This is a genomic window from Duganella margarita (assembly GCF_009857535.1).
Taxonomy (GTDB): domain Bacteria; phylum Pseudomonadota; class Gammaproteobacteria; order Burkholderiales; family Burkholderiaceae_D; genus Rugamonas; species Rugamonas margarita.
The window spans coordinates 111781-223584 of sequence record NZ_WWCS01000009.1 but is presented as its reverse complement, the minus strand read 5'-3'; the positions used below and the strand labels follow the sequence as shown (position 1 = coordinate 223584).

General features: G+C 62.9%; 109 protein-coding genes and 2 tRNA genes (2 of these 111 cut by a window edge). 67 read left to right on the top strand and 44 right to left on the bottom strand.

What is annotated here, in order from left to right:
• Together egtD and egtB are read left to right on the top strand one after the other, a co-directional pair.
• Positions 1-562 carry the 3' portion of an L-histidine N(alpha)-methyltransferase gene (gene egtD / locus GTP55_RS16075; RefSeq protein WP_161045871.1) on the top strand. 437 nt of this gene lie to the left of the window's left edge, so 562 of the gene's 999 nt are visible here — the last part of the coding sequence; its start codon lies off the left edge, out of view; it ends in the stop codon at positions 560-562.
• A gap of 1 nt (position 563) precedes the next feature.
• On the top strand, positions 564-1781 hold the full coding sequence (gene egtB / locus GTP55_RS16070; RefSeq protein WP_161045870.1) for an ergothioneine biosynthesis protein EgtB: 1218 nt from the start codon (positions 564-566) through the stop codon (positions 1779-1781).
• A 183-nt stretch (positions 1782-1964) separates the two neighbouring features.
• Here the strand turns inward: egtB and leuA are convergent, their stop codons facing one another.
• Positions 1965-3659 (bottom strand): 2-isopropylmalate synthase, encoded by a 1695-nt coding sequence (leuA, locus tag GTP55_RS16065; RefSeq protein ID WP_161045869.1) that lies wholly within the window; start codon positions 3657-3659, stop codon positions 1965-1967.
• Positions 3660-4063: 404 nt separating this feature from the next.
• Between leuA and GTP55_RS16060 the strand changes: the two genes are divergently transcribed.
• Together GTP55_RS16060 and GTP55_RS16055 are read left to right on the top strand one after the other, a co-directional pair.
• Positions 4064-4564: a nuclear transport factor 2 family protein gene (locus tag GTP55_RS16060; protein WP_161045868.1), complete on the top strand. Its 501-nt coding sequence runs from the start codon at positions 4064-4066 to the stop codon at positions 4562-4564.
• Position 4565: 1 nt separating this feature from the next.
• Positions 4566-4940, top strand: a complete 375-nt coding sequence (locus tag GTP55_RS16055) for a DoxX family protein (protein ID WP_161045867.1) — start codon at positions 4566-4568, stop codon at positions 4938-4940.
• 1 nt (position 4941) lies between these two features.
• Here GTP55_RS16055 and selD read toward each other — a convergent pair whose 3' ends face one another.
• Positions 4942-5988, bottom strand: a complete 1047-nt coding sequence (gene selD, locus GTP55_RS16050; RefSeq protein ID WP_161045866.1) for a selenide, water dikinase SelD — start codon at positions 5986-5988, stop codon at positions 4942-4944.
• 89 nt (positions 5989-6077) lie between these two features.
• Here selD and senA point away from each other — a divergent pair, with 89 nt between their 5' ends.
• From senA to GTP55_RS16015, 7 genes are all read left to right on the top strand, one after another.
• Complete coding sequence (gene senA, locus GTP55_RS16045) at positions 6078-7271, top strand: selenoneine synthase SenA (RefSeq protein ID WP_229257953.1); 1194 nt, start codon at positions 6078-6080, stop codon at positions 7269-7271.
• A 59-nt stretch (positions 7272-7330) separates the two neighbouring features.
• A complete protein-coding gene (locus GTP55_RS16040) occupies positions 7331-8608 on the top strand; it encodes a Xaa-Pro dipeptidase (protein ID WP_161045865.1) in 1278 nt (425 codons plus the stop codon).
• Between the two features lie 93 nt (positions 8609-8701).
• Entirely contained in the window at positions 8702-9940 is a 1239-nt protein-coding gene (locus tag GTP55_RS16035) for a hypothetical protein (RefSeq protein WP_161045864.1), read from the top strand.
• Positions 9941-10077: 137 nt separating this feature from the next.
• Complete coding sequence (locus GTP55_RS16030; protein WP_161045863.1) at positions 10078-11724, top strand: methyl-accepting chemotaxis protein; 1647 nt, start codon at positions 10078-10080, stop codon at positions 11722-11724.
• A gap of 60 nt (positions 11725-11784) precedes the next feature.
• Complete coding sequence (locus GTP55_RS16025) at positions 11785-13044, top strand: glycosyltransferase (RefSeq protein ID WP_161045862.1); 1260 nt, start codon at positions 11785-11787, stop codon at positions 13042-13044.
• Entirely contained in the window at positions 13045-13374 is a 330-nt protein-coding gene (locus GTP55_RS16020; protein WP_161045861.1) for a YnfA family protein, read from the top strand. It begins immediately after the preceding gene.
• A 30-nt stretch (positions 13375-13404) separates the two neighbouring features.
• Positions 13405-13854: a nuclear transport factor 2 family protein gene (locus GTP55_RS16015; RefSeq protein ID WP_161045860.1), complete on the top strand. Its 450-nt coding sequence runs from the start codon at positions 13405-13407 to the stop codon at positions 13852-13854.
• On the opposite strand, the gene GTP55_RS16010 is transcribed toward GTP55_RS16015, so the two are convergent.
• The 5 genes from GTP55_RS16010 to GTP55_RS15990 form a co-directional block, all read right to left on the bottom strand.
• Positions 13855-15087: a malic enzyme-like NAD(P)-binding protein gene (locus GTP55_RS16010; protein ID WP_161045859.1), complete on the bottom strand. Its 1233-nt coding sequence runs from the start codon at positions 15085-15087 to the stop codon at positions 13855-13857.
• Positions 15088-15171: 84 nt separating this feature from the next.
• Positions 15172-16467, bottom strand: a complete 1296-nt coding sequence (locus tag GTP55_RS16005; RefSeq protein ID WP_161045858.1) for a Glu/Leu/Phe/Val family dehydrogenase — start codon at positions 16465-16467, stop codon at positions 15172-15174.
• A 207-nt stretch (positions 16468-16674) separates the two neighbouring features.
• Positions 16675-17637 (bottom strand): LysR family transcriptional regulator, encoded by a 963-nt coding sequence (locus tag GTP55_RS16000; protein ID WP_161045857.1) that lies wholly within the window; start codon positions 17635-17637, stop codon positions 16675-16677.
• 10 nt (positions 17638-17647) lie between these two features.
• A complete protein-coding gene (locus tag GTP55_RS15995; RefSeq protein WP_161045856.1) occupies positions 17648-18979 on the bottom strand; it encodes an MFS transporter in 1332 nt (443 codons plus the stop codon).
• The gene (locus tag GTP55_RS15990) at positions 18976-19425 is read right to left on the bottom strand and encodes a MarR family winged helix-turn-helix transcriptional regulator (protein WP_174864423.1); all 450 of its coding nucleotides are present in this window, start codon (positions 19423-19425) and stop codon (positions 18976-18978) included. The genes GTP55_RS15995 and GTP55_RS15990 overlap by 4 nt, the downstream gene beginning before the upstream one ends.
• Before the next feature lie 112 nt (positions 19426-19537).
• Between GTP55_RS15990 and GTP55_RS15985 the strand changes: the two genes are divergently transcribed.
• Together GTP55_RS15985 and GTP55_RS15980 are read left to right on the top strand one after the other, a co-directional pair.
• Complete coding sequence (locus GTP55_RS15985) at positions 19538-20743, top strand: cation:proton antiporter (RefSeq protein WP_161045855.1); 1206 nt, start codon at positions 19538-19540, stop codon at positions 20741-20743.
• Positions 20744-20755: 12 nt separating this feature from the next.
• Positions 20756-21004, top strand: coding sequence for a DUF3297 family protein (locus GTP55_RS15980; RefSeq protein WP_110848463.1), 249 nt, complete (start codon positions 20756-20758; stop codon positions 21002-21004).
• Between the two features lie 47 nt (positions 21005-21051).
• Here GTP55_RS15980 and GTP55_RS15975 read toward each other — a convergent pair whose 3' ends face one another.
• The 3 genes from GTP55_RS15975 to GTP55_RS29605 form a co-directional block, all read right to left on the bottom strand.
• Positions 21052-21966, bottom strand: coding sequence for a LysR family transcriptional regulator (locus GTP55_RS15975; RefSeq protein WP_161045854.1), 915 nt, complete (start codon positions 21964-21966; stop codon positions 21052-21054).
• A gap of 17 nt (positions 21967-21983) precedes the next feature.
• A complete protein-coding gene (locus tag GTP55_RS15970; RefSeq protein ID WP_161045853.1) occupies positions 21984-22706 on the bottom strand; it encodes a sensor histidine kinase in 723 nt (240 codons plus the stop codon).
• Positions 22707-22886: 180 nt separating this feature from the next.
• Positions 22887-23078, bottom strand: a complete 192-nt coding sequence (locus GTP55_RS29605) for a hypothetical protein (protein ID WP_169109992.1) — start codon at positions 23076-23078, stop codon at positions 22887-22889.
• Between the two features lie 98 nt (positions 23079-23176).
• Between GTP55_RS29605 and GTP55_RS15965 the strand changes: the two genes are divergently transcribed.
• Positions 23177-23941 carry a substrate-binding periplasmic protein gene (locus GTP55_RS15965; protein ID WP_161045852.1) on the top strand — a complete coding sequence of 255 codons (765 nt, stop codon included), beginning with the start codon at positions 23177-23179 and terminating at the stop codon, positions 23939-23941.
• Here GTP55_RS15965 and GTP55_RS15960 read toward each other — a convergent pair.
• The 5 genes from GTP55_RS15960 to GTP55_RS15940 all read right to left on the bottom strand — a co-directional run bounded on the left by GTP55_RS15960 (position 23934) and on the right by GTP55_RS15940 (position 28853).
• A complete protein-coding gene (locus GTP55_RS15960; RefSeq protein ID WP_161045851.1) occupies positions 23934-25181 on the bottom strand; it encodes an MFS transporter in 1248 nt (415 codons plus the stop codon). The genes GTP55_RS15965 and GTP55_RS15960 overlap by 8 nt on opposite strands.
• Positions 25178-25537: a hypothetical protein gene (locus tag GTP55_RS15955; protein WP_371868362.1), complete on the bottom strand. Its 360-nt coding sequence runs from the start codon at positions 25535-25537 to the stop codon at positions 25178-25180. Before GTP55_RS15955 ends, GTP55_RS15960 begins: the two co-directional genes overlap by 4 nt.
• Positions 25538-25553: 16 nt before the next feature.
• The gene (locus GTP55_RS15950) at positions 25554-26111 is read right to left on the bottom strand and encodes an RNA polymerase sigma factor (RefSeq protein WP_161045850.1); all 558 of its coding nucleotides are present in this window, start codon (positions 26109-26111) and stop codon (positions 25554-25556) included.
• A gap of 84 nt (positions 26112-26195) precedes the next feature.
• A complete protein-coding gene (locus GTP55_RS15945; RefSeq protein ID WP_161045849.1) occupies positions 26196-28304 on the bottom strand; it encodes a phosphocholine-specific phospholipase C in 2109 nt (702 codons plus the stop codon).
• A gap of 66 nt (positions 28305-28370) precedes the next feature.
• Entirely contained in the window at positions 28371-28853 is a 483-nt protein-coding gene (locus GTP55_RS15940; protein WP_161045848.1) for a hypothetical protein, read from the bottom strand.
• A gap of 83 nt (positions 28854-28936) precedes the next feature.
• Between GTP55_RS15940 and GTP55_RS15935 the strand changes: the two genes are divergently transcribed.
• Positions 28937-29254, top strand: coding sequence for a TM2 domain-containing protein (locus tag GTP55_RS15935; RefSeq protein WP_161045847.1), 318 nt, complete (start codon positions 28937-28939; stop codon positions 29252-29254).
• On the opposite strand, the gene GTP55_RS15930 is transcribed toward GTP55_RS15935, so the two are convergent.
• Positions 29241-29939, bottom strand: coding sequence for a tetratricopeptide repeat protein (locus GTP55_RS15930; protein WP_161045846.1), 699 nt, complete (start codon positions 29937-29939; stop codon positions 29241-29243). The genes GTP55_RS15935 and GTP55_RS15930 overlap by 14 nt on opposite strands.
• A gap of 118 nt (positions 29940-30057) precedes the next feature.
• On the opposite strand from GTP55_RS15930, the gene GTP55_RS15925 reads away from it, so the two are divergent.
• Both GTP55_RS15925 and GTP55_RS15920 read left to right on the top strand, forming a co-directional pair.
• Positions 30058-30456 (top strand): BON domain-containing protein, encoded by a 399-nt coding sequence (locus GTP55_RS15925; RefSeq protein ID WP_229257952.1) that lies wholly within the window; start codon positions 30058-30060, stop codon positions 30454-30456.
• 15 nt (positions 30457-30471) lie between these two features.
• On the top strand, positions 30472-30996 hold the full coding sequence (locus tag GTP55_RS15920) for a hypothetical protein (protein ID WP_110848451.1): 525 nt from the start codon (positions 30472-30474) through the stop codon (positions 30994-30996).
• A 66-nt stretch (positions 30997-31062) separates the two neighbouring features.
• On the opposite strand, the gene GTP55_RS15915 is transcribed toward GTP55_RS15920, so the two are convergent.
• A complete protein-coding gene (locus tag GTP55_RS15915; RefSeq protein WP_161045845.1) occupies positions 31063-32496 on the bottom strand; it encodes a DEAD/DEAH box helicase in 1434 nt (477 codons plus the stop codon).
• A gap of 387 nt (positions 32497-32883) precedes the next feature.
• On the opposite strand from GTP55_RS15915, the gene GTP55_RS15910 reads away from it, so the two are divergent.
• Together GTP55_RS15910 and GTP55_RS15905 are read left to right on the top strand one after the other, a co-directional pair.
• Complete coding sequence (locus GTP55_RS15910; protein ID WP_161045844.1) at positions 32884-33675, top strand: hypothetical protein; 792 nt, start codon at positions 32884-32886, stop codon at positions 33673-33675.
• 92 nt (positions 33676-33767) lie between these two features.
• A complete protein-coding gene (locus tag GTP55_RS15905; RefSeq protein ID WP_161045843.1) occupies positions 33768-36767 on the top strand; it encodes a DUF2135 domain-containing protein in 3000 nt (999 codons plus the stop codon).
• Here the strand turns inward: GTP55_RS15905 and GTP55_RS15900 are convergent, their stop codons facing one another.
• The 4 genes from GTP55_RS15900 to GTP55_RS15885 all read right to left on the bottom strand — a co-directional run bounded on the left by GTP55_RS15900 (position 36768) and on the right by GTP55_RS15885 (position 40861).
• A complete protein-coding gene (locus GTP55_RS15900) occupies positions 36768-37808 on the bottom strand; it encodes a hypothetical protein (RefSeq protein ID WP_161045842.1) in 1041 nt (346 codons plus the stop codon).
• Positions 37805-38359, bottom strand: coding sequence for a sigma-70 family RNA polymerase sigma factor (locus tag GTP55_RS15895; protein ID WP_161045841.1), 555 nt, complete (start codon positions 38357-38359; stop codon positions 37805-37807). The genes GTP55_RS15900 and GTP55_RS15895 overlap by 4 nt, the downstream gene beginning before the upstream one ends.
• Before the next feature lie 137 nt (positions 38360-38496).
• Complete coding sequence (gene fabI / locus GTP55_RS15890) at positions 38497-39288, bottom strand: enoyl-ACP reductase FabI (protein WP_161045840.1); 792 nt, start codon at positions 39286-39288, stop codon at positions 38497-38499.
• A gap of 199 nt (positions 39289-39487) precedes the next feature.
• Positions 39488-40861 carry a transglycosylase SLT domain-containing protein gene (locus GTP55_RS15885; protein WP_161045839.1) on the bottom strand — a complete coding sequence of 458 codons (1374 nt, stop codon included), beginning with the start codon at positions 40859-40861 and terminating at the stop codon, positions 39488-39490.
• Between the two features lie 241 nt (positions 40862-41102).
• Here GTP55_RS15885 and GTP55_RS15880 point away from each other — a divergent pair, with 241 nt between their 5' ends.
• Together GTP55_RS15880 and GTP55_RS15875 are read left to right on the top strand one after the other, a co-directional pair.
• Positions 41103-41660, top strand: coding sequence for a DUF1415 domain-containing protein (locus GTP55_RS15880; RefSeq protein ID WP_161045838.1), 558 nt, complete (start codon positions 41103-41105; stop codon positions 41658-41660).
• Complete coding sequence (locus tag GTP55_RS15875; protein ID WP_110848442.1) at positions 41657-41845, top strand: DUF1289 domain-containing protein; 189 nt, start codon at positions 41657-41659, stop codon at positions 41843-41845. Before GTP55_RS15880 ends, GTP55_RS15875 begins: the two co-directional genes overlap by 4 nt.
• A 77-nt stretch (positions 41846-41922) precedes the next feature.
• On the opposite strand, the gene GTP55_RS15870 is transcribed toward GTP55_RS15875, so the two are convergent.
• Positions 41923-42432 (bottom strand): DUF1993 domain-containing protein, encoded by a 510-nt coding sequence (locus tag GTP55_RS15870; protein WP_161045837.1) that lies wholly within the window; start codon positions 42430-42432, stop codon positions 41923-41925.
• 168 nt (positions 42433-42600) lie between these two features.
• Between GTP55_RS15870 and GTP55_RS15865 the strand changes: the two genes are divergently transcribed.
• Both GTP55_RS15865 and GTP55_RS15860 read left to right on the top strand, forming a co-directional pair.
• Positions 42601-45720, top strand: coding sequence for a bifunctional diguanylate cyclase/phosphodiesterase (locus GTP55_RS15865; protein ID WP_161045836.1), 3120 nt, complete (start codon positions 42601-42603; stop codon positions 45718-45720).
• Positions 45721-45740: 20 nt separating this feature from the next.
• A complete protein-coding gene (locus tag GTP55_RS15860) occupies positions 45741-48017 on the top strand; it encodes a xanthine dehydrogenase family protein molybdopterin-binding subunit (RefSeq protein ID WP_161045835.1) in 2277 nt (758 codons plus the stop codon).
• Here the strand turns inward: GTP55_RS15860 and GTP55_RS15855 are convergent.
• Positions 48012-48437 (bottom strand): thioredoxin family protein, encoded by a 426-nt coding sequence (locus tag GTP55_RS15855; RefSeq protein ID WP_161045834.1) that lies wholly within the window; start codon positions 48435-48437, stop codon positions 48012-48014. The genes GTP55_RS15860 and GTP55_RS15855 overlap by 6 nt on opposite strands.
• A gap of 95 nt (positions 48438-48532) precedes the next feature.
• On the opposite strand from GTP55_RS15855, the gene tsaB reads away from it, so the two are divergent.
• From tsaB to GTP55_RS15835, 4 genes are read left to right on the top strand one after another with little or no spacing between them, the layout of a single operon-like run.
• Positions 48533-49225 (top strand): tRNA (adenosine(37)-N6)-threonylcarbamoyltransferase complex dimerization subunit type 1 TsaB, encoded by a 693-nt coding sequence (tsaB, locus tag GTP55_RS15850; RefSeq protein ID WP_161045833.1) that lies wholly within the window; start codon positions 48533-48535, stop codon positions 49223-49225.
• Positions 49222-49695: a ribosomal protein S18-alanine N-acetyltransferase gene (rimI, locus tag GTP55_RS15845; protein ID WP_161045832.1), complete on the top strand. Its 474-nt coding sequence runs from the start codon at positions 49222-49224 to the stop codon at positions 49693-49695. Before tsaB ends, rimI begins: the two co-directional genes overlap by 4 nt.
• 50 nt (positions 49696-49745) lie before the next feature.
• Complete coding sequence (locus GTP55_RS15840; RefSeq protein ID WP_371868361.1) at positions 49746-50990, top strand: uracil-DNA glycosylase; 1245 nt, start codon at positions 49746-49748, stop codon at positions 50988-50990.
• Entirely contained in the window at positions 50983-51978 is a 996-nt protein-coding gene (locus GTP55_RS15835) for a DUF1853 family protein (RefSeq protein ID WP_161045831.1), read from the top strand. Before GTP55_RS15840 ends, GTP55_RS15835 begins: the two co-directional genes overlap by 8 nt.
• Before the next feature lie 3 nt (positions 51979-51981).
• Here the strand turns inward: GTP55_RS15835 and lplT are convergent, their stop codons facing one another.
• Positions 51982-53244: a lysophospholipid transporter LplT gene (gene lplT / locus GTP55_RS15830; RefSeq protein WP_161045830.1), complete on the bottom strand. Its 1263-nt coding sequence runs from the start codon at positions 53242-53244 to the stop codon at positions 51982-51984.
• A 134-nt stretch (positions 53245-53378) separates the two neighbouring features.
• Between lplT and alr the strand changes: the two genes are divergently transcribed.
• The 3 genes from alr to GTP55_RS15815 all read left to right on the top strand — a co-directional run bounded on the left by alr (position 53379) and on the right by GTP55_RS15815 (position 56235).
• Positions 53379-54470: an alanine racemase gene (gene alr, locus GTP55_RS15825; protein ID WP_161045829.1), complete on the top strand. Its 1092-nt coding sequence runs from the start codon at positions 53379-53381 to the stop codon at positions 54468-54470.
• A gap of 4 nt (positions 54471-54474) precedes the next feature.
• Positions 54475-55851 carry a DNA repair protein RadA gene (radA, locus tag GTP55_RS15820; protein ID WP_161045828.1) on the top strand — a complete coding sequence of 459 codons (1377 nt, stop codon included), beginning with the start codon at positions 54475-54477 and terminating at the stop codon, positions 55849-55851.
• A gap of 63 nt (positions 55852-55914) precedes the next feature.
• Entirely contained in the window at positions 55915-56235 is a 321-nt protein-coding gene (locus GTP55_RS15815; RefSeq protein ID WP_110848430.1) for a PilZ domain-containing protein, read from the top strand.
• Here GTP55_RS15815 and GTP55_RS15810 read toward each other — a convergent pair.
• Entirely contained in the window at positions 56216-57415 is a 1200-nt protein-coding gene (locus GTP55_RS15810; RefSeq protein ID WP_229257951.1) for a citrate synthase family protein, read from the bottom strand. The two genes, GTP55_RS15815 and GTP55_RS15810, sit on opposite strands and share 20 nt — an antisense overlap.
• Positions 57416-57505: 90 nt before the next feature.
• Here GTP55_RS15810 and GTP55_RS15805 point away from each other — a divergent pair, with 90 nt between their 5' ends.
• The 5 genes from GTP55_RS15805 (at position 57506) to GTP55_RS15785 (ending at position 62358) form a co-directional block, all read left to right on the top strand.
• Entirely contained in the window at positions 57506-58951 is a 1446-nt protein-coding gene (locus GTP55_RS15805; protein ID WP_161045827.1) for a CoA transferase, read from the top strand.
• 82 nt (positions 58952-59033) lie between these two features.
• Entirely contained in the window at positions 59034-60419 is a 1386-nt protein-coding gene (gene fliD, locus GTP55_RS15800; RefSeq protein WP_161045826.1) for a flagellar filament capping protein FliD, read from the top strand.
• 55 nt (positions 60420-60474) lie between these two features.
• Entirely contained in the window at positions 60475-60744 is a 270-nt protein-coding gene (locus tag GTP55_RS15795; RefSeq protein WP_161045825.1) for a hypothetical protein, read from the top strand.
• The gene (locus GTP55_RS15790) at positions 60741-61178 is read left to right on the top strand and encodes a PIN domain-containing protein (protein ID WP_161045824.1); all 438 of its coding nucleotides are present in this window, start codon (positions 60741-60743) and stop codon (positions 61176-61178) included. The genes GTP55_RS15795 and GTP55_RS15790 overlap by 4 nt, the downstream gene beginning before the upstream one ends.
• A 79-nt stretch (positions 61179-61257) precedes the next feature.
• Complete coding sequence (locus GTP55_RS15785; RefSeq protein WP_161045823.1) at positions 61258-62358, top strand: polyamine ABC transporter substrate-binding protein; 1101 nt, start codon at positions 61258-61260, stop codon at positions 62356-62358.
• A gap of 255 nt (positions 62359-62613) precedes the next feature.
• Here the strand turns inward: GTP55_RS15785 and sixA are convergent, their stop codons facing one another.
• Together sixA and ppk1 are read right to left on the bottom strand one after the other, a co-directional pair.
• Positions 62614-63081 carry a phosphohistidine phosphatase SixA gene (sixA, locus tag GTP55_RS15780; RefSeq protein WP_161045822.1) on the bottom strand — a complete coding sequence of 156 codons (468 nt, stop codon included), beginning with the start codon at positions 63079-63081 and terminating at the stop codon, positions 62614-62616.
• Positions 63082-63155: 74 nt separating this feature from the next.
• Complete coding sequence (ppk1, locus tag GTP55_RS15775) at positions 63156-65252, bottom strand: polyphosphate kinase 1 (protein ID WP_161045821.1); 2097 nt, start codon at positions 65250-65252, stop codon at positions 63156-63158.
• A 282-nt stretch (positions 65253-65534) separates the two neighbouring features.
• On the opposite strand from ppk1, the gene pstS reads away from it, so the two are divergent.
• The 7 genes from pstS (at position 65535) to phoR (ending at position 72200) form a co-directional block, all read left to right on the top strand.
• The gene (gene pstS, locus GTP55_RS15770; protein ID WP_161045820.1) at positions 65535-66581 is read left to right on the top strand and encodes a phosphate ABC transporter substrate-binding protein PstS; all 1047 of its coding nucleotides are present in this window, start codon (positions 65535-65537) and stop codon (positions 66579-66581) included.
• A 150-nt stretch (positions 66582-66731) separates the two neighbouring features.
• Positions 66732-67730, top strand: coding sequence for a phosphate ABC transporter permease subunit PstC (pstC, locus tag GTP55_RS15765; RefSeq protein ID WP_161045919.1), 999 nt, complete (start codon positions 66732-66734; stop codon positions 67728-67730).
• Positions 67730-68602: a phosphate ABC transporter permease PstA gene (pstA, locus tag GTP55_RS15760; protein ID WP_161045819.1), complete on the top strand. Its 873-nt coding sequence runs from the start codon at positions 67730-67732 to the stop codon at positions 68600-68602. The genes pstC and pstA overlap by 1 nt, the downstream gene beginning before the upstream one ends.
• A 22-nt stretch (positions 68603-68624) precedes the next feature.
• On the top strand, positions 68625-69428 hold the full coding sequence (pstB, locus tag GTP55_RS15755) for a phosphate ABC transporter ATP-binding protein PstB (protein ID WP_229257950.1): 804 nt from the start codon (positions 68625-68627) through the stop codon (positions 69426-69428).
• Positions 69429-69466: 38 nt separating this feature from the next.
• Entirely contained in the window at positions 69467-70180 is a 714-nt protein-coding gene (gene phoU, locus GTP55_RS15750) for a phosphate signaling complex protein PhoU (protein ID WP_110848420.1), read from the top strand.
• A 6-nt stretch (positions 70181-70186) separates the two neighbouring features.
• Positions 70187-70879 (top strand): response regulator, encoded by a 693-nt coding sequence (locus tag GTP55_RS15745; protein ID WP_110848419.1) that lies wholly within the window; start codon positions 70187-70189, stop codon positions 70877-70879.
• Positions 70880-70886: 7 nt separating this feature from the next.
• Complete coding sequence (phoR, locus tag GTP55_RS15740) at positions 70887-72200, top strand: phosphate regulon sensor histidine kinase PhoR (RefSeq protein WP_161045818.1); 1314 nt, start codon at positions 70887-70889, stop codon at positions 72198-72200.
• Positions 72201-72204: 4 nt separating this feature from the next.
• Here phoR and GTP55_RS15735 read toward each other — a convergent pair whose 3' ends face one another.
• The 11 genes from GTP55_RS15735 to GTP55_RS15685 all read right to left on the bottom strand — a co-directional run bounded on the left by GTP55_RS15735 (position 72205) and on the right by GTP55_RS15685 (position 79300).
• Positions 72205-72498, bottom strand: coding sequence for a hypothetical protein (locus GTP55_RS15735; protein ID WP_161045817.1), 294 nt, complete (start codon positions 72496-72498; stop codon positions 72205-72207).
• 63 nt (positions 72499-72561) lie between these two features.
• On the bottom strand, positions 72562-73089 hold the full coding sequence (locus GTP55_RS15730) for a hypothetical protein (RefSeq protein WP_161045816.1): 528 nt from the start codon (positions 73087-73089) through the stop codon (positions 72562-72564).
• Positions 73089-73376, bottom strand: a complete 288-nt coding sequence (locus GTP55_RS15725) for a metal-binding protein (protein WP_161045815.1) — start codon at positions 73374-73376, stop codon at positions 73089-73091. Before GTP55_RS15725 ends, GTP55_RS15730 begins: the two co-directional genes overlap by 1 nt.
• A 94-nt stretch (positions 73377-73470) precedes the next feature.
• A complete protein-coding gene (locus GTP55_RS15720; protein WP_161045814.1) occupies positions 73471-74040 on the bottom strand; it encodes a DUF6624 domain-containing protein in 570 nt (189 codons plus the stop codon).
• A gap of 212 nt (positions 74041-74252) precedes the next feature.
• Entirely contained in the window at positions 74253-74723 is a 471-nt protein-coding gene (locus GTP55_RS15715; RefSeq protein WP_161045813.1) for a hypothetical protein, read from the bottom strand.
• Positions 74724-74773: 50 nt separating this feature from the next.
• Positions 74774-75010 (bottom strand): hypothetical protein, encoded by a 237-nt coding sequence (locus tag GTP55_RS15710; protein ID WP_161045812.1) that lies wholly within the window; start codon positions 75008-75010, stop codon positions 74774-74776.
• 34 nt (positions 75011-75044) lie between these two features.
• A complete protein-coding gene (locus tag GTP55_RS15705; RefSeq protein ID WP_161045811.1) occupies positions 75045-75311 on the bottom strand; it encodes an acylphosphatase in 267 nt (88 codons plus the stop codon).
• A gap of 14 nt (positions 75312-75325) precedes the next feature.
• Positions 75326-75700 carry a lysozyme inhibitor LprI family protein gene (locus GTP55_RS15700; protein ID WP_161045810.1) on the bottom strand — a complete coding sequence of 125 codons (375 nt, stop codon included), beginning with the start codon at positions 75698-75700 and terminating at the stop codon, positions 75326-75328.
• Positions 75697-77580 (bottom strand): AI-2E family transporter, encoded by a 1884-nt coding sequence (locus GTP55_RS15695; protein ID WP_371868360.1) that lies wholly within the window; start codon positions 77578-77580, stop codon positions 75697-75699. Before GTP55_RS15695 ends, GTP55_RS15700 begins: the two co-directional genes overlap by 4 nt.
• Positions 77573-78430, bottom strand: a complete 858-nt coding sequence (locus tag GTP55_RS15690; RefSeq protein WP_161045809.1) for a CPBP family intramembrane glutamic endopeptidase — start codon at positions 78428-78430, stop codon at positions 77573-77575. Before GTP55_RS15690 ends, GTP55_RS15695 begins: the two co-directional genes overlap by 8 nt.
• Positions 78431-78502: 72 nt before the next feature.
• A complete protein-coding gene (locus GTP55_RS15685) occupies positions 78503-79300 on the bottom strand; it encodes a MipA/OmpV family protein (RefSeq protein ID WP_161045808.1) in 798 nt (265 codons plus the stop codon).
• 149 nt (positions 79301-79449) lie between these two features.
• On the opposite strand from GTP55_RS15685, the gene GTP55_RS15680 reads away from it, so the two are divergent.
• Both GTP55_RS15680 and GTP55_RS15675 read left to right on the top strand, forming a co-directional pair.
• Positions 79450-80112: a glutathione S-transferase family protein gene (locus GTP55_RS15680; protein WP_161045807.1), complete on the top strand. Its 663-nt coding sequence runs from the start codon at positions 79450-79452 to the stop codon at positions 80110-80112.
• 71 nt (positions 80113-80183) lie between these two features.
• A complete protein-coding gene (locus GTP55_RS15675; RefSeq protein WP_161045806.1) occupies positions 80184-81179 on the top strand; it encodes an SDR family oxidoreductase in 996 nt (331 codons plus the stop codon).
• A gap of 126 nt (positions 81180-81305) precedes the next feature.
• Here GTP55_RS15675 and GTP55_RS15670 read toward each other — a convergent pair whose 3' ends face one another.
• Positions 81306-81797 (bottom strand): phasin family protein, encoded by a 492-nt coding sequence (locus GTP55_RS15670; protein WP_161045805.1) that lies wholly within the window; start codon positions 81795-81797, stop codon positions 81306-81308.
• 143 nt (positions 81798-81940) lie between these two features.
• A complete protein-coding gene (locus GTP55_RS15665) occupies positions 81941-83245 on the bottom strand; it encodes a M24 family metallopeptidase (RefSeq protein WP_161045804.1) in 1305 nt (434 codons plus the stop codon).
• Positions 83246-83324: 79 nt separating this feature from the next.
• On the opposite strand from GTP55_RS15665, the gene GTP55_RS15660 reads away from it, so the two are divergent.
• Positions 83325-84113, top strand: coding sequence for an alpha/beta fold hydrolase (locus GTP55_RS15660; protein WP_229257949.1), 789 nt, complete (start codon positions 83325-83327; stop codon positions 84111-84113).
• 30 nt (positions 84114-84143) lie between these two features.
• Here GTP55_RS15660 and nagA read toward each other — a convergent pair whose 3' ends face one another.
• Together nagA and GTP55_RS15650 are read right to left on the bottom strand one after the other, a co-directional pair.
• Positions 84144-85241, bottom strand: coding sequence for an N-acetylglucosamine-6-phosphate deacetylase (nagA, locus tag GTP55_RS15655; RefSeq protein ID WP_161045803.1), 1098 nt, complete (start codon positions 85239-85241; stop codon positions 84144-84146).
• A gap of 4 nt (positions 85242-85245) precedes the next feature.
• Complete coding sequence (locus tag GTP55_RS15650) at positions 85246-86013, bottom strand: DeoR family transcriptional regulator (protein ID WP_161045802.1); 768 nt, start codon at positions 86011-86013, stop codon at positions 85246-85248.
• On the opposite strand from GTP55_RS15650, the gene GTP55_RS15645 reads away from it, so the two are divergent.
• The 15 genes from GTP55_RS15645 (at position 86012) to GTP55_RS15575 (ending at position 105236) form a co-directional block, all read left to right on the top strand.
• Positions 86012-86293 carry a hypothetical protein gene (locus GTP55_RS15645; RefSeq protein ID WP_161045801.1) on the top strand — a complete coding sequence of 94 codons (282 nt, stop codon included), beginning with the start codon at positions 86012-86014 and terminating at the stop codon, positions 86291-86293. The two genes, GTP55_RS15650 and GTP55_RS15645, sit on opposite strands and share 2 nt — an antisense overlap.
• Positions 86254-89037 (top strand): TonB-dependent receptor, encoded by a 2784-nt coding sequence (locus tag GTP55_RS15640; protein ID WP_161045800.1) that lies wholly within the window; start codon positions 86254-86256, stop codon positions 89035-89037. The genes GTP55_RS15645 and GTP55_RS15640 overlap by 40 nt, the downstream gene beginning before the upstream one ends.
• A 9-nt stretch (positions 89038-89046) precedes the next feature.
• A complete protein-coding gene (locus tag GTP55_RS15635; protein ID WP_161045799.1) occupies positions 89047-89985 on the top strand; it encodes an EamA family transporter in 939 nt (312 codons plus the stop codon).
• A gap of 24 nt (positions 89986-90009) precedes the next feature.
• The gene (locus tag GTP55_RS15630) at positions 90010-91314 is read left to right on the top strand and encodes a D-tagatose-bisphosphate aldolase, class II, non-catalytic subunit (protein ID WP_161045798.1); all 1305 of its coding nucleotides are present in this window, start codon (positions 90010-90012) and stop codon (positions 91312-91314) included.
• Complete coding sequence (locus GTP55_RS15625) at positions 91308-92492, top strand: SIS domain-containing protein (protein WP_161045797.1); 1185 nt, start codon at positions 91308-91310, stop codon at positions 92490-92492. Before GTP55_RS15630 ends, GTP55_RS15625 begins: the two co-directional genes overlap by 7 nt.
• Complete coding sequence (locus GTP55_RS15620) at positions 92476-93441, top strand: N-acetylglucosamine kinase (protein WP_161045796.1); 966 nt, start codon at positions 92476-92478, stop codon at positions 93439-93441. Before GTP55_RS15625 ends, GTP55_RS15620 begins: the two co-directional genes overlap by 17 nt.
• 28 nt (positions 93442-93469) lie before the next feature.
• Positions 93470-94561 carry an amidohydrolase family protein gene (locus GTP55_RS15615; RefSeq protein WP_161045795.1) on the top strand — a complete coding sequence of 364 codons (1092 nt, stop codon included), beginning with the start codon at positions 93470-93472 and terminating at the stop codon, positions 94559-94561.
• Between the two features lie 20 nt (positions 94562-94581).
• Complete coding sequence (locus GTP55_RS15610; protein WP_161045794.1) at positions 94582-96672, top strand: glycoside hydrolase family 36 protein; 2091 nt, start codon at positions 94582-94584, stop codon at positions 96670-96672.
• Positions 96673-96722: 50 nt separating this feature from the next.
• Entirely contained in the window at positions 96723-98174 is a 1452-nt protein-coding gene (locus GTP55_RS15605; protein WP_161045793.1) for a right-handed parallel beta-helix repeat-containing protein, read from the top strand.
• Between the two features lie 66 nt (positions 98175-98240).
• Positions 98241-99158, top strand: a complete 918-nt coding sequence (locus GTP55_RS15600) for a patatin-like phospholipase family protein (protein ID WP_161045792.1) — start codon at positions 98241-98243, stop codon at positions 99156-99158.
• A gap of 11 nt (positions 99159-99169) precedes the next feature.
• Positions 99170-99580 (top strand): GlcG/HbpS family heme-binding protein, encoded by a 411-nt coding sequence (locus tag GTP55_RS15595; protein WP_110848394.1) that lies wholly within the window; start codon positions 99170-99172, stop codon positions 99578-99580.
• A gap of 220 nt (positions 99581-99800) precedes the next feature.
• Complete coding sequence (carA, locus tag GTP55_RS15590) at positions 99801-100970, top strand: glutamine-hydrolyzing carbamoyl-phosphate synthase small subunit (protein ID WP_161045791.1); 1170 nt, start codon at positions 99801-99803, stop codon at positions 100968-100970.
• Positions 100971-104189, top strand: coding sequence for a carbamoyl-phosphate synthase large subunit (gene carB / locus GTP55_RS15585; RefSeq protein ID WP_161045790.1), 3219 nt, complete (start codon positions 100971-100973; stop codon positions 104187-104189).
• A gap of 91 nt (positions 104190-104280) precedes the next feature.
• Positions 104281-104757 (top strand): transcription elongation factor GreA, encoded by a 477-nt coding sequence (gene greA / locus GTP55_RS15580; RefSeq protein ID WP_154359891.1) that lies wholly within the window; start codon positions 104281-104283, stop codon positions 104755-104757.
• Positions 104757-105236, top strand: coding sequence for a DUF4149 domain-containing protein (locus GTP55_RS15575; protein ID WP_110848390.1), 480 nt, complete (start codon positions 104757-104759; stop codon positions 105234-105236). The genes greA and GTP55_RS15575 overlap by 1 nt, the downstream gene beginning before the upstream one ends.
• A gap of 75 nt (positions 105237-105311) precedes the next feature.
• On the opposite strand, the gene GTP55_RS15570 is transcribed toward GTP55_RS15575, so the two are convergent.
• Complete coding sequence (locus GTP55_RS15570; RefSeq protein ID WP_161045789.1) at positions 105312-105779, bottom strand: YhbY family RNA-binding protein; 468 nt, start codon at positions 105777-105779, stop codon at positions 105312-105314.
• Positions 105780-105822: 43 nt separating this feature from the next.
• Between GTP55_RS15570 and GTP55_RS15565 the strand changes: the two genes are divergently transcribed.
• From GTP55_RS15565 to GTP55_RS15540, 6 genes are all read left to right on the top strand, one after another.
• On the top strand, positions 105823-106515 hold the full coding sequence (locus tag GTP55_RS15565; RefSeq protein WP_161045788.1) for an RlmE family RNA methyltransferase: 693 nt from the start codon (positions 105823-105825) through the stop codon (positions 106513-106515).
• A gap of 197 nt (positions 106516-106712) precedes the next feature.
• A complete protein-coding gene (ftsH, locus tag GTP55_RS15560) occupies positions 106713-108596 on the top strand; it encodes an ATP-dependent zinc metalloprotease FtsH (RefSeq protein ID WP_371868359.1) in 1884 nt (627 codons plus the stop codon).
• 68 nt (positions 108597-108664) lie between these two features.
• Positions 108665-109504: a dihydropteroate synthase gene (gene folP, locus GTP55_RS15555; RefSeq protein WP_161045786.1), complete on the top strand. Its 840-nt coding sequence runs from the start codon at positions 108665-108667 to the stop codon at positions 109502-109504.
• A 25-nt stretch (positions 109505-109529) separates the two neighbouring features.
• Complete coding sequence (gene glmM / locus GTP55_RS15550) at positions 109530-110867, top strand: phosphoglucosamine mutase (RefSeq protein WP_161045785.1); 1338 nt, start codon at positions 109530-109532, stop codon at positions 110865-110867.
• Positions 110868-110919: 52 nt separating this feature from the next.
• A tRNA-Pro gene (locus GTP55_RS15545) sits at positions 110920-110996 on the top strand.
• A 69-nt stretch (positions 110997-111065) separates the two neighbouring features.
• Positions 111066-111142: transfer RNA gene (locus GTP55_RS15540), tRNA-Arg, on the top strand.
• Positions 111143-111168: 26 nt separating this feature from the next.
• Here the strand turns inward: GTP55_RS15540 and GTP55_RS15535 are convergent.
• Complete coding sequence (locus GTP55_RS15535) at positions 111169-111474, bottom strand: hypothetical protein (protein ID WP_161045784.1); 306 nt, start codon at positions 111472-111474, stop codon at positions 111169-111171.
• Between the two features lie 152 nt (positions 111475-111626).
• On the opposite strand from GTP55_RS15535, the gene GTP55_RS15530 reads away from it, so the two are divergent.
• Positions 111627-111804: the beginning of an NAD(P)H-binding protein gene (locus tag GTP55_RS15530; RefSeq protein ID WP_161045783.1), read on the top strand. It continues 722 nt past the right edge of the window; 178 of the gene's 900 nt are visible here — the first part of the coding sequence; it begins with the start codon at positions 111627-111629; the stop codon falls past the right edge of the window.

Sequence of the window (111804 nt, the reverse complement as noted above, 5' to 3'; positions counted from 1 at the left end):
GGCGCTGGGACTGGATTTTTCCAGCGGCTTCGAATTGCCGGACAGCGTACGCAGCGAGCGCCGGGTGTTCTTCTATCCCGGTTCCTCGATCGGTAACTTCTCGCCGGAGCAGGCGGTGACTTTCCTGCGCGGCCTGCGCGCCAATGCGGGCGCCGATGGCGGCCTGCTGATCGGCGTGGACCTGATCAAGGACCATGCGGTGCTGGACGCCGCCTACGACGACGCCCTGGGCGTTACCGGCGCCTTCAATCTGAATATGCTGCGCCACCTGAATCACCTGATCGGCGCCGACTTCGATATCGACCAGTGGAAGCACGTGGCGTTCTTCAATCCGGCGTTGAGCCGCATCGAAATGCACCTGGAAGCGCGTTGCCCGCTGACCGTGACCTGGCGCGGCGGCGAACGCGATTTCGCGCGCGGTGAACGCATCCACACGGAAGACAGCTACAAGTACACGCGCCAGTCCTTTGTCACGCTGCTGGAGCGGGCCGGCTTCGCCACCACCCGCATGTGGACCGACACCGATACGTGGTTCGCCGTCATTCACGCACGGGCCAGCTGACATGGAACGACTTCTCGCGCGCTACGCGGCGGTACGCAAGCACACGCTGGCGCTGGCGGAGCCGCTGTCCGATGAAGACTGCGGCGCGCAATCGATGCCCGACGCAAGTCCGATCAAATGGCATCTGGCGCACACCACCTGGTTCTTCGAGACGTTTATCCTGGAGCGCATGGAGCGCGACTTTGCGCCGTTCCATCCGGCGTTTCGCATTCTGTTCAACTCCTATTACAACGGCATCGGCGAGAAGCATCCGCGCGCGCAGCGCGGCCTGCTGACGCGGCCCGCCATGGCGCAGGTGCGCGCCTACCGCGCCGACGTCGACGCCCGCATCGCCCGCCTGATCGCCAGCGCGCCGTCTGCGGAGCTGGACATGCTGCTGACGCTGGGCATGCAGCACGAGCAGCAGCACCAGGAGCTGATGCTGACCGACGTCAAGCACCTGCTGGCGCAAAGCCTGCTGCGTCCTGCATACATGGAGATTCCATTGCCGGCCGCCGCGCCGGCGGCCCCACTGGCGTGGATCGCCTTCGATGGCGGCCTGACCGAGATTGGTCACAATGGCGACGGCTTCAGTTTCGACAACGAACTGCCGCGCCACAAACAATACGTGGCGCCGTTCGCGCTGGCTTCGCGGCTGGTGACCAATGGCGAATACCTCGATTTCATCAACGCCGGCGGCTACTTTAACGCCGCGCTGTGGCTGGCCGAGGGCTGGGACTGGGCGCGCACGCAAAACCTGAAGGCGCCGATCTACTGGTTCCAGGACGAGACGGGCGCGTGGCAGGAGTTCACGCTGCACGGGCCGCAGCCGCTGGACCTCAACCGTCCGGTCACGCACATTTCGCTGTTTGAAGCGGATGCTTATGCCCATTGGGCCGGCGCGCGTTTGCCGACCGAATTTGAATGGGAATACGCCGGCACGCTGGCGCCGCTGGAAACCGGTTCGCTGCATCCGTCCGGCGCCGGTGCTGGCGCAGGCTTGCAGCAGATGTTCGGCCATTGCTGGCAATGGACCAGCAGCAGCTACGCCGCGTATCCCGGCTTTGCGGCGGCGGAAGGCGCGCTGGGCGAATACAACGGCAAGTTCATGCTGAATCAATACGTGCTGCGCGGCTCATCGTCCGCCACGCCGGAAGGCCACGCGCGCGCCAGCTACCGCAACTTCTTCCCGGCCGGCGCCCGCTGGCAGTTCACCGGCATCCGCCTGGCCCGCCGTTAGCCAGCAGAGAGGCGCAACTGGCTGACCACATCAGTCAGTTCGCCGGCCTGGTCCTGCATCGCGGCCGCAGCGGCGGCCTGTTCCACCAGCGCGGTTGCATGTCCGCGCGCAGGAGGGTGAGGGCGGCGTCGCGCTGGCCGTCCGCCAGCACGGGACGCCTCCGTGCTGCTTATGTCCTAAGCCTTAGGCCGAGATCGCGCCTTTGGCCTGATCCTCTTCCGTGCGCACCAGCTGGCGGTTGACGGCGCTCAGCACGGCCTTGAAGGAGGCGGTCAGGATGTTGCTGTCGGTGGCCGCGCCAAACAGCGTCGGGCCGTTGGCCAGGCGCAGTTCGACGTAGCAGGCCGCCTTGGCGTTGGCGCCGGAGCCGATCGAGTGTTCGTGGTAGTCCATCAGTTTGATGTCCAGGCCGAGCGCGTCGACGAAGGCGTCGATCGGACCATTGCCGCCGCCTTGCAGCGCGAGTGGCGCGCCACGGTGCAGCATGGCGATATCGATCTGCACTGGTTCGTCGCTGCTGGTGTCTTCCACCATTTTGTGCGACTGGTACGCGTACGGCGCGTTCTGTTCGAAATACTCTTTGCTGAAGATGTTGTAGATGCCTTCGGCGGTGATTTCCAGGCCGGTCTGGTCGGCCACGGCTTGCACCGCGCGGCTGAACTCAATCTGCAGGCGGCGCGGCAGCACCAGGCCGAAGTCCTGCTCCAGCAAGTAGGCCATGCCGCCTTTGCCGGACTGGCTGTTGACGCGGATGACGGCGTCGTAGCTGCGCCCCAGGTCTTGCGGGTCGATCGGCAGGTAAGGAATCTCCCAGATCGCGCCTTCCTGTTGTTTGGCGAAGCCTTTCTTGATCGCGTCCTGGTGCGAGCCGGAGAAGGCGGTGAATACCAGGTCGCCCACATACGGGTGACGCGGGTGCACCGGCAACTGGTTGCATTCTTCAACCACTTTACGCACTTCGTCGATGTCGGAGAAGTCCAGGCCAGGGTTGACGCCTTGCGTGTACAGGTTGAGCGCCAGCGTTACCAGGTCGACGTTGCCGGTGCGTTCGCCGTTGCCGAACAGGCAGCCCTCGACGCGGTCGGCGCCGGCCATCACCGCCAGTTCCGCCGAGGCGACGGCGGTGCCGCGGTCATTGTGCGGGTGGACCGAGATGATCAGCGAATCGCGGCGCGCCAGCTTGCGCGACATCCATTCGATCTGGTCGGCGTAGATATTCGGCGTGCTGCATTCCACGGTGGACGGCAGATTGATGATCAGTTTTTTGTTCGGAGTCGGCTCGAAGATGGCGCTGACGGCGTCGCAGATATGCTTGGAGAAGTCCAGCTCCGTGGTGGAGAACGACTCCGGCGTGTATTCGTAGCCCCAGTCGGTGTCCGGATGCTGCCTGGTCAGTTCCTTCACCAGCTTGGCGCCGGTGGTGGCGATGTTGGTGATCTCTTCGCGCGACATGCCGAACACCACTTTGCGGAACACCGGCGCCACCGAGTTATACAGGTGGACGATGGCGCGTTTGGCGCCGACGCAGGAGTCCACGGTGCGGCGAATCAGCTCTTCGCGCGACTGGGTCAGCACGATGATGGTGACGTCGTCCGGAATGCGGTTCTCGTCAATCAGCTTGCGCACGAAATCGAAGTCGGTCTGCGACGCCGAAGGGAAGCCCACTTCGATTTCCTTGATGCCGATCTTGATCAGCAGGTCGAAGAAGCGCAGTTTTTTCTCGATGCTCATCGGCTCGATCAGCGCCTGGTTACCGTCGCGCAGGTCGGTGCTCATCCAGATTGGCGGTTTGCTGATGATGGCGTTCGGCCAGCTGCGGTCGGACAACTGGACGGCTGGGAAGGGACGGTATTTGCTCGCTGGGTTCTGCAACATCATGGTAATGCTCCTGGATCGGAAATATAGGGGACTGGCTAAACGATGTGGCGAAGGGCTGCGGCGCGGCCACGGGATACTAGGCGCGGCAACCGATCGGTAGTTTTAGCAGTAGCGACAAGGCTGGGAGCATCGGTACAACTTTCCTGGATTTTGTGAAGACGGTGCGGCTTATGGCCGGCACGGGGTACAACTGGGACGCGGATTAAACGCGTGCTAGTAGACGCGCTGCTAGCGATAGGGCGCTGGCAGGCGATAGCAGGAAAGCGGATAGGTGCAGATGCGAGATCATTCCTTAAATGTAAGCGATCCGCGCCGCGCCCGTCAAGTGAATGTTTATTTGTTTGATTTGATTTTTTATCAATGCGGCCCTAACATCAGGGCTCTTTTCATAGAGGGGGATATTGATGCGCTGGATTTCTGCTGTGGTGTGCATGTTGTTTGCCGGCGCCGTGTTTGCCGCGCCGGCCAAGCCGGTTAGTACGCCGGAAGATGTGGCGGCGATTATGGCGGTGACCGAGCAGTTCCAGGCCGCGCTCAAGGCCAAGGATGTGAAGGCGCTGTCGTCGCTGCTGCTGCATTCGAATATCCTGTGGACGTCGCCCGCCTCCGACAAGCAGGCGGCGACGATGCGCGCGGAGACCGATGTCAATTTCGATGGCGTGAACGCTGGCGGCTACAGCGGCTTTGCGCAGTTCGTGAAAAACGCCAAGCTCCCGATCGAAGAGCGCTTCTACAACGTCAAGGTCACCCAGGACGCGGACCTGGCCTGGGTGATGTTCGACTACGAATTCGTCGGCGACGGCAAGGTGGAAAACTACGGCATCGAGACCTGGCAGATGGTCAAGCGCGGCGGCCAGTGGAAAATCTTCTCAGTGGTCTGGTCGACGCACTTCACGGATCAATAAGATGCGCAAAGCGCAAATTGCCGGCCTGGCCTTCGTCTTCATCTGGTTTTTCGTCGGCGGCATCCTGCACTTCGTCGCCACCGATACGGAAGCGCGCATCGTGCCGCCGTATATTCCGTGGCCGGTGGCGGCGGTGCTGGTCAGCGGCGTGTTTGAGCTGCTCGGCGCTGCCGGCATCCTGATCCGGCGCACGCGCAGGGCAGCCGGCATCGGCCTGTTCCTGCTCACGTTGGCGGTAACGCCTGCGCATATCTACATGCTGCAGCGGCCCGAATTGTTCCCGGTGCCGCTGTGGGCATTGTGGCTGCGATTGCCGATCCAGGCCGCCTTGCTCTGGCTGATCGTCTGGAGCACCTGGCGGCTGCGTCGCAAATAAATCAGCTGACGATAACGCGTGCTTCGCCTGCGGCCATGCGGCCGATGACGGCGGCCTCGCCGAAGCGCTGTTCGCGGAACAGGGCCAGCACTTGGTCCACGCTGCCTGCGTCGCACGACACCAGCAGGCCGCCCGAGGTTTGCGGGTCGGTCAGCAGCGAGTGCTGCGCCGGCGTGATGGTTTCGGCAAGCTTGACGTCCTTGCCATACGCTTCCCAGTTGCGGCCCGAGGCGCCGGTGAAGTAACCATCCTGCGCCAGCTGTTCCACGCCCGGCAGCAGCGGGATGTTGGCCATCTCCAGATGCGCTTCCAGCTTGGCGCCGCGCGCCAGTTCCAGCAGGTGGCCTAGCAGGCCGAAGCCGGTAACGTCGGTCATCGCGTGCACGCCGGCCAGCTCGGATAAGGCCTTGCCAGGCTTATTCAGCTTGGTGGTGTTGGCGATCATGGCCTTGTAGCCTTCATCATCCAGCTTGCCCTTTTTGAGCGCGGCCGACAGCACGCCCACGCCCAGCGGTTTGCCCAGCACCAGCACATCGCCGGCCCTGGCGTCGGCATTGCGCTTCACTTTCGACGGATGGATCAGGCCCATGACCACCAGGCCGTAGATCGGCTCCACCGAATCGATGGTGTGGCCGCCGGCGATGGGAATGCCGGCTTCCGCGCAGATCGATTCGCCGCCCTTGATGATCTGGCCGATGGTTTCTATCGGCAGTTTGTTGATCGGCATGCCCACCAGGGCCAGCGCCATGATCGGCGTGCCGCCCATCGCATACACGTCGGAGATGGCGTTGGTGGCGGCGATGCGGCCGAAGTCATACGGGTCGTCGACGATCGGCATGAAGAAGTCGGTGGTGGCGATCAGCGCCTGCTCGTCATTGAGCTTGTAGACGGCCGCATCGTCCGACGTCTCGATTCCGACCAGCAGTTCCTTCGGCACAGGGAAGCCGTTGGAGTTCTTCAGGATCTCGGACAGCACGCCGGGCGCGATTTTGCAGCCGCAGCCGCCGCCGTGGGAGAAGGAGGTCAGTTTGATAGCGTCGTTACTCATGATGGGCATTTCCTGGTGAAGTCTGATGGCGCAGATTATCCTCCAACTCCGGCAACGCTGCTTGAACCGTGGGCGGTTACAATTAACGCATGACCTCTTCATTCAGGAATGCCACATCACAGCAGCTGGCCCAGGCCCTCCAGCAAGCCAGGGAGACCACGCTGTCGCTGTTCGACTGCTTTGCCGCCGCCGGCATGGACGCCGCGCCGCGGGTGCCGCAACTGCGCACCATCAATCCACCGCTGTGGGAACTGGGGCACACCGCCTGGTTCGCCGAATGGTTCATCCTGCGTGAAGCGACGTCCAGCCATCCGGCCGACGCCAACGGCCACTGCCTGCTGACCAAAGGCGACGACTGGTTCGACGCCACGCGCGTGCCGCACCGCAGCCGCTGGACGCTGGACCTGCCCAGCGCCGGCGGTGTCAAGACTTACTGCTATGAAGTGCTGGACCGCGTGCAGGACAAGCTGACGCGCGAACCGAATACAGATGAGGCCTTGTATCCATACCGCCTGGCGCTGGCGTACGAGGACATGCGCGGCGAAGCCTTGCTCTACGCCTTGCAGACATTGGGCCTGGCAGCACCGGTGTACGCAGCGGCTCAAGAACAGCAGATGTTTGCCCCCTCCGAAATCGGCTTTCCCGGCGGGACCATCCAGTTGGGCAGCAAGTCCGGCGCCGGCTTTGTATTCGATAACGAGCGCCAGGCGCACAGCTTCCATGTGGCGCCGTTTCGCATGGATAGCACACTGGTGACCAACACCCAGTATGCAGATTTCGTCACCGATGGCGGCTATGACCAGCGCCAGTTCTGGAGCAACGCCGGCGCCGATTGGCTGATGCGGCAGGAGCGCTCCGCACCGCGCTACTGGCAGCGCGACGGCGCGCAATGGCGCACCACGCGCTTCGGCCGGCCGTCCACGCTGGCCGGCGCGGAACCGGTGCGGCATGTGAATCTGTACGAGGCGCAGGCCTACTGCGCCTGGGCCGGACGCCGCCTGCCCACCGAAGCAGAGTGGGAGTATGCGGCTTTGTCGGGCCATCCGGCCTTCCGCTGGGGCCAGTTGTGGGAGTGGACCGGATCGCCGTTCGAGCCGTACCCGGACTTTAAGGCGGACCGCTATGTGGAATATTCCGAGCCGTGGTTCCACACGCACCAGGTGCTGCGCGGCGCCTCATTCGCCACGCCGTCACGGTTTGGCTCGGCCAAATTCCGCCATTTTCAGCTGCCGGAACGCGACGATCTCTTTGCCGGTTTCCGCACCTGCGCCTGGCCGGGATAGTTTCTCATTTGGCGGACGCTCTGCTATGCTTTTTGTTTTCCCAGCCAAAGGCGTCGCCCATGAAACTGAAGCACCTCCTTATTTCCGCCACCATCCTCGGCGCCGCCGCGCAGGTCAGCGCCGCTGACGAGGTGACCGTGATCCGCGCCGGCAAACTGGTCGACGTGGTCACTGGCACGGTGCTGAAGGACCAGACCATCGTCATCACCGGCGAGCGCATTACGTCTGTCGGCCCGAGCGCCTCGGCGCAATTGCCGGCCGGCGCCAGGGTGATCGACCTGTCGGCGCAGACCGTGCTGCCAGGCCTGATCGACGCCCACACCCACCTCACCGCCGACCCTTACCTGAGCGGGTACAACGCGCTGGGCGTCTCCGACACCCGCGCCGCGCTGTACGGCGTGCGCACCGCCCGCAAGACGCTGGAAGCCGGCTTTACCACCGTGCGCAATGTCGGCGCCGGCGGCTTTGGCGACGTGGCGCTGCGCGACGCCATCAACGAGGGCGATTTCATCGGCCCGCGCATGCGCACTGCCGGTTACGCGATCGGCATCAAGGGCGGTCATTGCGACGAGAACCTGCTGCCGCCGGACGTCAATTTCACTGGCCGCGGCGTGGCGGATGGTCCGTGGGAAGCGCGCGCCAAGGTACGCGAGATGGCCAAATACGGCGCGGATGTGATCAAGATTTGCGCCTCGGGCGGCGTGCTGTCGAAGGGCGATGAGCCTGGCGCGCAGCAGTACACGCTGGAAGAGATGCAGGCCATCGTCAGCGAAGCGCATAAGCTGGGCCGCAAGGTGGCCGCGCATGCACACGGCGCCAGCGCGATTCACGATGCGATCGTCGCCGGCGTCGATTCGATCGAACACGCCAGCCTGATTGACGATGCCGGCATCAAGCTGGCCAGAGAACACGGCACCTACCTGGTGATGGACATCTATGACGATGACTTCATCCTGCAGGAAGGCGCCAAGGCCGGCATGCTGCCGGAATCGATCGAAAAAGAGAAGAAGGTCGGCCAGCTCCAGCGCGATAACTTCCGCAAGGCCTTCCAGGGCGGCGCCAAGATGGCATTCGGCACCGACGCCGGCGTCTACCCGCATGGTGACAATGCCAGGCAGTTCTACTACATGGTCAAATACGGCATGACGTCGATGCAGGCGATTCAAGCCGCCACCATTAACGCCGCCGACCTGCTGGGCTGGAAGGACCGCGTGGGTTCGATCAGCGTAGGCAAGTACGCCGACATCATCGCCGTCAAGGGCAACGCGGCCGACGATGCGACGGAGTTGACCAAAGTGTCGTTCGTGATGAAGGGCGGCGCGGTGATTCGCCAGTAAGTCACATCGGCTGGCCTGCCAGGGCATCACACTGGCTTGCCAGGCCATGCGGGCAGCGTAGGGAGAAGTTGTTTTTCTTTTTATACTGGCCGCATGCGTGTTTTTCTCCTTCTTGGTGTGGCGTTGCTGAGCGCCTGCGGTGGCGGTGGCGGTTCTTCCAGCGGCGCCGTCACTGCGGGCAGTTCGGTGGCCTCGGCCTCCATCTCTGTTTCCGATCCCGTCACCGTTGGTGCGCTGCCCGCCATGTCCGATGCGCTGGTGGTGGGCGACCATATCGTGGTGCGCTCGCGCTCCGATTCCTTCAGCACTGTCAACGGCAAGCCTGTGTATGCGGCCACGCGACTGAGCGTGGTGGATAGCCAGGGCAAGCTGCTGTTCACCACCGATTACGGTTTTACGCTGGCCGCCGGCTACACCGGCGAATGGCAGATGATGCCGTCGCCGGACGGTTTCGTCATGGTGCAGGCCAGTGCAGGCACGCGGCTGCTGCACTTCGATGCGCAGGCGCGGTTGATCGGCACCGCCAGCGATCTTTATCCCGCAGGCGATTACGCACCGGCGGAAAACGGCGGCGCGGCCGACGGCAACGGCTTCTGGCTGGCCACCACTTTCTCGCTGCTGCCGGTTACCGACAAGACGCAGTATCTGCTCAAGTTGTGCAAGTTCGACTTCAATGGCAAACAGCTTACGCCGCCTTTCACGCTGTCTACCTCCGCGTTGCATCCGCGTGTGGCGGCGGCTGGCGGCGCGGTGCTGGCAGGGTGGTTGGAAGGTGGTGGCGCAATGCTGGGCATGTGGGCCAATGGCGCCGGCGCGCCGACCATACGCTCCGTCGGCACCGGCGGCGCGCAGCCATATCCGGTTACGCTCAACGGCGCCGGCAAGATGGGTGTGCTGTGGAACGGCAAAGCCACGCCCACCACCGCCGGCGGCGTGATGGGCGTGGCGCTCGACACCAGCGGTGCGCCGGTGCTGCCCAGCGGCCGCACCGACGTGACGCAAGAGACGCTGTCCACCAATTGGGCCGGCAATGTGCGCGTGGCCGACATCGATGCGCATGCGTTCAGTGGCGGCCTCGCCATCGCCGGCAGCGTGGTCGGCGCATTCCAGGCCGGTGATGCGGTGGGCGACGTGCTGGTGTTGGCCGATTACGCCGTCAATGCGGCGCCGCTGTCGGCGCAGACGCCGGCGCTGCTGCGCTTTACCTTGCCCGGTGGCGCCGCGCTCGGACCGTCGCCGGTGTTCCGGCAGATGCTGTTTGCCGACCATGCGCTGCTGCTGGCCGGCGATGAAGCAGGCGTGAAGGCTTTCTATACTAAGCGTATCCCTTAGTCGCCTCTCCAAAGTGATAAAAATGTGGCGGAATTACCTATTTGTCATAGACAAACGCATACTTTAATGGATAATCGCACAGCTAACGGCGCCACCGCGCCGTTTTTTTGCGTTCGTCCTTTACAAATAGGAAGTCGATGGAAGCGTTTAAAAAACTAAAAATAGGGTCGCAGCTGGCACTGAGCTTTGGCACGCTGACTGCGCTGATGCTGATCATGGCGACGTTCGCGATTGTGCGCATGTCGTCGATTACCACTGCTTTTCACGATGAGCAGCGCGTGATGAGCGAGAAGCTCGATCCGCTGTATGTAGCGCGCGAAGCGCTGGACCAAACCGGCATCGCCGCGCGCAATGCTTATATCTTCGCCGATGCGTCGGCTGCCAGCAAAGAGCTGGCGATTCTCGACGAGCAGAAAGCCATTTACCTGGCCGCGCTGGAGCAGATGACGCCATCGTACAAGGGCGACGCCAATTTCGCCAAGGTGCGCGACGGCTTGCTGAAGATGGCCGATGCGCTCAAGCGTCCGCGCCAGCTGCGCGAGGCCGGCGACATGGAAGGCTTTGCGGCGTTCCTGACCAATGAGTGCAGCCCGCTGCGCAAGCAGATCGTGGCCGATATCGCGGCGGTGCTTAAAGTGTCGCAGGATGAGACGCGCGCGGCCAGCGCCGAAGTCGATGCGCACGCCAGCCAGGCTTTCCTGTGGATTGTGCTGCAAGCGGTGCTGTCGCTGCTGGTCAGCGTGCTGATTGCATGGGTGAATACGCGGCTGCTGCTCAAGCAGTTGGGCGGCGAGCCGGCCTACGCGACCGCGATCGCCAACAAGATCGCCGAGGGCGATCTGTCGGTGGCGGTGCAGGTCAAGGCCAATGATAAAACCAGTTTGCTGCATGCGATTGCTGCCATGCGCGACAATCTGTCGTCCATCGTCGGCCAGGTGCGTCAGGGCACCAACCTGATCGCCACGGCGTCGTCCGAGATCGCCAGCGGCAACCGCGATCTGTCGGTGCGCACCGAGCACCAGTCCGAATCGCTGGAGAAGGTCGCCACCGCGATGGAAGAACTGACCGGCACCGTGCGCCAGAATGCGCACAACGCCATGCAGGCCAATACGCTGGCGGTATCGGCGTCCGATGTATCGGAGCAGGGAGGCCAGGTGATGGAGCAGGTGACCGTGACCATGGCGTCGATTAACGCATCGTCAAAGAAGATTGTGGACATCATCTCGGTCATCGACGGCATCGCTTTCCAGACCAATATCCTGGCCTTGAATGCGGCGGTGGAAGCTGCGCGCGCGGGTGAGCAGGGCCGAGGCTTCGCGGTGGTGGCGACCGAGGTGCGCAATCTGGCGCAGCGGTCGGCCGCCGCCGCCAAGGAGATCAAGTCGCTGATCGACGATTCCGTGATGAAAGTGGACGCCGGTTCCGAACAGGTGCACAAGGCCGCCGAGACCATGCACGAAGTGGTGAGCAGCGTGAAGCGCGTGACCGAAATCATGGGCGAGATCAGTGGCGCCAGCATGGAGCAGACGGCCGGCATTGAGCAGGTCAACAACGCTATCGGCGAGATGGACAGCATGACGCAGCAGAACACCGCGCTGGTCGAGCAGGCGTCGGCCGCCGCGCAGGAACTGCAAGACCAGGCCACCAGCCTGGCGCACGTGGTGGATGTGTTCAAGCTGGAGTCGCACACCGCCAGCGTGAGCGGCCTGCGTGGCCGTACGCGCAAGGCGTCGCCGCCGGTGGCTGCACCGTGGTTGGAAGAGGACGTGCGCCGTATCGCCTGATTAATCGCTTGCATGTCGGAGTTGCGCATTCCATAATTGATAAATAATTATGGAGTGCGGATGAAGATAGGTTTGCAAACGTGGGGAAGTCACGGTGATATCCGGCCGTTCGTGGCGCTGGCGGAAGGCTTGCAGCAGGCCGGCCATGACGTGACGCTGCTGATCACCTGCGTTGACAGCGGCGCGTATGCCGGTATGGCGTCGCCGTCCGGCGTCAAGTTGCGGGTGATTGCTTCGCCGGTGATTCCGCTGTCTGAGGCGGCGCGCATCGGCGAGGCGGCCATCGGCATGCGCAATCCGCTAAAGCAGATGACGATGCTGATGGAGGCCGCGTTCCTGCCGGCGGAGGAGGCCATGCTGGCCGCGGCGCTGGAGCTGGCGGCGGAATCGGACCTGCTGGTTGGTCACTACTTCATGTATCCCTTGCAGATCGCCGCCGAGCAGGCCGGCAAGCCGTATGTCAGCGTTCTGCTGTCGCATGTGGCGATTCCCAGTGCGCACAGCCATCCTATCGGGCTGCCGTTCGGGCAAAGCTTCCTGTGGTGGCTGAGTCGCTGGGCCTTGCAGAAGACGGCGGGGCGCTATCCCAACCGTCTGCGGGCGCGGTTGAACATGCCGTTGACGAAGGACTTCGTCAATCAAGTGTGGCTGTCCGACCTTCTGACGCTGGTGGCGGTCAGTCCGCAGCTGTGCGAGCGGCAGCCGGACTGGCCGTCGTCGATCCAGCTATGCGGCTTCCTCGATATGCCGAATATGCAGATCGAAGGCCGCCTGACCGATGCGGTCGAAGCCTTCCTCGCGGCCGGCGAAGCGCCTGTCTACATGACCTTCGGCAGCTGGACGCCGCGCGACATTCCCAACCAGACCGACCACCTGAAGCTGTTCACCGATGCGGCCACGCAGGCCGGCTGCCGCGCCATCATCCAGACCGATGACGCTGCGGCTTGCGGTTTCCAGTCCGACGAGCGGGTGTTGTACGTCTCGGCCTCGCCGCATCATCTGATCTTCCCTCGCTGCGCTGCGGTGGTACATCACGGCGGCGCCGGCACCACGCAATCCGTCACGCGGGCGGGCAAACCGTCCGTCGTCGTTGCGCACATCAGCGAGCAGGAACATTGGGGCAAGGAGCTGCGCCGTGTCGGCATCGCCGGCAAGCCTCTGCATCGCCGCAGCGTGACCGCAAAACGGCTGGCGTCGCGCCTCCGCGCAGTCAGTCCGGCAATGCAGGTCAAGGCTCCGCTGGTGGCGCGCGCGATGGCGCAGGAGGACGGCGTCGCAGCGGCGGTCCGCCTGATCAACCAACTATCCGGAGTCCGATAGATGGCATTCCTGAAAATTGCGTCCCTGTTTTTCGTCACCGCGCTGGCCGAGATTGTCGGCTGCTATTTGCCCTGGCTGGTGCTAAAGCAGGATAAGCCGGCTTGGCTGCTGCTGCCGGCAGCGTTGTCGCTGGCGCTGTTTGCCTGGCTGTTGACGCTTCATCCAACGGCCGCTGGCCGCACCTATGCTGCGTACGGCGGCGCTTACATTTGTGTCGCGCTGCTGTGGCTTCGCTGTGTGGATGGCGTGGCGCTGACGCGTTTTGACATTGCCGGTGCCGCACTGGCTTTGGTGGGCATGGCAGTGATTGCGCTGCAGCCGTCGCAGTGATTATTTCAACGTTGAGAAAGGGACTACCTCATGATGTCGCGATTCGTTTTGAAGTGTTTGTTTGTGATGGCTGCTGGCACGACAGCAGCGATGGCTGCGCCGGTGGATGAAGAGTTGACGGCGCTGGTCAAGCGTTACGCCGAGGCTCAGGGCAGCTTTGACCTGGGTACGCTGAAGGCCGTCATCGCCGACAGTTTTGTTGAGATTTCGCCCGTGGGCGAGGTCGATCCGCGCGAGAAGATGTTGTCGTTCTATGCGCCGGAGCAGAAGCGTCCCAGCCCGCAGTTGAAGATCGATGAGCCATTGGTGCGTGTATTCGGCGACAGCGCCGTGGTTTATACGCGGCTGACCTACACCATGGGCTCGGGCGAAACGGCGCGCACTTTTGCGATGCGCGCCGGCTATGTGGCGCAGCTCAAGGATGGCAAGTGGATGCTGGTCTCGGCGCAGTATACCGGCATCCGCCCGCCCAAGAACTGATTACAGCAGCGATTCCGCCAGGTCTTTCAGGTCGTCCGCATATTCCAGCTCAACCAGCTGCTTGCGGGCGACGCCGCTGCGCCATGCAGCGGTGGCGATCTTCGGCGTGACGCCGATCAGCAGGCGCGGGTCCAGCAGGCCTGGGACGATGTAGTCCTTGCTGAAGCGCGCATCGCTGCGTGCCATGTCCGCCAAAGCCACCACGCAGGCGCGCTTCATTTCCTGGTTGATGGTGGTGGCGCCCGAATCCAGCGCGGCGCGGAACAGGTAAGGGAAGCACAGCGCGTTGTTGATCTGGTTCGGATAGTCCGAACGGCCGGTGGCGATGATCGCATCCGGCGCCACTTCGCGCACCAGTTCCGGACGCAGTTCCGGTTCAGGATTGGCCAGCGTGAAGACGATAGGATGCGCCTTCATGTTCTGGATGTCGGCTTGCGACAGCACGCCAGGACCGGACACGCCGAGGAACACGTCGGCATCGTGCATCACGTCCGACAGCGTGGTGGCGGTTGTGTCTTGCGCCCAGGCGGCTTTTTCGCCGTCCAGGTTACGCGCGGTAGTCAGCACGCCTTTGCTGTCGCAGACGAAGATGTTCTTGCGCTGCGCGCCGAGGTCCACCAGCAGCTCCAGGCAGGCCACGGCTGCGGCGCCGGCGCCGGAGCAGACGATCTTCACGGTGGCGATATCGCGGCCGGTCATTTCAATCGCGTTCAGCATGCCGGCGCCGACCACGATGGCGGTGCCATGCTGGTCATCGTGGAACACTGGAATCGACAGGCGTTCACGCAGCTTGCGCTCGATGTAGAAGCACTCAGGCGCCTTGATGTCTTCCAGGTTGATGCCGCCGAAGGTCGGATGCAGGGCGGCGATGATGTCGACCAGCTTATCCGGATCGCTTTCGTCGATTTCGATGTCGAAGGCATCGATGCCGGCGAACTTCTTGAACAGCACAACTTTACCTTCCATCACCGGCTTGCCGGCCAGGGCACCGATGTTACCCAGGCCGAGCACCGCGCTGCCGTTGGTGATGACGCCTACCAGGTTGCCCTTGGCGGTGTATTCGTAAGCCTTGCCCGGATCGCGCTTGATCTCGACGCATGGCGCAGCCACGCCGGGCGAGTAAGCCAGCGCCAGGTCTTCCTGGGTGCTGACGCTTTTGGTGATTTCGATGGCGATTTTGCCAGCGCTGCCGGCACGGTGATAGGCGAGTGCCTTTTGTTCTATCGTGGTCATATTGTTTTGTAGTCCTTGTAAAGCGAAAAACGCCCGTACGAGCCTAAGGGCTGGTACAGGCGCAAACTGCTGGGGATTCAGTGTTTATGGGTAGAGGCCACGAACTTCACGGGCTTGCAGCACTCGGGTGCAAGCGAGGATGAAGGTGGCGGTTCGCAGCGTGACTTTCTTGTCCTGCGCAACGGCCCATACTGCATTGAATGCATCCTGCATGATGCGGGTAAGGCGTGCATTAATTTCATCTTCGCTCCAGAAGAAGCTGGAGAAATCCTGCACCCATTCGAAGTATGACACGGTTACGCCGCCGGCGTTGGCCAGCACGTCGGGAACGATCAGCACATCCTTGTCGGTCAGGATGTCGTCCGCTTCCGGCGTGGTTGGGCCGTTGGCGCCTTCCAGAATGATTTTGGTGCGAATACGCGGCGCGTTAGCGGCAGTAATCTGCTGTTCCAGTGCGGCCGGAATCAGGATGTCCGATTCCACATCCCAGAACGCGTCACGCGTTAGTTGCGCTTCGGCGCCAGGGAAGCCGGCAACGCCGCCGGTTTCCGCCACGTGGTGGTGCAGGCGGGCGATATCCAGGCCGCCTTGATGCACCACGGTCGCGGTGTGATCCTGCACGGCGATGACTTTGGAGCCGGCTTCCGCGAACATGGTTGCTGCCACGCCGCCGACGTTGCCGAAGCCCTGCACGGCGACACGGGCGCCGGCAATTGCCACGCCACGTTTGACGGCGGCTTCACGGCCCACCACGAACACGCCGCGGCCGGTCGCTTCACGGCGGCCCAGCGAGCCGCCCAGCGAGATTGGCTTGCCAGTCACGACGCCGGTCGACAGGTTACCTTCGATCATGGCGTAGGAGTCCATCATCCACGCCATCACCTGTTCGTTGGTGTTTACGTCCGGCGCCGGGATGTCTTTGTTAGGGCCGATGATCAGGCTGATTTCGCTGGTGTAGCGGCGGGTCAGGCGCTGCAGTTCACCACGCGACAGGGTTTTAGGATCGACACGGATGCCGCCTTTGGCGCCGCCGTATGGCACGTTGACGGCCGCGTTTTTCACGGTCATCCACGCCGACAGGGCCATCACTTCGGACAGGGTCACGTCCTGGTGGAAGCGCACGCCGCCCTTGCCGGGACCACGCGACATGTTGTGCTGCACGCGATAGCCTTCGTAGTGCGCAATGCTGCCGTCGTCGCGCTCGATCGGCACGTCGACAGTCAGGATGCGCTTGGGGCGCTTGAGGGTTTCGACCCAGCGCGACAGGCTACCGAGGTGCGGGGTAACGCGGTCGATTTGCTGCAGATAGACACCCCATGGACCGAGATCTTCGGCGTTGAGGTACGAAGGCAGTGCGTGTTGTGCTGGTACAGAGGTCATGCTCAAGGCTCCCAATGAATTCGTTTGCTGAGCGCCGCTTGTAGCGGTGCTCAAGTGGCACGAATCCTACGCCTGGGCTTTTGGAGCGGCCAATGCTGTATGCGCATTTGGCTATGCAAAAGATGCATAGTTAGCGAAACGTCATTCCGGCGAAGGCCGGAATCCATGCATAGTAAGCATAAACTGCGGCTTTCGCCGGAGTGACGGTTAGCGTTCGGACGATGGGATGCTGCGTTTTTTACGGCCGCCGTTCTGCTGCATTTCGAGGAATTCCCACAGCCGGTCAACGATCGGCTTACCGCGCCGGTGGGCGGATGCGCGTTCGCGGTACAGGCGGATTTCCATTTCGATTTCCCAGTCCGAGGTATCGCCGTCGGCGCGCGCCAGCTGCTTTTGTTTGAGTTCGCGCGTGACGGCGGATTCGGGCAGGAAGGCGACGCCGCGGCCTTCCAGCGCCATCATCTTCAGGCCTTCGGCCATGTCGGTTTCGTAATGCGGCTCCAGGTGCAGCGGCGTCCTGGCGTCGTTGAGTATCAGCTCCACCATGCGGCCCAGGTAGGCGTTGTTGGTGTAGGACAGAAAGGGCAGCGGCGCGCGCTTCGTGCCGGGCAGGGTAAATTCCGGCACCTTGTTTTTATCGCAGCGGGCGTAGGCGCGCAGCGATTCGCGGCCCATCACCAGCATGTCGTAGCGGCCCGGGTCCAGCTGCACCGGCTGGCGCGGATGGTGATAACACAGCAGCAGGTCGCAGCCGCCTTCGACCAGTTGCAGCACGGCGTCGTGGACGTTGAGCGCCATCAGGCGGCTGCGGATCGGCGCGAAGTCCTGCTCCAATCCGGTCAGCCATTTCGGCACGAAGGTCAGCGACAATGTATGCGGCACCGCCAGGTCGATGCTGGTCTGGGCGGCGGCGCGCTTGGAGCGCAGCAGTTCGCGCGCGCCGTTGATCTTGGATAGCATCTCCAGCGCCTGTTCGTAGAACACCACGCCGGCCGGCGTCAAGCGCGTCGGGTACGAAGTGCGGTCGATCAGGTCTGTGCCCAGCCAGTTTTCCAGCGACTGGATGCGGCGGGAAAAGGCGGGCTGCGTCACGTGGCGCAGCGCCGCCGAGCGGCTGAAGTTATTGGTCTCGACCAGCGAGATGAAGTCTTCCAGCCATTTGGTTTCCATGCAAAGTCCTTTACGGTGTCGTCGATGCGATGCTGCGGATGGGCGTGAACAAGTACGCGCCGGCCGCAAACGTCACCAGTATGATGCCACCGCCGAGGAACAATTGCGACAGCGAGACCAGGGTCAGTATCCATCCGGTGGCGGCGGCCGACACCGGCGCCAGTCCCATAAAGATGAACATGAAAATGCTCATGGCGCGGCCCATCATCTGCGGCGGTACGCGTTGCTGGATCCAGGTGAAGACCTTGATCTGCATATAGCCGGTCAGCAGGCCGAGGGTCAGCATCAGCAGGGCCGCCTGCCACACCGCCTGCACCATGCCCAGTGGCGCCAGCAGCACGCCGGCGATGGCGTCCGCTGTCAGTATCATCGCGCCGAAGCTGGCGAAGCGCAGCCGCGCGCCAAGTTTGGCCGAGGCGCCCATACCGAGCAGCGTGCCGGCGCCGTGCGCGCCCATGATCAGGCCCAGAGTGGACGCGCCGTGCAGCTGGCTGGCCAGCACCGGGAGCGCCACCTGCATCGCGCCGCCGATGAACAGCGACACCGTGCCCCAGTAGATGAAGCACAGGCGCATCGGCACATCGTCCCACACCATGCGCAGGCCGGCGCCGACCGAGCGCAGGACCGACTGCGGTTTGGCGTCGGTGGTTGACGGCGTGGTGGCGGTGACTGCGGCGGGCAGCAGCGTGACCTTGGCCAGCGTCCATGCGGACACCAGGTAGCTCAGACAATCGAAACCGAAGGCCAGCGCCAGGCCGCGTGCATTGCTAACGCCGCCGTTGCCATCGCCGGCAAAGGCCAGCAGGCCAGCCGCCAGCAAGGGGCCGATCAGCATGGTGACCTGGCGGATGCCCATCATCATGCCGTTGGCGGCTTGCAGATGGTCGGCGGGAATGGCCAGCGGCAGAATCGACATCCCGGACGGCATGGCGAATGCCTGCGCAAGGCCCAGCCCCAAAGCCAGCGCGTAAATCAGCTGCAGCGCCAGATGCGGCGAGATGGCGACCGTCAGCGACAGCGATGAACTGAGTGCCACGGTCGGCGCCGAGGCGACGTTCATCACCAGTAGCGTCAGCAGCGCAAGCAGCACGGCGTTGATGTACTTGGTCAGCATCAGCACGCGCTTGGGCGAGTAGCGGTCCACCAGCGCGCCGCCCACCAGGATGAAGACCGCGCGCGGAATGCTCATCAGCGCGATCACCAGTCCCAGCGCCAGCGTGTCGCCGGTCAGCTTGAGCACCAGCCAGGGCAGGGCGATCATGGTCAGCTGGTCGCCCAGCGCGGAGATCACGCCGCCGCGCATCAGCCACTTGAAGTTGGCGTTTTGCTTGAGCGCGTTCATGAGTTGGAGGCGTTCATGCCGGCGATCAGCGCCAGCGCGTTGCTCAGGTCACCAAACTGCGACGGCGGGCAGCTGCGCAGCAGGTCCTTGCTGATCTGGTCGACAACGGTGACGGCGTTGTTCAGCAGTTCGCGGCCGGTGTCGGTGATGGCGGCGTAGGCCACGCGGGCGTCGCGCGGATCCTGCTGGCGTTCCACCAGGCCGATTTTCTCCAGCGGCAGCAGGGTGCGGGTGACGCCGGACGCGGTCAGGCCCTGGCGCTCGGCCAGGTCGACGCGGCGCAGGCGGCCGCCCGGTGCGCGGCTCAAGTAATGCAGCAGCATGAAGTCGCTGAAGCTGATGCCGTGGTAGCCGCCCAACACCTGGTCGAGGCGGCGCACGAGGGTGGCCTGAGCGCGGGCCAGGCGCAAAGTGAATTCCAGGCTGGGACTGATTGGCGTATCCATAGTTGCTTCCTTGTTGAGTTATGCTTGAATAATACTTGAGTAAGCAATCATTGTATAGTTTTTATTCGGGAGTCGCTAAACTGTAAGAAAATTACATCAACTGGGGACAGCAATGCATATGGGAACCACCGAGATCTTCCTGATCGCGATGACAATTATTTTCAGCGTGCCTTACCTGATCTGGCGCCTGGGCGGCACGGATTACTACGCGCCGCTGGTGGTGGTGCAAATTATTGCCGGCATCCTGCTGGGGCCGGGCGTGATGGGACGCGCCTTTCCTGAGTACTATTCTTTCGTGTTCAATCCGCAGGTGGTGCAGTCGCTGAACGGCATCGCCTGGTGGGCGGTGATGATTTTCGTGATGATTGCCGGCATCGAGCTGGATCTGAAAAAAGCCTGGGAGCACCGGCGCGAGAGCACCATTACCGCCGGTCTGGCGCTCGGCACGCCGCTGCTGTTCGGCTGCATCGCCGCGCTGGGGCTGGTTGGCTACGCCGGCTGGATGGGACCGAAGGCGCATGACTGGCAGTTCGTGCTGGGCGTCGGCATGGCCTGCGCGGTGACCGCATTGCCGATCCTGATCCTGCTGATGGAAAAACTGGAGATCCTGCGCCAACCGATCGGCCAGCGCATTCTGCGTTACGCCAGCCTGGACGATATCGCCATCTGGGGCGTGCTGGCGGTGATCCTGCTGGACTGGGACCGCGTCGGCCGCCAGGCCGGCTTCCTGCTGGTGTTCGCGCTGGCAACCAAGCTGTTCCGCATGCTGATGGTGCGCATACCGGAGCGCGACCGCTGGTACATTTCCTTTATCTGGCTGGCGGTGTGTGCGCTGGCGGCGGACTGGGCCGGCTTGCACTTCATGGTCGGCGCCTTCCTGGCCGGCGCGGTGATGGATGCCGAGTGGTTCAACCAGGAGAAAATGGACTTCCTGCGCGCCAACGTGCTGATGGCGGTGATGCCGGTGTTCTTCCTCAGTACCGGCCTGCGCACCAACTGGGCGATGGGCGGTTCGGCAGTGTTCCTGGTGGCGCTGGTGCTGCTGGTGGCGTCGGTGTCGGGCAAGCTGGCCGGCATTCACCTGGCCGGCAAGATCCTCAAATGGGGGCCGGGCGAGGCGTCGATCATCGGCTGGCTGCTGCAAACCAAGGCGCTGATCATGATCATCTTCGTCAATATTCTGCTGGATAAGCAGATCATCACCAGCGAGACCTTCACCGCGCTGCTGCTGATGGCGATCGGCAGCACCATGCTGACGGTGCCGATGGTTTATCCAAAATTGCAGCGCGTGGCGCAGCTGATCTTCAAAACCAGCTGATATAATATTGGGATGAACGATACTACTCAACTCCCTCCACTGCCGGATCGTCTGTCGATTGATCCGCGCAGCAAATTCCACGTCGCCGCCGTGTTTGAACACGATGTTGGCATCAAGTTCAACGGCAAAGAACGCATGGATGTCGATGAATACTGCATCAGCGAAGGCTGGATCAAGGTTCCGGCCGGTAAGTCGCTGGACCGTTTCGGCAACCCGATGCTGATCAAGCTGAAAGGCACGGTCGAGGCGTTCTACCGCTAAGCACCGGTCTTTGTCAGAAAAGCCGCCTGGTTCGCCATGGCGGCTTTTTACATTGTGGCTTGCGGATCGTCGTAGCGGCTGGCCGACGCCAGCAGCAGTTCCAGGAAGACCTTGACCACCGGCCGGCATTCGTCGCTGCGCCAGTTCAGCACCATGGCCAGCGGCGGCAGTCCCTCCAGCCGCACTGCGCGCATGCCGGCCGGCGGCGCGCCCAGCACAAACGAAGTGCCCAGCATCAGGCCCATGCCATCCTTGGCCAGCTGGATGCCGAACAGCGACTGCGTGGCCGCGAACACGAAATTCGGCGTCACGCCGGCCATCCGGCATGCCTCGACCAGGCCGTCGTACACCGGCGGATTGACTTCGCGCGCGAACACGATGATGTTTTCCTCCGCCAGGCTGCTGAGCGGGAGCTGCTGCATGCCGGCCCAGCGGTGCGTCTCGGGCAGCAGCAAGGCCCATGGCGATGCCGCCACCAGGCGGCTGCTGACCTCGGGCGAGGACGGCGCGCCGGCGTCAGGTCCGCCTAGCACCACGCCGACCCCGACATCAATCTGCGCGCGCAGCAGGGCGGTGCCTTGCAGCTGATTGAGGATCTCCTGACGCTGCAGCCGCGCGCTGGGATAGGCGTGCTGAAGCTGGCTCATCGCTCCTGCCAGCACCGGCAGGCTGGCGTATTCGGTGATGCCGATGGCAATCGCCATGTTCTCTTCGCCGCCGGCCGCGGCGGTACGCTGTGCCAGCTGGTCGAGATTGCTGATGATTTTGGCGATGCCGTCGCGGAAGACGATGCCGGCCGGCGTCAGCGCCAGCTGGCGCTGGTCGCGGATGAACAGTTTAACGCCGAGGTTGTCCTCCAGCCGCGCAATTTGCTGGCTCAGCGCCGGTTGCGTAATCGACGCCAGCTCGGCCGCTCGCCCGAAGTGCAGTTGCTGGCTCAGGATTAAAAAGTTTTGATACATTCTCAGTTCTGAGGCCTTCATTTTTTTGAACCCTTGCGCTGAGCGGAGGACCCCATTCTACGCGATGGATCCGGCGTGGAGCCCGCTGGTGAGCGCCACGACGGCGCCCGGAAGCGAAACGCCACCGTGGTGCCGGAACCGTCGTCGCTGCGGATGCTGAAGCGGGCGCCGAGGCTGGCCGCGCGTTCGCGCATGCCGTGCAGGCCGAAGCGCGTGCCGGACTGCGGCTGGCGCAGCACGTCGGCCGGAATGCCGCAGCCGTCGTCGGTCACGCGGATAATTGCCTGCGCCGCCTGCCATTCTTCGGTAATGGCAATCCGGCCGGCGCCGGCGTGCCGCACGGCGTTGCGGATCGCTTCGGCCAGGCACATGAACAGTTCATCGGCAAAGCCGTCGGCCTGGGACGCCAGCGCTGCCGACAGACGTGACTGGAAGCGGATGCCGGCCGGGGCGCAGACCGCGAGCGCCAAGGCATCGATCCGCCGTTTCAGCGATGCCGAGGTATTGGGCTGGCGCAGTTCGACAATCAGGTCCCTGCCGAGGCTCATGGCTTCGCCGGTTTTTTCAGCGATCGCCTGCAGATCGGCGACAGGGCTTTGCAAGGCCAGCACGATCATTTGGCACTGCTGGAGGAAGTCGTCATGCAGGATGCGGGCGATGCGATTGCGTTCGCGTTGCCGCTCGCTGAACAGTAGCTCCGAGAGCTTGTCCGGCGTCATGAAGACCTTGCCATTGCGCATGCGATGCTTATTCAGTTGGATCGCGCGGATTCTACGCAGAATAGATCGCTCGTTCCAATTAGAAATAATTATCTACCCGATAAGACTGGCTTATCGGGTGCGTCGCCGTAACAACAAAGGGCTGAGCCTGTGTGACACAGGACTCAGCCCTTGACGCCAATGCGGCCAAATGGTGGCGGTTTAATGCGTCGCCGGGTTGCCGCGCAGCTTGTCCAGCATTTGCAGCGTGGCCGGCACCAGGTTCATGATCCCGTGATACGCACAGTACTCACAAAACGCTTCCTCCGGCGTCATCGCAGCGATACTGGCGTCGGAGTGGCCGCGGCGGCGCAGGGCGCGCAGACAAGCGGCATCCATATTTCTGGAATTCATGCACTTTCTCCCTTTTGAATCTGATAAGGTTGGTGGGTGGTTCGGATCTTGCCTACTGAAAATATTATAATAGAAAATGATTCCATGTGGAAATAAAAATGGTTTTTATTAACATTCTGGACAAATGGTTACGTAAGCTGGCGGCGGCGATCGTCTGCGGCGCAGTGCCGGGCGCCCTGGCCGCAACGCCGTTGACGGTGGTGACGGAAGAGTTTGCTCCCTATAGCTATGTCGAGCGTGGCGAGGTCAGCGGCTATTCGACCGAGGTGGTGCGTGCCGTGCTGGAGCGGGCTGGCATGGCCTACAGCATCCAGATTTACCCATGGGCGCGCGCGCTGCAGATGGCCGCGACGCGCCCCAACGTGCTGATCTACAGCATTGTCCGCACGCCCCAACGGGAAAACCAGTTCCACTGGATCGCGCCGATCGCGCCGCGCAATGTCTACCTGTACAAGCTGGTAGCGCGCCAGGACATTCAGATTCATGCGCTGGCCGACCTCAAGCCCTACCGTATCGCCGCCAATCGGGGCGATGTGGTCGAGGAGCAGCTACACCAGCTGGGGTTGACGGCCGACCTGTCGGCCAAGGATGTCTTCAGCCTGCAAAAGCTGATCGTTGGACGAGTCGACCTGATGGTGGCGACGGAGTTGTCGATCGAAGGAGTGTGCCAGCGCGCCAAGGTGTCTTGCGCGCTGCTGGAACGCAGCATGCAGATGCCCGAGATCAGCGGCTACTACGTGGCGGCCAGCCTGGGCACGCCGGCCGCCACGCTGCAGCGCTTGCGGCAAGCGTTTGCGCAGCTGCACAACAGCGACGCCATGCGGCATATCGCCGACAAATACGGCGTGCCGCCGCTCAAATAGCGGCCGGGGCGACCACTGCGGCCGGCGCCGTCAGGTTGCGATTCAGTCGCCACAGCAGTGCGCCGGCGACCAACGACGTTCCCACCACCACGTAGCCGACCGTGTCGAAGTGCTGCAGGCGGCCATCCGCCGCCTGGGTGACGATGTGGCCAGAGACCACCGACGCCAGGCCGCCGGCCAGTTGCTGGATCGAGGCGCTGATGGCGTTGTACGAGCCGCGCTGGGTCTGCACTGGCACCGTCGACGACAGCGCCTGGAACGGGATCATGCGCGAGAAGATACCGACGAACATCATCGTGTTCACCACCACCAGCATCCACAGCGGCACCCGGCCGAGGTGGGTATAGACCAGCACCATGGCGATCGACAGCGCGGTGCCGAACAAGAACACGCGGAACTTGCCGAAGGCGTCTGCGGCGCGGCCGATCATCGGGCCGATGAAAATGGTGCACACGCCGGTGATCAGGTATACGGTCGGCAGGTGGTGCAGGTCGATGCCCATGTTGTTGACGATGTAGGCGCTGCTGAACGGCATCAGCATGAAGCCGCCGGTGGTCAGCAGGGCGGTGATGGCGAATGCCAGCAGGTAGCGCTTTTCCGTCAGCGTGTGGTACAGGTGCATGAAGGCGCTTTGTTCCTGCGGCTTGCCGAGGTGGGCGTTGACCGGCTGCATTTTCCACGCGACCACCAGACCGCCGGCCACGCCGAACGCGGCCATGGCGATAAACGGCACATGCCAGTTCCACTGGTTGGACAGGTAGATGCCGACCGGGATGCCCAGCACCTGGCTGGCGGCAAATGCGGTCTGGATCAGGCCCATGACGCGGCCGCGCATTTGCGGCGGGAACAGGTCGGTCGAGATGGCCAGTACGATGGAGCCGATCACGCCGCCGAACAGGCCGGTGAAGATGCGTGCCGCCAGCAGGCTTTCGAAGGTCGGCGCCAGGCCGCACCAGACGGTGCCGATGATGAAACCGGTGTAGAAGAACAGCAGCAGTTTCTTGCGGTCGTAGCGGTCGGCGAAACCGGCCGTCAGCAGGCCGGACAGGCCGGCGCTGAAGGCATAGGCCGATACCACCAGGCCGAATTGCGCCGGCCCGATGTGCAGGTCCGGCATGATCAGCGCACCCAGCGGCGACATGATCATGAAGTCGAGGATCACCGCGAATTGCAGGAAGGCCAGCATGGCCACGACGATTTTCTGGTAGCCGCTGAACGGCGGCGCAGGCGTTTTCTTCATTCGTTATCTTTCTTTTCGGATGGGCGGCAAAACGGCGCGCGGTGCTTGAAGAACTGGTCGCGCTGCTGGAAGAACTGGTTGCGTTCTTCCGGCGTCATGGCCTGCCAGCGCTGCCAGTGCTCGCGCTTTTCATGCCAGTCGCGGTGGTGGCCGCGGAAGCCGCCAAACAGGATGCGGCAGAGTAGCAGCAATCCCAGGGCCTGCCAATAGTTGACGGCATTGGCGCCGGGGAAGATGGCCGGGATCAGGCAATTCCACAGCCACATGACGATGGCGCCCAGCGCCGCGGCGCCGGCCAGTATCCACAGGCCTTTGATCAGTTTGAATTTCTTGTAGCTCATATTTTCGTGACGCATTTGGTTGGTACTCCTTTCATTCGTCGTACAGGGCTTGCAGGCGCTGGCGCAGATACTGCACGGCGTAGCGCTTGCGGGCCAATAAGGTGTTGATCGAGACGCCGGTCTCTGCCGCCATCTCCTTGAAACTGATGCCGTCCAGCTCGTGGGCGATGAAGACTTCGCGCTGGCTGGCGGGCAGGGCTTCCAGCGCGCGCTGCAGTTCTTCCAGCAGCATGGCGCGGGTGTAGGCCGCTTCCGGGCCGCCGTCGGGGGACGGCAGCATCAGGTCGAGGCGGCAGTCCTCATCCTCGTCGCCGCTGCCCAGGTCCTCCAGGGCCACTTCCTTCTTCTTGCGGAAGCGGTCGATGATACGGTTGCGCGCCACCCGGAACAGCCAGGCGCTGACCTGTTCGATCGGTTCCGGCAGGTGGTAAGCCTGGGTGAACTCGTAGAACACGTCTTGCAGGATATCGTCGGCATCCGTCTGGTCGGCCACGCGGCGGCGGATGAAATGCCACAAGCGCGACCGCTCGCGCAACACGGTCGCGGTGATGGCTTGATCTTGCTCGGTTATTGTTGGTGGTGCGGTCATAGACTGGAAGGCGTCCCAGAGCCTCGAATATTGTAATGCTCTGAAAAGTCTTTTGGCCGGAGCAATTATATAGATCTGTACTTGCTATCGAGGAGAGCCGATGATGGGATCGGTGCGGCTGGCGTGGCCGGTTTCGACGTGGCCGGCGAGGCGGCGTTGCCAGCGCGGATCGGTGCTGCTGGTGACGGTGAGGTCGTACCAGCCGTGGCTGGCGGCCAGCTTGCAGGTCACGGCGCCGGTCAGGCCTGCAGCCACGGTGTGTTTGACCGGCGCGGCGCCGTAGGCATTGTCGGTGATGGTGAAGTGGCAAGCTTGCTGGCCGTGCTGGTTGGAGAGCCGCAGGCTGATGCTACCGTCGGCGCGGCTGTGGCGGGCTTGCAGTTCCGGGCCGGCGCTGGCCGTACCCTGGAATTGGCGCAGGAAGCCGTTGGCGCCGTGCACGCTCAGCTCGTAAGCGCCGTCGAAACGCCATGGGTCACTAACAAGCTTCTTGCCCGCTTCTACCGTGTAGTACCACGGACCGTCTGCATGCAGGCTGGAGTAGACGATGAAGGCGGCGCCGACGGCGCCATCGTTGGCGAAACTCAACGCAAACTGCTGCGGACCGGCCGACTGGCCGTGCACCGCCAACTCGTACGGCAGCGCGCAGGCGGGACGCGGACCGCTGGCCGGCTGCGGCTCCTGCTTCGGCAAGGTCTGATTGACGGGCGGTTGCGGGTAGGGCTTGCCGGAGACACGCGCATAGGCCGCAGTCGGCGGCACGCTGGCCGGCCACTCGCGGTTGGGCGTGCTGAAATCGAAGGCCGAGGTCAGGTCGCCGCACACGGCGCGCCGCCACGGCGAAATCTGGTCGCACTGCACGGCGGAACGCTGCTTGCCTTTGGTCACCAGCCACTCTTCCAGGAAGCGCAACTGCGAGGTGTGATCGAACAGCTGCGAGCACACGCGGCCGCCCCGGCTCCATGGCGAAATCACCAGCATCGGCACGCGCGGCCCCAGGCCAACCGGCTCGCCCTGATAAGTTTCGTGGACGCCGATCTCGGCCAGCGTGGTTTTGCCCATGGACGGATTCAGCGGCGCCAGGTCGGACGGCACGTGGTCGAAGAAGCCGTCGTTCTCGTCGTACATCAGCAAAAACACGGTCTTGGACCAGACCTCCGGATTGGCCACCAGCGCCGCCAGCAGGCGCGCGGTGATCTGTTCGCCGGCGTTGGGCGAGTTGGGCGAGTGCTCGGTGTAATCGTTGGGCGAGCAGATCCACGACACTTGCGGCAGGCGATGGTGGCGGACGTCGTCGGCGAAGGCGTTCACCAGCCAGTCGGCGGTGGTGCCGGCGGCGTTGGCGGCGGTGGAGCCGGGCGCCAGCGCGCGGCCTTTCTGGAACAGCGGCGACTCTTCGGCGAGACGGCTGCCGTCGGCGTTGGCGCGAAAATTGCGGAAATAGGCCAGGTAGTTGTCGCCGTAGTTATCCCATTCCTGGTAGACCTTCCAGCTCACCTGATTGGCTTCCAGCACCTCGGCATAGGTGCGCCAGTTGGGGGCGCCGCTGATGACCTCGGGCGTGATGTTGTCCAGCGCCGGATCACCGTTGAAATAGCCGGCCGCATTGACGTTGTACAGCTTGCCCATGGTGCCGATCCAGCCCTGGCTGGTGCCGGTCAGCGCGTACATGCGGTTCGGATCGGTGGCGCCGAAGATCGAGCAATGGTAGGCGTCGCAGATGGTGAAGGCGTCAGCCAGCGCGTAGTAAAAGGGCAGGTCGCCACGGTCGAAATAGCCCATCGACTGCGGTGTTTTGCGCTTGACCCATGCATCCCAGCCTTGCCAGGTGGCTTGCGCGCCTTTCCAGGTATGGTCGGTGCCGAGCGACAGCGCGCTGGTGTTTTTGGCGTCGAAGTGGAACGGCAGCACATGGCCGCCGGCAGCATCTGGCTGATACCAGACCGGACGGCCATCCGGCAGCTTGATGGCGCGCGGATCGTCAAAGCCGCGCACGCCCGACAGCGTGCCGAAGTAATGGTCGAAGGAGCGGTTTTCCTGCATGAAGATCACCACGTGTTCAATGTCGGCCAGCGTGCCGGTGACATTGTTGGCGTGCACCGCCAGCGCGTCGCGGATCAGGTCAGGGAACAGGGTAGCGGCACCGCCCGCACCAGCGGCGTAGCGGAGAAATTGACGGCGGTTGATCGACATGCTGGCAGGATGAAAATGACTGAAGCATCGATCATAGCGGGCGAATGTGACAGGCCGATGGCGCGCCTAGCGCTTGTTTTTAAGCTCGACCTGGTCGAGCATGCGCATGACCTCCGCCGGCACGGTGTCGCCGCGCCGTTTCAACAGAATGGATTTGTTGTCTGGCCAGGTGCAGGTCAGCGCCTGGTCGGCCTGTGCGTAGCGGCAGTTGATGTCGAATTCTGCTTTCATGCCCGGCACGCCTGCCGGAAGGAAGGGATGCAGCACCAGTGTGTCGCCGTCCATTTTGGCGTGGACCGGAAATCCGACCAGCGCGCGCGGCCCCGGTTTGCCGTCATCGACACCATCGGCGCGCTGTGCCGGCGCGCTCGAACCGGCCATCATGCCCAACCCGTCCGGCAGCAAATACACATCGGCTTGCTCCTGCTTGCCGTCGTAGAGCGAGGCGCCCGTGCCCCATTCGCCGGTCAGATGAGCCGGCACCACGTCGGCGGCGTTGGCCGTCAGGTGCAGCAGCGTTGCGCAAAGGAGGGTAAGAATCCGGTCCATTTTTTTTCCAATTTGTAAGATGCAAAAAATACCACCACATGCTTTAATATGTCAATTTTATAATTTCCAAAAAGGAATGTTGCATGGGAATGGTTTATTGCCGCGGCTGCGCCAAAGAGATTCACGAAACGGCGCCGACGTGCCCGCAATGCGGTGCACCGCAGTTTGCTGCCGCTGCGCAGAATGTTAATCGCTCGGACAAGGACTTCGCCGTCACGCTGCTGCTGTGCTTCTTCGTCGGCTTCCTCGGCGTGCACCGCTTTTATGTCGGCAAGATCGGCACCGGCCTGCTGCAACTGTTCACCTTTGGCGGACTGGGCATCTGGGCGTTTATCGACTTCATCCTGGTAGCACTGGGCCGCTTTACCGACAGTGACGGCCGCGAAGTTACTTACCGCTGATTGCGTCCGCGCCCGGCCTGGCCATTTTAGCCTCCAGCGCCGCGATGAACCTCGCGTCCATCGGCACAGCGCCGGGCGTTCTATCAGCCAGCTGGATCTTGTTCCAGGCGCCGCCATAGTCGCCTGCGTAGTACAGCAGAATGGCCCAGTTTTGCAGATTGGCGGCGTGATCCGGGTGCTGCTGGTAGATGGCGTCGAAGCGTTTGGCGGCGTCGGCCAGCAACGCTTTGTCCTTGGTTTGCAGCCCGACCACCGACACGGCCTTGGCATAGTCCACTTCGAAATCCACATTGCCCCGCAACTTGGGCTCCGCCTCGGCCATCAGCTTGAGCGCCTCGGGACGTTTGCCCTTGGCGCTCTCCATCACCGCCATGCCCCACAACGCCAGCCCGTTCGAGTGATCCAGCAGCCAGGCCTGGTTGAAGCGCCGCATGGCGTCTTGCGGCGCATTTTTGCGCACAAAGCTCCAGCCGAGCAGCGCTACCTGCTCCGCCGCCCTGGCGCGGTCGCCGCCGGTCTGCCGGTCGACCTCATCGAGAAATTGCTGATCGGCAGCTTGCTGCTGCTCGGTCTTGGCCACCAGGCCGTACTTGGGCTCCAGATTGATATTCTGGGCGGCGACGGTCTGATGCAGGGCAGCGCCGAGAATCAGCGCGAGCAGGAGGGAGGTGAGGGATGTTTTCATTTCGACAGCATAGCATTTTATTTAATGCCTGAATCGCATCTGCGTTACCGCCATAACAGACGGCGGCTATCGCGCGCACCATGATGGTGGTCCGCGAAAGCAACCCCGAAAGGCGAATATGAAACAGATGTCGAAGAAAGTGCTGGCTGTAGCACTGGTGGCTGCGCTCGGTTCAAGCTGGGCATTGGCCCAAACCGCTCCGCAAGGACAGGCCACGCCTGCTGCGGATAACACCAAGATGAATAACCGCGACAAAGGCGATCCCGCACAAACGCCGCAAACGCAGTCGAACGCCAAGGCTGACCGCGAGCTGCTGGCCTCGGTGCGCCGTACCATCGTCAAGGACAAGTCGCTGTCCACGTCCGCTCACAACGTCAAGATCCTGGTCGAAGGCGGCGTCGTCACGCTGCGCGGCCCGGTGAAAAGCGATGAAGAGAAATCCAAGGTCGAGTCGCTCGCCAAATCGGTGACCGGCGTGACCAGCGTCGACAACAAAGTCGACATCAAAACCAACTAATTCGGAGAAACCATTATGAGTACTGCTGTCTATTGCATCGCCCAGGACCACGCCCACGCCGAGAACATCGTCAACAACCTGAAAGAGTCGGGCTTCTCCGCCAACGAGATCTCGGTGCTGTTCCCGGATAAATCCGGCACCCGCGATTTCGCTCACGAACAAAACACCAAGATGCCGGAAGGCGCGGCCACCGGCGGCATCGCCGGCATGGGCACCGGCGCGGTGCTGGGCTGGTTGGCCGGCATCGGCACGCTGGCGATTCCGGGCATCGGCCCGTTCATCGCTGCCGGCCCGATCATGGCGGCACTGGGCGGCGCGGCAGTCGGCGGCGCGGCCGGCGGCCTGATCGGCGGCCTGGTGGGGATGGGCATTCCGGAATACGAAGCCAAGCTGTACGACGGCAAAGTCCGTGACGGCAACGTGCTGATTTCCGTGCACACCGACAAATCCGACCAGGTGAAACTGGTGAAGGAAATCTTCGAGCGCAACAACGCGACCGACATCAAGTCGACCTCGGAAGCCAGCGCGCCATCGCACTAAGCTGACCGATCAATGAAAAAGGCCGCCAGATTGCTCTGGCGGCCTTTTTTGATTGGCTAACCGGGATTAACGGTCGCCGTAGGTGCGGCGTTGGCCGTCGTTGCTGCGTGGGTTGCTGCCTTTGTAGCCGCCGCCCTTGTAGCCTTCGCCCGTCGCGCTGCCTTCACGACGCGGTGCGCCGGCGCTGCTGCTGCCTGGCTTGCTGAACGAACGCTGGCCTGGCTTGGCGCCGCCACGGTTGTCGCCCGGCTTCCAGCCGCCTGGACGTGCCGACGAGCGTGGCGCCGACGCGGTTTTCTTCGGCTCGTAGCCTTCGACCACATTCACCGGAATCAGTTGCTTGGTGAAGCGCTCGATGCGTTTGACGTTCATGCCTTCTGCGTGGTTGACCAGCGAGATGGCGTGACCGTTACGGCCAGCGCGGCCGGTACGGCCGATGCGGTGGACGTAATCTTCCGGGAACTTCGGCAGATCGTAGTTGAACACGTGGGTGATCGACGGCACGTCGATACCGCGTGCGGCGACGTCGGTGGCGATCAGGATCTTGACCGAACCGCGGCGCAGGCTGTCCAGCGTGCGGTTACGCGCGCCCTGGTGCATGTCGCCGTGCAGGGCGGCAGCCGAGAAACCGGCGATGTTCAGACGGTCGGCGATGGTGTCGGCGTCACGCTTGGTGGCGGTGAACACAACCGCCTGGTCCAGGGTTTCGTCGCGCAGCAGGTGATCCAGCAGGCGATTCTTGTGCGACAGGTCGTCGACGAAGTGCACGCGCTGGGTGATATTTTCGTGCTTGTTGGCGGCGCTCAGGATCTGGATTACTTGCGGATCCTTGGTGATGCGGCGCGCCATGTTGCCGACCACGCCGTCCAGCGTGGCCGAGAACAGCATGGTTTGACGGTTGGCCGGGGTGGCGGCAACGATTTTCTCGATGTCGTCGATGAAACCCATGTCCAGCATGCGGTCGGCTTCGTCCAGCACCAGGATTTCTAGTTGCGAGAAGTCGATCTTGCCCGATTCCATGTGGTCGATCAGACGGCCTGGGGTGGCCACCAGGATTTCAGGATTCTTGGCCAGCAGTTGCATCTGCTTAGGGTAAGGCATACCGCCCAGGATCGACACGGCCTTGATGCGGCGCAGGTTGACGCTGTATTTGTCGGTATTGGTGGTCACTTGCAGGGCCAGTTCGCGGGTCGGGGTCAACACCAGCATTTTTGGCTGTGCAGCTTTGAAACGTGGACGCTCGCCACGGGCACGGGCGGCCTGCATTTCTTGATTAGGAGTCTTGCCGGCGGTGGCCGGATCGATCTCGGACAAACGGTGCAGCGACGGCAGCATAAAGGCTGCAGTCTTGCCGGAACCAGTTTGCGAGGAAACTAACAAGTCCTTGCCTGCGATCGCGGCAGGGATGGCCTGCTGCTGAACTGGAGTCGGCGCGGTATAGCCGGCGTCGGTCAGGGCTTTAATGATGGACGTGTTGAGACCAAGTGCTTCAAATGTCATGCTGTTCTTTCGTAAAAACCAGCGTCCCCGCTGTCATAGCGGAACGCGAAATAGCAACGCCTACCAAAACGAAATGACTCAATCAGAATCGAAAGAAATTTCGGCACAAAAGCTTTGCGCCGGGACGGTGTCATGTAACGACACCAGAGGCGGGAGGGCTTTATAAGGGCACCGGGAACGGTGCGCTGAGGCTGCGATGCTGCTTAACTTACTACTGGCTGAACAATCGGTGTCGCTTTGTTATCGACACGCGCATTGCAGGCTAGACAGCTATTATGCCCTGTTTTGCCTTGTTTGTACAGGGCGGTGTGGAGCAAGCGGTCCTATCGTGCGCGCGACTGGTTGTCTTTAAGATAAGTTACTGTTTTTATCAGCGACGGGGGACGTATGCGGTGGAGCATTCTTGGCGTGGGTTGTCTGCTGGTGCAGGCCTGCGTGGCGGCGCCGGTGACGGAGTTGAAACCGCAGGAGCTCGCCGCCTTCGTGGCCAGACATGACTATGTGGTGGTGCAGATGACCTCGCCTGATCTGAACTGCGGCTATTGCAAGGGCGCCGACGACACCTTCGACCGGGCGGCCGCCTTGCCCCATGAGCCCAAGCTGGTCTATGCACGGGTCCAGTGGAAGCCATGGCGCGAGATACCCGATTTCGGCCCGCTGGTGCGGGTGTACGGGGTGCCGGAGCAGTATGTGTTCCGCAACGGCAAAGCGCTGGGCGGCACCGGCGGGCGTCCGGCCAGCGTCGCCGGGCTGTTGGCGCAGGTCGATCAGGTGATCGCCGATCCGCCATTCCTGCGGCCGAAGCAGGAGCCAGTGGCGGAGAAGCCGGCCCAGCCGCTCAGCGATGCCGAACGCGCCAGCGTCAAGCTGGGCATCCGGCGCGATTTCCTCACCGCCGTCAGCAGCGCTTGCGGCCGTCTGTTCCCGGCGCACAAGGCCAGCTACGATGGCGCCGTGCAAAGCTGGGGCGCCGCCAACGAGGCCGGGCTGAAGCAGGCTGATATGTTGATGCTGACCCGCAGCAGCCGCGCCGACGCGCTGGCCATGCGTCCGCTGGCCGAGGAAGAGAAGCGCACTTTACAGGCATGGCAGACCGGCAAGCTCGGCATTTCGCAGCAGGGCGCGCCGACGATGGCCGACTGCGACAAGTTCTACAACAACCTGGCCGGCTTGCCGTGATTTGTATCTATTTGTAATCCCGTAACCCCGTTTGGGCCGCCGTCACGATACACCCTGCAATGCCGGCATCAGCTGGCGCAAAGGGGATCGTTATGTGGAACAGAATAATCGTGGCCGGCTGGCTGGTGGTGGCGGGACTGGCGCAGGCGCAGATACAGGAGCAGCGGGCGCCGAAGCCTTTGCTGCCGAGCCCGCCGGTGGCGCCGCCGCTGATGGTGGTGACGGGCGCCGAGCAGCCGGTGCGGCTGCAAAGCCTGAAGGTGGACGCCGCACTCCGCGGCAGCATGGCGCAGACCACGCTGCGCATGGTGTTCTTCAATCCGAACCGGCGTCCACTGGAAGGCAAGTTGCAGTTCCCACTGCTGCCGGGACAGCAGATCAGCGCCTTCGCGCTGGACCTGGAAGGCAAGATGCGGGCGGCGGTGCCGGTCGAGAAGGCGCGTGGCCGGCAAATACTGGAGGCGGTCGAGCGTACTCGCATCGATCCGGCCTTGCTGGAGCAAACCCAGGGCAATAATTTCCAGCTGCGGGTGTTTCCGATTCCGGCGCAGGGCACGCGCACGGTGGAACTCACATACACCGAGACGCTGGACCGTGAAGGCCCGAACTTGGCCTATCGATTGCCGCTGGCGTACGGCGAACTGGAGCAGGGGGTGGCCTTGCACGTGTCGGTGGCCGGCGAGGCGCCGCCGCAAGCCAGCGGCAACATCGGCGGCATCGTCTTCGAGCGCAGTGGCGATGGTTACCAGGCCCAGTTGACGCGCGCGACGTATTCGGCCAGCGGCGTGCTTAAGTTGCTGGTGCCGTCGGTGGTGGCGCCGCAAACCTATGTGCAGCAGTTTGGCGGTGAAACGTATTTCCTGGCCGAGATGCCGGCCAGCACGCAGCGCACACCGCGTCCGCTGCCCAGGGTGGTGGGCTTGCTGTGGGACAGTTCCGGCTCCGGCGCGCAGCGACAGCACGATGCCGAACTGGTCGAGCTGGATCGTTACTTCAAGGCGCTGGGCAATGCCGAGGTGCGGCTGACCCGGCTGCGTGACCGGGCAGATGCGGTGCAGCGTTTCCGCATCGTCAATGGTGATTGGCAGGCCTTGCGCAAGTCGTTGCAGGACACGGTGTACGACGGTGCCAGCGCACTGGCCGATTGGCAGCCGCAGGCGGAGGTCAACGAGTACCTGCTGGTCAGCGACGGCTTGATGAACTATGGCGCCAAACAATTCCCGCAGTTGTCGTCGCGTCAGCGGCTGTATGTGTTGAACTCGGCGGTGTCGGCTGATACTGCGCGCTTGTCGGCGCTGGCCGAACGCAACGGCGGCCAGCTGGTGACGGTGCAGGCCGATCGTCCGGGCGCGGCCGCCGGGATGTTGCTGACCGACGGCCTGCAAGTGCGGCTGGTGAGCGCGCGCGGCGCGACCGATGTCTTGATTCACGACGACGATGCGCCGCTGGGCATGCTGCGCGTGTCCGGCAAGCTGATTGCGCCGGCGGCGGAACTGAAGCTGGAGTTGCTAAAGCAGGACAGGGCAACGCCGCTGCTGATCGAGGTGGCAGCCAACGCGCCGTCGCATCCGCTCGCCGCGCGCACCTGGGCCGGCTACAAGCTGAATCAGCTGGAAGCGGATTACGAATTGCATCGGGCCGCGATTCGCCGGCTGGGCACGCAGTTCAGCATGCCGACCCGCGAGACCTCGTTGCTGGTGCTGGACCGGCTGGAGGATTATGTGCGTTACGACGTGCAGCCGCCGGCCGAGTTGCAGGCGGCCTTCGATGCGCTGAAGCGGATGCGCGGCGGCGAGCTGACGCTACGGCGCACGAATCAGCTGGAACGGGTGGTGCAGCAGTTCCAGCGCAAGCTGGCGTGGTGGGAAGGCAATCATCCGACGCCGACGCCTTACCCGGTGTACCGCGAAAGCAAGTTGACGCGGGTTGAGGTAACGGGACGGTCGAATGGCGCGGACAAGGCAGTCAATGAGCTGGCGATGCGCTCGGCGCCGCCGGCACCGTCTGCATTATCCGCGCCACTTGCGCCGCCATCAGCGCCGCCAGCACCGCCTGCGCCGGCACCGCAGCCGCTGTCGTATGCATCCGGCGTTGTCCAGCGTGCGCCGGGCCCGGTGGTGATTGCCAGTGCGGCGGACCGGCACATGCGGCCGGCTGCGGAACCAGTACAGCCACCCGGCGAGATCACGGTCAGCCTCAAGCGCTGGGATGCGAACGCCAGTTACCTCGCCCGGATGAAAGCGGCGCGGCCGGACCAGTTGTATGCAATTTATCTGGACGAGCGCCCTTCGTACCTGAATAGCAGCGCGTTTTATATCGATGTGGCGGACCAGCTGCTTGCGCGCGGCCAGCGCGATCTGGCCTTGCGCGTGCTGTCCAACCTGGCGGAGATGGATCTGGAAAACCGCCAGGTGCTGCGCATCCTTGGCTATCGCTTGTTGCAGGCTGGGCAGCCTGAGCTGGCGATTCCGGTGTTCGAGAAAGTGCGCGAGCTGGCGGAGGAAGAGCCGCAATCGTTCCGTGATCTGGGCCTGGCCTACGCTGCCGCCGGCCGCGCGCAACAGGCGATTGACCAGTTGTACGAGGTGGCGATACGGCCATGGGATGGCCGCTTTGCCGAAATTGAGCTGATTGCGCTGGCGGACATGAACGCGATTATTGCGGCGCCAGGCAAGGTAAGGCTGGATACCAGTCGCATCGATCCACGTCTGCTGAAAAACATGCCGCTGGATATGCGCGTGGTGCTGAGCTGGGATGCCGACAATGCCGATATGGATTTGTGGGTGACCGATCCAACTGGCGAACGGTGCTACTACGGCCATCGCTTTACGGAGCAGGGCGGGCGCTTGTCGGTGGACTTCACAGGCGGTTATGGACCGGAGGAGTTTTCGCTGCGGCATGCAATGCCGGGCAAGTACAAGGTTGAGGCCAACTTCTTCGGCAGCCAGCAGCAGGTGGTGGCCGGGGCCACGACCTTGCAGTTAAAGCTGACCAGCGGCTTTGGCCGCGCCGGCGCGCGCGATCAGATGGTGGCGTTGCGGTTGAGCGGACGCGGGGAGACGGTGCTGGTGGGCGAGTTTGAGGTGAAGTGATCAGTTGATGGCGTCCATGCGCCTGGCCAGTTGTTCCGGCACTGGATAGTCGGGATAGGCCAGGTTAAATTTGCGCCATTCTTCGCGCGCGTCCTGGCGCAGGTCGGCTTTCAGCATTTCGTCGATGACGTGCAGCCACTCGGCGGCGCGGGCGGTATCGGCCGGCGACATGGCCTTGCGCGCGGAGCCGGTGACGCTGACTATGGTCGGCGCCGTCGCAGCCGCAACGACGGGCGCAGGCGCAGGTGTTGGCGGTGGCGCAGGCGGCGCAGGTGGTGCCGCATATGACAGCGGCGCGACGAGCGGCGCCGAAATCGGTGCGCTTGCCACCGGCGGTGGAACGGCGGCTGCCAGCTTGGCGATTGGGGATGAGCGGGCGCGCAGGAATTGTTCCGCAGGTGGCGTGATGGCAATCGGCTCTGGTGCTTTGTCGGCATCGGCCAGCAATGATGGCGCCGACCTGTCAACCGACTCAGCGCGCGATGCGGACGGCGCTGGCGCCGGTCGCGCAGCGCCCGGTGACGACGCGATGTGGCCGCTCGCCGACGCGGCAGCCATGGTGACACGTTCTGGCGCTGCGGGCGGCCGGGCGGGCGGCTCTGCCGCTTGCGGCGTGCTGGCGACGGGTTTCTGCTCTGGCGCCGCCGTTGTCATTTGCGCCTGCTCGGCGTAGTCGCCGCGCTGCCATTCCAGCGCCAACAGCAGGGCGCCGACCAGGCTGGCGGCCAGTGCTGCCGGCGCACGCCAGCGCGCCTTATTGGCCGCCGGCTGCCGGGGCGCGACCTGCGTAACCCGGACTGCCTCAGCCGCCGCCGGGTTTTGCGCGGCCGGTGCGTCCTCCCCGGCTAGCGCCTGCTGCACCGTCTGCGCCGCGCGTTCCTGCGCCAGCTGCGCTTCAATCGATGCCATGATCGCGTCATTCACCTGCCTGGAGGCTTCCGGCTGCGCCAATGCGGCCAACTGGCGCGACAGGTCGTCGCGGCCGGCGAGGAGCTCGTCCAGCGCAGCATCGTCCTGCAGATTGTAGTCGCCGTTGCTCATGCCTGTTCCTCCTGCGCGGCCACGCCGGCCGACAGCTGTTCGCGTAATTTTCGCATGGCGTAGCGCAGCCTGCTCTTGACGGTTTCAATCGGCGCATCGGTCAGCGTCGCAATCTCGTCCAGTGACAAACCGCTAAACTGCTGCAACACCAGCGCCTCCTTCTGCTCGCCGGGCAGCGCGCGAATCGCCTGGTGCAGCGCCGAATTCATCTGCTGCGATTCCAGCTCCACATCAACCGCCGGGCTTTGCGGCTCCGGCGCAGCATCGGCCGACAGCAGCGGCGACTGGCGCTGCAAATCCACCAGCCGGTTACGCGCGATCTGATACAGGAAAGTGCGAAAACTGGCGCTTGGCACATATCGCCCGCGCGCCTGATGCAAGCCGATCCACGCCTCCTGCGCCACCTCGTCCACCCAATCCCGGCGCGGCGAACGCCACGCGACAAAGCGGTACAGCCCACGCTGATGGCGCTGGTACAACTCGCGGAAAGCGGCCAGGTCGCCATCGGCGTAGCGCAGCATCAGGGATTCATCGGAAGGCTCGGTTGACATACATGCAAGTGTAACTGCGTCACCCCACTGCTGCAATGTCTGACAGTTGGATCGACCGGCAGGCGTGGTGTCCTGGCGGCCTGTATAAAAAACGCCCTGTCGAGCAGGGCGTTCTGGTGCGATCGAAGCAGACAGGCTTACTGGTAGTCTTCTGCGTTCAGGCCCATGACGTGCGAGAAGCCGCCGTCGACGTAGGTGATTTCACCGGTGATGCCGGACGCCAGGTCCGACAGCAGGAAGGCGGCGGTGTTGCCGACTTCTTCGATGGTGACGTTGCGGCGCAGCGGCGCGTGCGACGAGGCAAAGCCCAGCAGCTTGCCGAAGTCCTTGATGCCGGACGCAGCCAGGGTCTTGATCGGACCGGCTGAGATGCCGTTCGAGCGGATGCCCAGCTTGCCCAGGTTTTCCGCCAGGTAGCGTACCGACGCTTCCAGCGAGGCTTTGGCCAGGCCCATGGTGTTGTAGTAAGGAATCGCGCGCACCGCACCCAGGTACGACAGCGTCAGCACCGACGAACCGCTTTTCAGCAGCGGCAGCGCGGCCTTGGCCATGGCCGGGAAGCTGTAGGCCGAGATGTCGTGGGCGATGCGGAAGTTCTCGCGGCTCAGGCCGTCGAGGAAGTCGCCGGCGATGGCTTCGCGCGGCGCAAAGCCGATCGCGTGCACCAGGCCGTCCAGCTGCGACCAGCTCTTGCCCAGGTCGGCGAACAGCGCGTCGATTTGTTCGTCGCTGCCGACGTCGCAGTCGAATACCAGCTTGCTGTCGAATTCGGCGGCGAATTCGGTGATGCGGTCTTTAAAACGTTCGCCGACGTAGGTGAACGCCAGTTCGGCGCCTTCGCGATGGCAAGCCTTGGCGATACCGTAAGCGATGGAACGGTTCGACAGCAAACCAGTGATGAGGATTTTTTTGCCTTGCAAGAACGCCATAGGGACTCCGATTGCAACTGCGTGCCGGGCGCGCTCTCGGAGCTGGCTGGCGACGTCAGTGGGGTTGTGTTTTTTTAGTGTGCGAGGTGTGCAAGTATTGCCCGACACGCAAGAGCAAGATTGTAGGACGTGTCAGCCTTGACTGCAACCTCTGAATCGCGGCCGCCGGCCCCGGCTATGCGGGGTCCGGCGGCGGCCATCAGTTGGCTTTGCGGTGTTTTTTGCTGTTGCTGTCGCGCGCGACGCGGGCTTTCACCAGCGAAACCGGGCTCGACTTGTCGGACTTGCTGGCCTTCGGCAGTTTGTAGCCCTTGGCCGTCTTGCCGCTGGCGCGTTCCGCTTCATACGACACGGTGGCGCTTTCGGCCACGTCCGGGGCGATGTCGCCCACCGATGCCGAGATCTTCGGCACCAGAATGGTGGAGCCGGCTTTCAGCACCGAGTTCTGCGGGATATTGTTGGCCTGGCGGATGACTTCCGGCGAGGTGTGGAAGCGCGACGCCAGGGTGCGGATCGATTCGCGCGCGCTGGTGATCTTGTGGGTCGACCAGGTCGACAGTTCCTTGGTCCATTGGGCCAGGTTAAGGTGGAACTTCTCGGCGTTTTCCTTCGGCAGCAGAATCTTGGTCTGGTCGTCGCCGGTGATGACCGGACGCTTGAACTGCGGATTGAGCGCCTTGAACTCGTCCACCGACAGTTCGGCCAGGTGGGCCGCCACGGTCAAATCGATATCGCTGGTCTTGTCGACTGCCGTAAAGTACGGCGAATTGTCGATCACCGGCAGGTTCAGGCCGTATTGCTGCGGATTGGCGACGATATTCTTGACCGCCTGCAGCTTCGGCACATAGTTGCGGGTCTCGGCCGGCATCAGGTCGGCCAGGCTTTCAAAGTCGGTCGGCTTGCCGGCGGCCTGGTTGCGCTTGATGGCTTTCTGCACCGAGCCTTCGCCCCAGTTGTAGGCGGCCAGTGCCAGTTGCCAGTCGCCAAACATATCGTACAGGCGCTGCAAATAGGTCAGGGCGGCGTCGGTCGAGGCCAGGATGCCGCGGCGTTCGTCCTTGAAGGCGTCCTGCTTCAGATTGAAGTCGCGGCCGGTGCCCGGCACAAACTGCCACATGCCGGCCGCGTTGGCGGAGGACAGGGCGTTCGGGTTGAAGGCGGACTCAATGAAGGGCAGCAGCGCCAGTTCGGTCGGCATGCCGCGCTTTTCCAGCTCGGAGACGACGTGGAACAGGTACAGCGACGCGCGCGCAGTGGTGCGGGCGATGTAGTCGGGACGGGTGGCATACCAGTTAACATGCTTGGCCACCAGGTCGTTGCTGACGTCGGGAATGGCGTAACCGCTGCGAATGCGGCCCCAGACGTCTTTTTCGCGGAAAGCATCCTCATCCACCAGTTTGGCGGATTTGGTTTTCAGGGAAGCGACATCGGGAACGGGGAATTTCGGCAGGGGCGACAGCGCGGTGGTGACCGTCGGCAGATCGGTTGCGTGCTCGTAGGCCTGGGAGAGTGCCGGCGCAAGTAGCGCCACCAGCGTGGCCAGGACTGCGGTTTTGGGAATGCGTGCTTGCATAGTTTTCCGTGAGTTAGCGAGAAGAAACTTCGCGTGGACTATGAATTAAACGTGGAGTGTACGAAGGTCCCTCCCATCAGTCAAGGAATATGTCACCCTTATGACAAATTCTTATATGCAACAATTCCCGTTAAATAAGCGTCAGATGCCGGCAAATTGACGGAAGTAAATGAGGAACATAGGCGCGGCGGGGAAGAGTGCGTACAATCCTGCTTTTGCGTAGTGATTGAGGAATAGCAATATGAGCAGCCCCGCCATCGACCGCGATGTGGTCATCGCCGATACCGTCCATTGGCTGGAAAAGGCCGTCATCGGCCTGAACCTGTGCCCGTTCGCCAAGAGCGTGCACGTCAAAAAACAAGTGCGTTACGTGGTCAGCGAGGCGGAAACGCCGGAAGAGCTGCTGGAAAAGTTGATGGAGGAGCTACAGCATCTGGCCGATACCGATGCGGAAAAGATCGACACCACGCTGCTGATCCACCCGAACGTGCTGACCGATTTCTTCGACTACAACGAATTCCTGGACGTCGCCGACGCCGCGCTGGAAGACCTGGGGCTGGACGGTTTCCTGCAAGTGGCCAGTTTCCACCCGCAGTATCAGTTCGACGGCACCGACCTCAGCGACATCAGCAACTATACCAACCGCTCGCCGTATCCGACCCTGCACCTGCTGCGCGAAGACAGCATCGACCGCGCAGTCGAGGCCTTCCCGGAAGCATCGGATATTTTCGACAAGAATATCGAGACGCTGGAAAAACTCGGTCACGACGGCTGGGACAAACTCATGGAAAAGCCATGAGCGACCTGCCGGTCCGCCCGGACACGCCGTGCGTGGCAGTCTGCTCGACCACCTTTGACGAAATCTGCCGCGGCTGCGGCCGTTCGGTGGTCGAGGTGGCGCACTGGGTGTCGATGACACCCGAGGCCAAGGAAATCGTCTGGCAGCGCATCCTGGCGCAGGGCTACCCGCGCCGGAATACCTAGCCGGCGTCATTCCCGCGAAGGCGGGAATCCATGGAACGCACGCTCAGCACAGACTCCCGCCTGCGCGGGAGTGACGATTAATACGAACCGATAAAGTCTTTCTTGCCGATTTCCAGGCCGTTATGACGCAGGATGTCATACGCGGTGGTGGCGTGGAAGTAGAAGTGCGGCAGCGCGTAGTGGAACAGATAGGTCTGGCCGACGAAGTGCTTGGTCTTCTCGCCGCTGCCGGTGGTGATGGCGCGCGCTTCGCTGCCTTCGATCTGCGCCTGCGGCACGCTGTCGATATACGCCAGCGTCTTGGCGATGCGCGCTTTCAGGTCGGCAAACGTTACTTCCTTGTCTTCATACGACGGCACTTCCTGGCCACCCAGGCGGGCCGCTGCACCCTTGGCGAAATCGCAGGCGATCTGGATCTGGCGGGTGAATGGCAGCATGTCCGGGAACAGGCGGTATTGCAGCAGCGCGTTCGGGTCGATTTTCTTGTCGGCGGCGTGCGCCTCGGCCTTGTCGAGGATGGCGCTCAGGCTGTTCAGAATCTGCTTAAACACAGGAATGGAAGCGGTGTACATCGAGAACGTGGTCATGGGGAATTCCTATGTGTGGGAAAAGAGCCGCGATCATAGCGCGCCTGTGGGATTTTTGCCGGTTCTGGCACTTTTTTTGCATATTTGCGTAGATATTCCGTGCATAATTCCTACTAAGTAACAACCTCAGACTGACGATGCAAATTAACCAATACGCTGTGCCGGTGCATGACTAGCCCGCTTTACCAGAAACTCCACGCCCGCCTCAGTGCGCTGTACGGCCTGTCCATCTATGGCGCCCTGCTACTGGTGGTATTTGGCGGTCTGGTCATCCCGGCGATTATCGGCAGCTATCTGCTGATCGGCGTGCATGAGCAGCAATCGGCGCGCGTGGCGCTGAACGAGTCGTTGCAGCGCAACGCCGACATCCTGGCGCTGGGCATGCAGGAATCCCTGTGGAATATGAATGCCGAATCGGCTCACTCGCTGGTCGAGTCGGTGATGCGCGACCGCTCGGTGCTGCAGGTGCAGGTGGTCGGCCAGGCCGACACCCAGTTCATGCACGTGCGCTCGCCGCGCGTGGCCAGCGGTAACGTTTATCGTGCCGACCGCGAAATCCTGGTGCGCGGTGAACGCATCGGCCGCATCATGGTGGAAATGGATGATGCCCGCAGCCAGCAGGAGCTACGCGAGAAGCAGCTGTCCTACGTGTTCGTGCTGGCGGCGCAGCTGACCGTGTCGTTGCTGCTGATCGTGCTGTTCCTGAATGCCCGCCTGATCAAACCGCTGCGCAAGCTGATGCGTTTCTCCGACCGCCTGTCTCACGGCGACTTTGAAACCCGCCTGGACGTCACCGGCAGCGATGAACTGGGCCGCCTGGCGCAGCAGCTGGAGCAGATGCGGGTGGCGATCAAGCGCCTGTTCGAGGACATCGGCCAGCGCGAGGAACGCTTCCGCACCATCGTCACGCAGGTGCCGGGCGCGGTGTTCCGCTTCCGTCCGGACGGTCCGATTGATTTCGTCTCCGACGCCATCGCCGACATTTCCGGCTACACGGCGGCGCAATTCATGCGCAGCACCACCCATTCCTGGACCAATCTGATTGCGCCGGAAGACCGCAAGAAGCAGCGCCGTGTCATCGCTCAGGCGATCAGCGACGGGCAGCCGTACGAAATCGAATACCGCATCCAGGACGCCGCCGGCGCGGTGCGCTGGGTGCAGGAAAACGGCCAGCCGCAGCCCTCCGAGGCCGACCGCGATGCGCCATGGGTGGACGGCATCATCTCCGACATCAGCCAGCGCAAGCACAACGAGATGCGCATCGAGGCGCTGCTGGCCGAGCAGAGCGCGATTCTGGACAACGTGATGTTCGGCGTGATGTTCGTGCGCCATCGGACCATCGTCTCGGTCAATCGCCGCTGCGAAGAACTGTTCGGCTACGAGCCGGGCGCGATGACCGGCGCCTCGACCTCGATCGTCTTCATGACCGCGTTCGACTACGAATCGGCCGGCGCGCGCCAGTATCCATCGCTGGCGCAGGGCGACTACTTCAGCGAAGAGCGCCAATACCGCCGCAAGGACGGCAGCACCTTCTGGTGCATGGTCAGCGGCTGTGCGCTGGACCAGAGCCGCGCCAATGAAGGCAGTATCTGGGTGTATGCCGACATCACCGCGCGCAAGGAAGCGGAAGAAAAACTGCGCCTGTCCGCCACCGTCATCGAGCACATCGCCGACGGCGTGGTGGTGCTGGATGCGGAAGGCACCATCGTCGCCGTCAATCCGGCCTTCACCCAGATCACCGGCTACACCGAGGCCGAGGCGATGGGCCGCGACCGCACGCTGACGCGCTCCGGCCGCCACGAACAATCGTTCTACGAAGAGATGTGGCAGGAGCAGCTGGACAAGGGCTTCTGGCGCGGCGAGCTTTGGAGCGTACGCAAGAACGGCGAGCTGTATCTGGAATTTCTGACCGTGAGCGCGGTGCGCGACACGCGCGGCCGCGCCACCCATTACGTCGGCGTGTTCAGCGACATCACCAAGGCCAAGGAGTCGCAGGAAAAGCTGGACCACCTGGCGCATCACGATCCGCTGACGGCGCTGCCGAACCGCCTGCTGTTCCACGACCGCTTGCAGCACGCCTTGCTGCGCGCCGCGCGCGATGGCGAACAACTGGCGCTGCTGTTCATCGATCTGGATCGCTTCAAGAACGTCAATGACACGCTGGGTCACCATATCGGCGACGAGCTGCTGAAGCAAGTGGCCAAGGCGCTGCAAGACCGCCTGCGCGAAGGCGACACGCTGGCGCGCCTGGGCGGCGACGAATTCATTGTGCTGCTGGAGAATATCGAGAACCAGTACGGCGCCAGCCAGGTTGCCGAGAAACTGGTGCAGATGTTTGAAGAGCCATTCATGGTGGCCGGCCACGAATTGTTTGTCACCTGTAGCGTGGGCATCTCGCTGTTCCCGGACGATGCGGCCGACCTGAATATGTTGATCCGTAACGCCGACGTGGCCATGTACCAGGCCAAGGCGCGCGGCCGCAATGGCTTCAGCTTCTACGCGCCGTCGATGACCGGTGAGGGCGTCGAGCGCCTGCGCCTGGAGACCTTCCTGCGCCGCTCGATAGAGAAGGACGAAATCTTCCTTAACTATCAGCCGCAAGTGGAAATCGACACCGGCCGCCTGGTGGGCGTGGAAGCGCTGGTGCGCTGGAACCATCCGGAGCTGGGCCTGATCCCGCCGATCCGCTTCATTCCGCTGGCCGAGGACACGGGCTTCATCAACCAGCTGGGCAAGTGGGTGCTGCACGAAGCCTGCCGCCAGATGGTGCGCTGGCAGGAGGCCGGCCTGCATGTGCCGAAGATCGCGGTCAATCTGTCGGCCAAGCAGTTCGAGCGCGGCTCCATCGTCAACATGGTGGCCGACATCCTGCGCGACACCGGCCTTGAGCCGCAGCGCCTGCAGCTGGAAGTGACCGAGTCGGTGATCATGAACACCGGCGACGCGATGGTCTTCATCAACGACCTGCACTCGATCGGCGTGGCGCTGGCGATTGACGATTTCGGCACCGGCTACTCGTCGCTGGCCTACCTGAAGCAGCTGCCGGTGCAGACGCTGAAGATCGACCGCTCCTTCATCAAGGACATCTCGACCGACGTCAATGACGAAGCGATTGCCATTGCGATTATCCAGCTGGGCAAGAGCATGAACCTGTCGGTGATCGCCGAAGGCGTGGAGACCGAAGAACAGGCGGCCTTCCTGCTGCGTCATGGCTGCAATCTGGCGCAGGGCTACTTCTACAGCCGCCCGGTGGCGGCGGATGATATGCTGGAACGCTGGCAAAAATAAACACCAAGCAGGAGACGTTTATGCAGGGAGCGAAAAAACCATCGCGCCGCCGCTTTATCTTGGGCGGCCTGGCGGTGGGTGGCGCATTGGTGGTCGGATGGGGCGTCATGCCGCCGCGCCAGCGCCTGAACGGCAGTCATGCACTGCCGCTGGATACCGACAGCGTGGCCTTGAACGGCTGGGTGGGCATCGGCAAGGATGGCAGCGTGACGGTCGCCATGCCGCGCAGCGAAATGGGGCAGGGCGTGTACACCGCCTTGCCGATGCTGGTGGCCGAGGAGCTGGATGTGCCGCTGTCCACAGTGCGCCTGGTGCAGGCTCCCATCGATAAAATCTTCGGCAATATCGCCATGCTCAAGGACGGGCTGCCGTTCCATCCGGATGATACGGGACGCCTGAAGTCCACCGTCAGCTGGGTGGTGGGCAAGGTCGCGCGCGAACTGGGATTGATCATTACCGGCGACTCGTCCAGCGTCAAGGACGCGTGGGAGCCGATGCGCGAAGCCGGCGCCACCGCGCGCGCCATGCTGGTCGCCGCTGCCGCCGCCGAGTGGTCGGTCAGCGCGGCGGACTGCCGCACCGAGGACGGCCACGTGCTGCATGCGGATGGCCGCAAGCTGGCCTATGGCGCGCTGGCCGTGAAAGCCGTCAACGCCCAGCCGGGCGAGGTGCGCCTCAAGACGCCGCAGGAATTCAAATTGATCGGCAAGCCGCAGCCTCGCCGCGACACGCCGTCCAAGGTAAATGGCACGGCCATCTTCGGCATCGATGCGCGACCGGCCGGCATGCTGTATGCGGCGGTGCGCATGTCGCCCGTGATCGGCGGCACGGTCGCCAGCGTGAACAGCGCGGCGGCGTTGAAGATGCCGGGCGTGATCAAGGTGGTCGACTACTCCGCCGCGCTGACGGAAAAGACCGGTGCCGGTGCGGGCGTCGCGGTCATCGCCAAAAGCTACTGGCAAGCCAGGCAGGCCGCGCTGGCATTGGAGATCCAATGGAACGACGGCCCGCTGGCCAGGCTATCCAGTGACGCCATCTACGCCGACTTTGCCGCCCGCCTCGATAAAGAAGACGGGCACGCCTACTACCAGGCCGGCGATATGGATGCGGTGGAGGGCAAGGCCGCCGGCGTCGCCAAAACGTTGAAGGCCGAATACCGCGCGCCGTACCTGGCGCATGCCGCCATGGAGCCGGTTAACTGCACCGCGCAGGTCAAGGACGGCAAGGTGCACGTCTGGGCGCCGACGCAGTCGCCGGGATTTGCGATGGAGGTGGCGGCCAAGGTGGGCGGTGTCTCGGCCGATAAGGTGGTGCTGGAAGTGACCATGCTGGGCGGCGGCTTTGGCCGGCGGCTGGATGTGGATATGGTGGCGCAGGCGGTCGCTATCGCCAAACAGGCGGACGGCTACCCGGTGCAGATGATCTGGTCGCGCGAGGACGACACCACGCACGACGTCTATCGCCCGGCGGCGCTGGCGCGCTTCAGCGCCACGCTGGATGCAGCGGGCAATGTGCTGGGCTACGACAATAAGTCGGCCAGCGGCTCGATCGGCCACCAGTTCTTCAAGCGTAATCTGGGCCTGCCGGCCGGTGGCCCGGACAAGACCACGGCCGAAGGCGAATTCGATATGCAGTACCACTTCGCCAACCAGCGCATCCGCCACGTGATCGTGGACAGCGCAGTGCCGCTGGGATATTGGCGTTCAGTGGGCCATTCGCATAACGCCTTCTTCAAAGAGAGCTTCATCGACGAACTGGCGCATGCGGCGGGCAAGGATGGCGTGACGTTTAGGCGCGACCTGCTGGCGCAGCACCCGCGCCATCTGGCGGTGCTGAACGCGGCGGTGGCCAGGGCCGGCGCCGCGCCGGAGGGCCGCGCGCATGGCGTGGCGCTGCACCAGTCGTTCGGCACCATCGTCGCGCAAGTGGCGGAAGTGTCGGTGGAGGGCACGGAGATCCGTGTGCACCGCGTGGTGTGTGCGATTGATTGCGGGCTGGCGGTCAATCCCAACATCATTGCGCAGCAGGCCGAATCGGGCGTGATCTTCGGCTTGTCGGCGGCGCTGTTTGGTGCGGCCACCATCAAGGATGGCAAGATCGAGCAGAGCAACTTCCACGACTACCCGGTGGTGCGTCTGAACCAGGCGCCGGAAGTGGAGACCATTATCCTGCCAAGCAGTGCGCATCCGGAAGGCATGGGCGAACCGGCCACGCCGCCGGTCGCGCCGGCCGTTGCCAACGCTGTCTTCAAGCTGACCGGCAAGCGCCTGCGCAGCCTGCCACTGACACTCTTATAAGGCGTTGCGCAGCAGGGAGCGGAGATTGCAGTTGCGCTGCCAGTCGGCGCGCTCGCTGTTGTTGATGATCAGTTCCTGCAGTTCTTCGTCGCTCTGCGCGGTGGTTGATTGCACCAGGCGGTGGGCGACGCCGACGTCCGGCAACATGGTGCCGAAGAAGGCTACCAGTTCGTGGTGCTGGATCAGCAGGGTGGGGAAGTTTTCCACGTCCAGATCGCCGACCACGTCCGCCTGGTCTTCGATGTCGATCCAGATCAACAGTTTGTCTGGATGGCGCGCCGCCAGTTCGTCGAAGGTGGCACGGTAGGATTCGCAGGTGCCGCACCAGGCGGCACACAGGCAGGCGACGATCCAGCGGTCGCCGGCCAGGGCGGCAGCCACTTCTTCGCGGTTTTCGGAATTCAGGGTCAGGCTAGGCATTGGTGTGGTCGGATCAGGGCGTGCTCGGCCCAAAAACGGTATTCTACATGCCCGCGCGGGGTCGCGCCTGCCAGCGCGGCGGGTTAAAATACGGCATGCCTATTATTCTTGCCATTGAAACCTCGTCCGAAACCGCTTCCGTCGCACTGCTGCGGGGCGAAGACGTCCTGAGCCGCGTCTCCAGCGGCGTGCGTACCCATTCCCAGGCCGTGTTGCCGATGATTCAGGAGTTGCTGGCCGAAGCCGGCATCAGCTTGCCGCAGTGCGATGCGATCGCCTTCGGTTCCGGCCCCGGCTCGTTTACCGGGGTGCGCACTGCGTGCGGCGTGGCGCAGGGGCTGGCTTTCGGCGGCAAGCTGCCGGCCGTACCGGTGATGACGCTGGATGCGATGGCATTGGCCTGTCATCAGCAGCATGGCGCCAACGAGGTGCTGGCGGTGCTGGATGCGCGCATGGGCGAAGTCTACTGGGCGCAGTATCGCTTTGACAATGGCGTGCCGGTGACGGTGCTGCCGCCGGTGTTGTCGGCGCCAGCCGATGTCCAGCCGCAAGGTACGCCGGTAATGTGCGGCAATGGCTTGTCGGCGTATGCGGAGGCGTTTCCGGCCGGCGGCTTTGCCGGGGTGATGCCGCATGCGGCGCAGATCGCGCGGCTGGCGGCGATTGCGTTTGCGGCCGGTCACACGGTGACGGCGGCCGAAGCGCAACCGCTGTATCTGCGTAACAAGGTCGCCTACACCCAGGCCGAGCGCCGCGATATGGCGGCCGCGAAGGAAAGCGGCGCATGACGGCGCCGGTCTGGGATCTGGCGCGGCTCAATTACGAGCCGATGCAGGCGTCCGACCTCGACGAGGTATTCGCGCTGGAGCAGAGCGTGTATCCGTATCCGTGGACCATGGCCAATTTTGTCGACTCGCTCAACAGCAATTACGAGGCGTGGGTGCTGCGCGAGCGCGATGGTCATCTGCTCGGTTATTTCCTGTTGATGGCGGTGGTGGACGAGTCGCATTTGCTGAATGTGGCCGTGTCGGCCGAGAAGCAGGGGCAGGGCCTGGGGCGGTTTTTGCTGAACCAGGCGGTGGCTTGTTCGCGCGGGCTGGGCATGGAGTCGGTGTTGCTGGAGGTGCGGCCATCGAATACGCGGGCGTTGCAGATTTATGAGCGCTATGGATTTAAACAGATCGGCCGCCGCAAGGGTTATTACCCGGCGGCCAACCAGCAACGCGAGGACGCGATTGTGATGCGGTTTCAGGTATGAGTCAGTCGTCGGCACGGAGCACGGCCTTCCTGCAGGAGATGGGAGTTGGCGTGCAATGGAAATTGCGCAATGGGGCGGTAGAAGCTGAGGGGGATGCGTTCGTCTCGGCGGTGCAGGCGTTGGCGGATGGCTGGCCAGAGGAAGATGCGCCATCGGCGGTCGCGCCGGCTGCCGTGGTGCCGGCGGTTACCGCGCCCGCGCCGCAGCTTGTCGCGCAGGCAGTCGCCGTGCCCGCGCCCGCACTGCGCGTCGCCGCACCGGCTGCGATGCCGCCTGAGCCGCCCGCAGTTCACCGCGCGACGCCACCCGAATCGCATGCCAGCGCTGCGGCAGGCGCTCCAGCCATCGCCCGTGCGGCCCCGCCGGTGCAGCCGCCCGCAGCGTCCGCCGCCAGGTCTGACGACGATTCGATGGCCTGGTTCGACGATGCGCCGGTACCGCCGGTCGCGCCGCGTCCAGCGCCCGCACCAGCAAAGCCTGCGGCCCGCGCTGCGGCGCCGGTGGAAGCCGAACCGGCGGGCGAGGACACCGCCTGGTTTGATGACGCGCCGATGCCGCCGCCGTCCGCCACGCCATCGCGCTCGGCCGCTAACGCAGCTGCGGATGCATCACTGTCGGAAGCCGCGCCATCGCGCTTCGGCAACGCAACCGACACCGCCGCCTCGCCGTCGGCCTCGGCGCCATCGGATCTGGCCGTCGCCTCACACGCGGCGTCCGAGCTGGCTTCCACGCCAGTCAGCGACGAAGCCATCGCCGGCATGGACTGGCCGGCGCTGCAAGCCGCTGTGTCCACATGCACCCGCTGCCCGCTGTGCGAGACGCGCATTGCCGCCGTCAACGGCCGTGGCGCCGAACGCGCGACCTGGATCGCCATCGCCGCCGCGCCGTCGGCAGCCGACGAGCAGGACGTGCAAGCCATCACCGGCGAGGCCGGCCAGCTGCTGCACAACATGCTCAAAGCCATCGAGCTGAAGCCGGACACCGACGTCTACATCACCAACGTGGTCAAATGCCGTCCGCCGGAGCGCAACCCGAGCGGCGACGAAGTTATTGCCTGTCGTCCGTATCTGGAGCGCGAACTGGCGCTGACCGGCGCCACCATGGCCATGACCTTCGGCCAGTTCGCCGCCAAGGGCCTGATGATGGGGCCAGCCGCGCGCGGTAAGGTGATGCACTATGGCGCCAACCAGCTGCCAGTAGTTGCTACCTATCATCCTGACGATTTGCTGCGCAAACCGGAAGACAAAGCCAAAGCCTGGGCCGACCTGTGCCTGGCGAAAGCCAGTCATGGCTGACCAGCCGCCCGGCGCGCCAGCCTCGCTGCCGCCGGGCGATGTCGCCGCCGGGTCCGGAGTGCCGGCCGTGAGCTACCAATCGCTGTTCGAGGGCCGTTGGCCCCAGCTGACCAATCCGCACGTGCGCGCACTGGCGTGGCTGCTGGGGGCGCCTGATTTGCTCGATCCCGCATCGCCGTACTGGCAAGGCCGCATCGCCACGCTAGGCGCGATCTCTCCGGGTACGCAGGAATGGCTGAACGCGCTGGAGCACGATCCGTCGCCGCTGGAGGCCGCCCTGGGCAGCAAGCACTACTCCCGCCTCGGCCTGTACGCTGAAAAGCTGATGGCCTTCTACTTCGCCGAGCAAGGCCAACTATACGCCCACGGCCTGCAAGTCCGCGCCGACCGCACCGACACCATCGGCGAATTCGACTTCCTGCTGCACGAGGGCGATCAATTGGTCCACATCGAATTCGCCACCAAGTTCTACCTGTTGGACGGCGCGGACAACCTCAACGGCCTGATCGGCCCCAACCTGGCCGATACGCTGGGTCTGAAAATGCGCAAGATCTTCGACAAGCAACTGTCGCTGTCGCAGCATCCGGTGGCGCAAGCCTTGCTGCCGCAGCCGGTCGCCCGCGCGCAGGCGCTGGTCAAAGGCTGGCTGTTCTATCCGGACGGCGTCCAGCCGATGCCCGGCATCTCGCCACAGCACTGCCATGGCTTCTGGATGACGCAAACGCAGGCAGCGCAAACCCTGCCGCCGCAACGCTACGCCATCCTGCCGCGCCTGCAATGGCTGGCGCCGTTGAAGACGTCCGCCGCACAAAGCGTGGACCGCGCAGGGATGCTGGCCGCCATCGCCGGACAGGAGGTGCCGGTGATGATCGTCGCCTTGCGGGAAAAAGGGGAGTGGCTGATCGAGGAGCGCCGGGGCTTTATCGTCCCCGACGGCTGGCGCGCACAGGCCGCGCAGCGCCGCCATGACGGCGTGCTGCCTGCCTAAGGCTTAGTGCTTGGCTTCACCGATCAGCGCGACCGAATCGAACTCGCGCTGATTGCGCTGGTGCTTGCGCAGGATGTACAGCATGGTGCCAGCCAGGAACAGGCCGAACAGCAGGATGATGATGTCGAGGTTCAAATGCGCGCGCAGCATCAGTGAGTACACCGCCAGCATCGTCAGGATCGACAGATTTTCGTTAAAGTTCTGCACCGCGATCGAATGGCCGGCGCTCATCAGCACGTGGCCGCGATGCTGCAACAGCGCATTCATCGGCACCAGGAAGAAGCCGCCCAGCAGCCCCACCAGCACCAGCAGCGGATAGGCGAGCTTGACCGAGTGCACCATGGTCATGCTCATCACGATCACACCCATGGCGATGCCGACCGGAATCACCGTCAGCGACTTGCGCAGCGACACAAAGCGCGCCGAAATCACCGCACCCAGCGCCACGCCGATCGCCACCACGCCCACCAGACTGGTCGACTGCTCATAGCTCAGGTGCAGCGTGCGGCTGGCCCATTCCAGCACGATGAATTGCAGCGTCTGCGCAGCGCCCCAGAACAGCGTGGTCACGCCCAGCGAAATCTGGCCGAGCTTGTCTTTCCACAGCATGCTGAAGCAGTTGGCGAAATCGGTGATCAGCTTGATGGGGTTGCGCTCCTGGTGGCCGTACTTGCAGCCGGTGTCCGGAATCCGCGTATTGAACAGGGCCGCCAGCATATAAATGCCGACCACCACGCACAGCGCGGCCTGGGTCGGCGTCTCGATGCCGGTGTCGATCAGCGGCATGTCGAAGCCCAGCAGCATCGATGACACGCGGTCGCCGACCAGCGCGCCGCCCATGACGGTGCCGAAGATGATCGAAATCACGGTCAAGCCTTCCACCCAGCCATTGGCCGCCACCAGTTTTTCCGCCGGCAGCAGTTCGGTCAGGATGCCGTATTTGGCGGGCGAATAGACGGCCGCGCCGAAGCCGACGATGGCGTATGCCAGCAGCGGATGAACGTGGGCGAAAATGAGCAGGCAACCGCCAACCTTGATCAGGTTGGAGATGAACATAACCTTGCCTTTGGGCATCGAATCGGCAAAAGCGCCGACAAATGCAGCCAACAGCACATAAAAGAGGGTAAATGAGAGCTTCAGGAGCGGCGTAATCCACCCCGGAGATTTCATGTTTACCAGCAGGTCGATCGCAACAAAGAGCAGCGCATTATCCGCCAAGGACGAAAAGAACTGCGCTGCCATGATGGTATAGAAACCACGATTCATTCTGGGATAGCCTGGAAAACTTATCTGGCTTGCTTTATACCATGCTTTGATCGTAACCCCCAAGAATTGAGCGGTGCACACTGGGCCGCAGGCGGTAAAATAGCGCCTTCGTTTACTCTGTAGAAATGCGTCGTATGCCGAGGCCGATCTTAGCAACTATTCACGTGGATTCCATGAAGCAGAACCTGGCGCTGGCCAAGGCCAGAACGCCTGGCGCCAAGGCCTGGGGCGTGCTCAAGGCCAATGGCTATGGCCACGGCCTGGAGCGCGCGATGCGCGGCTTTGCCGCCGCCGATGGCCTGGCGCTGATCGAATTCGACAACGCCGTCAAGCTGCGCGAGCTGGGCTGGACCAAGCCGATCTTGTTATTGGAGGGTTTCTTCGGTCCGGAAGACTTGCTCACCATGGCCGACCACGATTTGCAGGCGGCCGTGCATTGCGACGCGCAACTGGCGTGGCTGGAAGCGGCGGCGCCGCAACTTGTCGCGCGCGGCGTCCGCTTCGACCTGCATCTCAAAATGAACACCGGCATGAACCGTCTCGGCTTTACGCCCGAGGCGTTCGCGGCCGCCCATGCGCGACTGAGCGCGATTGCCTGTGTCGGCAGCATCACGCTGATGACGCACTTCGCCAATGCCGACGAGATCGACCACCCGCTGCTGCCGATCGGCGAGCAGCTGCGCCGCTTCGAGCGCGGCGCGGCCGGCTTGCCGGGTGCGCGCAGCCTGTCCAATTCGGCCGGCGTGCTGCTGCATGCGGATTTGAAAACCGACTGGGTACGTCCCGGCATCATGCTGTACGGCGGCACGCCGGGCGGCGGCACCGCCGATGAATTCGGCTTGCAGCCCACCATGACGCTCAGCAGCGAGATCATTGGCGTGCAGGACATCGCCGCCGGCGAGGTAGTGGGCTACGGCAGCCGCTTCAAGGCCGATGTGCCGATGCGCGTCGGCGTGGTGGCGTGCGGCTATGCCGACGGCTACCCGCGCGTGGCGCCGGCCGGCACGCCGGTGCTGGTCGATGGCGTGCGCACGCGCCTGGTTGGCAGGGTGTCGATGGACATGCTGACCGTCGACCTGACCGAGTTGCCACGGGCCCGTCTCGGCAGCAAGGTCACGCTGTGGGGCCGCGGCTTGCCGATCGACGAGGTGGCCAATGCCGCCGACACCATCGGCTACGAGTTGATGTGTGCACTGGCGCCGCGCGTGCCGGTGGTGGAAGGTTAAGCGGATGGCCAAGGCAAAAACCAATTTCACCTGCAACGAGTGCGGCGCGATCGCCAACAAGTGGACCGGCCAATGCACGTCCTGCCACCAGTGGAATACGATGGTGGAAACGCCGGTCGAGACCGGCGGCAATAACCGTTATTCGCAACCGGCCCATCTGGCGCTGGCGCAGACCGCGCCGGTGCTGTCGCTGGCCGACATCGACGCCATCGACGTGCCGCGCTTCGGCACCGGCATCGAGGAGTTCGACCGCGTGCTGGGCGGCGGCCTGGTGGCGGGCGGCGTGGTGCTGATCGGCGGCGATCCGGGCATCGGCAAGTCGACCCTGCTGTTGCAGGCGCTGGCCAATGTGTCGCACATGAAGAAGGTGCTGTACGTGTCGGGCGAGGAGTCCGGCGCGCAGATCGCCTTGCGCGCCAAGCGGCTGCAAGTCGATGCGCGCGACCTGAAGCTGCAAGCTGAAATCCAGTTGGAGAAAATCCTCGGCACGCTGGCGGACCTGAAGCCGGAAGTGGCGGTGATCGACTCGATCCAGACCGTGTATTCGGATGCGCTGACGTCCGCGCCCGGCTCGGTGGCGCAGGTGCGCGAATGCGCGGCGCAACTGACGCGCGTGGCCAAGCAGACCGGCGTGACCATCATCCTGGTCGGCCACGTCACCAAGGAAGGCGCGCTGGCGGGTCCGCGTGTGCTGGAGCACATTGTCGATACCGTGCTGTACTTCGAGGGCGACAGCCATTCGAGCTTCCGTCTGGTACGGGCGATCAAGAACCGTTTCGGCGCGGTCAACGAGCTGGGCGTGTTTGCCATGACCGAGAAGGGACTGAAGGGCGTGTCCAACCCATCGGCCTTGTTCTTGTCGCAACATGACAACCAGGTGCCCGGCTCGTGCGTGATGGTGACGCAGGAGGGCACGCGGCCGTTGCTGGTCGAGATTCAGGCGCTGGTGGACGCCAGCCATCTGCCGAATGCGCGCCGGCTGTCGGTCGGGCTGGAGCAGAACCGGCTGGCGATGCTGCTGGCGGTGCTGCACCGTCACGCCGGCATTGCGGCGTTTGACCAGGACGTGTTCATCAATGCGGTGGGCGGCGTCAAGATCAGTGAACCGGCGGTCGACCTGGCGGTGCTGCTGGCGATTAACTCGTCGATGCGCAACAAGGCGCTGCCGCGTGGTTTCGTGGTGTTTGGCGAGGTCGGCCTGGCGGGCGAGATCCGGCCGGCGCCGCGTGGCCAGGAGCGGCTGCGCGAGGCGGCCAAGCTGGGCTTTTCGATTGCGATGATCCCAAGCGCCAACGTGCCCAAGCAGCCAATTGACGGCCTGACAATTATTGCTGTTGACCGAATCGATGATGCCTTCAATAAGCTGCGCGAAATCCAATAACGTTGTATTGTTACGTGTTGTAATCGTTAATAGTGCAAATTACGTAACTAAAGGAACAAGAAAGTGGTAGTCGATCAAAGGACAGGCGCGCGCAAGATCGTGCGTTCGAAGGCAGTCGTGGTGATGGACGGCATGCCGCCGATGCAGGGGCGGACGCTGGACATCGCCAGCACCGGCTTGTCGCTCACGTTTGATCATAAGCTGGCGGCGGGCGATATCGGCATGGTGTCGTTTGAGCTGTTCGTCGAGGGCAAGGCGCAGGTGCTGTCTTGCCGCTCGCGGGTGAATTACTGCATTTTCAGTGGCGATCACTTCAAAATCGGGTTCCAGTTCATGAATCCGGACATGGCCACCATGGCCACCGTCAATAAATTCCTGCGGTAACAGGCGCGGGCCCGGTGTAGCGGGCCCGTGGCCTGATCAGGCGGTTGGCTTGCACCTGCTCCAGCGCGTGCGCCAGCCAGCCGACGCAGCGACCCACGGCAAACAAGATAAACGGGGCGTCTTTCGGCAGATCGCAGGCAGCGGTCAGCAGGGAGAGGGCATAGTCGATGTTCGGCAGCTCGCCGGCCTGTTGTTCTGCGGCCACCGCCAGTGCGGCATGGGGTTCCATCGTTGGCAGCAGTTTGATCAGGGCTTGGGCGCGCGGGTCGCCTTCGCGGTAGAGCGGGTGGCCGAAGGCGGGCAGGGCGCGCTTGCTGGTCAGCCAGTCGTGGACGGCCTGGGCCGGGCTGCCGGCGTTTGCCTGGGTGATCAGTTGGGCAAACTGCTGCGCGGCGCCGCCGTGCAAGGGACCGGTGAGCGTGGTGAAGCCGGCCAGCACGCCGGCCGCCAGCGAGGCGCCGGTGGAGATGGCGACGCGGGCGGCGAAGGTGGAGGCGTTCAGTTCGTTATCCGCCATCAGGACCAAGGCGCGGCGGATCAGGTCTTCATGCGCTTCGGCAAGCCAGGCGCGGGCGAGCCGCTGGCTGATGGGTATGCCGTCGGACGTGGGGCTGGTGCCGACCATGGCGCCGACCAGTGTGGCGAGAACGCCGGCGGCTTCGGCGCGCAGCTCGGCGACGGGACGGCCAAGCGAGGGCGCATCAACCGCGCTGCGGCGGGCGAGGATCAGCAGGCCGGCGGCCAGCGCGCTGTCGGTGACCGTCTGCCCGCTGGCGCTGTCTGCTGTGGCTTGGCTGGCGCTGGTGGCCCAGATCGTGGCCGCTTCATCGGCCGGGCATTCCCACAGCAGTGCGGCAATGTCTTCCAGGCTGGCAGTCTCGGCCAGCCTGGCGGCGTCGTGGCCGCGGTAGAGCAGGCGGCCGTCCAGCGCGGTGGAGATGGCGGAGGGTAGCACCGGGTCGCCATACTGCATCGCCTCGCTGGAGACGATTTCTACTTTGCGCCGTCCGTTGGCGCGGCGCGCCATGCGCAACACATCGTCGCGGTGATACAGGCTGCGGCGCGGATCATCTCCATCCGCCTTGGCGCGAATCTTCCCCCGGCTGACATTGGCATACAGCGTTTGCGGACGAACGTGGAGCACATCCAAAGCCTCGGCGGCGGTCATCCAGACCATCATCACTTCCTATGTTGACACTTCAAGTCAAGATTGACGCTTGGGGACCAGCAGTCCTAAGCTGCGGGCAAGCATAACTTACCTGGAGCCGTCATGCCTGAATCCCTGCTGAACGCCATCTGGACGGCGCTGGACTTGCCTGCTGCGGCGCTGGACGCCGTGCAACTAGTGGGCGAGGGCGCCTTGCCGTCGTACTTTGACGTGACCGGTCTGGCGGCGGCCTCGGTCGGCACGGCGACGCTGGCGGTGCGCGAACTGATGCTGGCGCAGGGTGCTGCGCCAGGCCGCGTGGTGGTGGACCGGCGGCTGGCGTCGATGTGGTTCAGCTGGTCGATCGATCCGGTGGGCTGGGAGCGGCCGCCATTGTGGGACGCGGTGGCCGGCGATTACCCGACTGCCGACGGCTGGATACGCTTGCACACGAACGCGCCGCATCACCGCGCGGCCGCGCTGTCGGTGCTCGGTTGCGCGGCGGAGCGCGCGGCGGTGGCGCGGGCCGTGGCTGGCTGGTCCGGGCTGGCGCTGGAGGAGGCGGTGGTGGCGCAAGGCGGCTGCGCAGCGGTGATGCGTTCCCTGGACGAATGGCGGCGGCACCCGCAAGGCCAAAGCGTCGCCAGGGAGCCGTTGATTGCCTTCATGGCCGCAGGGCTGACCAGCGCAGCGCAGGGTGGCCAGCAAGCGTGCGCCCATTCGGATGGCGCCGTCGATGCGGCAGCCAGCGGCGGCCGGCGAGCATGGGGCTGGACGGCGGGCCGGCCACTGGCAGGGTTGAAGGTGCTGGATCTGACGCGCGTGCTGGCCGGTCCGGTGGCGACGCGTTTCCTGGCTGGCTACGGCGCCGATGTGCTGCGCATCGATCCGCCTAGCTGGAACGAGCCGGGCGTGATTCCTGAGGTGTCGCTTGGCAAACGCTGCGCGCGGCTCGATCTGACGCAGTCGGCTGATCGCGCTGTGTTTGAAGGCTTGCTGGCACAGGCTGACGTGCTGGTCCACGGCTATCGCCCCGACGCGCTGGAGCAGCTGGGCTTTGGCGAGCAAGTGCGGCAGCAACGCAACCCAGGCCTGATTGATGTCTCATTGGATGCGTACGGCTGGACCGGTGCGCTGGCCGGCCGGCGCGGTTTCGATAGCCTGGTGCAGATGAGCTGCGGCATCGCCCAGCACGGCATGCAGATGCAAGGCGCGGGCAAGCCGGTGCCGCTGCCGGTGCAGGCGCTCGACCACGCCACCGGCTATCTGATGGCGGCCGCCGTGGTGCGCGCGTTGATCGCCCGTCTCAACGAAGGCCGCGCGCTGCGTGCCCGGCTGTCGCTGGCGCGCACCGCCACGTTGCTAACCGACGCGCCGTCGTCCGCCGCGTCGCCACTGAATACTCTCGCGCCAGCCGGCGACGGCGACTTTTCGCCACAGCTGGAGCGGACCGAGTGGGGACCGGCACGCCGCTACCGGCCGCCGGTCGGGATCGAGGGCGCCAAGATGGCCTGGGACCGCCCTGCAAGCAACCTTGGCTCATCTGCAGCGCGCTGGGGCCAGGAATAAGGGTAGAATCTAGGTCTATTCACCGCTTTGGTGCATGTATCCATGTTGCATACTATGTAAGTACCAACATGGCGGACCCATCATGACAACTATCAGCAATACGACTAGCTCTACCAGCTCAGGCGTTTCGACCGACGTGTACAACCGCGTCGCGCAAACCATGGCCCCGGCATCCGCCGCTGCCAATAAGGTCAACGCGTCCATTACGAAGGACCAGACCAAGCTGTCGGCACTGGGACAGTTACAGAGCGCCTTATCCAATTTCCAGCAACTGGTAGCCGGCCTGACCGGTGACGGCCTCAGCACCAGCGCCGCCAGCTCGGTCAAGACGGTGCTGACCGCCACTTCGACCGGCAGCGCCAAGGCCGGCACCTACGCGGTAGACGTCAAGCAACTGGCCCAGGGCCAGTTCCTGACCAGCGATGATTTCGCCACCGACGCCAACGGCAAGGTCGGCACCGGCGCCACCACCACCGTCAAGATCGACTTTGGCACCGCGGGCGGCGACAAGGGCTTTGTCGCCAACGCGGCGCTGACTAGCAAGAGCGTCACCATCGACGCCAGCAACAACACGCCGGACGGCATCGCCGCCGCGTTCAAGGCGGCCGGCGTCGACGTCAGCGTGGTCAAGGGCAAGAACGGGGAGTACTCGCTGTCGATCGCGGGCGCCACGGGCGCCGCCAACAGCATGCGCATCAGCGTCAGCGGCGACGCCGCGCTGAAAAACCTGTTGGCCTACGATCCGACCGGCACGCAAAAACTCACGCAGACCAGCGCCGCGCAGGACGCCATCCTCACCGTCGACGGCGGCAAGGAAATCAAGAGCGCCAGCAACACCATCAAGGACACCGCCATCGCCGGCGCCACGCTGAACCTGGTCACGGCCGGCAAGAGCGACGTCACCGTTGCCGCCGGCGCCAGTCAGATCGGCGCCAACCTGAAATCGTTCGTCGCCGCGTATAACGACCTCAACGCCAAAATGCAGAAGCTGCAAAAGGGCGACCTGAAGGCCGACACCGCGTTGAACCAGGCCGCCAACCAGATGAGCCAGCTGCTGAAGACCGGCGGCGGCAGCGTCTCGGTCACCAAGCTGGCCGCAGCTGGCCTCAGCCAGGATAAGGACGGCAACCTGGTGCTGGACGACAAAAAGCTGCAAGCCGCGCTGACCACTGATTCGTCGGCCGTGGCCAAGTTGTTCACCACCAGCGACGGCCGCGGCATTGCCGACCTGCTGTCGGCCAAGGCGGGCTCGCTGAGTTCTTCCAGCAGCGTGCTGAACAAGGAAACCTCGCTGGTCACCAACGAGATCAAGAGCCTGACCGCCAAGAAAGCCAGCATGACCAAGGCCCTGACCGCCCAGGCCAACGCCTTGGCGGCGCTGTACACCGCCCAGGCCCAGACCGGCTCCGGCAGCGCACTGAACGGCACCAGTACCGGCACCGGCACCTTGTTCGATATGCTGGGCTGATGCTTCATATCAGAAGGTGTAGACTGCATCCAAGAGAACTCCGCTGAGGTGTGTCATGGACGAAGCTGCACCGCATACAACATATGAATTGGACGCTGCGCTGAACGCTGAAATCGTTGCGTTGGCATTGAGACGTAATGAGGTGCCTCAGCAATTGGTTCGAGAGGCGGTCGCAAAATATTTGCTGGATGCCGAATACGAAATGCGACGCAAAACCGCCTTCGCTGCGTTAAGGCATCCCCATCGCGATAACGGCATGTTTGGCGCGTGGCGAGGTGCTGACATTGATGGCGTCGCCTATCAAATGGACCTCCGGTCTAAATGAACCATCTCGTATTCGACACCAACATCCTGATTGACTACCTTCGCGGCAACTTCGATGCTCTTGCTGTGATCGACTCTTGCCCGCATCCAGTTATCAGCAAAATCACTTACATGGAAGTGATGGTCGGATGTAAATACTCAATCACGGGTGCGGAGCCTGGGGATTATGAGAGTGCGTTGGCAGCGATTGAAGGCGTGACGCGGCAATGGATGCACTCTACATTCAAGATTATGCCGATTGATGATCAGACCGCGGACTTTTCCATCGAAGTGCGCAAGCAAACGCACAAAAAATTGCCGGATACAGTCATCCACGCGAGTGCCATTCTGAATGGGTGGGATATCGTTACGCGCAATCCTCTCGACTTCCCTTCGTTGATAAAAGTTCCAGCTGGATATGAAAATATCAGGGTAATCGTTCCGTATCCGGGCTGATTGCGCAGACATTGCTTGCATCCAGACCGGCTATGCCCGATCATCACGGCTTGTGCGTGTATCCATTTTCGGAGGTGTTATGGCAGGGAAGTTCGTTGGCGCGGCGCTGGTGGCTGCTGGTTTGATGGTAGGCGCGGTCCAGGCGCAAGAGGAAAAAGTCCTCAATATCTACAACTGGTCGGACTACATCGCCGAGGATACGGTTAAGAATTTTGAAAAAGAAACCGGTATCAAGGTCCGTTACGACCTGTTCGATAACAACGAAATCCTGAACTCCAAGCTGGTGGCCGGCAAGTCCGGCTACGACATCGTGGTGCCGACCGCCCAGTGGGCGCGGTTGCAAATCGATGCCAAGCAGCTGCGCAAGCTGGACAAGTCCAAACTGCCGAACCTGAAAAATCTCGACCCGGCCATCCAGGCCAAGCTGGCCAACATCGACCCGGGCAATGACTACCTGGTCGACTGGCTGTGGGGTTACACCACGGTCGGCATCAATGTGAACAAGGTCAAAGCCGCGCTGGGCGGCATGCCGCTGCCGGACAATGCCTGGGAGCTGGTGTTCAATCCGAAATATGCGTCCAAACTGAAATCGTGCGGCGTGTCCTTCCTCGACTCGCCGTCGGAAGTGCTGCCGCCAGCGCTGATCTACGCCGGCAAGCCGGCCTTCTCGAAAAACGCCGCCGACTACGTGGAAGCCGGCAAGGTGCTGCAGGCGATCCGTCCCTACGTCACGCTGTTCAGCTCGTCGGGCTATATCAATGACCTGGCCAACGGCGGCGTGTGCGTGGCGCTGGGCTGGTCGGGCGACATCAACATCGCGCGTCAGCGCGCCATCGACGCCAAGAACGGCAATGTGATCGAGGTGCTGGTGCCGAAGACTTCGGCCGCGCTGGTGTTCGATACGATGGCGATTCCGGCCGATGCGCCGCACCCGAACAACGCGCATTTGTGGATCAACTACATCATGCGTCCGGAAGTGCACGCCAGCCTTACCAACAAGGTGTTCTACGCCAATCCGAACGCGGCCAGCGTCAAGTTCGTGCGCAAGGATATCGCCGGCAACAAGACGGTGTTCCTGTCGGACGAGGACAAGAAGAAGATGGCAGCGCCGGAACCGGTGCCGGCGGATATTCGCCGCAACATCACGCGCATCTACACGAAGTTTAAAACTGGCGTGTAAACAATGAACGGCGCGAGGGGCCGTGTCCGCGAGGGCACGCCACTGGCGCCGTCAGCTTCTGTGAAGCGGATAGCTATTCGTGATAGCGGTCTAGCAAGCGATTTTTACTGCCACGCATTTCCTGTACCAGTTCATAGACCACGAGGGCGATCATGCCCCCGAACATCCCCATGGTGAGCAAGGTGAACATCATGATGGCCTCCCCCGAGTAGTTGATACAATTAAACTCTAGCAGATGGCGGAGGCTTTACAAGCCTATTTCACGACGAGGTCGGCTGCCATGACGGCTTTAAGATACACAGTCAGCGGTTCGCCCGGCTCGCGTTGCGCAAACCACCAGGCGCTGGCCTTGCGGATGTCCCATTCAAGGTCATCGCCGGTCATCAGCATCGACGCCACCTGACCCAGCGTCGGCTGGTGGCCGACCACCAGCACCGACTCTTTATTGCCCGGCCAGTTGACCGCCTTGAGGATGTCGGCCGGATCGGCGCCGGGCGCCAGGTCGGTATGGATTTTGAATTTGCGGCCCAGCGCTTCGACCGTCTGCAAGGTGCGCACGGCCGGGCTGGACAGGATGCGGCAGCTGTCCGGCAGTTGCGAGTTCAGCCATTGGCCCATGCGGCGCGCCTGTTTCTGGCCCTTGACGGTCAGCGCCCGTTCCAGATCGGTCATGCCGGGCGCCGCATCTTCGGCCTCGGCGTGCCGCCACAAAATGAGATCCATGCTTTTCTCCTGAGTTATATCTGGAAATACATTCGGAACAGATCTCTGCCGCACACCTCCCGGCGCGCGGCGGCTTATTCTCCCAGATGGGCGTTGGGCGTACCCAGCGTTTCCATCAGATGCTGCTGGGCGCTGAACGGCGCCTGCTTGCTGCGCGCCTTGCGGCGCTGGTAGTGGCCGTCCGCCTCCAGCTCCCACGCATTCAGATTGTCCTTCAAATACGGCGTCAGCCCCTCGGCCATTACCCGCCGCTTGAGCGCCTTGTCCAGGATCGGGAAGGCGACTTCGATGCGGCGGAACAGGTTGCGGCTCATCCAGTCGGCGCTGGCCAGGTAAGTGTCATGCGCCAGGTCGTTGCGGAAGTAGTAAATGCGGCTGTGCTCCAGGAAGCGGCCGATCACCGAACGCACCTTGATGTTTTCCGACAGCCCCGGCACGCCCGGCTTGAGGGTGCAGGCGCCGCGCACGATCAGGTCGATCTTGACGCCGTCCTTGGACGCCGCGTACAGCGCGCGGATCACCGATTCGTCCACCAGCGCATTGATTTTAACAATAATCCGGCCCGGTCGTCCTGCGCGTGCAATGCGTGCTTCGTTGCGGATCGCCTTGATGATTTCGTTCTGCAGCGCGAACGGCGCCAGCCACAGGTGCGTGAGCCGGTGCGGCTTGGTCAGCGAGGTCAGATGGATGAACACTTCGTTGACTTCCTGGCTCATGCCGGGATGGCAGGTCAACAGGCCAAAGTCGGTGTAGAACTTGGTGGTGGTCGGGTGGTAGTTGCCGGTGCCGAGGTGGGCGTAGTAGCGCAGCTTGCCTTCTTCGCGGCGGATCACCAGCGCCACCTTGGCGTGGGTCTTCAGGCCGACCACGCCGTACACCACCTGCGCGCCGGCCTGTTCCAGCTTGTCGGCCCAGTTGATGTTGGCTTCCTCGTCGAAGCGCGCCTTGAGCTCGACGATGACGGTGACTTCCTTGCCGGCGCGGGCGGCGATGATCAGCGACTCCATCAGGTCGGAGTTCATGCCGGTGCGGTAAATCGTCTGCTTGATCGCCACCACCGCCGGATCAAAGGCGGCGCTGCGGATGAAATCGATGACGGTCTGGAACGACTGGTAAGGGTGGTGCAGCAGGATATCGTGGTCGCGCAGCGCGGCGAAGATATCCTGGTTGCCCGGCTTGTAGGCCAGGCCGGGGTAGAACGGCGGGAAGCGCAGCGCCGGGTTGTCGACGTGGTCCATGATCTCGTTCAGCCGCACCAGGTTGACCGGGCCGTTGACCGCGTACAGACGGCTCTGATGCAGGCCGAACTGATCCAGCAGGAATTGCGACAGTTCCGGCGGACAGTTCATGGCCACTTCCAGCCGCACCGAGGCGCCGAACTGGCGGCCGACCAGCTCGCCCTTGAGCGCCTGGCGCAGGTTTTTGACTTCGTCCTCGTCGACCCACAGATCGCTGTCGCGGGTCACGCGGAACTGCGAGTAGCCGATCACTTCGCGGCCGGCGAACAGGTCCGAGATATGGGCGTGGATCACCGACGACAGCAGGCAGAACGACATGCCGCCGCTCTTCGACAAATGGTCCGGCAGGCGGATCACGCGTGGCAGCACGCGCGGCGCCTTGACGATGGCAATGGCGGTGCCACGCCCGAAGGCATCCTTGCCGCCCAGCTGCACGATGAAGTTGAGGCTCTTGTTCACCACTTGCGGGAACGGGTGGGCCGGATCGAGACCGATCGGCGTCAGCAGCGGCCGTACCTCGGTGTCGAAGTATTCCTTGACCCAGGCGCGCTGCGCCTCGTTGCGCTCGTTGTGGCGCACCAGGTGGATGCCGTTGGCCGCCATCTCCGGCAGGATCTGGGTATTCAGCAGTTCATATTGGTCGGCCACCAGCGCGTGGCACTCATTGCTGATGCGCGACAGCGTGGCGACCAGGGCAGGGTGGCTGGACAGCGCGCCGTCGCCGGCGCCGGCCGCCAGCAGGCTGGCCACGCGCACTTCAAAGAATTCGTCGAGGTTGCTGCTGGCGATGCACAGATAACGCAGCCGCTCTAATAAGGGAATGCTGCGGTCCTCCGCCTGCGCCAACACGCGGCGGTTGAACATCAGTTGCGACAGTTCCCGGTCGAGGAAGGCCGAGTTCTTGTTTACTTCAGCATGCAAGTCAGGCTTCATGTGTTTTTGTTCACTTTGCAGGTAATTCCATTCTAGCGTGTTTAAGCCAAGAATGATTGCAACAGTGTAAAGAAGAAATATGACAGCCCCATGACAGAGTCTGTCATAAATGCCTTCCGATTATGACAGGGCGGCGTAACATAGAGTGGCGGCGCAGCGGGTTTACAGAGGGAGAAGCGGGCGGCTTAACTATTTTTGAAATATTTTGCCCATGTCATAAACATGTCATAAATGGCCGTTAGACTTCGCAGCATCCTAACCTGTCATAAAAAAGGACTTGAAATGCGACTGAAACAATTGATCTCCTCCCTGATGGTCGGCGCAGCAGCTGTAATGGCTTTCTCGTCGGCTGCTCACGCCGCCGATATGACCGGCGCCGGCGCAACCTTCCCATACCCAATCTACGCTAAATGGGCAGAGTCGTACAAAGCCGCCACCGGCAACGGCCTGAACTACCAATCCGTCGGTTCGGGCGCTGGCATCAAGCAGATCAAAGCCAAGACCGTCGATTTCGGCGCCTCTGACATGCCACTGAGCGTAGCCGACCTGGACGCCGATGGCCTGATGCAGTTCCCGGCCATCATGGGCGGTGTTGTGACCGTGGTTAACCTGGAAGGCATCACCCCAGGCCAGATGAAACTGACCGGCCCGGTTGTGGCGGACATCTACCTGGGCAAGATCACCAAGTGGAATGACCCGGCGATCGTCGCCCTGAACCCAGGCGTTAAACTGCCAGCCGAAGAAATCACCGTGGTGCACCGCGCCGACGGTTCGGGCACCTCGTTCCTGTTCACCGACTTCCTGTCGAAAACCAGCGCTGAATTCAAGACCAAGATCGGCGCTTCGACCGCGGTGAAATGGATCGTCGGCGTGGGCGGCAAGGGTAACGAAGGCGTCGCCGCCAACGTGCAGCGCATCAAGGGTTCGATCGGCTACGTCGAGTGGGCTTACGCTAAAAAGAACAAAATGTCGCACACCCAGCTGAAAAACAAGGACGGCAACTTCCTGCAGCCTGACGACGAGTTCTTCAAAGCCGCTGCCGCCAGCGCCGAGTGGACCAAGACCCCAGGCTTCGGCGTGGTGCTGACCGACCAGGCTGGCAAAAACTCGTGGCCAATCACCGGCGTGTCGTTCATCCTGATGCACAAATCGCAGGCTGACGCTGCCAAAGGCAAAGAAGTCATCAAGTTCTTCGACTGGGCCTTCAAAAACGGCGGCGCTGCTGCTACCGAACTGGACTACGTTCCACTGCCAGCATCGGTTGTCAAACTGGTGCAGGAATCGTGGAAAGCCAACCTGAAAGACGCTTCGGGTAAAGCCATCTACTAATCCGGACTGTCCCTTCGCCGCCGGCAATCAAGGCGGCGAGGGGGTTAGCCTGCTGCGCCCCATCGGACGCAGCAGGCTAGCTTACATCCACCGAGAAAAAATATGAGCGCAGATATCACTTCCACGCCACTATCCAAGCAAGGGCCAGCCATGCAAACCAGCACCGCGCAAATGTCCGCCGTGGAGCAGGCTGCCATGCAGTCCATGCTCCGCACCATGCGCAAGCAGCGCATCCAGGATTTCTTCTTCCACAAAACCACGATGATCTTCGCGCTGTCGGTCCTGGCGGTGCTGTTGGGGATTATCTTTTCCTTGATGGTCGGCGCCTGGCCGGCCTTCAAGGAGTTCGGTCCGGCCTTCATCACCACCGTTGAATGGGACCCGGTCAATGACCAGTATGGCGCGTTGATCGCCATCACCGGCACCCTGGTCACCTCCGGTCTGGCGCTGCTGATCGCGTTCCCGGTATCGTTCGGCATCGCGCTGTTCCTGACCGAAATCTGCCCGGCCTCGCTGCGCCGCCCGCTGGGCACGGCGGTCGAGCTGCTGGCCGGTATCCCGTCGATCATCTACGGCATGTGGGGCCTGTTCGTGTTTGCGCCGCTGTTTGGCGACTACGTGCAGCCGTTCCTGAAGCAGACCATCGGCCAGCTGCCGCTGATCGGCCAGTTCTTCAGCGGCCCGACCATGGGCATCGGCATCCTGACCGCCGCGCTGATCCTGGCGGTGATGATCATCCCGTTTATCTCCTCGGTGATGCGCGACGTGTTCGAGATCGTGCCGGCCGTGCTGAAGGAATCGGCATACGGCCTGGGCTGCACCCGCTGGGAAGTGGTGCGCAAGATCGTGCTGCCTTACACCAAGACCGGTGTGGTCGGCGGCGTCATGCTCGGCCTCGGCCGCGCGCTGGGCGAGACCATGGCGGTGACCTTCGTCATCGGTAACGCCAACAAGCTGTCGTGGTCGCTGTTCGCGGCGGGTAACTCGATCGCCTCGACGCTGGCCAATGAATTCGCCGAATCGGACACCGTGCTGCACACCTCGTCGCTGTTCGCGCTGGCGCTGATCCTGTTCGTGATCACCTTTATCGTTCTGTCCGCCGCCAAGCTGATGCTGGCCGGCATGTCTCGCAAGGAAGGCGTCAAATAATGAGCGCAACTCTGGAAAAAGCCGCGATGAATCCGGTTTATCGCAAGCGTCTGCTGACGCACCGCATCGGCATCGCCATGTCGGTGTTCGCCATGTCGATCGGCCTGGCCGTGCTGGCCTGGATTCTGGTGACGCTGATCGTCAAGGGTTTCGGCGCCCTCAGCATCGACCTGTTCACGCAAACCACGCCGGCCCCGGGCAGCGAGGGCGGCGGCCTGTTGAATGCCATCGTCGGCAGCCTGATGATCGTCGGCCTGTCGACCCTGATCTCGACCCCGATCGGCATCCTGGCCGGTATGTACCTGGCCGAATACGGCGAAGAAAACAAGATCGCCAGCATCACCCGCTTTGTCACCGACATCATGCTGTCGGCGCCATCGATCGTGATCGGCATGTTCGTCTGGGCCATGTACGTGGCCACCGCCAAGCACTACTCCGGTTACGCCGGTTCGGTGGCGCTGGCGCTGATCGCCGTGCCGGTGGTGGTGCGCACCACCGACAACATGCTGCGCCTGGTGCCGAACAATCTGCTGGAAGCCGCGTTTGCGCTGGGTGCGCCACGCTGGAAAGTAGCGATGACGGTGCGCCTGCGCGCCGTCAAGGCCGGCGTCATCACCGGCGTGCTGCTGGCGGTGGCCCGCGTGTCCGGCGAAACCGCGCCGCTGCTGTTCACCGCGCTGAACAACCAGTTCATGAGCGTCGACATGAACGCGCCGATCGCCAACCTGCCGGTGGTGATCTACGGCTACGCCATGAGCCCATATGACAACTGGCGCGAACTGGCCTGGGGCGGCGCACTGCTGGTAACTTTCAGCGTGCTGGCCCTGAACGTGATTTCGCGTACCCTGTTTGCCCAAAAAGCCCCGAACTAATTATTTAAAGCGAATCCATACAATGAATACGCAACTGAACCAGGAAAACGTCGTCGCCATGAACCAGGGCAAACGCAAAACCATCGAGATTTCCGGCCTGAACTTCTTCTACGGTAAGACCCAGAGCCTGCACAACGTCAGCCTGGACATCCATGAGCGCCAGGTCACCGCCTTTATCGGTCCGTCGGGCTGCGGCAAGTCGACCCTGCTGCGCACGCTGAACCGCATGTACGACCTGTACCCCGGCCAGCGCGCCGAAGGTTCGATCATGTACCGCGGCCGTAACATCCTCGAAGGCGGCCAGGATCTGAACATGCTGCGCGCCAAGGTCGGCATGGTGTTCCAGAAGCCGACCCCGTTCCCGATGTCGATCTACGACAACATCGCGTTCGGCGTGCGGCTGTACGAAGATCTGTCGAAAGGCGAGATGGACGAGCGCGTCGAATGGGCGCTGAAAAAGGCCGCGCTGTGGACCGAGGTCAAGGACAAGTTGAGCAAGAGCGGCCTGTCGCTGTCCGGCGGTCAGCAGCAGCGTCTGTGCATCGCCCGCGGCGTCGCCGTCAAACCGGATGTGCTGCTGCTGGATGAGCCGACCTCGGCGCTGGACCCGATCTCGACCTCGAAAGTGGAAGAACTGATCAGCGAGCTGAAACAGGACTACACCATCGCCATCGTGACCCACAACATGCAGCAGGCCGCGCGCTGCTCGGACTACACCGCCTATATGTACCTGGGCGAGCTGGTCGAATTCGGCGAGACCGATCAGATCTTCATGAATCCGGCCCGCAAGGAAACCCAGGATTACATCACCGGCCGTTTCGGCTGATCGACCTTTATAATATTAGAATCGAATTGGAGAGCAGCATGATCGGTGAGCATTCATCCAAGCAGTACGACAACGAACTGGAAGCCATCCGCAGCAAGGTGCTGCTGATGGGCGGCATCGTCGAGACACAGTTCCTCGACGCCATGACCTGCTTCCGCATTGGTAACGCCGAACGCGCCGACCGCGTGATGCGCGAAGACGACGCCGTCAACCAGCTGGAAGTGTCGCTGGACGACGCCTGCAGCCACCTGATCGTGCGCCGCCAGCCAGCCGCCAACGACCTGCGCACCATCATGGCGACCATCAAGGTGATTACCGATCTGGAGCGCATCGGCGACGAGGCCACCAAGATCGCCCGCACCGCCAAGCAGTTGCACGCGCGCGGCGCGGTGACCGTCAACCATTACGAAATGGTGCGCGGCATTGCCAACAACACCTCGGACCTGCTGCATGACGCGCTGGACGCGTTTGCCCGCAACGACGGCAAGCAGGCGCTGCAACTGATCGCCCAGGACGCCGTGATCGACCACGAATTCCGTTCGATCATGCGCAACCTGATCACCTTCATGATGGAAGATCCGCGCACCATCTCGGCCGCGCTGGACACGCTGTGGGTGGCCAAGGCCATCGAGCGCATCGGCGACCACGCCAAGAACATCGCGGAATATGTGATCTATGTGGTGGAAGGCAAAGACATCCGCCACACCAAAACCATCCCGCTGCCGGACGACGTCCCTGCCCAAGCTGAATAAGTACCCATGGCATCTGATAAAACAACTGTACTGATCGTTGAAGACGAACCGGCGATTGTCGAGCTGGTGACGTTCTCGCTGCGGGAAGCCGGCTGGAACTGCTGCAATGTGCAGAGCGCGGGCGAGGCGTGGGATTTCATCCAGACCAAGACCCCGCAGCTGATCCTGCTCGACTGGATGCTGCCGGACTCGACCGGCCTGCGCCTGCTGTCGCGCATCCGCTCGGACCGTCAGTTCAACGATATCCCGGTCATCATGCTGACCGCCAAGAGCATGGAAGAAGACAAGCTGGCTGGCCTGAACAGCGGCGCCGACGACTACATCACCAAGCCGTTCTCGCCGCGCGAATTGCTGGCCCGCTCCAAGGCGCTGCTGCGCCGCAAGGCGCCGGAACACGCGCAGGCGACCATGCGCGCCGCCAATATCATGCTGGACCCGGTCAGCTGCACCGTCTCCATGGACGAGCAGAAGATCGACATCGGGCACGCCGAATACAAGCTGCTGAAATTCCTGCTGGCGCACCCGGAACGGGTGTTCTCGCGCAGCCAGCTGCTGGATAAAGTGTGGGGCGATCATGTGGTGATCGAGGAGCGCACGGTGGACGTCCACGTGCTGCGCCTGCGCAAGGCCTTGAAGGAGGCCGAACACTTGATCAAAACCGTGCGTAGTGTAGGCTACATGCTGTCGGAAAAAACCTGAGTTTCACATGAATCCAAAACTGGTGTTCTGGGTGCCTGCTGCGCTGCGTACTGCCATCATCCTGGCGGCATGCGCGCTGGCGGGCTGGATGTTCGGCTGGACGACCGGGCTGGTGCTGGCCTTGCTGGCCATGATGGCGCTGGTGTTCACCCAGCTGAGCTATCTCTACCAACTGAGCAACTGGATGGACGATCCGCGCAGCTTCAAGCTGCCGGACGGCTGGGGTGAGTGGACCAACATCTTTTCGCGCCTGTACCGCATGCGCCGCGACGATGAAAAGAACCAGGCCGAGCTGACCGAATGGCTGGCGCGCTTCCGCCAGGCCATGCACCTGCTGCCGGACGGCGTGGTGATCATGGACGACGTGCTGTTCCTGGAGTGGTGCAATCCCGCCGCCGAACAGCATCTGGGCCTGAGCAACGAGCGCGACAAGGGCATGCGCGTGACCAACCTGGTGCGCAATCCGGACTTCATGGATTACATCATCCTGGGCCGCTACGAGCAGCCGCTGACGATCAGCTTCCGCGAACGCAAGCTGATCGTGCACATCATTCCGTTTGAAAACCGCCGCCAGATCCTGGTGACGCACGATGCCACCGAAACCGAACGCATCGAGGAAATGCGCCGCGACTTCATCGCCAATGCCTCGCACGAACTGCGCACGCCGCTGACGGTCATCGTCGGCTTCCTCGAAATCGCCGCGCAAGAGGGCCTGGACGCGGCCACCCGCGCCGGCCACCTGAAGCTGATGACGGAGCAGGGGCACCGCATGCAGCATCTGATCGAGGATATGCTGACCTTGTCACGTCTGGAGTCGGTGGATTATCCGATGCGGCCCGACCCGGTCGATGTGCACCAGCTGATGGAGCAAGTGGCGCGCGATGCGCGCGCACTGTCCGCCGGCAAGCATGAAATTACCCTGTCGGTCGATGGGCCGAATGTGATGGGTTCGTATGAGGAATTGCACAGCGCGTTCGGCAATCTGGCATCCAACGCCGTGCGCTACACGCCGGCCGGCGGCAAGATTCACCTGGTGTGGAAGGAACACGAAGGCGGCGTCAAGTTCAAGGTGGAAGATACCGGCATCGGCATCAGCCCGGAACACATCTCGCGCCTGACCGAGCGTTTCTACCGGGTCGACAAGAGCCGGTCCCGCGAGACGCAGGGCACCGGCCTGGGCCTGGCGATCGTCAAGCACGTCCTGCTGCGCCACAGCGGCACGCTGCAGATCAAATCGGAAGCAGGCAAGGGCAGCAGCTTCATCGTCTGCCTGCCTAAGACGGCGGTAGTGCAACAGCAGCCCGAACTGCTGCTGGGCTAATCTCTCAGTGGTTGTAGAGCGCCGCTACCTTGTCGACCACGCCGGGTGAATGCTGCTCGGCGGTGGCGGCGATTTCTTCCATTTGCGCCGGCGTGATTTGTTCGGTTTGCTCGGGCGTGACCCTCGGATGCTGGTCATCGCCGAAATCGCCAATGCTGGCCGCCAGCGACGCCACCATCTCGTGGCTGACATTGCTCAGCAGACGGTTGACGATGTCGGCGCGCTGCTCGGCAGTGCTGAGCAAAAACAGCTGGCTGATGGTATGCGGTTCGGATGCAGTGTCTATAGCGGCGGTCATGTTGGCTCCTTGATGTCTATAGAAGCAAATTAACGGTGCCGCCGTGCCGGGTCTGTACGGACGCTAACTGAAGTAATCAGGATAGTGTCGCGGACAGATATAATTTTTTGTATCCAGCGGCGGATCTATTCGTTCAAGCGTTACGCCGGTCAGCAGGGTTTCGATTTTTTCAGCATTCTGAACATTTTTCTCGGAAACGGTATATCTATCGCCCACGGAAATTTTGATGCTGTCGGCGCTGCACCAGACGAACGCTGCGATCCCCATGATTTCGCAATGTGCCGGTTGTTCCAGCCATTCAGTGCCGGCGATTAACGATGGGAACTTCGCGAACACCTCTCCACGGTAGGACACGCCTGGCTCCGCTTGCGGCGGCTTGCGCTCAAACTTAAACAGCGTGATGCCTAAAAGGGCCATGAATGATGTCAGCTGCTCACGCGTCTGATACGCGTAAGCTACGTCCAGCGAATCGCCATCGTTTGCGTGCCCGCCAAAAGCGCGGAAAAAGCGGAATAACTTCAGCCGCCGTGCCCACGCCCGAAGCTCTGTTTCCGGATGCTCTTCAAATAGATACTGCTGCCATCTGTCCATCAGCTTTGCAACCCTTCATAGAAATGGTCCACGCAAAAGGCTCTTCCCTTCAGCACATGTTGCGTGCAGCCCTGTTTCAGGCAGATAGCTGCATCCACGCCGCCATGCTTTTCAAGCAGACGTTTCTTTATCAGGGGCGCCATATCGGCCGCTTTCCAGCCTTTGGACGAACTCAGTTTGAGTGCGTACAGCGGCTGGTATTTATCCCATTCATCGGTACGCCAAAGCTGGCCGCATTCGTCGCATTGCAATAGCTTGATCCAGTCGCCCGTATCAAGGCAGCGCATTCCTGCGACAAACTCCGTGTAGTTTTGACTGATTTCTACAAGTGCTCTTTGACTGCTACAGCTACAAACCATCGTTCCACTCCAAGGTCGGTTCTCACGGATATACAGGTGGAAGTCCCATCTTCTTTCGGCGAGCATTTAAATTTTTCGGGTCGTCGATGGGAGCGACTTTGTTGCTGCCGTATTCGAACTCCGTGCCGTAGAGTTGAGGCTTTCCTTGTTTGACCAGTATCCGGTCGACCAGCCAGACGAATTTTTCATTGGGGATCTCTCCACGGCCATTCGCTGCCTTGACCATTTCGAAATACTTTAGCTGATAATCCAACGGCGCATGCTGGATGATCAGGAAGGCGGAGAATGCGGCGCGTTTCTTGTCCAGCGCACAGGGCCATCCGCAATGGCTCAGTAGTTGCTCCAGTCTTCGCTGATTGGCTTCATCCGTATCTGAAATGCTTATTTCAAGCTGGTCTTTTTCCTTCAGATTGACACTGCTACCTCGGTGCTCATCTTCAAGGATCTTGATGTAGCGTCCTCTCAATGCCTGATCCTGGCTGTGCATCCGCGCATATTCCTTGGCCAGTGCATTTGGTTGGCACTCGCCGGCATATGCATGCATCGGTAGCAGCATGACCAAGGTTAGCGCGCATAAGCCGAAAGCTTTCATTGTCTGCCCTGTTATTTAAATTGGACGATTTGCTGCCGGGTGCCATCACTCAATGGCCTTGGTGTGACTGCTACTTGTATGCCGTCACCCGCAATCGCGACCGCTGCGAAAGACGCCAGCTGGGAGCTGAGCTGAGCGTCGTCGCTATCCATCCTCAGTGATCCCGGCGTGCAGATAGTCTTGCCGCTAGCGTCTTTTATCGTGGCGGTAAGCTAGTTGTGCGAATTTTTTACTTCGCGGGTGACAGAGTAGATGTAGCTCCCGCTGTGCCAATGACATGCGGCGCGGACGCTGACAAAATTCCCCTCGTATCCAGCGGCCTCGAAATGCGTTCCCGGTGGCCCCTGGGCATAATCCAGATCGATCGCCTTGCCGGTGGCCCAACGTGAGAATAAAGTGCCGCGTCCTGGCGGCACCAAGGTGCGCTCGCTGGCACTTGGCCAGCCGGCCACATGGGTTTGAACGCCACCGTAGAAGTTTGCTCCGTCTACCGTTACCAGGCCGAGTGGTGCGATATAAAAATCGACATCTTCCGGCACGTCGTTTGAGATGTCGAACGCGATGCTCAGCGAATCAAGTCGTTCGTTTGCAGGCAAAGTCCACCAAAGATCCGCCAGGTGCCATGGATAGGCCGGTGGCGCATCGGCGGAGTGCGCAGGCGCCGATAATGCGGATGCCGCCAAGGTTAGCGCGCAGAGTATCGTTGCGTATCGTTGCTTGGTTATGCGCATAGTCAGGCGGTTCGCTTGCGAGAAAAAGTCTGCCAACAAAAAACTAACGCCAGGGCAAAGAAAATAAAGGAGAACGAGAGCACCACATATTCAGGCAGTACAGATGGAAATACCTTGTCGAAAAGCGTGTAGGCTAGTGAAAAGAGATAGCCTAGCGATATGATCCACTTTCTGCCCCAGGCGAAAGCCGCACACGCAACGCCGGAAGCAACAAGACTGACAATCGTAGTCGTTTGCATCTCAGACCTCACAAAAATTTGGCGTTCAGATCACTCATGCCAGCAATATCCTGAAAGCGTCGTGGGTAGTCGCGGTGTCTTCGACGGTGACGTTGTCCACGCGCGCGGCGGGTGGGCCTTGGTGGCTCCAGTTGATGATGGTCTCGATTGCGGCGTCGTCACCGGCTATTTCAGCCTCCACCGAGCCATCGCTCAGATTGCGAACCCAGCCGCGCAGGCCGAGGTCGACAGCCTGCCGTGCAAACGAGGCGCGGTAGCCGACGCCTTGTACCAGTCCTGTGATCAGCAGATGCTTTGCCATGCGTACTCTCCTTATCAGCCTCGGGCGGGGAACTGTTCCAGTTGCTTGATGCGCTGTTTGGCGCGGTCTTGCATGCACTCGCTGTACATCACGTTGCGGATGCTGCCGCCTTGCCACTTCGCGTATTCTGCCTGGCAGTCAGCCTCACGGAACTTGACCCACAGGCGCTGGGCATCGACCAGCTTGGTCTTGATGCCAGCAGCGTCATCCATGGTGGCGACTTCTTTCAGTGTCTGTTGGTAGGTGGCGTTCAGCTGGCGCTCGACTTTCTCCGTCGCCTGCGCCGCGCATTGATTGAGGTCGATCGTGCTAAAGGCTTTGTCGCAGTCCAGCGCGTAGCTGTTGCCGGCGCTGGCGGCCAGCAACACGAGAAGGATCAGGCGTTTCATAAAGTACCGCTTCCTTTCATGGCCAACTGGCAGCTATGCAGCACGTCTTCATACGAGCGCGACACGTGGTCGGCGGTGGGGAAGACGCAGGTTTTCAAGTCTGCATTCTCAAAAGGGCTAGGCAGCAGCAGGGCAAAATGCTTGCAGTGCGGCAGTTCCTGGCGCATGCGTTCCAGCGTCTGCGCCATCAGCGCGCAATCGTTCAGCGGGTCGACGCTGACCAGGCAAACGATCGATACCAGTGCCGGCGAGGCTTCCGGCGGGGTATCCTTGTCCAGATCCTCCAGGCTCATGCTGCGCGCATCGATTTTTTGCTCGCGCAGGATGCGCACCAGGATTTCGGTAGCCAGCTCGGCGTACGACGACCCCAGGCCGACACTTAACACCACGCTGCCAGCCGGTACGTCGAACGAACCCTGCCACTCACCGCTGTCGGAAATACGCTGCTCGCGCAGTTCGCGGCCGATGCCGCCGCGCTTCAGCACACTTGGGCGTTTGCGCTTCTTCCACCACTTGACGCTGCCGCTCAGTGCTTCGATCACGGCGATGATGGAGCCGGACACTTTTTCTTCCTCCACCGGGGTGATCGAGCCATCCTTGAAATCGAAACTGGCCAGATGCAGCGCCGGCAGCAGCACGCCGTCGCAATACTCGGCCAGCGATTTGTGCTGCATGTAACGCTTGGCGCTGGTGACGATCTCGTGCGCATCGCCGGACAACGCGCGCTGGTAGAAATTCTGCGGCATGGTCAGCGCCGGCAGTTCGCCGAACATGATCTCCAGCACCTTCAGCGCGCGGATGTAGCGACCGGCCACCACCAAGCACAGGGTCAGCGGCGTCGACAGCACCAGCCCGACCGGACCCCAGATCCAGCTCCAGAAAATCGCCGACACCACCACCGACAGCGGCGACAGTCCGGTGGTGTGACCGTACAGCTTGGGCTCAATGGTCTGGGCGACGATGATTTCCACCGCCAGGAACAGGCCCAGCGTCATCAGCGCCATCGACCAGCCGGGATCGATGGCGGCCGCCAGCACGGTGGCGCAGAACGCCGCCATCCATACGCCAACATACGGAATAAAGCGCAGCACGGCCGTCATGGTGCCCCACAGCAGCGCCTGGCCGAGGCCCATCAGGCTCAGCCCCAGCCAGATCGCCAGCCCTGTGGCGAGGTTGACCAGGAATTGCGAGATGAAGAAGCGCGACAGCCGTTCGCCAGCGTCGTTGACGGCAATCGTGGTGGCGCGCAGGTCGCCGCCGCCGGCCAGGCGGATGAAGCGGTCGCGCAGCGATTCATGTTCCAGCAGCACAAAGATCAGCACCACGAACACGATGCCGGCCGTTTCCAGCGGCGGCCACACGGACGACGCCACCTTGGCCAGCAGCTGGAACGGCTTCAGCGCCGGCTCGTGGATTTCCACCAGCACCGGCGTCCTGGTGCTGCCATCGTTTTGCAGCACAGGCGCAGGACCATCGGGGTTGTCGCCGGTGAAGTGCTCGATCAGTTGCCCGGCCGGACCGCCCAGGCTGCCGAGCGTGCCGCGCGTCATCTGGTCCAGCGTTTCGATCTTGCTGGCGATGGTGTCCTGGTACTGCGGCAGGCTGGCGCCCATCACGCCGACCTGCTGGATGATCACCGCGCCGATGGACAGCAGCGTCACCGTCACCACCAGCACGCCGGTGCAGACCGAGGTGGTCTGGCCTAACCCCAGGTGGCGCAGCGCGCGCACGAACGGCGCAATCAAAAAGCTGAGGATGAACGCCAGCGTGATGGGAATCAGCACGTCGCGGCCGAAGTAGAGCAGGGCCAGCACCGTGGCCGTGCCCACCAGGCCCGCCACTGCGCTGGGTAAAGTGCGGGAAGTAAGAGAATCAGACACCGTCTATCCTGGCAGGGTAAGTAAAGCCAATAAAATGCACCGCGTTAAGGGCGATGTGAACCAGTAAGGCGGCTTCGATGCGTTGCGTGCGCTGGTAAGCCCAGGCGTAGCCGATGCCGGCAATGCCAGCGAGTATGCCATAGCGCAGGCCGCCGCCGAGGTGCGCGGCGCCGAACAGCAGGGCCGAAACGGCCACCGCCAGCCATGGACCCCAGCGGAAGCGTTGCAGCGCGGTGGCCAGGCGCGCTTGCAGCAGGCCGCGGAAGAAGGCTTCTTCGGCCACCACCGTAAACAGCAGGTTGACGGCGATAAAGCTCAGCGTCTGCTGCGGCAGTTTGAGGTCGACGCCGACCACGCCGGCGGCCAGTGCAAACCCGAGCGTGGCCACTACCGTCAGCACCAGTACCGGCAGGGTCCGGCGCAGCACCGTACCCAGCTCGGACCACGAGCTGACGCGCTGGCACAGCCATGCCAGCAGGATAAGGCCGACCGCGCCCTTGTCGAAATTGGCGTATTGTGTGAAAGGCACGGCGTTGGCGGACAACTGCACATGATCGATCAGCAGCGGATTGTTAAAGCCCGGCAGCTTGTGCATGGCCAGCGCCAGGGCCAACAGGATGGTGACGGTCAAGGCGGCGGCCCGCAACGGCGCGGCGCGCGCATGACCGGCCAGCCAGGCGGCGCCGGCGAACAGTATCAGCGCGATCAGCGCCGGCGCGTGCAGCACGCCCGCCAGCAGACCGGCGCCCACCGCCGCCGCAAACAGCAGCGGGGGCAGCAGGGGATGGGACCAGACGGTGCCAATGGCGGCGGCCAGCAGGAGGAAAGTCAGCAGTGTAGGAATGGGCATCAAGCAGGGAAGGCAGGGAAATCAGGTGCGCTTAAGTTTCCCTTAATCATATCACTTTGCCCACGTTGGCATTTAGAAGCGGTAGATCAGTGCGGTCATCAGCATTGGCGTGGTCTTGCGCTTGGTCAGCGGGCTGTCGGCGGCGTCGCCGATCAGGCGGGTGAGGCCGACCGCGCTGCGCACCGACCAGTTGCTGTCCAATACGTGGTTCCAGTGCACGCCGGCCGCAACGTTCTCAAAGCCGCCCTTGGCGCTGTAGGCTCGGTAGCCGGAGGCGGCGCTTTGCGCGGCGGTGACGCCAAAGTAGGTTTGCATGTGCTTGTTGTCGCCGTACACGGCCGACGCGCCGACCCCGATCTGGTCGGTGGCGTCGGTGTACAGCGGCGCGGTGACGCCCAAGGTGTAGGTGCTGCCGTACTCGCGGTGGCCGAGGTTCTGCTTGGTGCTGACACTCAGGCCGACCTTGCCCAGTTGATAGCCGGCGCTCAGTACTGCTTGCGCCGAGCCGTCGATGTCGCCCATGCCTTTCAGCGCGTCGGAGCCCGAGAAGTAATTTTCCTTGTGGTCCTTGCGGCCGCCGTCGTAGCCCAGCGCCGCACTCAGCGAGAAGTCGCCCAGCTTGGTCTGATAGCCGATGCCGCCCTGCGTGCTGAGGAAGACGCCGTTGCTGAAGGTGCGTTCCAGCACCGGCAGCGGCAGCACGCGGCTTTTGTCGCTGCCGGCGTATTCCGGCACGTAGGCCAGGCCGAGGCCGGCGGTGAAGCTGTCGCCGCTGGCCGACGCGGCGACAGCTGCCGGTGCGTCTTCGGCAAAGCTGCGGCTACTGAAGGCGCATAGGGAGAGAAGGGTAAGGGCGATCGCGTGGCGCATGGTGGGTCCGTTCAGGTTGTCCGCCGGCGCGAGGGGCCGGCGCAGACGGGCGAGAGTGTCCCACTGAACATGTTCCGCCACCATCGGCTTAGCTGAAGTATCATTTGGCGAAATCTTTGGTATCGCCTGATGCACTCTGGAGCCTGATTATGTCCCTGACCTTGTATTACCATCCGCTGGCCTCGTTCTGTCACAAAGTGCTGATCGCGTTATATGAGAACGGCACCGCGTTCGACAAGCGCGTCATCAATCTGGGCGATGACGCGGACCGCGCCGAGCTGGAATCGATCTGGCCGCTGTGCAAATTCCCGGTGCTGCGCGACCATGCGCAAGTGCGCGACGTGCCGGAAACCTCGATCATCATCGAATATCTGGACCGCCACTATCCGGGCCCGACGCTGATGATCCCGGCCGACTGGGACGACGCGCTGGATGTGCGCCTGTGGGACCGTTTCTTCGATAACTATGTGCAGGGACCGGTGCAAACCATCGTCGGCGCCCATCTGACCGGGCTGAGTTGCGACCAGACCAAGGAGCGCACCAAGCTCAAGACCGCTTACAAGATGATCGAAAAGCGCATGGCCACGCGCAGCTGGCTGTGCGGCGAAACCTTCAGCCTGGCCGATTGCGCGGCGGCGCCGGCGCTGTTCTACGCCGCCACGCTGCTGCCGTTCCCGGAGGAATACCACCACCTGCAAAGTTATTTTGAACGGCTGGTGACTCGGCCGTCGGTGCAGCAGGTGCTGGAGGAGGCCAAACCGTACTTCAATATGTACCCGTTTGCACAGGAAATTCCCGAGCGCTTTCTGTAAGCGTCCTGGCGCACAGTGTGTGCGCGCGGATGGGTGAATCATGGCCGTTCTTCACTAGGAAAGGACACACCATGGATCATCCGAATTCCTCGCGCCGCGCGCTGGTCGGCGCGGCGGCCACCGGCCTGCTGGGCGCCGCCATGGCGCCGGCCGGCGCGCAAACCGGCGCGGCTGACGGCGCTGCGGCGCCGCCGAAAAATCCAGTGACCGCCTATCCGGCGCCGCCGTTCCCCAAGCAGCAGCAACCGTGGCCCGGCCTGACCAGCAAGATGGAGCCACGTCCGGACCACGGCGAGACCAGCTACAAGGGTTCCGGCCGGCTCAAGGGCCGCAAGGCGCTGCTGACCGGCGGCGACTCGGGCATTGGCCGCGCCGCCGCCATCGCCTACGCGCGCGAGGGGGCCGATGTGGCCATCAATTATCTGCCGGCTGAGGAAGCCGATGCGCGCGAGGTGGTGGCGCTGATCCGCGCCGAGGGCCGCAAGGCGGTCGCGATTCCGGGCGATATCAAGGACGAAGCGTTCTGCAAGAAACTGGTGGCTGACGCCGCGCGCCAGCTGGGCGGGCTGGATATCCTGGTCAATAACGCGGCGCGCCAGTTCTCGCGCGATTCCATCCTGGACATGACCACTGCGGATTTTGACGAGACCTTCAAGACCAATGTTTACGCGATGTTCTGGATTACCAAGGCGGCCGTGCCGTTGCTCAAGCCGGGATCGACCATCATCAATACGGCGTCGGTCAACGCCTATGATCCGGGCGAAAACATCATCGACTACGCCGCCACCAAGGGCGCGATCATGATTTTCACCAAGGGCTTGGCCAAGCAGCTGGCTGGCAAGGGCATCCGCGTCAATGCGGTGGCGCCGGGGCCGTTCTGGACGCCGTTGCAGGTGACCGGCGGACAGCCGCCGGACAAGCTGCCGCAATTCGGCGCCGACACGCCGCTGAAACGGCCGGGCCAGCCGGCCGAACTGGCCGGCGTGTACGTGTTGCTGGCGTCGAATGAATCCAGCTACGCCACCGGCCAGGTGTATGCGGCGGTCGGCGGCCACGGCGGCCCGTAAACTAGCCCGTCATTCCCGCGCACGCGGGAATCCATGCGCCGCACGGGCAGCGGCGGCCCGTAAACCAACCGTCATTCCCGCGCATGCGGGAATCCATGCGCCGCCCAGGCAGCGGCGGCGCGTGAATCAGTTCTTGTTACCCTGGTCCGCACTCTGCACCGACGCTGCCTGCGGGAAAGCCTGATTCTGCGCGGCGATGTTGGCGAATTTGCTGGCTTCGTCCGACATGTGCTTGCTGGCCGCCTGACGGCTGGCATCGGCCAGTTCGGTAGCGGTGCGCGTGGTCTGCGGCACATGCTGCTGCGCCACGTTGTTGATTTCCGCCTGGAAGTCGGTGGCCACCTGCGCCAGCTGCTGATGGTAGCTCTGCAGCTTTTGCAGCAGTGCGCCAGCCTGCTGTGGAGCGGCTTGCGTGCCGCCTGCGGACGGCGCCGCCAGCACCGAGCGTTGCAGCGCTGCCGTCGACTCGGTCATCCAGTCGCGGCTGAATTGCACATTGACCTCGGTCAGTTGGCGCAGCGAGCGCATTACCGCCTGGTTAAGGTCGGCGTAGTAGTCGATGCGGGCTTCCGCATGATTGCGTGCTGCCGGGGACAGCGTTTCAACAAACGAGTTCATAAGCTTTGCTCCTGGTGGGGGCCAAAAAAGGATGAGTTGCGAGCGGGGGAGGCGGGACGTTTTGGCCTTGCGTCCACTCCGCTATCATCGCAAATGTCGGCGCTTTATGGCACTCCTGAGCTTGCCGGAACTATTTGTTTTCTCTACTCAACAGATGGCGACGGTCGTGGCAGGAGCAGCAGCTGTTTCTGCCGGCCGTTGATGTAGCGCACGCCGCTTGCATCAAAGTAGGCATCCTCCTCCAGCATGATGTTGACCGGCTCGCGACAGCCGGGAATCTCGGCGGTATTGCTGAGTTCGATCGAGTACGCGGTGCGCGGACGCAGCAGGTCATCGCCGCTGCCTGGCACGCCGGTTTGCGCGTCCCACATGCCGATGGCCGGGCCGGCCGCGTGGCCGTGGTAGCCGATCGGGTGGCTGTAGATGGTCGGCCGCAGGCCCTCGGCCCTGGCCTGTTGCAGCGCGGCCGCCAGCATGGCGTTACCGCTGCGGCCAGCCTGGAATTGCGACAGCAGAATGTCCTGCACGCGGTTGGCGCCGGCGAAGGCCTCCTGTAGCGCAGCCGGCGCGGCCGTTTCGCCCGGTTTCAGCACGTAGACATGCTGCTGGATGTCGGTGTTCAGGCGCAGGTAGGTGATGCCGATGTCGACGTGCAGCAGGTCGCCGGGGATGATGACGTCCGGGTTGGCGCGTTCTTTATCCTGGCGCTGGATTTCCACGGAAGGATGGAACCAGGTATCGTAACCGAGGTCGCGGATCTTCTGGCGGAACCACCACACCACGTCTTCGGTGGTGGTGACGCCGGGCGTGATCACGCGCTCGGAAAAGCCTTCCTCAATGACTTTATGGGTGGCGTTGACCATCTGCGGGTAGATCTGCATCTCCCGCTCCGTGCGCGTTTCCAGCCAGCGCACCGCCAGCGGCTCGGCCGACACCACCCGGCTTTTCAGCGCCGCCGGCAGCGCCGCCAGCAGTTCGTTGTAGTCGGTGTGGTCGATGCCGTCGGCGTGGCCGAAGGTGGCCGAGGTATTCAGGCCGATCTTGCGCGGATTGCGCGTCTTGACGATGTCCGCCAGCGCATCCCACTGGTTTGGAAATTTCTTCTTGTCCCAGGACTGCTTGATGCTGGCGCCGACGTCATAGCGCGCCACCGCCAGCCGTTCCACCTTGCCGCTGGCGGCGTCACGGTAGAACACCAGGATCGTGCGGCGGCGGGCGTTGAGCCATTCGGCCGGCAGCATGGTTTTCAGTACCGGGTCTTCGTTATATTCTCGCGATACCAGCACCCACATATCGATGCCGGCTTGCGCCATCATGTCCGGCAGCAGCTGGTCGAAGCGCTCGGCCAGCAGTTGGTTGACGACGACGGCCTGCGCGCGCAGCGGCAACACGTCGGCGGATGCTGGCGCCGCCAGCAGCATGGTGAGGGCAAGGAGAAATTTTTTCATGCTCAGATAGTGCTGGCGGTTTTTGCCAATGTCAATCAACAGTATTTATAATGCACGTTGCATTCGCTAAGGAGAAGACATGGCAGCACCTTCGGTTTTTTATCTGCACGGCGGTCCGGCACTGGGTCCGGTGTTTGAGCGCGCCCGTTATCCGGACGCGACGCATGTCCACTGGTGGCATCAGCCGCTGGCCAAGCCGTGCGCGGCGCGTCCCTATCTGGACCTGCTGGAAGCGACATTGACCGAATTCCGCCGCGTGGCCGCCGAAGCAGGCCAGCCGCTGACGGTGATGGCGAGTTCCTTCGGCGCCCACCTGGCGGTGCATCTGGCGCGCCACGTGCCGGAGCTGATCAAGGACATCGTGCTGCTTGGCCCCACCTTCAATCCCGAGCAGGCCGCGCTGCGCCTGGCGCGCCGCGCCTTCCGCGTGCACACCGACCATCCGAACGCCGGCAAGCTGGCCGTGGCGCTGGGGATGTACGAGGATGATCCAGGGCGTCCGCGCTTCTGGGACGTGTTCGGCGCGCTGTCGCAGCTGCCGGATGTGACGGAACTGTATTTTGGCCCCAACGGCGGCGCCGAAGCATCACGGTCGTTCGCGGAACTGATCCAGCAGCCGGGCGCCTTCGACGGCCCGACCTCGGTGGCGACCTCGGATGATTTCTCGGCGCTGGACCACACGCCGGTGCGCAGCGCGTTTGAAGGACCGGTGTCGGTGCTGTTCGGCGCCTACGATCCGATGATCGACGCCGACCAGGATCGCGCCATCTGGGAAGTGATCTTCCCGCAGGCCGCCTTCTTCAAGGTGGAAACCGGCCACTTCCCGCTGCTGGAACTGACGCTGGACGCCTGTCTGTCTCCTGCCTGAACATCCACTGGCCACCAGCTGCCTAGGTAGCTAGCTGGTCGCCAGGTCGATAGCCTCGCCCTCAACGAACACCGCCACTGGTTGTAGTTCCGCGTTCAATACAACGATATCGGCCCAGGCGCCCGGCGCCAGGCGGCCGCGCTCTGTCTCGCCAAGATAGTCGGCAGGGTAGAGCGACAGGCGGTTGGAGGCGTCGGCCAGTTCCAGCCCCAGGCTGACGAAATTGCGCAGGGCCTGGTCCATGGTCAGCACGCTGCCCGCCAGCGAACCGGTGGCCAGCCGCACGCAGCCCAGGCACTTGTACACGCGCTGGCTGCCCAGCGCATATTCGCCGTCCGGCATGCCGGTGGCGGCGGTGGCGTCGGTTACGCCATACAGGCGCGGAATGGCGCGCAGCGCGGCGCGGATGGCGCCCGGCGCCACGTGCTCCAGGTCCGGGATGATCTCCGCGTATTCCGCATGTGCCAGCGCCGCGCCGACGATGCCGGGCTGGTAGTGGTTCAGCGCCGTCATGCCGTTGTACAGATGGGTGAAGCCGGCCGCGCCGGCCTGCAGCGCGGCGACGCCGTCTTCATAGGTGCCGTTGCTATGGCCGATCTGCACGCGGATGCCCAATTCGTTCAGCTGCGGGATCAGCGCCAGATGGTCGGCCACTTCGGTGGCCAGCGTCATGGCGCGGATCGGCGCCAGTGCGTGGTAGTCGCGCACCAGGTCCATGCTGCCGACTGCGACCGCGTCGGCCGGCTGCGCGCCGAGGCGGTGGATGCTGAGGAACGGGCCTTCCAGGTGCACGCCCAGCATGCGCGCGCCGCCGGCCGGACGCCCGGCGATCACCGGCGCCAGTCCGCGCAGCGCGCGGCGGATGGAATTGTCGGTGGCGGTCATGGTGGTGCCCAGCATGGCCGTGGTGCCGTGCTTCGCATGCGCGCGCGCCACGGTGGCGCCGGCGTCGCCGCCCTGCATGATGTCGACGCCGGCCGCGCCGTGCACGTGCAGGTCGATAAAGCCGGGCAGGATGGTCAGCGCGCCGTCGGCGTTGCTGTCTTCCGTGATGTGCCGGATGCGCTGGCCGAAATCGATGCTGCCTTTGATCCAGCCGTCGGGGGTAAGGATACGTCCACTCAGCACGGCATCACTCCGCAATCACCAGTTCTATGCCCGCTTGCAGCAGGCCTTCGCGGTATTCGTCGTTGATGGCGGCGTCGGTGATCACCGTATGCACGCGGTCCAGCTGGACGATGCGGTGCAGGCTGACGCGCCCGAACTTGGAGGCGTCGGCCAGCACGATGATCTTCTTGGCCCGTTCCACCATCTTGTGATTCAGGCTGGCCTCCGCCTCGTGGTGGGTGGTGACGCCGAACTGCAAATCGAAACCGTCGACGCCGAGGAACAGCTTGTCGAAGCTGTAGGCCTGCAAACAGGCTTCGGCCTGCGTGCCCTGGATCGACAGCGACTGCTTGCGCAGCAGGCCGCCGGTCAGGATCAGGTCCACGCCCGGCGCATCGGCCAGCTCCCAGGCGATATTCAGGCCGTTGGTCATCACCGTGATGTTCTGCGCCTCGCGCAGATGGCGCGCCAGCGAGATGGTGGTGGTGCCGGAGTCGATGATGATGTTATCGCCCGGCTGCACCAGCCGCGCCGCGTAGGTGCCGATCAGCTCTTTCTGCTCGTGGTTGATGGCGTCCTTCTGGCGGATAGTCTGCTCGGCCGGCGGCGTGCGGGCCAGCATGGCGCCGCCGTGGCTGCGCGTGGCCAGCCCCTGGGATTCCAGGGCGCTGAGGTCGCTGCGTATGGTCACTGCGGAGACGCCCATTTGCTCCACCAGTTGGTTGACCTGCACCGAACCATGTTGGGTGAGCGCTTCCAGGATCGCGGCGCGGCGTTGACTACTGAGTCGCATGGGTTTTGCTGTTGATTTGTCAAAAATGGCAGCTTACCAGATCGTGACTGCCATGCCATCAAACATTGTTGAGTCGAAACAAAAAGAAAGTTATTTCGCTGCAAAACGAAAGAAAACGAAAATACAAAGCCGAAAAGAAATAATGCGAAAGCTTATTGCATTTTCGTTCTTTGCTTATTACTATCCTTACATAAGTCACAAACCACGGACAAAAACACAGCACAACGAGGGAGATTTGTTATGGGTAGCAGAATGGAAAAGGCGCTGCGGCGCAGCCTGATGGCGGCGGCGGTGGAAATGGCGGTATGCGGCATGGCGTTCGCGCAAACGCAAGCGCCAGCGGAACCAGCGCCGGCGGCCGATGCAGCCAGCGCGCCGGTGGTGGTGGTGACCGGCCCGCGCGCCGCCCTGGCCAAATCGCTGGAACTGAAGCGCAACGCCGATGTGATCCAGGACTCGATCTCGGCGACCGAACTGGGCCGCTTCCCCGACGATAACGTCGCCGACTCGCTGACCCATATCTCCGGCGTGTCGGTGTCGCGTACCCGTGGCGGCGAAGGCCAGTACATCAATGTGCGCGGCCTGGGTTCCGGCTACAACATCGTCACCCTGAATAAACGCATCCTGGCGACCGACGGCGATGGCCGCGACTTCGCCTTCGATGTGCTGCCGTCGGAAGTGATCAGCGGCGCCGACGTGATGAAGTCGGCCGAAGCGGCGCAGATGGAAGGCAGCATCGGCGGCTCCGTCAACCTGCGTTCGGCGCGGCCGATGGACAATCCGGGCTACCACGCGTCGGTGCGGTTTGAGGGCGACCACAACGACCTGTCGCGCAAAGACGGCGGCAAGCTGTCCGGTGTGGTCAGCAATACCTTCAACAACAACACCATGGGTGTGCTGGTCGGCGCGGTGTTCTCCAAGCGCAAAGTGCGCACCGATTCGCTGGGCTACCAGACCTATAATGCGGATTCGCCGGGCAGCTTCGATGTCAATGGTGACGGCGCCATCGGTCCGGGCGAAAGCAATCTGCTGGCGCCGTGCTGCATCTCGTTCGGTTCCGTGTTTGAAGAGAAGAAGCGCACCGCCTTGTCCGGCGCGTTTGAGTGGAAGGTGACGCCGGGCTTCAAGCTGACCGCCGACGCCCTGGCTACGCGCCTCGATTCGCCGCAAGTCGGCTATCAGCAGTCGTATTACATCGAGCACGCGCCGGGGCGCTGGTCCGACGTGGTGGTCAAGGACCATCTGATCACCAGCATGACGGTGCATGACCTGATACCGGAAATGTCGAACGTCACCGCCGACCGCGTGGTCGACACCATGCAGGCCGGCCTGCGCGGCGAGTGGAAAGTCTCGAACGATCTGAAACTGACGGGCGACGTCTATCGCTCGACCTCCAAGCGCAATTCCGGCGGCAAGGACAGCTTTGTGGTGGCGGGCATCGCCGGCCATAACACCGGCTACTACAAGGCCAATAACGGCGGCTTCCCCGACATCCGCGTCACGCTGGAAGATGGCCGCGACCTGGCCACCGAACTGGCCGCCGGCCGCCTGGGCGACAAGGACTACGGCGTGCACTTCACCGGCCTGACCGGCACCGACATCAAAGACACCATCGACGGCGCCTCGCTCGATGGCCGCCTGGTATTGAGCGGCGCATGGCATGTCGATGCGCTGCAATTCGGCGCCAGCGCCACCGACCGCAAGAAGGACCGCACCTCGATCGGCAACGAGAAGAGCGGCGGCGCCTGCCAGTACTGCGACATGTACTCGACCACCTTCGCTTCGCTGGGCGCCAATGTGGTGTCGCCAATGACGCTGCCTAACTATATGCGCAACGCCGGCGGCAGCTTCCCCGGCAGCTTTATCAAGTTCGACGTGCCGGCCTACCTGGCGGCGCTGAAAGCGCTGGACGGCAAGCCTATCCTGGATGCGGACGGCAACCCGACCGGCAAGACCTATGACGTCAGCAAGACGCAGCCGGTGTTTGTGCCGACCGATTCGTATTCGGTGCGGGAGAAGACCTCCACGCTGTACGGCCAGCTGGAGCTGTCCGGCGAACACTGGAACGGTAACGTCGGCGCGCGCCTGGTGCGCACCAAGACCACGTCGAAGAGCGCGATCGACCAGATTGTGTCGATTGACGACCCCACGCCGGATATCCCGACCAGCAGCCCGAAGATCGTCTACAGCCCGGCGGTGCCGGTGTCGGAAGACGGCAGCTACACCAAGCTGCTGCCGTCGGCTAACCTGAGCTGGTGGGCGCGCGACGACTTCGTGGTGCGCGGCGCGGTCGCCAAGGTGATGGCCCGTCCATCGCTGGACAAGCTGGCGCCGACCCGCACCGACAACACGCTGGACCGCAGCTACGTCATCAACGTGGTCGGCGATCCGAAGCTGAAGCCTACCGAGGCGGTGCAGCAGGACCTGTCGGCGGAATGGTACTACCGGCCCAAGTCGGCCATTACGGCCGCGGTCTTCGCCAAGCAGATCAAGAACTTCGTCACCTACCAGACCGACGAGCATGTGGACATCGGCGTGCCGGGCTATCTGTACACCGTGACCCACCCGGTCAATGGCGACAAGGCGCGCGTGCGCGGCCTGGAGCTGGGGGTGCAGCACCTGTTCGACAATGGCTTTGGCTTTAACGCCAAATTTGCCAAGACCTGGACCAAGGCTTACCAGAATGGCGAGTATGTCGGCCAACTGGAAGGCGTGGCGCCGACTGCATCCTCGCTTGGCCTGCTGTATGAGAAGAACGGCATCAACGCATCGATTTCGTTCGACTACACCGGCGAGTACACTCAGAACACCAATGTGCTGGCGGGCTATCCGAACAAGGTCGACGCGCTGACCTGGGTGACGGCATCCGCTTCGTGGGACGTGACCCGCAGTATCACCCTGTTCGTCGAGGGTAAGAATCTAGGAGACGCCGTGATGCGCTCGCACCTGGGCCGCAGCGATGCGCTGTACGGCTTTGAGAGCTGGGGCCGCACCTACGTGGCCGGCATGAGCGTGAAATTCTGACGAGACTCCATGAATACGACGACTAACACGATACGAACCGGCAAAACCGGCAGCGCCGCCGGCACGCGCCGCCCGCGCTGGCTGGGCTACGCGCTGGCCACCACGTTGCTGTGGGGCGTATGGGGCGCGTTCACCGGGGTACCCAGCCAGCACGGCTTCCCTGAAACGCTGGTCTACGTGGTATGGGCGCTGACCATGGTGCCACCGGCGCTGATTGTGCTGGCGCGCGCCGGCTGGAAGGTGCGCCACGATGGCCGCGCGATCGCTTATGGCCTGGCGATCGGCCTGCTGGGCGCGGGTGGCCAGATGATCCTGTTCTATGCGGTGAAGGCAGGTCCGACGTATCTGATCTTCCCTTTGATCTCGCTGTCGCCGGTGCTGACCATCGCATTGTCGTTCGTGTTCCTGCGCGAGCGCACCGGCATGATGGGACTGGCCGGCATCGTGCTGGCGATCTGCGCGCTGCCGCTGTTCGACTACACGCCGGGCGGCGCGCCGCAGCAGTATGGCCTGTGGTTTGTGCTGGCGCTGGGGGTGTTGGTGGCCTGGGGCTTGCAGGCTTACTTCATCAAGCTGGCCAACGCCAGCATGGACGCCGAGAGCATTTTCTTTTACATGACGGCCAGCGCGCTGCTGGTCATTCCGGTCGCGCTGGCGATGACCGACTTCTCGCAGCCGATCAACTACGGTCCATCCGGGCCGTTGCTGGCCGCCGTGACGCAGGTGTTGAACGCGGTCGGCGCGCTGACGCTGGTGTATGCCTTCCGCCATGGCAAGGCGCTGATGGTGTCGCCGCTGGTGAATGCCGGTGCTCCGTTGCTGACGACGGTGATCTCGATGGCGCTGGCGGCGACGCTGCCGACCGGCTACCGGCTGGCGGGCATCGTCCTGTCGCTGGCGGCGGCGCTGTTCCTCGCCCTGCAGCCGGAAGACGGCGGCTCTGCCTGAACTGAATTATTCAAGGACTGATTGATGGACTATTTATTGAATCTGGTACGCCGCCACAAAGCGGGGGAGCCGGTCGGCATTCACGCCGTGTGTTCGGCGCATCCGCTGGTGATCGAAGCGGCGATGGAAACCGCGTTGGAACGTGGACAGCCGGTGCTGATCGAGGCTACTTCCAACCAGGTGAATCAGGATGGCGGCTATACCGGCATGACGCCGGCCGCATTCCGCGAGTTCGTGTACGGCATCGCCGACCGCGTTGGTCTGGCGCGTGAGCGCATCCTGCTGGGCGGCGATCATCTGGGACCGAACGCATGGCAAAGCCAGTCGGCGGATGCGGCGATGGCCAAGTCCGAAGTGCTGATCGACCAGTATGTGACGGCGGGCTTCCGCAAGATTCATCTGGACTGCTCGATGTCCTGCGCCGGCGATCCGGTGCCGCTGCCGGACGCCGTGGTGGCCGAGCGCGCAGCGCGCCTGTGCGTGGTCGCTGAACGTGCCTGGCAAGCCGCTGGCGGCGAGGCTCCGGTGTATGTGGTCGGCACCGAGGTGCCGGTACCCGGCGGCGCGCACGAAGACCTGGAACATCTGAGCGTAACCACGCCGGCTGCTGCGGCGCTGACGATCGAGGTGCATCGGCAGGCCTTTGCGGCAGCCGGCCTGGAAGCGGTGTGGCCGCGCGTGATCGGCCTGGTGGTGCAGCCGGGCGTGGAGTTCGACCATCACAAAGTAATCGACTACCAGCCGCAACGCGCGCTGGCATTGAGCCGCTTTATCGAAGGCCAACCGACGCTGGTCTATGAGGCGCATTCGACCGACTACCAGACCGCGTCCAACCTGGCGGCGCTGGTGGCAGGCCATTTCGCCATCCTCAAAGTAGGGCCGGGACTGACCTTCGCGCTGCGCGAAACGCTGTGGGCATTGGCCGATATCGAAGAGCAGATGACCGGCGCCGGCCAAGGCTCGGACTTCAAGAACACCGTACTGGAAGTGATGCGCGCCGAGCCGGAATACTGGCGCAAGTACTACGGTGGTGATGCGGCCAGCGCGCGCTTCGACCAGCAGTACAGCCTGAGCGACCGCATACGCTACTACTGGCCGCATCCGGCGATTCAGGCAGCGCAGGCGCGGCTGATGGCGAACCTGGAGCACGAAGCGCCACCACTAACCTTGCTGAGCCAATACCTGCCGGCCCAGTATGAAGCAGTGCGTGAAGGCCGCATACGCAACCTGCCGGCTGATTTACTCAAAGAAGGCGTAGCCAAAGTGCTGCGCCAGTACATGGACGCTTGCGATGCAGGCGCCGCAACAAAGGAGTTGGAAACATGCTAGTAGCAGACAAGGAGATTTTTGGCTTCGGCGTGGACCGCCTGGACGCAGCGGGCGGCGGCCAGACCGCGCGTGAAATCGCGCAGCAGCCAACCGTCTGGCCGCAGATCGATGCGCTGGTAGGCAGCCAGCGCGCCGCGCTCGATGCCTTTCTTAATCCGCTACTGGCGCGTGCCGACTTGCGGATCGTGCTGACCGGGGCCGGCACGTCGGCGTTCCTCGGCGAGTGCCTGGCGCCGGCCTTGCTGGGCAAGGGACTGCGCGCGGAAGCTGTGCCGACCACGGATCTCGTCTCCGGCCCGCTGCGCTTCCTGCAGCCGGCGGTGCCGACGCTGATGGTGTCGTTTGCGCGTTCCGGCAGCAGTCCAGAAAGTACGGCCGCCGTGGCGCTGGCGGACCAGCTGGTGAATGACGTCTACCATCTGGTCATCACCTGCAATGCGGACGGCGCACTGTATCGCATGGCGCAGGGCCGCGCCGATGCCTTCGCCATCCTGCTGCCGGATGCCACCCACGACCGTGGCTTCGCCATGACCACCAGCTTTACCTCAATGCTGCTGACCGCCGCGCTGGCGTTTCGCGTGCTGACGGTAGGCGACACCGCCGCTGCCTCGAACGCCGCCAGCCGCGTGCAGGCAGCCGAACTGCCGCTACTGCAAGCGCTGGTGGCGCGCCAGTTCCAGCGCGTGGTCTACCTCGGCAGCAATGAGCTGCGCGGCCTGGCGCGCGAAGCCTCGCTCAAGCTGCTGGAACTGACCGACGGCCGCGTGGTGGCGCTGTTCGATTCACCGCTGGGCTTCCGCCATGGCCCCAAGACCGTCGTCGATGCCGATACCCTGGTGGTGGTGCTGCTGTCGAATGACCCCTACGCCCGCCGCTACGATCTGGACCTGCTGCGCGAGCTGCGCAACGATGGCCGCGCCGGCCGCGTGCTGGCGCTGAGCGGCCGCGCCGATGCGGAACTGGGCAGCGATGGCGTGGTGCTGGAAGGCGCCGAGCAAGCGGCCGACCTGGCGCTGGCGCTGCCTTACATCCTTTTTTGCCAGTCGTTCGCGCTGCTGCAGTCGCTGGCGCAGGGCATCCGTCCCGATACGCCGAGCGCCTCCGGTACCGTCAACCGCGTGGTGCAGGGCGTGACCATCTACCCGTTTTCAGGAGACGAGCATGTTCCTCGGGGTTGATGGCGGCGGCACCAAGACCGCGTTTGCGCTGATCGATAGCCAGGGGAACGCGCTGGCGCGGCACACCGACAGCAGCGCCTACTATCTGGAAGTGGGCATGGACGGCGCGGCGGCCATGCTGGCGCGCGGCTGCAACGCCGTATTTACCGCCGCCGGCGTAACGGCCGGCGATCTGGCTTTCGCATTCTTTGGCTTGCCGGCGTATGGCGAAGACCGCGCGGTGCAGCAGCAACTGGATGCGCTGCCGCGCGCCATTCTTGGACATGAGCGCTACCTGTGCGGCAATGACATGGTGTGCAGCTGGGCCGGATCGCTGGCCTGCAACGACGGCATCAGCGTGATCGCCGGCACCGGCTCGATGGCATACGGCGAGTTTGCCGGACGCCGCGCCCGCGCCGGCGGCTGGGGCGAGTTGTTCAGCGACGAAGGCTCGGCGCACTGGATCGCCCGCGCCGGCCTGGCGCTGTTCTCGCGCATGAGCGATGGCCGCGCACCGCGCGGACCGCTGTACCAGTTGGTGCGCGAGCGCTTGTCGCTGGCGGAGGATCTGGATCTGTGCCAGGTGATTTACGGTGACCTGCAGGCGGAGCGCAGCCGGGTGGCTGCGTTGTCACGCCTGGTGAGCGAGGCCGCAGCGCTGGGCGACTTGCAGGCGTCAGCCATCATCACGGCCGCTGCGACGGAGCTGGCGGCGCTGGTCGATGCGGTGCGTGGCGCGCTGGGCGTGGCGGATGGCGTGGAGGTCAACGTGTCCTACACCGGCGGCTTGTTTGGCGCCGACGGCCCGCTGCACGCGCCGTTTGCCCAGGGGTTGGTGACGCGCACAGGGCCGTACCGCCTGACGCAACCAAGCCTGGCGCCGGTGCTGGGCGCCGCGCTGTATGCGGCGCGCGCCTCTGGCGCACCGCTTGGCGAATCGGCGCTGGAACGACTGGCCGGTGCGCACTGAACGCGCCGGCATCATCAAGGAGACATCAATGCGTTGGAGCCTGATACCCGCCGTACTTGCAGCGTTGCTGGCGCCACTGGACGCCGCTGCCGCCAGCGGCTACACCATGGCGGATTTTGCCAAGGTGCCTAAGATCGACGCGCACCTGCATCTGCATGGCGACAGCCAGCAAGCCTGGCTGGCCCTGGCGCGCAAGGACAACTTCCGCGCGCTGACGATTAACGTCGATTACCCGGATTTTCCGTCGCTGGCGCAACAGCGGCGCGTGGCCAGCACCCTGGCGCACCAGCATCCGGAGCTGGTGGCCTGGGCGGCGACGTTTTCCACCGATGGCTTTGAGCGGCCGGAATGGAGCGCTGCCACGCTGAAGGATCTGGATGGCGCCGTGGCTGACGGTGCGGTGGGCGTCAAAGTCTGGAAGAACATCGGCATGAGCCTGCGCGACAGCCAGGGCAAGCTGGTGATGGTCGACGACGCCCGCTTCGACCAGCTGTTTGACGGCCTGGCGCAGCGGCGCGTGATGGTGCTCGGCCATCAGGGCGAGCCGCATAACTGCTGGCTGCCGATCGAGCAGATGACCGTCAATAACGACCGCGAATACTTCGCCGCGCATCCGGCTTATCACATGTACGCGCATCCTGAAATGCCAGGCTACGAGCAGCAGATGGCCGCGCGCGACCGCTTGCTGGACAAGCATCCGACACTCCGCTTCACCGGCGTGCATCTGGCTTCGCTGGAGTGGGACGTGACGCGGCTGGCGCAGTTTCTGGACGCTCATCCCGGCGTCAACGTCGATGTCGCCGCGCGCATCGGCCAGCTGCAATACCAGTCGCAGCGCAACCGCGAACGCGTGCGCGCCTTCTTCATCAAGTACCAGGACCGTTTGATGTACGGCTCCGACCTGGCGCAATCCGCCGAGCAGGATGATGCGGGCTTTGTCGCGGACATGGATCAGGTGTGGCGGCGCGACTGGCGCTATTTCGTCACCACCGACCGCTTCAAGGTGCCGGAGCTGGATCAGCCGGTGCAGGGCCTGTCGCTGCCGCGCGTAGTGGTGGACAAGCTATACCGAATCAACGCCGAAAAGGCCTATCCGCGTGCGTGGCACAAGGCGCAATAAGAGAGATGACGAGGAGACCGATGAAACAACAACATGATCAACGCCGCCGCACCTTGCTGCAATGGCTGGCTGGAACGGCGGTGGCGACCACCGTGGGCGAAGCCACTGCGGCCGCGGCACCGGCCACCCAAGGCAAAGATATCGCGCGGATTGGCGACGCCGCGATGGCGCTGGAATTTGATGGCCAGCTGCGCTGCCGCGTGGTGTCGCGCCGTGGTCCGCGTCCCGCCGCAGTGACGGCCTTTGCGCCGAGCGAGCGGCTGCGGTTGCCCAATGGCCGCTGGATCGAGCGCTTTGCGCTGACGTCGCAGGCGGCCGACCGCGTCGATGGGCCGCATGGTCCGGGCGTGCGCCATCGCCTGAGCGGCAAGTCGGAAGAGGGTATTGAGAAGACGGTCGCTATCACTTTTTACGACCGTCAGCCTGGCTTCGCGGTGATCCGCGTCAGCTACCGTAACGCCGGCGACAAACCATTGCTGGTCGCGGCATGGGCCAACAGCGCGCACACGCTGCGGCCGGCGGCGGGCCGCAAGGCCGAATTCTGGACCTATTCCGGCGCCACCCATCCCGACCGCCGCGACTGGGTGCAGCCGATGGTGCATGGTTTCGAGCAGCGCAATTTCATGGGCATGAATGGTTCGGACTACGGCGGTGGCACGCCAGCGGCCGACGTCTGGAACGCCGACTGCGGCCTGGCGGTAGGCCATCTGGACGTGGTTCCGCGCCTGGTCGAGCTGCCGGTGCGCGCGGCGCCGGCTGGTGCGGCGCTGGCGGTCGAGTTCAAGCAGGAGACCACGCTGCAACCAGGCCAGACGCTGGAGACGCTCGACACCTTCCTCGCGCTGCACACCGGCGACTACTTTGCCGCGCTGGACCAGTACCGCCAGGCGATGGCAGAGCGCGGCCTGCGCTCGCCGGACTGTCCGCCGGAGTGCTATGAGCCGATCTGGTGCGCCTGGGGCTACGAGCGCGATTTCACGGTGCCGCTGATGGTGGGCACGCTGCAAAAGGCCAAGGAGCTGGGCCTGGAGTGGGCGGTGCTGGACGACGGCTGGCAGAACAACGAGGGCGACTGGAAGCTGGATGCCAAAAAATTCCCCGGCGGCGAAGCCGACATGCGCGGGCTGGTACAGACCGTCAAGGACGCCGGCCTGAAGGCGCGCCTGTGGATCACCCCACTGGCGGTCGATCCCGGCTCTGACCTGCTGCACGACCACACCGACATGCTGTTGCTGGACAAGGAAGGCGCACCGCAGCTGATCTCCTGGTGGAACAGCTTCTACCTGTGCCCCGCCTACCAGCCGACCATCGACATGACGCGCGACTGGATACGCAAGATCTTCGGCGAGTGGGGCTACCAGGGCCTGAAGATCGACGGCCAGCACCTGAACGGCGTGGCGCCTTGCTATAACCCGGCGCACAAGCACGCGCGGCCGGAAGAGTCGTTCGAGAAGCTGCAGGACTTCTGGAAGATGGTCTACGACACCGCGCGCGAAATCAATCCGAACGCGGTGGTGGAGCTGTGCCCATGCGGCACCTCCTACGCCTTTCATAATTTCCCGTACATGAACCAGGCGCCGGCCTCGGACCCGCTGTCGTCCTGGCAGGTGCGCCACAAGGGTAAGACGCTGAAGGCGCTGATGGGCCGCAGCGCGCCGTATGCCGGCGATCACGTTGAGCTGAGCGACGGCGGCGACGATTTTGCCTCCACCATCGGCGTTGGCGCGGTGCTGTCGACCAAATTTACCTGGCCGGTCGATCCCAAGCCCAAGGACAGCTTCCTGCTGACGCCGGAACGCGAAGTCAAATGGCGCAAGTGGATCGGCATTTACCGCGACAAGATGCTGGCCAACGGCGTCTATCGCGGCGAGCTGTACGACATCGGCTTCGACAAGCCCGAAGGCCACGTGGTGGAGAAGGGCGGCAAGATGTACTTCGCGTTCTTCGCGCCACGCTGGGATGGGCCGGTCGAGATCCGTGGCCTGGGTGCGGGGCGCTGGCGCCTGCGCGATTACGTCGACGGCAAGGACATCGGCGAAGTGGACAGCGGCCGCAATCGCCTGACGCTGCGCTTTGAACACGCGCTGCTGCTGGAGGCGTCGCGGGTGTAAGCCGGGCGCTGCCCGATCTTGTGGTTTCATCCTTTTGAGGAGAATTGCCTGTGAATTTAGTCAAAGCTTTCGCCGCAGCCGCGTGCCTGCTGGCCTCCACGGCGCATGCCGTCACCATCACCGTCAGTCCGGGTCAGTCGATCCAGTCTGCGGTCAATACCGCCAATGCCGGCGACACCGTGCGGGTGCTGGCCGGCACCTACACGCAGAAGGTGCTGATTTCCGGTAAATCCGGCAGCGCCACCGCCTTCATTACCGTGCAAGGCGATGCCGGCGCCATCATCAGCGGCAGCGGCCTGACGCCATCCGGCCGCGAAGGGCTGATCACCATCAAGAACTCGAACTATGTGCGGGTGCAGGGTTTTGAGGTGGCGGGGTTGACGTCGAACGGCAGCAACACCCCGGTCGGGATTCTGATCGAAGGCAACGGCGCGAACCTGCAAATCGTCAGCAACAAGATCCACGACATCAAGAACACCAGCACCTGCAAGGACCCGTGCTCGGTCGGCGCGCATGGCCTGGCCGTCTTCGGCACCAACACCACCGGCGTGACCGATCTGCTGGTGCAGGGGAATGAGGTGTACAAGAACGTGCTGCAGGCCAGCGAAGCGCTGGTCATCAACGGCAACGTCGACCGCTTCGAAGTCCTCGGCAACAACGTGCATGACAATAACAACATCGGCTTCGACTTCATCGGGTATGAAGGCGAGTGCTCCGGTTGCGGCGACAACGACCGCGTGCGCAATGGCCTGGTGCGCGGCAATACCTCGGCCAACAACTCCAGCACCACCAATCCATGGTACGGCGGCGAAGGCTCGGCCGGCGGCTTCTACGTCGACGGCGGCCGCAACATCATCTTCGACCGCAATATCTCGACCGGCAACGACATCGGCTTTGAATTCGCCAGTGAGCATAAAAACAAGGCGACCGAAGATATTCTGATGACTGGCAATTTTGTCTATAACAACCGTGAAGCTGGTTTGTCGCTGGGCGGCTACTCCTCAAGCGCCGGCCTGGCCCGCCGCATCAATGTGCATAACAATTCGTTCTACAAAAACCAGGGCTGGGGCACCGAGGTGACGTTGCAGTACAAGGTCACCGCGTCGAACTTCAGCAATAACATCTTCTTCGGCAAAGGGACCGCGGCAGAGAGCTATCAGGTGGAAGGCACCGGCAACACCGGCAATAACTGGGGCGTCAATCAGTGGTGGGGCACCAGCACCAGTTCCTCCGGCCTGCCGGGAACGCTGAAGATTTCCAATCCGCTGTACGTGGCGCCGGCGACCGGCAACCTGCACCTGCAAGCGGCTTCGCCGTCGATTGATGCGGGTACAGTCGGCACGCCGCTCACCGGCTGGAGTTCGCCGCTGTGGACCCGTTATTTCCCGTCCGGCGCGATTCCGCTGAATGGCACGCAGGACATCGACGGCCAGGCGCGCATCGAGCACAGCCTGATCGATTTGGGCGCCGACGAGTACGGCACGACGGCGGCCAGCAAGTAAGCGGGAAGCGAAGCGGGCAGGGCGGTGTACAATCTGGGGCGCTCAATCCCAGTCCATACACTGCCCATGCCATCACGCCGTTTTGCCCTTGCCAGTTTAGCCATCCTCTCCGCAGCCGCGATTGTCGGCTGCAAAAACCCTCCCGTTGCGGAGACCCCGGTGCTGCAACCGCCGCCGGAGGTGCTGCCGCCGAAGAAAATCAAGATCGGCCTGGCGCTGGGCGGCGGCGCGGCGCGCGGCTTTGCCCACATCGGCGTGATCAAGGCGCTGGAGGCGCAGGGCATCTATCCGGACATCGTGGTCGGCACCAGCGCCGGCAGCGTGGTCGGCGCGCTGTACGCGGCCGGCAATACCGGCTTCCAGCTGCAAAAGCTGGCGCTGGAGATGGACGAAGCGTCGATTTCCGACTGGGCGGTGCCGCTGTTCCGCAAGAACACCGGCGTGCTGAAAGGCGAGGCGCTGCAAGCCTATGTCAACAAGGCGGTCAACAACCAGCCGATGGAAAAGCTGAAGATTCCGTTCGGCGCGGTGGCCACCGACCTGAAGGACGGCAAACCGATCCTGTTCCAGCGCGGCAATACCGGCATGGCAGTGCGGGCGTCGTCGGCGGTGCCGGGCGTGTTCCAGCCGGTGACCATCAACGGCCATACCTATGTGGACGGCGGCCTGGTGGCGCCGGTGCCGGTGCGCTTTGCGCGCGACATGGGGGCGGACTTCGTCATCGCCGTCAATATCTCGACCCAGGCCGACGTGCAGGCCACCGTCAGTTCGCTGGACGTGATCATGCAGACCTTCTCCATCATGGGCCAGCGCATCAACGACTATGAGCTGCGCGATGCCGACATCGTCATCACGCCGCCGCTGGGCAAGATGGCCAGCAATGACTTCAATGGCCGCAACCAGGCGGTGCTGGCCGGTGAGCAGGCCGCCGCGCAGGTGATGGCCCAGATCAAACAAAAACTCGAAGCGAAACGCAAACCATAAGGAAGAGCATTATGCAAACCAAGCCGTACCTCACTCTGGCCGACGTCAAGAAAATCGCTGTGGCCGCAGAAGCGGAAGCCGTGGCCAATAACTGGGCGGTGAGCATCGCCATCGTTGATGACGGCGGCCACCTGCTGTGGCAACAGCGGCTGGATGGCGCCAATGCGCTGTCGTCGCACATCGCCCCGGCCAAGGCGCGCGTATCGGCGCTGGGCCGCCGCGAGTCCAAGCTGTATGAAGACGTGATCAACAACGGCCGCGTCTCGTTCCTGACCGCGCCGGCGCCGATGGCCGATGGCATGCTGGAAGGCGGCGTGCCCGTCATCGTGGACGGCCACATCATCGGCGCCGTCGGCGTCTCCGGCGTCAAATCGAACGAAGATGCGCAAATCGCCAAAGCCGGCATCGCCGCACTGAACTAAGCAACAACTGTTAAAAAACCGCCTGGCGCCATGCCGGGCGGCCTTGCCAAGCAGGGCGGATTTGGTTATAATTCAAAGGTTTAGCCAAATCACATCTCTACCGTAGCGACTACCACTCACTCCATCATCAATTGACCATCCACCCGGGCCTGCGACGGCCGGGGATACTCGACGGTCGTCTGACGTGGCGCAGCTACGGTAACTTTATCAGGAGTTGCCCTTGCCGCCATTTTTTTCTGGCCCCGCCGTTCCAGCCATACTGGCCCTCGCTGACGGAACCATTTTCAAAGGTTTTTCGATCGGCGCCGCCGGTCATACGACCGGTGAAGTGGTCTTCAATACTTCCATGACCGGTTACCAGGAGATCCTCACCGATCCGTCCTACAGCCGCCAGATCGTCACGCTGACGTATCCCCATATCGGCAACTACGGGATCAATCCCGAAGACGTCGAGTCGTCCAAAGTCCACGCTGCCGGTCTAATCATCCGTGACCTGCCGTTGATCGCGTCGAACTTCCGCTCCACCCAGTCGCTGGGCGATTACCTGAAGGCCGAGAACATCGTCGCCATCGCCGGTATCGACACGCGCAAGCTGACCCGCATCCTGCGCGAGAAGGGCGCCCAATCCGGCGCCATCCTGGTCGGCACCCAGGGCAACGAGCCGTCGGCGTCGCAGGCGCTGGACCTGGCGCGTTCCTTCCCGGGCCTGTCCGGCATGGACCTGGCCAAGGTGGTGACGGTCAAATCGACCTACGAATACACCGAAACCGAATGGACGCTGGGTGAAGGCTACGGCAAGCTGGCCGCAGAAGACACCAAATTCCACGTGGTCGCCTACGACTTCGGCGTCAAGCGCAACATCCTGCGCATGCTGACCGCGCGCGGCTGCAAAGTCACCGTGGTGCCGGCCCAGACCACCGCTGAAGAAGTGCTTGCGCTGAATCCGGACGGCGTGTTCCTGTCCAACGGCCCTGGCGATCCTGAGCCGTGCGACTACGCCATTTCCGCCGCCAAGGTCTTCATGGACAAGAAGCTGCCGCTGTTCGGCATCTGCCTCGGCCACCAGATCATGGGCCTGGCCTCCGGCGCCAAAACGCTGAAGATGAAGTTCGGCCACCACGGCGCCAACCACCCGGTGCAGGACCTGGACAGCAAGAAGGTCATGATCACCTCGCAGAACCACGGTTTCGCGGTCGATCCGAACACGCTGCCGGCCAACTGCCGCGTGACCCACGTGTCGCTGTTCGATGGTTCGCTGCAGGGCTTTGCCCGCACCGACACCCCGGCCTTCTGCTTCCAGGGCCACCCTGAAGCATCGCCTGGCCCGACTGACGTCGCTTACCTGTTTGACCGCTTCATCGGCCTGATGGAAGCTTCGGAGAAAAAATAAATGCCAAAACGTACAGACATTAAAAGTATTTTGATTATTGGCGCTGGCCCGATCATTATCGGCCAGGCCTGCGAGTTCGATTATTCCGGCGCCCAGGCCTGCAAGGCCCTGCGCGAAGAAGGCTACAAAGTCATCCTGGTCAACAGCAATCCTGCGACCATCATGACCGACCCGGAAATGGCCGATGTGACCTACATCGAGCCGATCACCTGGCAAATCGTCGAGAAGATCATCGCCAAGGAAAAGCCGGACGCGATCCTGCCAACCATGGGCGGCCAGACCGCGCTCAATTGCGCGCTGGACCTGCACCGCAACGGCATCCTGGACAAATACAAGGTGGAACTGATCGGCGCCACGCCGGAAGCCATCGACAAGGCCGAAGACCGCTCCAAGTTCAAGGACGCGATGACCAAGATCGGTCTGGGCTCGGCCCGTTCCGGCGTGGCGCACTCGCTGGAAGAATCGTGGGCGGTGCAGAAGGAAGTCGGCTTCCCGACCATCATCCGTCCATCATTCACCATGGGCGGCAGCGGCGGCGGTATCGCCTACAACGAAGAAGAATTCGAAGCGATCTGCAAACGCGGCCTGGAAGCTTCGCCAACCAACGAGCTGCTGATTGAGGAATCGCTGCTGGGCTGGAAAGAGTACGAGATGGAAGTGGTGCGCGACAAGGCGGACAACTGCATCATCATCTGCTCGATCGAAAACCTGGACCCGATGGGCGTGCACACCGGCGACTCGATCACCGTGGCGCCTGCGCAAACGCTGACCGACAAGGAATACCAGATCATGCGTAACGCCTCGCTGGCGGTGCTGCGTGAAATCGGCGTCGATACCGGCGGCTCCAACGTGCAGTTCTCGATCAACCCGGCCGATGGCCGCATGATCGTCATCGAGATGAATCCGCGCGTCTCGCGTTCGTCGGCACTGGCGTCGAAAGCCACCGGCTTCCCGATCGCCAAAGTGGCGGCCAAGCTGGCTGTCGGCTTCACGCTGGACGAGCTGCGCAACGAGATCACCGGCGGCGCCACCCCGGCCTCGTTCGAACCGTCGATTGACTACGTCGTGACCAAGATCCCGCGTTTCACGTTCGAGAAATTCCCGACCGCCGACCACCACCTGACCACGCAGATGAAATCCGTCGGCGAAGTGATGGCGATCGGCCGCACCTTCCAGGAATCGTTCCAGAAAGCGCTGCGCGGTCTGGAAGTGGGCGTGGATGGCCTGAACGAGAAAACCAAGGACCGCGAGAAGATCGAAGAGGAACTGGGCGAGCCGGGTCCGGAGCGCATCTGGTACGTGGGCGACGCCTTCGCACAAGGCTTCACCATGGAAGAAGTGCACCAGCTGACCAAGATCGACCCATGGTTCCTGATCCAGATTAAAGAGATCGTCGACCTGGAACTGTGGATGGACACGCAGAAGCTGGAGCAGCTGGACAAGACCACGCTGTACAAGCTGAAACAGAAGGGCTTCTCGGACCGCCGTCTGGCCTTCCTGCTGCAAACCACGCCGGCCGAGGTGCGCAAGTACCGTCATGGCCTGGGCATCCGTCCGGTCTACAAGCGCGTGGACACCTGCGCGGCGGAATTCGCCACCAACACCGCGTATATGTACTCGACCTACGATGAAGAGTGCGAGTCCAATCCGACCGACAAGAAGAAGATCATGGTGCTTGGCGGTGGCCCTAACCGTATCGGCCAGGGTATCGAATTCGATTACTGCTGCGTGCACGCGGCGCTGGCGATGCGCGAAGACGGCTACGAGACCATCATGGTCAACTGCAATCCGGAGACCGTGTCGACCGACTACGATACCTCGGATCGCCTGTACTTCGAATCGCTGACGCTGGAAGACGTGCTGGAAATCGTCGAGCTGGAAAAGCCGGTCGGCGTGATCGTGCAGTACGGCGGCCAGACCCCGTTGAAACTGGCGCTGGACCTGGAAGCCAACGGCGTGCCGATCGTCGGCACCTCGCCGGACATGATCGACGCCGCCGAAGACCGCGAGCGTTTCCAGAAGCTGCTGCAGGACCTGGGTCTGCGTCAGCCGCCTAACCGCACCGCGCGCACCGAAGCCGATGCGCTGGCGCTGGCACAGGAAATCGGCTACCCGCTGGTGGTGCGTCCTTCCTACGTGCTGGGTGGCCGCGCAATGGAAATCGTCCACGAGCAGCGCGACCTGGAGCGCTACATGCGCGAAGCGGTCAAGGTGTCGAACGATTCGCCGGTGCTGCTGGACCGCTTCCTGAACGACGCCATCGAGTGCGACGTCGACTGCATCTCGGACGGCGAAACCACCTTCATCGGCGGCGTGATGGAACACATCGAACAAGCCGGCGTCCACTCGGGCGACTCGGCCTGCTCGCTGCCGCCGTACTCGCTGGCGCAGGAGACCATTGATGAACTGAAGCGCCAGACCGCGCTGATGGCCAAGGGCCTGAACGTGGTCGGCCTGATGAACGTGCAGTTCGCGATCCAAAAGCAAGAGGGCCAGGACGTGGTCTACGTGCTGGAAGTGAACCCGCGCGCCTCGCGCACCGTGCCGTTCGTGTCGAAGGCCACCGGCCTGCAACTGGCCAAGATCGCCGCGCGCTGCATGGTCGGCCAGAAGCTGGCAGACCAGGGCATCACCGAAGAAGTGGTGCCGCCGTACTACAGCGTCAAGGAAGCCGTGTTCCCGTTCGTGAAATTCCCGGGCGTGGACACCATCCTCGGCCCTGAGATGAAGTCGACCGGTGAAGTGATGGGCGTCGGTAAAACCTTTGGCGAAGCCTTCGTCAAGTCGCAGCTGGGCGCCGGCGTCAAGCTGCCGAAATCGGGCAAGGTGTTCCTGTCGGTGAAATCGTCGGACAAGCCGCGCGCGGTGAAAGTGGCGCGCGACTTGGTCGACATGGGCTTCACGCTGGCCGCCACCAAAGGCACGGCGGCGGTGATTGCGGCGGCCGGCCTGCCGGTCACCGCGGTCAACAAGGTGGTCGAAGGCCGTCCGCACATCGTCGACATGATCAAGAACCATGAACTGGTGCTGGTCATCAACACGGTGGAGGAAAAACGCAACGCCATCGTCGACTCGCGCGCCATCCGCACCTCGTCGCTGGCCTCGCGCGTGACCACCTACACCACCATCGCCGGCGCCGAAGCGGCGGTGGAGGGCATCCGCCATCTCGACGAATTGCGTGTGTACGATTTACAAGGGCTGCATAAAACCTTACACTAAGGTTTAGGTAGTTAACGAACCACAGAGCTCGCGCTGCAGCTTGGCGCGGCCTCTGTGGTTTTCCATTGTAAAAACAGAGTAAATAGACAACATGACTTCAGTTCCACTTACCAAGTTCGGCGCAGAGCTCCTCAAAGATGAGTTGCACCAGTTGAAGACCAAAGAACGCCGTATCGTGATCGACGCGATTGCCGAAGCACGCTCGCATGGCGACCTGTCGGAAAACGCCGAGTACGATGCCGCCAAGGAGCGCCAGGCATTCGTGGAGGGCCGCATCGCGGAACTGGAAGGCAAGCTGAGCGCCGCGCAGATTATCGATCCCGCCACGCTGGACGCCGAAGGCCGCGTGGTGTTTGCCTCGACGGTGGACCTGGAAGACCTGGAATCGGGCGCCAAGGTGACCTACCAGATCGTCGGCATCGATGAAGCCGACCTGAAACTGAGCAAAGTATCAGTGACCTCGCCGATCGCCCGCGCGCTGATCGGCAAGTCGGCCGGTGACGTGGTGGAAGTGCAGGCCCCGTCGGGTCCGCGCGAATACGAGATTCTGGAAGTGCGCTACATCTGATGCTACTCGCCCGCACACGTTTGCTGGTCGCGACCCTGTGGGCCGGCAGTTTATGGGCGGTGGGCTACCTGGCCGCACCGACCCTGTTCGCCACGCTGAGTGATCGCGTGCTGGCCGGCACCATTGCCGGCAATCTGTTTACCAACCAGGCCTGGTTGTCGATCGCGTGCGCACTGGTGATGCTGGTGCTGCTGTGGGCGACCCAGACCAGCACCGGCGGTATTTTTGCCGGTCCGGCAGCGAATATGGCGGCCAAATCGCGCCGTACCCTGCTGATTATCGTGCTGGTGATGTTGGCGTGCACGCTGGTGTCGCACTTCGGCTTGCAGCCGATGATGGCGGCGCTGCGCGCGGCGGCGGGGCCGGGCGGGGTGATGGAGGAAGCGGCGAAGAACAAATTCGGCGTCCTGCACGGCATTTCCAGCGTGATCTATCTGATTCAAAGCCTGCTGGCCGCATGGCTGGTGGTCAAGCAGTAGGAGCGGGCGTCATTGCCGCCCAGGCGGCAATCCATGCTGAGTATGGGCTCCCGCCGACGCGGGAGCGACGCCGGTTCAGCTCAATACACTCTTTTTGGTCGACTTCTGACGCGCCTTGGCGCGTTTGATATTACCGCCCTGCGTCACGCGCTCATTCCCTTTCAGCACGACTTTGGTGACCGATGGTCGCTTGGTGCCGCTCGGGCTAGGCTTGACGATGGTCACTTCGCGCAGGCCTTTGCCGGCGCTGCCGCTGCGGGCTTTCTCGGTTTCCACTTTCGGACGGTACAGCACCAGCAGCTTGCCAATGTGTTGCACCGGCGCTGCCTTCAGCTGTTCGCAGATGGTTTCGTACATGGCGATACGGGCTTCGCGGTCGTCGCCGAACACGCGCACTTTGATCAGGCCGTGGGAATCGAGGCCCAGCGCGATTTCCTTGAGGACGTTGGCAGTCAGTCCGTCGGCGCCAATCATGACGATTGGATTCAGGCCGTGGGCTTCGGCGCGCAGCGCGCTGCGCTCGGCGGGAGTAAGTTTGATCATAAAATTCTTTTAGTAGGTTCCTTAAAGGCAGTATTCTACGCGAATGGCTAAGAACAAATTAAACAAAAACTGGATTCACGACCATATTAACGACCCTTACGTGAAATTGGCCCAGAAAGAGGGCTATCGGGCCCGTGCGGCTTTCAAACTGAAAGAGATTGATGAAGAAGAGAAACTGATCAAGCCCGGCCAGGTCATTGTCGACCTCGGTTGTACGCCGGGCAGCTGGGGGCAGTATGCGCGCCGCAAGCTGTCAGGCAAGGAGGGCGGCGGCATCAACGGCACGCTGATCGGCCTGGATATGCTGCCGATGGAGCCGATTGCCGATTTCCATTTTATTCAAGGCGACTTCCGCGAGGCGGACGTGTTGCAGCAGCTGGAAAACGTGGTGCAGGGGCAAAAAGTTGATCTGGTGTTATCGGATATGGCGCCCAACCTGTCCGGCATTCATGATTCCGACGCCGCCCGCATGGAGCATCTGATCGACCTGGCAATTGAATTCTCGCAGGCCCATTTAAAACCCGGCGGCGCCTTGCTGGTCAAATGTTTCAAGGACATGGGATTCAACGATATCGTACTGAAATTCCGTGCCGAATTTAAAACAGTAGTACAAAAGAAACCCAAAGCCAGCCGCGACAAGTCGTCCGAGATTTTCCTGCTCGGCCGCGGCCTGAAGAATCCCACCGACGGCATGGCATCGGCGCAACCTTTGGAATCTGATGGCTGGCACCCTTGATATTTGCTGAATAACCCGCACATCAAACCCCGGGAAAGCCGTTTTTGCCTTGATTGCGGTAAGATTTTGGCGAAATAATGTGCTTTTCAGCCGGTTTTTGACCGGCGCACGGCAGGTTTCTGGCAACGCCTGCCTATTGCGAGTAAAATCAGAGTTCAGCCAGGTTTATCGATGCGTCTCGCATCCAAGGAGTTTTCGTGAATAACATGTTTTCCAAATCAGCCATCTGGGTAGTCGTGGTACTGCTCCTGCTTATGCTGTACAAGCAGTTTGATAGCCATGGCGTAACCGGCGGAGCGAAACCAATCGCTTATTCCGACTTGCTGGATGACGTGAAAGCCAAACGCATCAAGGACGTCGTAATTGAAGGCGGCACCATTACCGCCACCCGCAGCGACGACTCCAAAGTCCGCACCACCGCCACGCCGTATGATCGCGGCCTGATCGGCGACCTGCGCGACAACGGCGTCCACTTCGACATCAAACCGCCAGAGGAGCCATCGTTCCTGTCGCAGGTGTTCGTGTCGTGGTTCCCGATGCTGCTGCTGATCGGCGTCTGGATCTTCTTCATGCGCCAGATGCAGGGCGGCGGCAAGGGCGGCGCGTTCTCCTTCGGGAAGTCGAAGGCGCGCATGATGGATGAAAGCAACAACACCGTGACCCTGTCCGACGTCGCAGGCTGCGATGAAGCCAAGGAAGAGGTCGGCGAGATCGTCGACTTCCTCAAGGATCCGAGCAAGTTCCAGAAACTGGGCGGCCGCATCCCGCGCGGCGTGCTGATGGTTGGTCCTCCAGGCACCGGTAAAACCCTGCTGGCGCGCGCCATTGCCGGCGAAGCCAAGGTGCCGTTCTTCTCGATTTCCGGTTCGGACTTCGTTGAGATGTTCGTGGGTGTCGGCGCCTCCCGCGTGCGTGACATGTTCGAGAACGCCAAGAAGCATTCGCCGTGCATCATCTTCATCGATGAGATCGACGCTGTCGGCCGTCACCGTGGCGCCGGCATGGGCGGCGGTAACGACGAACGCGAACAGACGCTGAACCAGTTGCTGGTGGAAATGGACGGCTTTGAAGCGCAGTCCGGCGTGATCGTGATTGCCGCCACCAACCGCGCCGACGTGCTGGATAAAGCGCTGCTGCGTCCGGGCCGTTTCGACCGCCAGGTCAGCGTTGGCCTGCCGGATATCCGCGGCCGCGAGCAGATCCTGAACGTGCACATGCGCAAAGTGCCGATCGGCACCGACGTCAAGGCCGACATCCTGGCCCGCGGCACGCCTGGCTTCTCGGGCGCCGATCTGGCCAACTTGGTCAACGAGGCGGCGCTGTTTGCCGCCCGTCGCTCGAAGCGTCTGGTTGATATGGCCGACTTCGAAGATGCCAAGGACAAGATCTACATGGGTCCTGAGCGTAAGTCGATGGTCATCCGCGAAGATGAGCGCCGCAACACCGCGTACCACGAGTCCGGTCATGCGGTGGTCGCCAAGCTGCTGCCGAAGGCGGATCCGGTCCACAAAGTGACCATCATGCCGCGCGGCTGGGCGCTGGGCCTGACCTGGCAGCTGCCTGAGCACGATAATATTTCGGGCTACAAGGACAAGATGCTGGAAGAAATTTCGATCCTGTTCGGCGGCCGTATCGCGGAAGAGATCTTCGTCGGTCAAATGTCGACCGGTGCCTCGAACGATTTCTCGCGCGCCACCAAGCTGGCCCGCTCGATGGTCACCAAGTTCGGCATGTCGGATGCGCTGGGCGTGATGGTGTATGAAGACACCCAGAACGACGGCTTCATGGGGGGCAGCAACAAGACCATCTCGGAAGCCACGCAGCAGAAAGTGGACGCGGAAATCCGCCACATCCTGGATCAGCAATATGCGCTGGCCCGCAAGCTGCTATCGGACAACCGCGACAAAGTCGAAGTCATGACCAAGGCGCTGCTGGAGTGGGAAACCATCGATGCAGACCAGATCAACGACATCATGGCCGGCCTGGAGCCGCGTCCGCCGAAAGCCGGCGTGACCATCCGCAAACAGCCTCCGAGCGATGGCGGCAGCGGTGTATCGCCAAGCGTGACCGCACCGGCCTAAGCACGCCGGGCTGCATCAACCACCAAGGGGTGAGGAGCGATCCTCGCCCTTTTTTATTCCAGTTTCACATGCAATCTACCTTACAGTTTGGCCGTTTTAATTACCCGTGGCGGGGGCAGGGCGTGCGCGCCCGCGTGATGGGCATCCTTAACGTGACGCCCGATTCGTTTTCCGACGGCGGCAACTACCAGTCGCTGGAATTTGCGTTGTCGCACGCCGAGCAGATGATCGAGGCCGGCGTCGACATCATCGATGTCGGCGGCGAATCCACCCGGCCCGGCTCGCCGCCGGTGTCGCTGGAAGACGAGCTGCAACGGGTGATGCCGGTGCTGTACGCGCTGCGCGACCTCGGTCCGGCCATATCGGTCGACACCTACAAGCCGCAGGTGATGCGCGAAGCCATCATCGCCGGTGTGGACATGATCAACGACATCAACGGCTTCCGCGCGCCGGGTGCGCTGGACGCGGTGCGCGACAGCGACTGCGCGCTGTGCATCATGCACATGCAAAGCGACCCGCAACACATGCAGCTGGCGCCGGCCTACACCGACGTGGTGGCCGAGGTCATCGCCTTCCTGCGCGAACGCGCCGAAGCGCTGCTGGCGGCGGGCATTGATCCACGTCGACTGTGCATCGATCCCGGCTTTGGTTTTGGCAAGACTGTGGAGCATAATTACGCCTTGCTGAAGGCCACCGCGCGCCTGATCGACGAGCTCAACCTGCCGCTGCTGGCGGGCTTGTCGCGCAAGTCGATGGTGGGGGCGGTGACCGGCAAACCGGTCGAGCAACGCATGGCCGGCAGCGTCGGCGGCGCGCTGGCGGCGGTGGCGCAGGGCGCGCTGATCGTCCGCGTGCACGACGTTGCCGAGACGGTTGACGCCCTCAAGGTCTGGCACGCAGCACACTAAAATAACAACTTAAAAGAGCACACATATGGCACGTAAATATTTTGGCACCGACGGCATTCGCGGCCTGGTCGGCGAAGCTCCCATCACCCCTGACTTCGTCATGCGCCTCGGCTACGCGGCCGGCAAGGTCCTGGCCAGCAAGCGCTCCGGCGCCGGCCGTCCGACCGTCCTGATCGGCAAAGACACCCGCATCTCCGGCTACATGCTGGAAGCCGCGCTGGAAGCCGGCTTCTCGGCCGCCGGCGTCGACGTCATGCTGGCCGGCCCGATGCCGACCCCGGCCATCGCCTACCTGACGCGCGCGCTGCGCCTGTCGGCCGGCGTGGTGATCTCGGCCTCTCACAACCCGTTCCAGGACAACGGCATCAAGTTCTTCTCGGCCCAGGGCGCCAAGCTGCCGGACGCGGTCGAGCTCGACATTGAAGCCGAGCTGGACCAGCCGATGCTGTGCGTGCCGTCGGAAAAACTGGGCCGCGCCAAACGCCTGGACGACGCCCAGGGCCGCTACATCGAATTCTGCAAGAGCACCTTCCCGAACGAGCTGGACCTGCGCGGCCTGAAAGTCGTGGTCGACTGCGCCCATGGCGCCGCCTACAACATCGCCCCGCACGTGTTCCATGAGCTGGGTGCGGAAGTGGTCGCCATCGGCAACAAGCCGGACGGCTTCAACATCAACCTCGACCACGGCGCCACCGCACCGGCCGCCATGGCCGCCGCTGTGCGCGCCCACGGCGCCGACCTCGGCATCGCACTGGACGGCGACGCCGACCGCCTGATCATGTGCGACGCCAACGGCCGCCTGTACAACGGCGACGAGCTGCTCTACCTGATGGTGATGGATCGCCTGGCCACCGGTCCGGTCGCCGGTGCGGTGGGCACGCTGATGACCAATATGGCGGTCGAGGTCGCCTTGAAAGCGAAGGGTATTGGCTTCGCCCGCGCCAAGGTCGGCGACCGCTACGTGCTGGAAGTGATGCAGGACAAGGGCTGGATCCTCGGCGGCGAAGGCTCCGGCCACCTGCTGGCGCTGGACAAGCACACCACCGGCGACGGCATCATCTCCGCGCTGCAAGTGCTGTCGGCCTTAAAACGCGCCGGCAAATCGCTGGAAGAGTGCTGCGCCGAGCTGACCATCTTCCCGCAAATCCTGATCAACGTGCGCGTGCCGGCCGGCTTCGACTGGACCAAAAACGCTGCCATGGTGGCGGAAAAAGAAAAGGTCGAAGCTGAGCTGGGCGACAGCGGCCGCGTGCTGATCCGCGCTTCCGGCACCGAGCCGCTGATCCGCGTGATGGTGGAGGCGCGCGATGCCGACGCCGCTCAGTCGATGGCGCGCCGCATCGCCGACAAGGTCGAAAATTAAATCGGCCGCTTTGATTGACGGATGCGCGGACAACGACTAGAATACTGGTCTTCGGAGTGTAGCGCAGCCCGGTAGCGCACCTGGTTTGGGACCAGGGGGTCCAAGGTTCGAATCCTTGTACTCCGACCAAGAACTTTGAAACGGGTTGTCGAAAGACAGCCCGTTTTTCATTTCCGCCGCAGATTCCTGCAGCATTCTCTGCCCATAGCTCAGTTGGATAGAGCATCAGCCTTCTAAGCTGAGGGTCGCAGGTTCGATTCCTGCTGGGCAGGCCATAAAAATTTCCCGCATTGCCGCGCAATCAGGCCTTGGCGGCCGTCCTGCGCTCCAGCCATTCACTGCCACCAGTATTCAATGCCTTGGTCACCGCTGCCGGCGGCAGGCTGTACACCGTGGCCCAAGTGGCGCTGCCGTCGCTGGCATTGGAGGGAAAGCTGCTGGACTCAATCGGCCAGTGGTATTTGCGCTTCAAGGTTTTGATGATGGCGGCGAGTGAGGTGCGGCCTTGTAGCGGCTCGGCGCCGGTCTGGTCGGCATTTGACAGCAGTACCGCCAGCACGGCGCCACGCGCGGTCAATGGGCCGGGGAATTTGGGAGTTTTTGACATCGTTGCATTCTACCGAAGGTGTCAGGGCATGGGCAGCTATAAGGCTTAGTTATTGCCACCGCTGCCAAACTCCATCTTCCGTGCGGCTTGTTATGGTGACGCGTTCGTTCCATGATCAATGGCATGAACGTCACCATATCAAGGAGTTAGCAATGCCCATTCTACAAAACGCCCCCGCAGCATCCCGCTTTAACATTGCAGTCGCCGGCGCCACTGGCCGCGTCGGCTCCGCACTGGTCGCCTGCTTGGCGACCGAGCTGGTTGATCTGATCGCGCTCACGCGCACTCCTGGCGCCGGCAGCCTTCCTGCCAGCGTCGCCCAGCGAGCCG

What these genes read in the sequence shown, in the direction of transcription:
- egtB (WP_161045870.1), top strand. Translation starts at nt 564, where the DNA reads ATGGAACGACTTCTCGCGCGCTACGCGGCGGTACGCAAGCACACGCTG.
- leuA (WP_161045869.1), bottom strand. Translation starts at nt 3,659, where the DNA reads ATGATGTTGCAGAACCCAGCGAGCAAATACCGTCCCTTCCCAGCCGTC.
- GTP55_RS16060 (WP_161045868.1), top strand. Translation starts at nt 4,064, where the DNA reads ATGCGCTGGATTTCTGCTGTGGTGTGCATGTTGTTTGCCGGCGCCGTG.
- GTP55_RS16055 (WP_161045867.1), top strand. Translation starts at nt 4,566, where the DNA reads ATGCGCAAAGCGCAAATTGCCGGCCTGGCCTTCGTCTTCATCTGGTTT.
- selD (WP_161045866.1), bottom strand. Translation starts at nt 5,988, where the DNA reads ATGAGTAACGACGCTATCAAACTGACCTCCTTCTCCCACGGCGGCGGC.
- senA (WP_229257953.1), top strand. Translation starts at nt 6,078, where the DNA reads ATGACCTCTTCATTCAGGAATGCCACATCACAGCAGCTGGCCCAGGCC.
- GTP55_RS16040 (WP_161045865.1), top strand. Translation starts at nt 7,331, where the DNA reads ATGAAACTGAAGCACCTCCTTATTTCCGCCACCATCCTCGGCGCCGCC.
- GTP55_RS16035 (WP_161045864.1), top strand. Translation starts at nt 8,702, where the DNA reads ATGCGTGTTTTTCTCCTTCTTGGTGTGGCGTTGCTGAGCGCCTGCGGT.
- GTP55_RS16030 (WP_161045863.1), top strand. Translation starts at nt 10,078, where the DNA reads ATGGAAGCGTTTAAAAAACTAAAAATAGGGTCGCAGCTGGCACTGAGC.
- GTP55_RS16025 (WP_161045862.1), top strand. Translation starts at nt 11,785, where the DNA reads ATGAAGATAGGTTTGCAAACGTGGGGAAGTCACGGTGATATCCGGCCG.
- GTP55_RS16020 (WP_161045861.1), top strand. Translation starts at nt 13,045, where the DNA reads ATGGCATTCCTGAAAATTGCGTCCCTGTTTTTCGTCACCGCGCTGGCC.
- GTP55_RS16015 (WP_161045860.1), top strand. Translation starts at nt 13,405, where the DNA reads ATGATGTCGCGATTCGTTTTGAAGTGTTTGTTTGTGATGGCTGCTGGC.
- GTP55_RS16010 (WP_161045859.1), bottom strand. Translation starts at nt 15,087, where the DNA reads ATGACCACGATAGAACAAAAGGCACTCGCCTATCACCGTGCCGGCAGC.
- GTP55_RS16005 (WP_161045858.1), bottom strand. Translation starts at nt 16,467, where the DNA reads ATGACCTCTGTACCAGCACAACACGCACTGCCTTCGTACCTCAACGCC.
- GTP55_RS16000 (WP_161045857.1), bottom strand. Translation starts at nt 17,637, where the DNA reads ATGGAAACCAAATGGCTGGAAGACTTCATCTCGCTGGTCGAGACCAAT.
- GTP55_RS15995 (WP_161045856.1), bottom strand. Translation starts at nt 18,979, where the DNA reads ATGAACGCGCTCAAGCAAAACGCCAACTTCAAGTGGCTGATGCGCGGC.
- GTP55_RS15990 (WP_174864423.1), bottom strand. Translation starts at nt 19,425, where the DNA reads ATGGATACGCCAATCAGTCCCAGCCTGGAATTCACTTTGCGCCTGGCC.
- GTP55_RS15985 (WP_161045855.1), top strand. Translation starts at nt 19,538, where the DNA reads ATGCATATGGGAACCACCGAGATCTTCCTGATCGCGATGACAATTATT.
- GTP55_RS15980 (WP_110848463.1), top strand. Translation starts at nt 20,756, where the DNA reads ATGAACGATACTACTCAACTCCCTCCACTGCCGGATCGTCTGTCGATT.
- GTP55_RS15975 (WP_161045854.1), bottom strand. Translation starts at nt 21,966, where the DNA reads ATGTATCAAAACTTTTTAATCCTGAGCCAGCAACTGCACTTCGGGCGA.
- GTP55_RS15970 (WP_161045853.1), bottom strand. Translation starts at nt 22,706, where the DNA reads ATGCGCAATGGCAAGGTCTTCATGACGCCGGACAAGCTCTCGGAGCTA.
- GTP55_RS29605 (WP_169109992.1), bottom strand. Translation starts at nt 23,078, where the DNA reads ATGAATTCCAGAAATATGGATGCCGCTTGTCTGCGCGCCCTGCGCCGC.
- GTP55_RS15965 (WP_161045852.1), top strand. Translation starts at nt 23,177, where the DNA reads ATGGTTTTTATTAACATTCTGGACAAATGGTTACGTAAGCTGGCGGCG.
- GTP55_RS15960 (WP_161045851.1), bottom strand. Translation starts at nt 25,181, where the DNA reads ATGAAGAAAACGCCTGCGCCGCCGTTCAGCGGCTACCAGAAAATCGTC.
- GTP55_RS15955 (WP_371868362.1), bottom strand. Translation starts at nt 25,537, where the DNA reads ATGCGTCACGAAAATATGAGCTACAAGAAATTCAAACTGATCAAAGGC.
- GTP55_RS15950 (WP_161045850.1), bottom strand. Translation starts at nt 26,111, where the DNA reads ATGACCGCACCACCAACAATAACCGAGCAAGATCAAGCCATCACCGCG.
- GTP55_RS15945 (WP_161045849.1), bottom strand. Translation starts at nt 28,304, where the DNA reads ATGTCGATCAACCGCCGTCAATTTCTCCGCTACGCCGCTGGTGCGGGC.
- GTP55_RS15940 (WP_161045848.1), bottom strand. Translation starts at nt 28,853, where the DNA reads ATGGACCGGATTCTTACCCTCCTTTGCGCAACGCTGCTGCACCTGACG.
- GTP55_RS15935 (WP_161045847.1), top strand. Translation starts at nt 28,937, where the DNA reads ATGGGAATGGTTTATTGCCGCGGCTGCGCCAAAGAGATTCACGAAACG.
- GTP55_RS15930 (WP_161045846.1), bottom strand. Translation starts at nt 29,939, where the DNA reads ATGAAAACATCCCTCACCTCCCTCCTGCTCGCGCTGATTCTCGGCGCT.
- GTP55_RS15925 (WP_229257952.1), top strand. Translation starts at nt 30,058, where the DNA reads ATGAAACAGATGTCGAAGAAAGTGCTGGCTGTAGCACTGGTGGCTGCG.
- GTP55_RS15920 (WP_110848451.1), top strand. Translation starts at nt 30,472, where the DNA reads ATGAGTACTGCTGTCTATTGCATCGCCCAGGACCACGCCCACGCCGAG.
- GTP55_RS15915 (WP_161045845.1), bottom strand. Translation starts at nt 32,496, where the DNA reads ATGACATTTGAAGCACTTGGTCTCAACACGTCCATCATTAAAGCCCTG.
- GTP55_RS15910 (WP_161045844.1), top strand. Translation starts at nt 32,884, where the DNA reads ATGCGGTGGAGCATTCTTGGCGTGGGTTGTCTGCTGGTGCAGGCCTGC.
- GTP55_RS15905 (WP_161045843.1), top strand. Translation starts at nt 33,768, where the DNA reads ATGTGGAACAGAATAATCGTGGCCGGCTGGCTGGTGGTGGCGGGACTG.
- GTP55_RS15900 (WP_161045842.1), bottom strand. Translation starts at nt 37,808, where the DNA reads ATGAGCAACGGCGACTACAATCTGCAGGACGATGCTGCGCTGGACGAG.
- GTP55_RS15895 (WP_161045841.1), bottom strand. Translation starts at nt 38,359, where the DNA reads ATGTCAACCGAGCCTTCCGATGAATCCCTGATGCTGCGCTACGCCGAT.
- fabI (WP_161045840.1), bottom strand. Translation starts at nt 39,288, where the DNA reads ATGGCGTTCTTGCAAGGCAAAAAAATCCTCATCACTGGTTTGCTGTCG.
- GTP55_RS15885 (WP_161045839.1), bottom strand. Translation starts at nt 40,861, where the DNA reads ATGCAAGCACGCATTCCCAAAACCGCAGTCCTGGCCACGCTGGTGGCG.
- GTP55_RS15880 (WP_161045838.1), top strand. Translation starts at nt 41,103, where the DNA reads ATGAGCAGCCCCGCCATCGACCGCGATGTGGTCATCGCCGATACCGTC.
- GTP55_RS15875 (WP_110848442.1), top strand. Translation starts at nt 41,657, where the DNA reads ATGAGCGACCTGCCGGTCCGCCCGGACACGCCGTGCGTGGCAGTCTGC.
- GTP55_RS15870 (WP_161045837.1), bottom strand. Translation starts at nt 42,432, where the DNA reads ATGACCACGTTCTCGATGTACACCGCTTCCATTCCTGTGTTTAAGCAG.
- GTP55_RS15865 (WP_161045836.1), top strand. Translation starts at nt 42,601, where the DNA reads ATGACTAGCCCGCTTTACCAGAAACTCCACGCCCGCCTCAGTGCGCTG.
- GTP55_RS15860 (WP_161045835.1), top strand. Translation starts at nt 45,741, where the DNA reads ATGCAGGGAGCGAAAAAACCATCGCGCCGCCGCTTTATCTTGGGCGGC.
- GTP55_RS15855 (WP_161045834.1), bottom strand. Translation starts at nt 48,437, where the DNA reads ATGCCTAGCCTGACCCTGAATTCCGAAAACCGCGAAGAAGTGGCTGCC.
- tsaB (WP_161045833.1), top strand. Translation starts at nt 48,533, where the DNA reads ATGCCTATTATTCTTGCCATTGAAACCTCGTCCGAAACCGCTTCCGTC.
- rimI (WP_161045832.1), top strand. Translation starts at nt 49,222, where the DNA reads ATGACGGCGCCGGTCTGGGATCTGGCGCGGCTCAATTACGAGCCGATG.
- GTP55_RS15835 (WP_161045831.1), top strand. Translation starts at nt 50,983, where the DNA reads ATGGCTGACCAGCCGCCCGGCGCGCCAGCCTCGCTGCCGCCGGGCGAT.
- lplT (WP_161045830.1), bottom strand. Translation starts at nt 53,244, where the DNA reads ATGAATCGTGGTTTCTATACCATCATGGCAGCGCAGTTCTTTTCGTCC.
- alr (WP_161045829.1), top strand. Translation starts at nt 53,379, where the DNA reads ATGCCGAGGCCGATCTTAGCAACTATTCACGTGGATTCCATGAAGCAG.
- radA (WP_161045828.1), top strand. Translation starts at nt 54,475, where the DNA reads ATGGCCAAGGCAAAAACCAATTTCACCTGCAACGAGTGCGGCGCGATC.
- GTP55_RS15810 (WP_229257951.1), bottom strand. Translation starts at nt 57,415, where the DNA reads ATGATGGTCTGGATGACCGCCGCCGAGGCTTTGGATGTGCTCCACGTT.
- GTP55_RS15805 (WP_161045827.1), top strand. Translation starts at nt 57,506, where the DNA reads ATGCCTGAATCCCTGCTGAACGCCATCTGGACGGCGCTGGACTTGCCT.
- fliD (WP_161045826.1), top strand. Translation starts at nt 59,034, where the DNA reads ATGACAACTATCAGCAATACGACTAGCTCTACCAGCTCAGGCGTTTCG.
- GTP55_RS15795 (WP_161045825.1), top strand. Translation starts at nt 60,475, where the DNA reads ATGGACGAAGCTGCACCGCATACAACATATGAATTGGACGCTGCGCTG.
- GTP55_RS15790 (WP_161045824.1), top strand. Translation starts at nt 60,741, where the DNA reads ATGAACCATCTCGTATTCGACACCAACATCCTGATTGACTACCTTCGC.
- GTP55_RS15785 (WP_161045823.1), top strand. Translation starts at nt 61,258, where the DNA reads ATGGCAGGGAAGTTCGTTGGCGCGGCGCTGGTGGCTGCTGGTTTGATG.
- sixA (WP_161045822.1), bottom strand. Translation starts at nt 63,081, where the DNA reads ATGGATCTCATTTTGTGGCGGCACGCCGAGGCCGAAGATGCGGCGCCC.
- ppk1 (WP_161045821.1), bottom strand. Translation starts at nt 65,252, where the DNA reads ATGAAGCCTGACTTGCATGCTGAAGTAAACAAGAACTCGGCCTTCCTC.
- pstS (WP_161045820.1), top strand. Translation starts at nt 65,535, where the DNA reads ATGCGACTGAAACAATTGATCTCCTCCCTGATGGTCGGCGCAGCAGCT.
- pstC (WP_161045919.1), top strand. Translation starts at nt 66,732, where the DNA reads ATGCAAACCAGCACCGCGCAAATGTCCGCCGTGGAGCAGGCTGCCATG.
- pstA (WP_161045819.1), top strand. Translation starts at nt 67,730, where the DNA reads ATGAGCGCAACTCTGGAAAAAGCCGCGATGAATCCGGTTTATCGCAAG.
- pstB (WP_229257950.1), top strand. Translation starts at nt 68,625, where the DNA reads ATGAATACGCAACTGAACCAGGAAAACGTCGTCGCCATGAACCAGGGC.
- phoU (WP_110848420.1), top strand. Translation starts at nt 69,467, where the DNA reads ATGATCGGTGAGCATTCATCCAAGCAGTACGACAACGAACTGGAAGCC.
- GTP55_RS15745 (WP_110848419.1), top strand. Translation starts at nt 70,187, where the DNA reads ATGGCATCTGATAAAACAACTGTACTGATCGTTGAAGACGAACCGGCG.
- phoR (WP_161045818.1), top strand. Translation starts at nt 70,887, where the DNA reads ATGAATCCAAAACTGGTGTTCTGGGTGCCTGCTGCGCTGCGTACTGCC.
- GTP55_RS15735 (WP_161045817.1), bottom strand. Translation starts at nt 72,498, where the DNA reads ATGACCGCCGCTATAGACACTGCATCCGAACCGCATACCATCAGCCAG.
- GTP55_RS15730 (WP_161045816.1), bottom strand. Translation starts at nt 73,089, where the DNA reads ATGGACAGATGGCAGCAGTATCTATTTGAAGAGCATCCGGAAACAGAG.
- GTP55_RS15725 (WP_161045815.1), bottom strand. Translation starts at nt 73,376, where the DNA reads ATGCGCTGCCTTGATACGGGCGACTGGATCAAGCTATTGCAATGCGAC.
- GTP55_RS15720 (WP_161045814.1), bottom strand. Translation starts at nt 74,040, where the DNA reads ATGAAAGCTTTCGGCTTATGCGCGCTAACCTTGGTCATGCTGCTACCG.
- GTP55_RS15710 (WP_161045812.1), bottom strand. Translation starts at nt 75,010, where the DNA reads ATGCAAACGACTACGATTGTCAGTCTTGTTGCTTCCGGCGTTGCGTGT.
- GTP55_RS15705 (WP_161045811.1), bottom strand. Translation starts at nt 75,311, where the DNA reads ATGGCAAAGCATCTGCTGATCACAGGACTGGTACAAGGCGTCGGCTAC.
- GTP55_RS15700 (WP_161045810.1), bottom strand. Translation starts at nt 75,700, where the DNA reads ATGAAACGCCTGATCCTTCTCGTGTTGCTGGCCGCCAGCGCCGGCAAC.
- GTP55_RS15690 (WP_161045809.1), bottom strand. Translation starts at nt 78,430, where the DNA reads ATGCCCATTCCTACACTGCTGACTTTCCTCCTGCTGGCCGCCGCCATT.
- GTP55_RS15685 (WP_161045808.1), bottom strand. Translation starts at nt 79,300, where the DNA reads ATGCGCCACGCGATCGCCCTTACCCTTCTCTCCCTATGCGCCTTCAGT.
- GTP55_RS15680 (WP_161045807.1), top strand. Translation starts at nt 79,450, where the DNA reads ATGTCCCTGACCTTGTATTACCATCCGCTGGCCTCGTTCTGTCACAAA.
- GTP55_RS15675 (WP_161045806.1), top strand. Translation starts at nt 80,184, where the DNA reads ATGGATCATCCGAATTCCTCGCGCCGCGCGCTGGTCGGCGCGGCGGCC.
- GTP55_RS15670 (WP_161045805.1), bottom strand. Translation starts at nt 81,797, where the DNA reads ATGAACTCGTTTGTTGAAACGCTGTCCCCGGCAGCACGCAATCATGCG.
- GTP55_RS15665 (WP_161045804.1), bottom strand. Translation starts at nt 83,245, where the DNA reads ATGAAAAAATTTCTCCTTGCCCTCACCATGCTGCTGGCGGCGCCAGCA.
- GTP55_RS15660 (WP_229257949.1), top strand. Translation starts at nt 83,325, where the DNA reads ATGGCAGCACCTTCGGTTTTTTATCTGCACGGCGGTCCGGCACTGGGT.
- GTP55_RS15645 (WP_161045801.1), top strand. Translation starts at nt 86,012, where the DNA reads ATGGGTTTTGCTGTTGATTTGTCAAAAATGGCAGCTTACCAGATCGTG.
- GTP55_RS15650 (WP_161045802.1), bottom strand. Translation starts at nt 86,013, where the DNA reads ATGCGACTCAGTAGTCAACGCCGCGCCGCGATCCTGGAAGCGCTCACC.
- GTP55_RS15640 (WP_161045800.1), top strand. Translation starts at nt 86,254, where the DNA reads ATGGGTAGCAGAATGGAAAAGGCGCTGCGGCGCAGCCTGATGGCGGCG.
- GTP55_RS15635 (WP_161045799.1), top strand. Translation starts at nt 89,047, where the DNA reads ATGAATACGACGACTAACACGATACGAACCGGCAAAACCGGCAGCGCC.
- GTP55_RS15630 (WP_161045798.1), top strand. Translation starts at nt 90,010, where the DNA reads ATGGACTATTTATTGAATCTGGTACGCCGCCACAAAGCGGGGGAGCCG.
- GTP55_RS15625 (WP_161045797.1), top strand. Translation starts at nt 91,308, where the DNA reads ATGCTAGTAGCAGACAAGGAGATTTTTGGCTTCGGCGTGGACCGCCTG.
- GTP55_RS15620 (WP_161045796.1), top strand. Translation starts at nt 92,476, where the DNA reads ATGTTCCTCGGGGTTGATGGCGGCGGCACCAAGACCGCGTTTGCGCTG.
- GTP55_RS15615 (WP_161045795.1), top strand. Translation starts at nt 93,470, where the DNA reads ATGCGTTGGAGCCTGATACCCGCCGTACTTGCAGCGTTGCTGGCGCCA.
- GTP55_RS15610 (WP_161045794.1), top strand. Translation starts at nt 94,582, where the DNA reads ATGAAACAACAACATGATCAACGCCGCCGCACCTTGCTGCAATGGCTG.
- GTP55_RS15600 (WP_161045792.1), top strand. Translation starts at nt 98,241, where the DNA reads ATGCCATCACGCCGTTTTGCCCTTGCCAGTTTAGCCATCCTCTCCGCA.
- GTP55_RS15595 (WP_110848394.1), top strand. Translation starts at nt 99,170, where the DNA reads ATGCAAACCAAGCCGTACCTCACTCTGGCCGACGTCAAGAAAATCGCT.
- carB (WP_161045790.1), top strand. Translation starts at nt 100,971, where the DNA reads ATGCCAAAACGTACAGACATTAAAAGTATTTTGATTATTGGCGCTGGC.
- greA (WP_154359891.1), top strand. Translation starts at nt 104,281, where the DNA reads ATGACTTCAGTTCCACTTACCAAGTTCGGCGCAGAGCTCCTCAAAGAT.
- GTP55_RS15575 (WP_110848390.1), top strand. Translation starts at nt 104,757, where the DNA reads ATGCTACTCGCCCGCACACGTTTGCTGGTCGCGACCCTGTGGGCCGGC.
- GTP55_RS15570 (WP_161045789.1), bottom strand. Translation starts at nt 105,779, where the DNA reads ATGATCAAACTTACTCCCGCCGAGCGCAGCGCGCTGCGCGCCGAAGCC.
- GTP55_RS15565 (WP_161045788.1), top strand. Translation starts at nt 105,823, where the DNA reads ATGGCTAAGAACAAATTAAACAAAAACTGGATTCACGACCATATTAAC.
- folP (WP_161045786.1), top strand. Translation starts at nt 108,665, where the DNA reads ATGCAATCTACCTTACAGTTTGGCCGTTTTAATTACCCGTGGCGGGGG.
- glmM (WP_161045785.1), top strand. Translation starts at nt 109,530, where the DNA reads ATGGCACGTAAATATTTTGGCACCGACGGCATTCGCGGCCTGGTCGGC.
- GTP55_RS15535 (WP_161045784.1), bottom strand. Translation starts at nt 111,474, where the DNA reads ATGTCAAAAACTCCCAAATTCCCCGGCCCATTGACCGCGCGTGGCGCC.